The following is a 106,702-nucleotide window of genomic DNA, read 5'->3' on the forward strand; positions in this document are numbered from 1 at the left end:
GACCAGAGGGTCGGGGGTTCGAATCCCTCTTCACCGACCACTTACAATGGTGGCTATAGCTCAGTTGGTAGAGTCCCGGATTGTGATTCCGGTTGTCGCGAGTTCGAGCCTCGTTAGCCACCCCATTATTCAGGTTGTCTTTTATTAGAGACCTTGGCCTTGTAAGCCTAAACATTGTCGGTGAATAGCGCAGTTTGGTAGCGCATCTGGTTTGGGACCAGAGGGTCGGGGGTTCGAATCCCTCTTCACCGACCATCATTAAGAAACCTGAATCGAAAGATTCAGGTTTTTTTTCGTCTGTAGAAAGTGGTGAATAGTGCAGTTTGGTAGCGCATCTCTGATGTTAGGAGTGGCGGACCAGAGGGTCGGGGGTTCACGGATATTAGAACCTTGGCTCTTCACCGACCACTATTAAGAAATCTGAATCGAAAGATTCAGGTTTTTTTTCGTCTGTAGAAAGTGGTGAATAGCGCAGTTTGGTAGCGCATCTCTGATGTTAGGAGTGGCGGACCAGAGGGTCGGGGGTTCACGGATATTAGAATCTTGGCTTTTAACCGACCATCATTAAGAAACCTGAATCGAAAGATTCAGGTTTTTTTTCGTCTGTAGAAAGTGGTGGATAGTGCAGTTTGGTAGCGCATCTCTGATGTTAGGTGTGGCGGACCAGAGGGGCGGGGGTTCACGGATATTAGAACCTTGGCTCTTCACCGACCACTATTAAGAAACCTGAATCGAAAGATTCAGGTTTTTTTTCGTCTGTAGAAAGTGATGAATAGTGCAATTTGGTAGCGCATCTCTGATGTTAGGAGTGGCGGCCCAGAGGGTCGGGGGTTCACTGATATTAGAACCTAGCTCTTCACCGACCACTATTAGAAAACCGCATCGAAAGATTCAGGTTTTTTTTCGTCTGTAGAAAGTGGTGAATAGTGCAGTTTGGTAGCGCATCTCTGACGTTAGGAGTGGCGGACCAGAGGGGCGGGGGTTCACGGATATTAGAACCTTGGCTCTTCACCGACCACTATTAAGAAAACCGCATCGAAAGATTCGGTTTTTTTCGTCTGTAGAAAGTGGTGAATAGTGCAGTTTGGTAGCGCATCTCTGATGTTAGGAGTGGCGGACCAGAGGGGCGGGGGTTCACCGATATTAGAATCTTGGCTCTTCACCGACCACTATTAAGAAAACCGTATCGAAAGATGCGGTTTTTTTTCGTCTGTAGAAAGTGGTGAATAGTGCAGTTTGGTAGTGTGTCTCTGATGTTAGGAGTGGCGGAGCCGAGGGTCGGGTGTTCACTGATATTAGAACCTTGGCTCTTCACCGACCACTATTAAGAAAACCGTCCCGAAAGATTCATTTTTTTATCTATAAAAAGCGATTTATGCATTATTGGGTAGTGATGATATAGCTAGTTTGTTGATCTTTATTATTTTTATAAAAAAAGATTAAAATTTAAAGAATAGATATTCATCACACAAATAATTCCATTTAGGAATATTATGTGACAAATAATTGCTTTCATTCGATATTTTTAGGTGTGTTATGTCAGATTCTTCTATAAATAGTGATAATCTAATAGATAAAACGTATAAAAAATGGCGAGTTTAGATTTTAATTGGTATGTATGTTGGTTATACCGCATATTATTTTACTCGGAAAAGTTTAAATTTTATTGCACCAACATTATTAGATTCATTAATTTTAGATAAAGAAACACTCGGATTAATGGGAACATTATTCTATGTTGTATACGGTTTATCTAAATTTTTCTCTGGCATTATTAGTGATAAATCAAATCCTCGTTGGTTTATGGGGGGTGGGTTAATTATTACAGGTTTAGTTAATATTGCTTTTGGGCTTAGTTCGTCTATGGCTCTATTTATTTCATTATGGATTGTGAATGCTTATTTTCAAGGTTGGGGTTGGGCTCCTTGTTCGAAATTATTAACTAGTTGGTATTCTAAATCTGAGCGTGGTACATGGTGGTCAATACAGAATACTTCTCATAATTTAGGTGGGGCTTTAATCCCAATAATTGTAGGTGTGATCACTCTGCATTATGGTTGGCGTTTTGGCATGATTATCCCTGGATGTTTGGCTATTCTTTGTGGCCTTTTTGTTTGTTGGCGCTTACGTGATAAACCTGAAACGATGGGATTACCAACTGTTGGTGAATGGCGACATGATGAATTAGAAATACAACAAGAAAAGGCAAGTATTAAAGCTGATACTCGAACAATAATTATAAATTATATATTAAAAAATAAAGCTATTTGGTTGTTAGCAATGGCATATATTTTAGTTTATATCGTTAGAACATCAATTAATGATTGGAGTAATATTTATTTAACTGAAATGAGAGGCTTTGATATATTAACATCTAATTCAACGATTAGTTTTTTTGAAATAGGTGGTTTTATAGGTTCCCTTTTTGCTGGCTGGGGATCTGATTATTTTTTCAAAGGTCGAAGAACTCCAATTAATGTCATTTTTTCAATTGGCGTTGTTGTTACTATGTTTTGTTTGTGGAATTTCAATTCAGCATCATACCCTATTTATTGTGTTATCTATTTTATGAGTGGCTTTTTTATTTTTGGCCCTCAGATGCTAATTGGTATTATGGCAGCAGAATCATCGCATAAAGATGCAGCGGGTGCTGCTGTTGGATTTGTTAGTTTATTTGGTTATATAGGCGCAGCATTATCAGGATATCCCGTAGCAAAAGTAATTGAAACGTATCATTGGCAAGGTTTTTTTACGTTAATATTTATTGCATCGATATTTGCATCTGTTTTATTAATACCATTTTTATTCCTTAAAAAGAAAATTTGATATAAAGCTACTACGACTTAAATATAAATAAGTTGTAGTAGCTTTTTCAGTGCTAGCTACAATTTACCTTTGTCCCTGAGGTTAGCTTCTCAACCTTAAATCCTTGTTGTTTCATTAGATTAGGCAGTCCTTGCTCTCCAATTAAATGAAAGGCACCAACCACTAACATAAATTTTCCTGATTGATAGGGGGCGGTGTGTGCAAGTGTTTCAGCCCAATGCTTATTACGATCAAAAATTAAAGCATCATCAGTGGTTGGATCAAATTGGCTTTCTTGAAAAAGTTGTTCAAGTTTTTCACTGTCTCCGTGTTGCCACACTTTCACTAAGCAACGTAATGATGACTGGGTTTGGTCCCATTCATTAATAGTGTCAATTAGCATTGGTGCGCCATTTTCTGGCAGGTTTTCTAACATCTTAAATTGCTGGCTAACACTTTCTAATTCAAGGATAGGAAGATGCTGCTGTTGGGCGCGCTGTAATAATACATAGTCGATTCCATAATCTGCTTTTAGGTCGAGCTTATCGGCTAGCGCCAGCTGTAGCGTTACGGCCGTTAACCAGGGTGGTTGTTGCAATAATGCTTCAAATGGAATGTTCAATGCGGTAGTGATTTTTTTTAATTTTTTAAGTGCAGGTTCATGTAATGCTTGGTGCGTAAAGGGCGGGGATAGTGTGGGCACAGCTGTTGATTGTTGCAGTATATTAGCTTCTACAATTAAGGCATCAGCTTGTTGCCACTGTTCGAGAAATATATCAGGTAGGGGGAACATTGCTTCTTTACCCGCATGAATAGAACCTAAAACATAAAATTCACGCTGTTGGTCATAAATTTTCCAAACAATAGGATCGGCAAGTATCGGTTGGGCAATAAAAGGCAGCACCAATAATGCTTTGGATAAGAGAGATTTGAACATGCGTCACCATAAATTAAATAATATTGATTAATTTATATCAAAGATTGATAGAAAACGAGATCAAAAAAGGCTACCGAAGTAGCCTTAATATGATTATCCAGTTACTGGACTCGTATTATTTTGAATTACGAGAACGTGGATTAAGCCAGAACCACCAGACAATAAACCCAATGGCAGCAACGCCTAATAATAAACACATGTTATTTCTCCTGATCTTGTCGGCTTGGCTTAAATAAACGTAACCGGTTAGCATTACTTACTACGGTAATGGATGATAACGCCATTGCTGCGCCTGCAATAACGGGGCTAAGCAGTGTTCCTGTAAGAGGGAATAACACGCCAGCAGCAATTGGAATGCCTAATGTATTGTAAACAAAGGCACCAAATAAGTTCTCTTTGATATTTCGTAATGTGGCTTTTGATAGTTCTAATGCATCAGCAACACCGTGTAATGAATGGCGCATTAAGGTAAATTGTGCACTTTCAATCGCAACATCAGTACCACTACCCATTGCAATACCAACTTCAGCCAGTGCAAGCGCGGGTGCGTCATTTATACCATCACCAACCATGACTACGCGTCGGCCTTGCTGTTGTAATAAGGTGATTTGTGCTGCTTTACCATCAGGTAATACGTCAGCAACGACATCAGTTATCCCTAGTTTATTTGCAATAACTTGTGCCGTTTTAACACTATCTCCTGTTAGCATTACAACTTTAAGTCCCATTTTTTGCATCCGTTTAACGGCAGATAATGAATCTTTGCGTAATGGATCACTGATGCCAATAATGCCAGCTAAAACGCCATTCTGTGCAAGGTAAACAGGTGTTGCACCTTGATTGGCAATAAAATCAAAATCCGTTTCAGCATGGTTAATAGTAATATTATTCTTAACCATGAATTTAGCGTTACCTAACAGTAGTTGGTGTTGATCTACTGTGCCAGATACACCGAGTCCTGAATACGTCATGAAGTCATGATGTGGAGACAGTTGTAATTGCTGTTGTTGGGCTGATTTAACAATCGCATTGGCAAGTGGATGCTCAGATCCTTGCTCTAAGCTTGCTGCTAATTGAACCAGCTGCTCACGAGTTAATGCATTATAAATTTTATAATCAACAACTTGTGGTTTACCTTCAGTTAAAGTACCTGTTTTATCTAATACTACGGTATCAATACTGGCGGCTTGTTGCATCGCTTCGGCATCTTTAATGAGAATACCTAGCTCTGCGGCCCGTCCAACACCAACGGTTACTGACATCGGTGTTGCTAAGCCTAATGCACATGGACAGGCAATAATAAGTACCGTTGTTGCGGCAACAAGCATATAAACAGAAGCAGGTTGCGGACCAAAGTAATACCAAGCCATGGCTGTTATTATGGCAATGATCATAACGCTTGGCACAAAGACACTTGAGATAGTATCTGCTAATCGTGCTAGTGCAGGTTTACTGCTTTGTGCTTGACGGACTAACTGAATGATACGTGCCAGCATGGTGTCACTGCCAATATGTTCCGCTTTAAACAGTAAACTGCCTTGCTGATTAATGGTACCTGCACGGACGTGATCACCCATTTTTTTATGTACAGCAAGCGGTTCGCCAGTCAACATTGATTCGTCAAGGTAACTTGTCCCTTCAATGACAAGGCCATCAACTGCAACTTTAGCGCCTGGTTTCAAGCGTAAAACCATGCCACTTATAACAGCACTTAGTGGACGTTCTGTTTCTTGGCCATCTTCAACCACAATCGCAGTTTGAGGTTGAAGATCAATTAAGCGTTCTAATGCTTTTGATGTACGGCTACGAGCACGGGCTTCTAATGCATGACCAATGGTAATTAGACCGATGATCATTGCTGATGCTTCAAAATACACATGACGTGCAGTTAATGGGAATAAGTTAGGTGCAATAACAACGGCCATTGAAAATAACCATGCTGCCCCTGTACCTAATGAAACTAGGGTATCCATAGTGGCACGGTGGTGTAGGAAAGCTTTCCAACTATTGATATAGAAGTCTTTACCTGCTGTGACTAACAACGCCAAAGTAATCAGACCGATAATGCCCCAACTGATTTGGCTGGTTGTTGAATCAATGACCATACTTCCGCCAAAGATACCCCATGCCATCAATGGAACACCTAATGCTAGTGAGGCGGTAGCATTACGGATATGGGTTTTAAATGTCTGTTGGTTTTGTTGTTGTTGACGAATACGACGGGTTTGGTCATCTTCACTTTCTTCTGCGCCATAACCTGCATTTTCAATGGCCTGTATGATCGCTTGTGGCTGTGCTTGACCGTAAATTAGAGCCGTACGCTCAGCAAGGTTAACGTTTACATTGCTCACACCATCAACCGCTTTAATGGCTTTTTCTACTGATGCAACACAACTGGCACAGGTTAATCCTGATAAAAGTAATTGGGTTACATTGTCTTGAGGAGCGATAATAGGCTCAGGCTCAGGCTCAGGCTCAGGCTCAGGCTCAGGAGTGACAAGTGTATCGACTTCAGTTGTTGTTTGAATATCAGTGCTTAATGCTGCTTGATAGCCGGTTGTTGTCACTATGGCGATAATATCGGCAGCAGTTAATGATGTTATTACACTGAGTGCATTTTTATCTAGTGCAATAATTTCGATATTGTCTTGAGTTAATGCTGTGGTCAATTTAGCCACACATTTACCACAGGAGAGGCCATTTAATGTAAAATCATAATGTTGTGTTACTGACGTAGTTACAACTTGATAGCCTAGTTCAACAATGATGTTTGTTAGTGCTTGCTCACTGATTGCGCCATAAACATCGGCCAATTGTTTATTAATATCAAAGTGTGCAATGTCATGCCGTTCATTTAAGGCTTGTTCTATTTTAGCTACACAACGGCCGCAAGATAATCCTGCAAGGGGTAATTGATAATGGAAGCCAACTTGGTAGCCTAATGCTGTAATTGCGTCAAACAAATCAGGTAAAGAACTGTCGGTAGAAACTATTAGTTGTTCAGTATCAATATCAATAAGTTGGATATTAGGTAGCAGGCTGATGGCATCACGAATTTTATTAACGCAATGCATGCAGCTTACATTGGCAAGAGGGAGAGTAATGGTATTCATGTGCTCGCCTTTTTATGTTTAGATGAATTAATGGTTCCAGCATAATCCTTCCAGTAACTATAATGTCAAGGATTGTTTTTAATTAAAGAGAGAGAATAATTATGATGAGTATTAGTGATGTTGCAAAACAGACGGGGTTAACGGCTAAAACCATTCGTTTTTATGAAACTAAAGGCGTGATCAGTGCTGCACCACGGGGTACTAATGGTTATCGTTATTATAATACCAGTCATATTGCAGAATTATTATTGATTAAACGTTCTCGAATGATTGGTTTTTCTTTAGATGAGTGCCAACAACTACTGGCATTATCGACTAATCCTGATCGCCATAGCCGAGATGTTAAACAAAAAGCTCAGCAAAAGTTGATAGAGATAGATCATAAAATTGAAGAGTTGAAACAAATTAAGCTTACATTATCTGCGTTAACAGATCAGTGTCCTGGAGATAAAAGCGCTCATTGTCCGATTTTAGAAAGTTTAATTAAGAACGGCTAAATAAGGTTTTTAAAAAGTTATTTAGCCGTAAGTTTGTTAGTGACCACTATCACTCATGGATAAGGTGCCATCATAGGGAATGATATGTAATGCTTTTTTAGGTGATGAGCTATAACTGACCATTGTCTTATTATCTAATCGTTGAAGATTAAATTGACGCCAAAACCGTTCTTGAGTCCAATTGAGACTTTCTATCGCAGCTTCGGTGATTTTTTTAGTATGATCTTCTGTATCGATAACTAATATTGCGGCATTGCCAAAAGCATAGAAATAAAGCCCTTTTAATACAGTATAACCGTTATCTTGCTTAGGGTTTGGATAGTCAATGAATGTGTATTGCCCAAATTTACAACTGCCAAATTGTTCGTGGTTGGAATTTACGTATTTATAGTTAAAGTCACACCCCATACCGTTAATCACGGGATATAGCATTAAAAGTAATAATGCTATAACGAGATATTTAAATTTTTTCATACGTTTTTCCAGTGGTATCAATATAAATTGTATTTTTACCACTCAAGTTTTGTGGCAGTTTTTGTAGATTGAGCAATCCAATATTACCACAAATCTTTTGATTATTAACGGTAACACAAGGTGGTGATTGCCAACTGCTCGCCCATAGCATAATCCAAGCAAATATCACGGTTAAACAAACGGCATAACCAATTTTCGTCATTGTCGGTAATGATTTGTTTTTTTCCGTCACTGTAATGTGATTAATATCACTATTGATCGTATTGTTATCTGTATCTGTATCTGTATTATTGTCGGCAGACTGTCGTTGCTCAGCATGATGTTGTTCGGTATCTATTATTACTTCAGGTTGAAATTGTTGTTGAATAAAGGTGTTATTTGCAATAGTAAAACCGGCACCTTTAATCGTAATAATAATTTCATTTTTACTTTTAAATGCTTTACGCAAATTAGCGATAGCGACGTTTAATGAGTTTGGTACAACGACTTTATCAGGCCAACCAATTTCTAGTAGTTTTTCTCTACTGATAATTTCGCCACTGTTATCAATTAAAAATTGGAGGATTTTTGTTTCGCTAGCACTGAGTTTAGTGGTGGCTTCTTGGTTGGTATAAGCGCTTTTCTGCGGTTCAAAAACATCCTTGCCGTATTTATATATGATCATGGCTTTCTAACTACCTATCTAAGTATCTGTTTGGTGCAGTACACGTCTTAAAGACGACGGCTTTTTTATTGTTATTGCTTTTAATATCTAAGCGTCTGATTTTTTATTGCGCTATAAAATCATCATTTTTGATAGTAAATAAAAGTCTAACAAGAGCGTTACTTCTTCTATTTTGGTTATGAAAAAGTTCATTACACCTCTTTGATCTTTATGTTCAAAGTAAATGCTAACAAAAAAAAATATTTATGGAAGTGATGATAAAGGATAATTTAAGAATTAAATAGTGCTATATGATTATTTATTACGTTATGTGCAGTATGAAAAGACATATTTTTCATATTTTTTTTGATAGTTTAAAGATAAGATAACTTCTGATTAAGATATTGTTTTTAATTTGAATTTTTAGTTTTTATGACGATTTTATCTTTTTTTATGTAAATTAATTTGTTAAAAAAAACAGTTTTTTTCCATTTGTCTAAATTGTTTCTGAAAGATTTATTTTTCAGAAGTCATTTTTTTGGCGCGTGTGAAAAAACAACAATTAATTGTGAACATCATTTTTTATTATTTGCCTTAATGCGAACTCGATCACAGAATGATGAGGTTCCTTACAAAGACTGTCCTGCGATACACGCTTAAAAAAATAGATAGTACGCACTTATATGGACAGACAATTAGTAAAGTTTTTAAAGCATTTAACCATTGGAGTTAAACATGAAATTGAAATCTCTATCTCTAGCTGTAGTAGCAGCTTTATCTCTAGGCGTTGCTACATCTGCAATGGCTGCTGATGCACCTGCAACGGCTACAAATAACACTGCACTAACTCAATCTGCAGCAACTGGTCACTGGTACGCTGGTCAAGGCCACGGCTTCTGGGTTGGTGGCGCACTAGGTATGGGTTATGTTGGTAGTGCAGACTCTGCAGCATTCAACGGCCAAACTAGCGCTCCAAGTGCTAAACTAGATGCTGGTTACGACTTCAACCAATATGTTGGCGCATACGCTAGCTACGACTTTATGCATAATCTAGGTGGTTCTAACCTAAACCTTGCAACTGTAGGTATTAAAGGTAATCTACCTCTTACACAAAAACTATCTGCATTTGCTAAAGTAGGTGGTACTTACATTTACGCTGATAATAAAGGCGCTAGTCAATTAACGCATATGCGTTCTGATAGCTTCTCAGCAACTGGTGGTTTAGGTCTGTCTTACCAGATCACTAACGCACTATCTACTCAAATCGGTGCTGATTACTACCAAAACTTACGTACTTCAAAAGGTCACGCTGATCTAACTCAAGCGTACTGGGGTATGACATACAAGTTTGGTCAACCTGCAACACCAGTAGTTGTTACAAACACTGTAGAAGTTGTTAAAGAAGTTGCTGTTGAAGCACAAATCCCAACTCGTTCTTCTTATGTTCTTCCATACCAAAATGGTCAAACTAAGTTAAACGACTACGGCCGTTACAATCTAGGTGAAGTTGTTGCAACTATGCAAGCTAACCCAGAAGTTACCGCGCAAATTATCGGTCGTACTGATAAAGTTGGCAGCCAAGCAATCAACGATAAAATCTCTGCAAAACGTGCAGATAACGTTGCTAGCTTCCTTGAAGCAAATGGTGTTAGCGCATCTCGCTTAACTGTTTCTCACGTAGCTAACAGCAACCCAATCCAAACTAACTCAGCTGACAGCACTAACTATGTTCAGCGTTCAGTACAAATCATCCTTAAGTAATTAAGACGATAGTACAGACTGTATAGTTTGAATATGAATGCCGATGAGAGATCATCGGCATTGTTTTATGTGATTATTATCTCAATAGCTTGTTTCTAGATGAATAAAGCAGTCTATTGAGATTAAGATTGAGTTATAGAGCGATGATGAAAAAAAGTAAATATTGTTTATTACTATTATTAGCGATTTCATTAACAGGCTGTTTTTCTAATCAGCAATTAAATAAGTCAACCCGACTTATTGGTGATTGGATACTTAAAGGTGGGGTATATATCCCTGGAGTGACTAAACATAAACCTAAATTAACGATTAATGCTGATATGAAAGTATCTGGCTTTACCGGGTGTAATCAATTTAAAGGACGTTTAATTGCCGCTGATGGTAGTTTTACGCTGCCTGTTGTTAGCAGTAGAATTTGCTTACCTGAGCTTGTGACTCAAGAAGATAATATGCTAAATGTATTACGTAGTGCGACCAGTATTGAAGTAATTAATGATACGTTGGTAGTGGATTCAGGTAATAAGTTTTTAGTGTTTGAAAAAACAAATGCACGTTAATGCTTAGATTAAATATATTGAATAAAAAAGGCCCGTGAGCACAACGCTGACGGGCCTTTTTATTGGTCTATAACCTAATATAGTAATGAATACAGTTGACGACGGTAATTCCCCGCAATAGGATTTCCTTGCCCTAGTGCCGCTAAAATATCCATCATGGTCTTTTTGGCGTTACCGTCGGCAAAATTAAGATCATTGCGTAGGATATTTAATAAGAGTGCCAATGCTTCTTCATTACGGTTGACTTGGCTGTATTGAACCGCAAGTTCGAACGTAATATTTGCATCGGTTGGATTTGCCGCTAATTTTTCTTCTAGCTGCTGAATTTCAGGAGAGTTACCCGCTTGTTTATGTAATTCAAGCTTAGCAATTAATCCTTTATATTGCGCATCTTGATCTTGCATTGGAATCGTGTCGAGAATTAACTCTGCTTCATCAAATAATCCCGCAGCCACCAAACATTCAGCAATCGCAAGTTCAATAATACTATTTTTAGGGAATTTGTGTGCTAATTGACGTAGTAAAGCCAATGCTTGGTTGTAATCTTGGCTTTTTACTAACGCTAATGCATGTTGCAGTTGTAATTCTTCTGGCGTTGGTAGATGGCGGTTTAGCATTTCACGTAAGCTTTGTTCTGTTTGTGGACCCGCAGAGCCGTCAACAGGCTGACCATTTTTAAATAAGGCTACAGTAGGTAAACCACGTACGCCAAATTGCGAAGCAACCGCTTGTTGAGTTTCACAGTTCACTGTTGCAAGGGTAAATTGACCTTGATACTCACGCGCAATTTTTCCAAGAGTGGCATTCACTTCAAGCGTTTCTGGCATTGAAGGTGCCCAGAAACTGATAGCTACAGGCGTTTGCATCGATTGATCGATGATTTGCTGGAGATTCTGTTCGTTTAATTCAAGAGCGACATTTTGATACATGTGCTGATATCCATTGGCTATTTGAAGGGCTATATCAAATATATGGGGATGAATCGAGTTGAATCAAGAAAATAGCAGTAAATGATATTAATTATTAAACGTAACCATTACTGCGATTGTGATACAGAGACAGATAAGATTAATTTGGCGCAACGACATACTACACCTCAGAGAAGACGATTTTTAATGGCATGAGTCTTTTGACTTAAGGCTACTGTAACTTTTTAGTGTGACACTAATATGACGTTATTATGGTTTTTATGAGGGGGGTTGGATAATGTGGATTTAAAGGCTATTTGTTTGACTTTAAGTGCGGAAATTAGCGGGATATATCGACATTTAATTTTTAGATGTTGTTTTTATCACCATGTTTTTCAAATGTGATAGATAAATTTAGTCATAATAAACACTGTTATTATGACTTAAATTTGATTAATTACGCTTTATTAGCCGTTTATCTAATCATTTTATCGGTAATATACGACGAAGAAAACCAAATATATATGTCGGTTGAGTAACATAGTAACGTGCTTTTGGATACTTGTTGTTGATTATGGCTAACACCTACTTAAATGCAGTGTTAGGTCCTAAAGTAAACGTATTACTAGGGTTAAAAGTGCCTAATTGGTATAACTAATGGCTCTGGTTGTCTGTATGTAACACGATGCAAGTTAAGCGCTTTTAACCAGTATCTTATCTAACCAGCGGCTTGGAAGCAGACGACGCAGGACTCCAAACAGATGAGTCGGCTGGGTGACGTAATAGCGTGGTTTTGGTGAGCGACTATTGAGAATGCGTTGTACTTGATTAAGAACAGCATCGGGTTCTAGAGTAAAGCTGTTTGATGATGTTGTTTTTGATAATCTCTCAAGTGTGTTTTTATACGCTTGCTGGTGGCGTGTATTTTCCATATCGATTGTATCTTCAAAATGTAGCTTTGCGTTCTCTCTGAACTTACTATTGATGGGGCCAGGTTCAATAAGAGACACGCTAATATTGGTATCCATAAGCTCAAGGCGTAGGGTGTCGGTGTAACCCTCTAGGGCGAATTTACTGGCGTTATACGCTCCACGGTATTTCATTGCCACAAGGCCTAATACCGAGCTGTTCTGGATGATTTTTCCTTGGCCTTGTTTTAGCATTATTGGAATGATGGCCTTTGTAAGTTCATGCCAACCAAATAAATTAGTTTCAAACTGTGCTCTAAGGGCATTTGTCGGTAGGTCCTCAAGCGCTCCACATTGTCCGTAAGCGGCATTATTAAATAAGATATCTAAATGCCCACCTGATAGCGTTAGCACCTCTGTAATCGCATTTTCTATTGATGACTGGCTTGATACATCCAGTTCTACGCAATTAAGCCCTTGTGCTTGTAGTTGTGCTACATCCTTAGGTTTACGGCAGCTAGCAATAACATTATACCCAGCCGCGTGTAACTGTTCTGCGCAGTATCTACCGATACCACTACTGCATCCGGTGATCAATATTGTTTCTTTCATACATCCTCCTTAAAGACTTAGTTCCATTGTAATCGTAGATATCATTTATTAAATGATTTTATTGGGTTATCGGAGATCAAAAGGAATGGAGCTGCCGCGTGAAGAAACGGTGATGCAGAATCTGATTGTATAAGAAAAATATCGATACCATATCTCTCAGGGCTTTTGGTGCTAATGCTAATTTTGAACGATGAGAATAGTCGCAATCAATGTTATTTTCTTGCGACTATTTAGCGTATTCATATATCTATATTCTTTTTAATCTTACTTACGATCAGAGAATATCAATCTACAGATCTAACTTGCCTTGAGATTGACGAAGTGCATTAAAGGTTGTCACTACATCTTTACTGCCATCACCAGCATTGCGAGCCATGTGCAGGTAGTCTACAAAAGCGTTAGAAACTTTTGCCGGTAAGCCTACTGCCGAGTATGCACCAGACAGTAGCTCCATACCGTGTAAGTGAAGATCTACGCTTGCTTGATCACCAGAATAATCTTCAGAACTGATACGAGTTGCGGCATCTTCCATACCATCAACTAACGTGGCCATCATAGCTTTGGCTGAAGGTAGAAAGTCGAGCATATTCATATTGCCGATCCGATCTGCCCAAGCGGCACCTTCAAAAAAAGCAGCAAGAGAGCCGAAATAGAAACTCCATAGTCCAAGACCAATCGTGTTGGAGGCTGTCACATCATCGCTGATAAATTGCTGCGCACCCGCCATCGCTGATAGCGTTTGAGCATGCTGTTCGAAAGCAAGCTTACTGCCGCTATATAGCATTCCGGTACTTGGTTTACCAATAGCACGCGGATAGCTTAGAAGGCCGCCATCGATGTATTCTGCACCTTGATTTTGTACCCACTCAGCAAGATCTTTAGCTTGCTCACCAGTGCCTGTACTCATCATCGCTAAAGTGCGGCCTTTTAATGCTTTCGCTACCTCTTCTTGTTCTAATACTGCATGAGCTGCTGGGTAATCCACCACGGCAATAATGGTCAATGAACTGGCAAAAACCGCTGCTGCTGGTGACTCAGCTAGAATCGCCCCTTCAGCTACCAATACCTGAGATTTTTCAGCACTACGGTTCCATACCGTCACCTTGTGTCCAGCCTTAAGAAGAGCGGATGCCAGTGTTGACCCCATTCCACCTAAACCGATTACCGTTACAGATTTATTATTGATAGTCATAAAATTACCTTTTTTCCTTCAGTTAATATTGATATTCATGGTTCTGGGGACGTTTGGTCTGCTTATAGTCCTGATGTCCATCAGATAACTGTGACTAAGATTACATTAACGTATTGATAATGATAAGGTGGGTAATAATGAACGCACTGTTAAGCTAGACGAAACAATAAGGAAGTAAGTATGAAAGGTTCGCTTTTCAATCAAGTAGATACATTTCTTACTATTGCCCAAGAAGGCAGTATTCGCGGGGCTGCGCGTAAACTTGAATTATCACCTCCGGCAGTGAGTAATGCCCTAAAGCAGCTTGAATCCCATCTTGGCCTACCGCTGTTCACTCGGACAACTCGAACAATTGAACTCACCGAAGCGGGGAAGTGCCTTATGGGACAAGCATCTCCAGCAATGGATGCTTTGTATCTAGCATTGGAGAGCGTTAAGGATCTGAGTCAAGTACCTTCAGGCAAGGTGCGTATAACGGTACCTCGCTTTGCCTATCAACTTATTGTCGAGCCAATTTATGCTGAATTTTGTGCGCTATATCCAGAGATTGAGCTAGAAATATCGGTATCTAATACTTCAATCAATATTATCAAGGAAGGTTATGACGCGGGAATACGCTTTGGCCATCGAATTGAAGAAGGCATGGTTGCACGGCCGTTAATGCCAAAAATGAAAGAGGCTCTTTTTGCTACCGCCGATTATCTAGAACGCTTTGGCACGCCCCACAGCCCGCAAGATTTACAGCACCATAAATTAATTCAGTACCGCTATATGCCTTCAAATCAGTTAGCTCCTTTGGAGTTGAACGATAAAGGAGAAACGATACGGGTGACTCCGCCCCTGAGTATGATCGTCAATGATACTGATTTAATGATTGATGCGGCTTCAAAAGGTTTAGGCATTGGGCGAATTGTCGAGCCGATGATTCGAGAAGCGCTGTCGTCTGGTAAGTTAATCCCCATTCTGGAAGAGTACTGGCTTGATTATCCGGGCCTATATATTTACTTTCCACAACATACTCAAAAAGCACGCCGGGTTCGAGTGTTGGTTGATTTTCTTTGTCATTATAAGCTTTTCTGATTGAGATAAGGTTTAAGGTGTTGTGCCATAAACTGGGCGATAAGCGGTTGTGCTTCAGCGGTTGGATGAATTCCATCTTTCATCATTAGTTGCGGTTGAACAATGATATCAATAAGAAAAAAAGGCAATAGCGGTATGTTAAGCGATTGGCTTAACTCTGGGTAAATATTACGAAACAGTTCGTTATAGCGTTTGCCGTAGTTTGGTGGGATTTCGATTTGCATCAATAACGGTTGGGATCCCATTTCTTTAATTAAAGTGATCATCTGACTGAGATTATTGCGTAGTATTTTAGGAGCAAAGCCGCGTAAGCCATCGTTTGCACCTAATTCGATTAATACTATGTCAGGCTGATATTGCTTAAGCAGTTGTGGCAGACGCGCTAACCCATTACCACTGGTATCGCCTGAGATACTGGCATTGATAATTGTCGTTGGTTGGGATTGTTGGGCTAATATTTCAGGTAGTAGTATCGGCCAGCTTTTATTGGCAGGCATTTGATAACCCGCACTTAAGCTATCACCCAAGACTAATAGCGTTTGACTAAATGCTGTCGATGAAAATAACAGCATTAATAATGAAAGGATTCGAATCATGTCAATCTCCGTAATAAAAGCACACGCTGTTTCTAAACAGGTTACAACAACCTTGTCGCCGATGACCATTTTGCAGGATGTTTCGCTTGAGGTCGAGCAAGGTGAGTCAATTGCGTTAGTCGGTGTATCAGGTGCAGGAAAATCGACCCTAATGATGTTGCTGGCAGGGTTAGATGTGCCAACAACCGGTGAGATCGAATTATTAGGTCATAATCTAACGCGCTTAGATGATGAACAACGGGCGCAGTTGCGCAGTGAATCGATTGGGTTTGTGTTTCAAAATTTCTTATTATTACCGACCTTAAATGCGTTAGAAAACGTTACTCTGCCATGTTTGATTCAAAATAAAGCGATCGATATTGAACGTGCGAAACAACTGTTAGCCGTTGTTGGTTTACAAGGACGAGAGACCCATTTACCAAGCCAATTATCAGGTGGCGAGCAACAACGGGTAGCATTAGCACGTGCGTTTATGATCAACCCTAAAATTCTATTTGCTGATGAGCCAACAGGAAATTTAGATCAACAAACGGCGGCAATGGTGATTGAGTTATTGTTTGAGCTTAATCGAGACAACGGCACTACCCTGATATTAGTGACTCATGATGATGCCTTAGCTGCACGGTGCGATCGAGTGCTGCGATTAGATAATGGCATATTAAATCAAGCACAGGATAGGGCTGATAATAAGCCATTAAACAAGGATGATCGCGATGTTTAATACTGCTGTTGCCACTAATAATAGATCATTTATTGTGCGTTGGGCATGGCGTGAAATTCGTCAAGGTCAATTATGGTTAGTCACTTTAGCGTTGAGTTTAATTATCGCGTGTGTGTTTGCGTTATCGGCATTAGTGAGCCGAGTGGAAGCGATCATTGTTGATCAAGGACGATCCGCATTAACGGCTGATAGCGTGCTTGTTTCTTCACAGCCGATTGATCTTTCGCAGCTTAAAACATTATCAACCGATGCGGTAAAAGTCGCTCAGCAAATCCGTTTTGGCACTATGGCATTTAGTGATAACGGCATGCAGTTGGTGAGTGTTAAAGCTGTCGACTCAGGATTTCCATTACGGGGTGAACTTAACTTACAAAGTGCAGATACCACGTTATTAGAATACCATGTCAAACCGCAGCAATTATGGTTAGCTGAGCGTTTATTTTCGCTGTTAAACGTGAAAGTTGGTGATGTATTAATGCTGGGTGATGCTGAGTTAACCGTTAGTGGCCGTATTACTCAGGATCCAGAGTTATCGTTTAATCCGTTTAGCCAAATGCCGACGGTATTTATTAATCAGCAAGATATTGAAGCGGTGGGTGGGGTTCAGCCGGGAAGTCGCATCAGCTATCGTTATTATTTCTTAGGTTCAAATAAGTCATTGGCTGATATTCGTCAGCAATTAATCTTAACCCCAAGTCAACGGTGGCTAACTGAAAATGATGCCGGACGCAGTGGTGATTTTATTGAACGTGCGCGGCAATATTTATCGCTAACATTAGTGCTGGTGGTATTAATGGCTGCTGCTACGTTAGTGCTAACTTGCCAACACTATGCGGCAACGCGTAAGACGGCGGTGGCGATGATGAAAAGTCTTGGTGCGACCAAAGGTTTTTTATGGCGCTGGCTATTAACTCAGATCGGACTCGTGTTTGTGGTTGCGATTGTTATTGGTTTAACGCTCGGATTAGGGCTTGAGTGGTTGCTGCGTTATCCCCTGCAAAACTTATTACCCGATCAGCTACCGGCGATGGGAATTGCGCCTTTTGCGATCAGTTTATTGTTGGCATTGTTAATTGCACTACCAGCGTTAGGGATCCCGCTATCACGGTTAGTTCAAACCTCCGCGATCAATTCAGTACAAGTATCGACAATAGCACCCACTTCTAGTCGTTTGGCATGGCTACTGTTATTGCTTCCTGTGTTAGCGGCTATCGTGTGGATTGGCACTAATTTTTTAGTGTGGTTAACCCTGTTAGGTATCGTGGGGTTGTTGTTGGTTTTAGCGGGTATTGGTGTAGTCGCTATCGCGTTATTACAACGAGTGAAATTAGGCGCAGCTTATAGTTTAGCGTTAAGCCGTGTGAATCGCAGTAAAACCAAAACTGCGACTCAATTGGTGGCGTTAACTTGCTCATTAATGTTATTGGCCGTAATCGGGTTATTACGCAATGAATTACTCGCTGATTGGCAAAATACCCTACCTGCGAATGCGCCGAATGTGTTTGCACTCAATATCTCCCCTGAGCAACAGCAAAGCTATTTAGCTGATTTAGATAAAGCTAATCTAACCCGTTCGCAAGGCTATCCAGTAACGCGAGGTCGGTTAGTCGCAATTAACGATAAACGTTTTTACGCTACATCCAATGAAACAGCGACTGATCAAGCTGAAAATAATATTGAGATAAGTAATGAGCTAAATCGAAAGGCAGATGATGACAGTGTTGATCCTGCTTTAAGGCGTGAGCTTAACTTTACATGGGCGAAAACATTGCCAAGCCATAATGTGGTCACCAAAGGGCAATGGGGTAAAGCGGACGGTGTTTCAGTTGAATCTGGAATTGCCAAACGATTGAATATTCGCTTGGGTGACAAGTTGGCATTTACTGTTGGCGGGTTGGAAATTACCGCCACCGTTAACAGTATTAGGAATGTTGAATGGCGTAATATGAAACCCAATTTCTACTTTATTTTCACACCGGATGTGTTGCAGTCATTCCCTGCGACTGGATTAGTCAGTTTTCGGGTTGGCAAGCAACAAAATGGATTATTAAATACGTTAGCCAGCCAATATCCTACTGTGGGTGTGCTTGATTTACGGATGATGGCAACCCGAATTCAAGGCTTATTAGCCCAAATTAGTTGGTCTTTGACTGTATTAGCTGGGCTCGGTGTTGTTAGTGGTTTATTGCTGATCATGACGTTGTTACGGTTAAGTATTTCAGAGCGTCAAACAGAAATTCAGTTATACCGCACCTTAGGTGCCAGCCGAAAACGCATTGCTGCTACGTTGTGGTTTGAGTATGGAATCATTGCGTTGTTGGCAGGTGTAATTGCCGCTGTAGGCGCAGAGTTGGTGGTGGGCTTGCTGGTGGTTAAAGGGTTTGAACTGCCGTTTAGTTTACATCCTCTGATGTGGGTAGGGTTGCCTGTGCTAGCGATTGGGTTGGTGTATTTGGTGTCACGGACGCAGATTAAGAAGTTGTTGTTACCGTTACGGTGATGCGATGAAATTGCTTACTAGTTATATTATTGAACACAATTTTGAATATATTAGGCGGAAATCTAAATGCAGATTTCTGCATTCCCCATATGAATAATGTATACTACTAGGACATTTTAGCTTCTAGTTTTTATTCTTTTATGACAAAAATAACATCATTTTTATTAATTATATTTTCTTTATTTTCAACTACAATATTAACAGGGTGTGCTACGCATGGTGTGGTAACTATTCCTATTAAAGCTCCCATTGTTAATCCAGAATTTGATGGAAAAACATTCACGACTCAACTATTTTATAGTCAACCTGAACCTGGATTATTTACAGCAGGAAAACAATTACAATTAAAGCCAATAGAAGATGCTCAACTTTCTGTAGGTGCTAGTCGTGTATTGAGTCATTTTAATTCTTTGTTTAAAAGACAACTTCCTGAAGGATCAATATTTGTTAATAAAGGAATTAGTGACTACACATTAATTATTGAACTTTATGCAAAAGATAAATTCGGTCCATCATATGCAGATTATGATGCGTTATTATCTTTAGGAAAAAGTTTCTTAACGTTAGGATTAGGTTCTGCAGAATATACAATCATTGCTGATTTTAATATTACGTATAAATTAAAAGATTCCAAAGGTAATATTTTGTATAAAAAAGATTTTTCTGTTAATGAAAAAGTAGACCATGAAAAAGATGCTTTTGATCATTTTGCTATGGGGGATGATTTAGCATCAGAATTATTAGAAAAGAATATTGTATTAACAATGAATGACTTTTTTAAAAGTACTATTTAATAGCATTTGAGCTTGTAGATATTATATAAGAAGTGATCAGTAATACTGATCACTTCAATTATTTATTATTAATTGAATTATCCTTAATCACACAACGTCTGCTTTAACGCCTGCTCAATACAAGGGAAGCTAAAGTTAAACCCTGCTGCCTGTAACTTGTTCGGCAATGCGCGTTGACCGTCTAATAATAGTTGTGACGATTCCCCAAGGGCACATTTTAATACCCAAGCAGGGGTAAATAATAAATGTGGTCGATGCAATGTACTGGCAAGGGCGGCACTGAAAGCGCGATTAGTAATCGGGTTGGGGGCGGTCATATTATACGGACCTTGAGTATCACTATTATTAAGTAAAAATAAAATCCCTCGCACCATATCTTGCAGTTGGATCCACGGGAAATATTGCTGACCATCGCCAATAGGGCCACCAACGCCGAATTGATAAGGCAGTAACATTTTCGCCAATGCGCCGCCTTGTTTTGCAATTACAATTCCCGTTCTTAATAGGCATACGCGTGTTTGATCAGATTGTGCTTCCAGCGCGATTTGTTCCCAGCGTGAGCAAACTTGCTGTGAAAAATCAGTATTATTAGGCTCAATAGTAAAGCTTTCATCAATGGTTTTATCATGTTGATTACCGTAGATGCCAACAGCAGAGCCACTGATAAACGTTTGCGGAGGGGTGTCACTGGTTTTAATTTTATCAACCAGTTGTTGGGTAATATTCCAACGGCTGTCTTCAATGATATGTTTTTGTTGCTCACTCCAACGTTTACCGATAATGGACTCACCAGCAAGGTTAATTACCGCATCAAATTGATCAAGGTTGGGTAACGATTCGAGTGAATTAAGCGCATTAATATGATGACCGAGTAGCTGATAAGCGCGGGCGGGATCACGGCTAATCACGGTGATTTCATCATGATTGAGATGAGGGAGTAGTGCCTTGCCAATGAGTCCGGTTGCGCCTGTCACTAAGATCTTCATATTGGTTATTCCCTCGTGGTTATTGATGTACCAGCTTAAATTAACTGATAGTGGAAGCAAGTTGGTGCTGAGATGAATATTATTAATCAGTGCTATGTTCACAGTATAAGTGATGCTGATAGATATCATCGTGACCTGATGGTGATAATAGTATTTTTCCTGATGCTCACGTAGACTAAACTCATATATTGACGATTTTTTGGCTGAACTTAATCATGAAATTATTTTTCGCATCAGATATTCACGGTAGTTTTATTGCGGCTCAAAAAGCCATTGCTGCTTTTGAACAAAGTGGTGCTAAGTATCTTATTTTATTAGGTGATATTCTTAATCACGGTCCCCGCAATGCGCTACCTGAAGGGTACGATCCAATCAAAGTGGCTGAATTATTAAATCAGTATGCGGATCGAATTACGGCTGTACGCGGTAATTGTGATAGTGACGTTGATCAAATGCTGTTGGATTTTCCGATGATGGCAGATTATAACGTGGTGATGTTAGCCGATGGTCGACGGTTATTTTTAACCCATGGTCATATTTATAATGCCGATAAGCATCCGCAACTAATGACTGGCGATGTGATTGTTTCGGGTCATACTCATATTCCAGTTGCTGAGCATAAAGGGGATTACTACGCCTTTAATCCCGGTTCGGTGGCTATTCCACGTAATGGTTTACCTGCAAGCTATGGTTTATTGGATGGTAATGCTTTAGCGGTGATCAGTTTTGACGGTGAAGTGTTAGCGCAGACGATGCTTAGTTAAAATATCCGTAATCAAATAACTAACAAAGCGGATTATTGATCATTGGATGATGTGCTTGCTTTATCGTTATTGCTTAACATTGTGGTTATATTGCTAGGATAGCGATTTGTGTTTTATAGCATGAATAAAAAGCGCCCCAATACACTTTTCAATAAAAATTGAAGGCATGTATTGGGGCGTTTTATCAGCCGCTTAAATAAGTATTAAAACTTACTTAGCGTTAGACTGTTCAGCCTGAATCGCAGTAAGTGCAACTGTGTAAACGATATCGTCTACTAGTGCGCCACGAGAAAGGTCGTTAACTGGCTTACGCATGCCCTGAAGCATTGGACCGATAGATACTAGATCTGCAGAACGTTGTACTGCTTTGTATGTTGTATTACCTGTGTTTAGGTCAGGGAATATAAATACAGTTGCTTTACCTGCTACTGGAGAGTTTGGCGCTTTAGAAGCCGCTACGTTTTCCATGATTGCAGCATCGTACTGTAGAGGACCGTCAATGATTAGATCAGGACGTTTCTCTTGAGCAAGTTTGGTTGCTTCACGTACTTTATCTACGTCTGCGCCTTTACCAGAAGTACCAGTAGAGTAAGAGATCATAGCGACGCGTGGTTCGATACCAAATGCTTTTGCAGAATCAGCAGATTGGATAGCGATTTCAGCAAGTTGCTCAGCTGTTGGATCTGGGTTGATCGCACAGTCACCGTAAACCAATACTTGGTCAGGTAGCAACATGAAGAATACAGACGATACGATAGACGCATCAGGTGCAGTCTTGATGATTTGGAATGGAGGAACGATAGTGTTTGCTGTAGTGTGAACTGCACCAGATACTAGACCGTCAACTTCGCTATTCTCAAGCATCATTGTGCCAAGGAATACTGAATCTTGTAGCTTCTCACGAGCAACTACATCAGTCATGCCTTTCGCGCCACGAAGCTCTACTAAACGAGCAACGTAGTTCTCACGTACTTCATCAGGGTTGATGATAGTTACGCCAGCACCTAAAACAACACCTTGCTGCTCAGCAACACGACGAATTTCTTCAGGGTTACCTAAAAGCACACATTCAGCGATACCGCGTTCAGCACAGATAGCTGCAGCTTTAACTGTACGTGGCTCATCGCCTTCAGGAAGAACGATACGCTTAGCCGCTTTACGAGCAAGCTCAGTTAACTGGTAACGGAATGCTGGTGGGCTTAGGCGACGCTCACGGTTTGAACCTTCAGTTAGAGATTCAATCCAGTTACCGTCGATGTGGCTTGCCATGTATTCGTTAACAAACTCAACACGCTCTTTATCTTCAGCAGGAACTTCTAGAGTGAAGCTCTGTAGATTTAGCGATGTCTGCCAAGTGTTACCTTGTGCTGTCATAACAGGAAGACCTGTTGCGAATGCGCGCTCACAAAGATCCATAACAGGTTTTGGTAGGTCGTAACCACCAGTCAGTAATAATGCACCTAGCTCAACGCCATTCATTGCAGCAAGACATGCAGCAACAATAACGTCAGGACGGTCAGCAGAAGTCACTAGTAGTGAACCTGGACGGAAGTGCTCAACCATATTAGGGATAGAGCGTGCACAGAAAGTGATGCTCTTAATACGACGAGTTTCGATATCACCTGCATTGATAATTTCAGCATTTAGGTGCTGAGCAATATCTGTTGCACGTGTAGCGATTAGCTCTGCGCTCCAAGGTGCACAACCAAGTACACGGATAGGGCTAGAGTTGAATACTTGCATGATTTCAACGTTTGAAGGAACAGTACCTTCTACATCGTCAAAGATCTCAGAAAGATCTGGGCGAGTACGGCCTTCAGCGTCAACAGGTGCGTTAAGTTTATTAACGATAACACCAGAAATTTGCTTGTTTTTAATGCCGCCGAAGTTAGAACATGCTACTTCGATACGTTCTTTAAGTTGTGATGGGTTGTCAGTACCAGGAGAGACAACAAACACGATTTCAGCATCAAGTGTTTTTGCAATTTCAAAGTTAATTTGATTTGCAAAAGGGTGCTTACGAGTAGCAACAAGACCTTCGATTAGCGTTACAGCAGAGTCTGTTGTTGCTGTTTTAAAGCGAGCAACGATGTCTTCTAGAAGAACGTCAGTTTGATCGTTACGAATAAGTTCTTCAGCGCTTGCCATTGAGAATGACTCAGCGATTTTCATATCGCTGTTAGCACGAATGATCGTTGTAGTTAGATCTGGCTGATCGCCACCTTTACGTGGCTGTGCGATAGGCTTGAAGAACGAAACACGAACGCCTTTGCGTTCCATTGCACGAAGTACACCAAGACTAACGCTTGTTAGACCAACACCAGCGCCAACTGGGATAAGCATAATAGTACGAGACACTATAGATTCCTTTGACTATTGAATCGGTACAGCACTGTTCAATAACAATTCGACGTTATGTTTTAAAGTAGAATAATCATAGAGCAGCACCACAGTAAAATATGAGATGAAAAAACGGCTGACTAAAAGGCCAGCCGTTTTAATAATCGTAAGATTAGATTTCAGCTAGAAGCGCTGTATCTTCTGCGATTACTAATTCTTCGTTAGTTGAAACAACCATTGCAGGAATGCGGCTGTTTGCTGTAGTGATAACACCTTCGCCGCCGAAACGTGCTTTAAGGTTTGCTTCATTATCTACTTCGATACCGAAGATAGCTAGACGGTTAAGAACCATCTCACGAATTGGTGCAGAGTTTTCACCGATACCACCAGTGAATACGATTGCATCTAGACGACCTTCCATAGTAGCTGCATAGCTTGCAACATACTTAGCTAGACGGTGACAGAATACGTCCATTGCACGTGTTGCTTCTTCTTTAGTACCGTAGTTTTCTTCAACGAAACGACAGTCAGAAGTCACACCAGTAAGACCTAGTAGGCCAGACTCTTTAGTGAACATAGTGTTGATTTCAGCAACGCTCATACCTAGACGATCGTGTAGGTGGAACATAACTGCTGGGTCAAGGTCACCACAACGAGTGCCCATTACTAGACCTTCAAGAGGTGTTAGACCCATAGAGATATCTACAGATTTACCGCCTTTGATTGCACATACAGATGCGCCGTTACCTAGGTGACAGTTGATGATGTTTAGTTCATCAAGAGGCTTGTCTAGAAGGATCGCTGTTTCACGAGCGATGAAACGGTGAGAAGTACCGTGTGCGCCGTAACGACGGATGCCGTTTTCTTTGTATAGACGGTAAGGAATTGCGTATAAGAATGCTTCTTCAGGCATAGTCTGGTGGAAAGCAGTATCAAATACAGCAACGTTTTTCAGATTAGCGAAGTTGTGTTTAGCAGCTTCGATACCGATAACGTGTGCAGGGTTGTGTAGAGGTGCGAAATCAGACGCATCTACGATACCTTGAAGAACAACATCGTCGATTAGTGCTGATGCAGAGAACTGCTCGCCGCCGTGTACGATACGGTGACCGATAGCGCCTAGAGACTCTTTAAGTTCTGGCTTAGAAGCAAGGATAGTATCAACCATGAAAGCTAGAGCTTCTTCGTGAGCAGCACCGTTACCTAGTTGAGCTTCGTGCTTGCCATCAAGTTTCCACTTGATACGAGCGTCAGGAAGGCCTAGACATTCTGCTAGACCTGAAAGATGTTCTTCACCTGATACTGGATCAATGATTGCGAACTTAAGAGATGAACTACCGCAGTTTAGAACTAAAACCAGCTTAGACATGAGAGTGACTACCTATAATCTGTCTGAAAGTTGATATTCATTTTTGAATAAAAAAGTACCCCTAGAATAGACGAAGATTTATTGTTCGTCTTACTAGAGGTGAAAATCACACTCTTTCCTGAGAAATAGAATTGAGTTACCTCTAATTCTGGGTCATCCTTGACAGAGCCTAACTTGCAGTTAAGGTTATTAACGGCAACAATTACATTTAGGCTTGCCTAGAATAACCGATTGTTACGCAATATAACAAAAAGATTTTTAGAAAATTTTAATTTGAATCAAGTTTGTTGTGTATTTATTTTAAATATTATAATTTTTTTTGATGAGTGGTGCATTATGGCTCAACATACAATGTGGAAACACTTTCAGAATGGTCAGCATTACATGACAACATGGCCAATGCGCAAAGAGCTAGCGGCTGTTTTTCCTGAACATCGGTATATTAAAGCCACTCAATTTGCGACAAAGGTGATGCCTGCGGTTGCTGCAATCAGTATTTTGACTCAAATGGCGTTTCATAATTATGATGCAATGCCTCAAGCGATTGCGATTGCGCTATTAGCGATATCAATGCCATTACAAGGATTATGGTGGTTGGGTAAACGCAGTCAAACAACGTTGCCGCCATCACTTGCGAAATGGTATAGCGAAATTTATCAGAAGATTGTCAGTGAAGGGCATGCGATGCAGCCTAAAAAATCGCAGCCGCGCTATCAAGAATTAGCGGAGGTATTAAATAGAGCATTTAAACAATTAGATCGACATGCATTAGATCGTTGGTTCTAAGTAATTGTGTTATGTTTTGTTGTAATAGGTTTGTGGTAATAAAAAAGAGTCGCATTAGCGACTCTTTTTTGTTTGGTTCTATAGCACATTAAATAATGGCTAATAAGCAATTATTCTTCGTCGAAATCAAATTCTGGACGTTGTGCACGTGTTGCAGGCTTCGCTAGAATTTCTAAGTATAGTGATGGTAGTTCAAGCTTTTCAGCTTCATCAATGCACTTGTTGATTTCTTTTACGTGAATAGTTTTTGCTTCTTGCTCGGTATGACCAAACTTGCAATCAAAATCCCAAAAATCAGTACCAGCAGGTAATGCTTTGTTACGTTCACGACGGATGTATTTCTTTACGTCGTGTTTAATTGTTTCTACAACACGAGCAGCCGCTTTTTTGGGATGAGTTAAAGCAAATGTTTTTTTCATTGTTTTCCTAATTAATTTGGCTCAAAGAAAAGAGCTCTGTGTTTATTTTACTGTAAATTGTCGTGGGTAGCGATGGGGTAAGGCTGAAATTCGTGCGATAAAAAAATATTCAGTGAACGAGATGTTTTTTGCAACTAATTTTAACCATCACGGTCTTATCTATATACGAGCAATAAAATGATGATATTGCATGATAGCGAGGTCATTCCATTAGCGTATTGTGACGTTTCTATACGCAATATTAGATGATTATTCAGGCAATAAACAGGTTGTTGAGGTATAATTATTAAGCAACCTAGGGATATAGCTGTTATCTCTCTTAGAACCCCAACTGCTTGGCCGCCGATGGGGTTCTTCTCTATCTAGCGGTTGTTGTTTTTCTGCTGTACCCATTTTAGTCATATTTCAAATCATTATTTCGTTGCCCCATTACCTTCATTGCCGCCCTCATTTTATTTTTTGTGCATTAGTGGTCGCATCTTGATGGTTATGCTATTCATTGATGAGAATAATATCGGCTTGTTTTAAAGCGTGATCTCATTGAGTAACAGAAAGTTGTTCATTTGAGGACTTAATAGCGTAATCATACATGATCGTTACAGTACTGGTCGTTGTTGCTGTGCTAGATTGCTGTTGTAGTAGATTGTTGCGGTGTTAGTCGTAGTGATTACTGCTGCGCTGGTGGATAGTGAGATATTATTGGCTGATGGGGGAGATACTCGGCCAACCAATAAGCGGGTTAGACCCAATATAGGTCAGTCGATTCATTGTTGTTATACCGAGAAGAGAATAAACGGTAAATAATAAAGACATTGAGATTGATTATAAATAATCGATGATAATCAATCTCATTTGTAGTATTTACTGGCGGCGATAAACACGAATAGAAAAATCAGCTTCACAATCGAAATTTTGGGCTTGCGCAAGTTGTTGCCATACTTGCTCAGAAGTTTTCCATGCAAAAGGCGTCATTTGCATTAATGCTGTTGCCTCTTCACCACTTAGTGTCATGTCATAGTGCAGTTGTTGATCTATAACTAACTCAAACCCTTCAATGTTCTCTACAGGCACATCATGTAAGTTAACACCGTCATAAATTAATTCTTTTAATTGATATAAATGACGCGGTGCAGGTGTTGCTGTGACTAAGATCCCTCCGCTTTTTATCGAGCGATGCAATTCTTCATCTTTACAGGGCGCATAAATACGGACTACACCATCAAAAAAGTGATCAGCAAACGGTAAGCGGTGGCTAGAGGCAACACAGAAATCACAATCATGGTAGCGTTTTGCTGCATATTTAACTGCAACTTTTGAAATGTCTAAGCCGTGGATGGTGATGTCTGAAAATTGTTGACGGAGTTGTACAAACTCAGAGGTGTAATACCCTTCACCACAACCTATATCAAGTAGCTCAGTGGCATCTTGTGGTAAATGTTGGCGTAACTGTGTCATAACCGCATCACGTAGGGGTTGGTAATGGTCAGTGTTAAGAAATAAGCGTCGAGCTTGCATCATTTCTTTATTATCGCCAGGGTTTTTCGAGCTTTTATGATGTACAGGCATCAGGTTTACATAGCCTTCTTTGGCCTGATCAAACTGATGATTATTACTACAGCGATAGGATGTTGATGATGCGCTGTTAGCGTCCATAGTAAGTGGCAGGTGACATAAAGGGCATTGATAAGACATGTATATAGACCAAAGCTGAAAAACAGCCGTAGAGTGTAATGGTTATTAGCGGTTGTCGCTAACAGATTTTTGAGGATAAAAAACCAAGCCTTCATTACTGAAGACTTGTTGGGTTATGTATGGTTAATTTGTTGTGCGTACTTTATATTCAGCTTTATCCAGACCGTGTTTTTTCATTCTCAAATACAGTTTTTTACGGGGTATTTGTAAGTATGATGACACTTCATTGATACGGCCCGAAAATAGGTATAACGCATCTTCAATGACTTGTTTTTCATAGCCATCAACCAGATCATCCAGTGGACTACTCATTTGATCTAATGGTTTAGATCGTTCTTGACCTGCAAGTTTTACAATCCCTATTGCGTATAATTCAGCAACATTTTTAAGTTCTAATACATTTCCGGGCCATTCATAACGATTTAAAATCGCAAGGTAAGCTTTATCAATCGCAGGAATTGTTTTATTTAATTTTTTACAACTTTGCTTAATGTAGTGCTTAAATATCAATGTGATATCACTACTACGTTGACGCAATGTGGGTAGATTAAATCGTACTTGACTTAAAAAGTAGAACAACTCAGGTAAAAACTGCTCAGTTTCAACAGATTCAGTCGGATCACCATCAAATAAAGCAATAACGCGGACTTCTTTTTTCCCTTGGCGTTCTTGCTCAAGTAAAAAACGACACAACCATTGTTGAGTTTCAATTGGCATATGGTGGGGATTACATAAACATAAACAGCCACTACGCGCTGAAATCATGCTGCGTTGTAAATCCGGCGTACGGGTAATATTTGCAGCATTGATTTCAACAAAAGGACCATTACTTAATGGGCTATTTTGATGAAGTAATTTTGCAACCGTATGGCGACCTGTACCGTTTTCACCTTCAATTAACACATCTTTGGTTGTTAATGCGATGGTTTTTAACTGCTCACGAATTTTAATAATTAGTGGGCTTTCCCCTAATAATACTTCTGCTGTTGTCGTATGTAAGGTGTTACGTTGTTCAATAATTTGGCGACGCTGAGGTAAATATTTTTCAAGCAGCGTAATTAATTCTTTAGGCTGTAATGGTTTTTGTAAAAAGTCGACCGCCCCTTTTTTTAAAGCGCCAACCGCCATTGGGATATCACCATGACCCGTAATAATAATGACGGGTAGCTCATGATCATACTGCTGAATTTTGGCCAATAATTCCATACCATCTAAGCCGGGCATGTACATATCAGAAACAATAACACCAGGCCAATTACGCTTTAGCATCCCTAACACTAAGGTTGAATCTGTTATTGTTTGTGCTTTAAATCCAGCTATTTCAAGTAGTTCTTGATAGGCTTCGACAACATCATGATCGTCATCCACAATCAATACTTCAATATCATCACTTATCATATTTATTTAACTCCAGTACGACCATTGCGCCACCTGTTAAGTTTGAAGCAAGGAAGATTTCACCTTTTAGTCGCGTCATAATTGAACCACAAATACTTAACCCAAGGCCTAATCCAACATCTTTGGTGGTGGTAAAGGGAATGAATAATTTGTTAATGATTGCGGCGTCAAAACCATCACCGCTGTCATATACCGCTAACCGAATTTTATTCGATGGACTATTTAGTTGAATAATTGTTATTTCACGTTGTTTGCAATTAGCAACTGCATCACAGCTATTAACCAATAAATTAATTAAAATTTGCTCTAGTTGAACTTGATCAGCAAGCGCATAAAGAGGGTAGTCAATCGTATTCACCATTGTTGTTTTTTGTACTTTGGCGCGACTTTCGACCAATATTAGCGCTTGTTTGATTGAATCTTGAATATCAACTTTGCTTAATGGTTTGGTTGCTGATTGTTTTTTTGCAAAGTTTCTAAAATTTATGATCAGTTTACTCATTCGAGTAACAAGATCGTCTATTTTTGTCAGATTTGTGGGTAGATTTTCGTATTTTTTATGATCAAGTGCAAGTTTTGCACTAAATATTCGCGTTGAAATCGCAGATAGTGGTTGATTAAGTTCATGCGCAAGTGATGTCATCGTTTGGCCCACAACCGCCATTTTTGCTGCTTGAATTAATTCATCTTGAGTTTCGATCAAATCGCCTTCAATGCGTTTTCGATCTTCGATTTCGTCTCGTAGTTGTTGGTTTCGAATGGTGAGTGATTGCGTTTTCTCTGCAACCGTACTTTCTAACCAACGAGTGGTATTCTCTTGTTCGGTAATATCCGTCATTGTTATAATTACTTTGTCATCATTACCTTGCGTAAAGGTACGAAAATCTAACCGTAAATATAAACCATGACCGTTTTTGGCGACTAATTTTACCGTCATGTTATAAGCCCCATTTGTCATTAATGGGCCATTAGCGGTAAACAAGTGCTGTAATGTAGTAAGGGTTGAACTATTAAACAGATTCCAGACTTGATGTTTTTTAGTGACATTACAGAAATTTAATTGTTTTAGAGCTTGTGGATTAACCGATTCAACTGCACCGTTGAGATCGCAAGTAATAATGCTGGCTTGAGTATTATTGATCAAATTTAAGGCATTAGAATTTTGAATTTCTTGCATTTGTTGACAAAAATAACGCAGGTTATCGCCTAAAATACCAATCTCATCAACACCTGTGGTTTGAATATTGGCATTAAGGTTGCCACTGGCAATGGCTTGTAAATCTTGACCCAGTAGATTTAGACGTTTTACGATACCTCGACCAACTAAATAAATCGATAAAATAACACTAAGAATAATGGTAATAAAAACTACGCCAAATAAAATTAAATTACCGATCCAAATCGAACGTCTAGTCTTACCATTCAATTTGGCTAACGCATTATCAGCATGACCAACAAGAGTTTGGATTATATTTTCTTGTTGAGTTAATTGATTACGAATATTGCGTTGGGTCTGAGTTATTTTTATATTGTTTATATTATCTTGGATTAATAATTTTTGGAGATGACCATTAGGGGTTACTAATTGAGTAAATTCTTGCTGTAATTGACGATAAGTAATGGTTGATGGATAGTTATTTAATTGTTTACTGATTTTATTGAGTTGTAATATTTTTTTTGCAATAGCGTCAAAGGAAGTATTGATGTCATTTTGTTGACGATGAAGAATACTATCTTCAATAAGTTGGTGTAATTCATTTACATTAACAGTAATTGTTTGAATAACTGAAAATTCAGCCATAATATTTTTGATATTAGTATCATGCTTTAGCTGTAATTGTTGCGGGGTATTAAGCAACTGCATCATTTGCCATTCAATTTCTAGACGTAATGGTTGTAATTCATCAATCAAATCTTGATGTAACCATTTAATCGTATTTTCTGTTTGTTTTAATGAAAAGCGTAGTGTATTTCTTTGCTGTAATAAGGCGATATAACTATCAATATTTGCTATTAATAGCTGCTGACCTGATTTTATTTTTGGGTAGTAATATAAACTTGAAATATTATCTATTGATTGTCGAATAGCTTTTAAAATAGAAACGATATTTTTTTTAATCGTTTTATGCTTTAACGGATTAGTATTCATATCTAATGCTGTTAACGCTGCTTGTAACTCGGCAGTACTGCGTTCTAAACGATAACTAGAACGTAATGTTGGCATATTATCATTGGTTATCGTGCCTATTTGTTGACTCAGCTGTTGCCATGTTAATGCGGCAATAACACTGACACTAATAGTTAAGAATGCCATTAATATAATGGCTGAGGTCAGACGATTACCGATAGTATTATTCTTTACACAGCGAATCATTATTATTATGTATCCCATTAATAATGGCATATTGCTAATAAATTTGACCTTAATTAGGTAACTAATTTATAGCGAAGAAGTGCAATGATTATACGTCAGTGGTTGAAATGATCACTAATGGTTTTTATAACAAAACCAATGCTGTTATTAGAATTGAGTGGTGATGTTATCGTCATTAAGGTGTCACGTTTCAGTTTTTTTATACGATAATGCTTAAGAATAACACCATAAAACCGAGTTTATTCACTCCGTTTTATGGCGTTGGTATAAAGCTATGCTGTAATAATCTGTTGGATCTCACTGCATGATAAATGGTAATGGCGTGGGCATCCGCGCCAAATAGTTAGCATGCGTAGATACTTATCAAGCATTGGAACATGACTATTAAATTGATGTTCAGTGGTAGGGAACTGTGGATATAAACCTTCATCATGAGTAAGGAAACGTACGTAATTAACTAACTTAGCTTCAGTTATTACATCAAAACCTAAAAATTGTAGTCGACGTTGGTCAATGTCTTTTGCGCCATCGCAACGGCAATCTTCTAAATTAAAAGATTCTTGAAGTGCGTGGTACATCTCCATTATTTCAAGAACTTGTTTACATTCATCTTCTGAAACTTCGCCAAAATCTTTGCTAAGTTCACGCATCTGTAAGCAATAGCCGCGTTCAATAATCATTTGTAGGCGGTGATATTTTTCAGCATTTTCAGGTGCGATTTTTGCCATGATGTAATATTGATTAGATAGAATTAGACGTTGAGCGTGAGTCATTTCCATAGTTGTAAGCCTCAAATTTTTTATAGATTGTGCTCGCTCAGCTTTGATTGTATTGCTGTAGTGAGTACAAGGAATATTTATTATGAGCGTGAGATTAGCAGGTTGAGTATAAAATAAAATGATCTGACACCGCGAATAGGATTATTTTTTGTTAACGAATGTTATCCATTTGATATATTGGTAAAAATCTTATCTATTTGATTTTAATTAAAAACCACTATTTTTGTGGGTTTATTCCGTCATTGAATATCAATACAATGTGAATGAAGGAAGAAGCTTTAGTGATTAAATAGTTTTCAGATGGATATTAAGCGATGGTTGAGAGTGATGGCGGTGGCTTGTTGTGGGATGTTGTGTGTTATTTAAAGGAGTATCGATAACAATACCTGTTATCGATACAATATATAATACGTTAGATTTAGGTTAGACCGATGATATTGCCATCAGCATCAAGATCAAGATTCATGAATGCGGGTTTTTCAGGTAGGCCTGGCATGGTCATTACATTGCCACATAAAGCATAGATAAAACCGGCACCTGCACATAATTTCAGCTCTCTAATTGGAACGGTAAAATTTGTTGGTGCGCCTTTAATATGCGGTTCGGTAGTAATCGATAATGGCGTTTTTGCCATACATATTGCTAATTTATTAAAACCTTGTGCTTTTAATTGGGCCAATTGTTGAGTCGCTAAAGGTGAAAGCTCAATATTTTTAGCACCATAACCAATTTCAGCGACTGCCATTAATTTTTCTTCAATGGTTTGGTCTAAGCTATACAGTGGTTTGAAGTTTGCAGGCTTTTCGCAGGCATGAACAACGGCATTTGCGAGTGCTATTGCGCCATCGCCTCCTTTTGTAAATGCTTCACTTAATGCAACATCAACATGAACATTAAACGTTGTGGTTAAAATCAGTTGTTTTAATTGCTCAAGTTCTTGATCGGTATCTTGTGGAAAACGGTTAATGGCAACCACAACCGGGACACCGTATTTGGCGGCGTTATTAATATGCCAACGTAAATTCTCAAAACCAGCAATTAGGGCTGCTGTATCTGTCTCAAAAATAGTATCAGGTAGTCGTTGTCCTGGGCGTAAATCATAAAGCCCAGAATTTGCTTTAAGGCCCCGTAAGGTTGCAACTACGACTGCACAATCGGGTCCACGTCCTGCTTGTTGTGCTTTAATATTACACGCTTTTTCAAACCCCATATCAGAACCAAATCCACCTTCAGTAACCGTAAACTCACTTAATTTCAGTGCGATTTTATCGGCAATAATAGATGAGTTACCGTGGGCAATATTTGCAAATGGGCCTGCATGGATAAGGGTTGGCACTCCTTCTAGCGTTTGCATTAATGTGGGTTCAATTGCTTCACACATAGTAACGGCCATGGCGCCCGCAACTTTGAGATCTTCGGTAGTAACCGGTTCACCATCAAGGTTATAAGCGACAACTATTTTACCAATTCGCTGACGCATATCGGCTAAATCTGTAGCAAGGGCTAAAATTGCCATTAATTCAGAAGCGGCAGATATATCAAAGCCATCGTGGCGTTCAAGACCATTAATGGTTTTACCTGGTTCATTTTGACCAATGGTGATCATACGTAGTGCGCGATCATTGTGGTCGATTACTCGCTTCCAACTAATATTATTAATATCAATTCGTAGTGCTGGTAGGTCTGTATGTGCAGTAAAAGTGTCATAACCTAAGCGATTTTCATGATAAAGACGAGCATCTAATGCTGCAGCTGCAAGATTATGTGCGGCAGTAACAGCATGAATATCACCCGTTAAGTGTAGGTTGAGCTTTTCCATTGGAGCTACTTGGCTATAACCGCCGCCAGCAGCACCGCCTTTAATGCCAAATACTGGCCCCATTGATGGTTGGCGAATGCAAGCAAATACAGAGCGTTTAATTTTAGCTAACCCTTGTGCTAAGCCAATGGTGGTTACTGTTTTACCTTCACCTAGCGGAGTGGGAGTAATGGCAGTAACGAGTATTAGTTTACCTTCTGGTTTATTACTTAACCGTTTTAAAATAGCGGGTTTTACTTTGGCTTTTAAGCTGCCTTGAGGCGTAAGATCTTGTGCTTCAATGCCAGCATTAAAGGCGATGCGATCAATGGGGGTGAGTCGCGTTTCACGGCAAATTTCGATGTCGCTTTTCATGAGAGCTTATTTCCTCATCGGCAGAAAGAGTAATACGAATATTGATATTTAATGCTTTTTAACTGAAAAGATGTCTTTTTTATTAACGCAAACGTTTGCTTTTGGTTTATACCATAATTTTATCATGGATAAATATCATTTTATGGTTTTTTTATAGGGACTGTTGCTATTTGGTGGAAGATAAAGAGGGGATATTTATCGTATTCCATTATTATGAAATGTATTATTCCATTATTAGTTATTGGTTGTTTTTTACTCTGCATTTAAAGTATATAAATTATAAAAAATGACCCTGATCAAGTAGGGTGTAATTTTAGCAAAGGAAGTTATTATGCAAGAACCTGTAACGAAGTGGAAGTATACAGTACCAATCTCATTGTTAATTATGGTGTTGTTAATCTCTTTTCTTGTCACAATTTTACCGTTGTCACGATAAATACTATTTTATCTTTTCAGTTTAAATAGAAAAGAGCGACTTATCTAACTCCTTAGAGATAAAGATAAGCCGCTCTTTTTTGTATTAACAACTATGACACCGTTGTTTAATACATAACCTTCTTGCCATAGCTTGCAAGAATGTTTTTAATATTTTCCATTGTTTCTTTTTTCGGTGGCTTAACCCCAGTTAATGGGTATTCAAAGCCTAGTGCTTCCCACTTGTGCTCACCAAGCTGATGGTAGGGTAGCAGCTCGATTTTTTCAATATTATCCATGTCTTTGATGAACTCACCAAGTTGGTGTGCAGATTGCTCGTCATCAGTGTACCCCGGTACAATCACGTAACGGATCCAAGTCTTTTGGCCGCGCTGGTGTAGGTAACGTGCAAAATCAAGTATACGTTTATTTGAAACGCCAGCTAAGTTTTGGTGAACGTTATCATCCATTTGCTTGATATCAAGCATTACCAAATCTGTGGCATCTAAGACTTCATCTACCACATCAGTATGTTTACGGATGTAGCCATTGGTATCAAGGCAAGTATGAATACCATCAGCTTGTGCTGCACGGAAGAAATCACGGACAAATTCTGGTTGCAGCATGGCTTCGCCACCAGATGCGGTAACACCACCACCAGAAGCATTCATGAAGTGACGGTATGATCTTGCTTCATGCATCAATTCTTCAATAGTAGCTTCACGACCGTCATGGGTGTCCCATGTATCACGATTGTGGCAGTATTTGCAGCGCATTAAGCAACCTTGCAGGAATACAATAAACCGAATTCCTGGGCCATCGACGGTTCCGCAAGATTCGAAAGAGTGAATACGACCTGTTACTGACATTGTTCTATTTCTCCGCATATCGCGTTTTATTTATGTGTTATTTTATTACAAAACAGGTTTTGAATATAGCGAAAACTCAAGATGTTAATCAATATGGTTGCGTAAAAGTAAGTGGCATTTAAACGGGTTGTATTTGTTGTGTTGACGGTGAACTAATTAATAATTGGTGGCTTCGTTGTTGCCATTGAGTATGCCAAATAGGAATTTGACTAAATGGCAATGGTGGTGAAATAAAATAGCCTTGTGCTAGCTCACAACCCATTTTTTGCAGTTTTAGCCATAAGGTAATATCTTCCACACCCTCTGCAATTGCCGTTAGATTGAGGCGTTGAGCGAGTAATAAGCAAGTTTCAATAATCACTTTAGCGGTATAGTTTGTTTGCATTGCTTGTACAAAACTAATATCTAACTTTAATGATTTAAACGGTAAGATATCAAGTTGTTTTAATGATGAATATCCCGTACCAAAATCGTCAATTGAAAGATTAAAACCATACATGCCTAATCGAGCAGCCGCTTCTAATGCTTTTCCTGCAGATTCAAAAAGATCCGATTCGGTTAATTCAAAATATAACCAATGATGCAGTTGTGGATATTGATGATGTAGCGCTAACACGTTATTAATGAAATTACGTTCAACTAATGTTTCTGCTGATATATTGACAGCAACCTTGCGGCCACAAAAAATAGGTTGTTGACTAATTATATGATTAATTATCAGTAATGCTAGTTGGCTGTCTTTTCCTATATTCGAGATTATTTTAATAAATTTCATTGCTGGAACAATGCCATAATCTGGATGAATAAAACGGATTAATGCTTCGCTAGCAACCCATTCTCCAGTTTGTAAACTTACTATAGGTTGATAATAAGGAATAAGATAATTGGAATTGAATGCCTCGATGATATCTTTTTCAGTAAGATCTTGTTGTAAAGGCGGTGTTATGTTGTTTGATTGTAAGCTGTTTGTCGCGATGATTAACAATTGTTTTAATTGTTCGAGGTGAGTAGGTTTAACTAAAGTACCTAATAAATTAAGACCATAGTTTTTACACATTTTATCGACACTATGTAGAACACCCGCATTTAAAGCACTGGTAATAATTATTGCACCAGTAAACTGTTGTTCAGCAAGGTGACCCAGAAAACTAATACCATCCATTTGTGGCATGTTGAGATCACAAAATAATAATTGTGGTTGATAACGTGTTACCGCTGCTAATGCATCAATGCCATTGGCTGCAAAATAGAGATGATCTTGATTTGGATCGATAAGATGAGTTAATTGGGTTGCAAGAACTTGACGTTGAAAGTCATGATCTTCAATCAATAATATGTTCATATTTCGATCCTATTTACTGTTAATTTGATGTGATAATTGTTCGATTAAATGTTCAATCTGCTGGTAATTTTGTTGTATACCCGTTATGTCTTTTTGAATATGTTGTGTTTGTAATTCAAGCTTCTGAGTTACTTGTGCTAATGGATGAAAAGCCATCATCCGTGCAGCTCCTTTCATACGATGACTCACCATAAAGATATTATCATTGTTTTGTTGTGTTATTGCTGTTTTAAGTTGTGATAAATCATCAAAACAAGAATCTAAATATTGTTGTAGTAGCGTTTGGCAAAGATCATTATCACCAAAAATGGGTAATAGTTCATTAATATCAATAAGAGCAAGAGGTGTTGTTGATGTTATTGGTTTAATTATTTCTAGTGATAAATCTTTAACGTTCTTAGTCATGTCTAATGGTTTTAGCCATTGAGTTAATACTGTTTTTAGCTGCTGTTGTTTTAATGGCTTAATTAAATAATCACTAAAACCCATCACTTTAAAACGATCTGTATTCGTTAGCGCATTAGCTGTAATCGCAATAATGGGTAATATAGCCGCTCCTGTTTGCCGTTCTTGCTCTCTGATTGTTTTAGTTAACTCGTAACCATCCATTTCAGGCATATGGCAATCTGTTAATAAAATATTGTAGTGAGTATTTGCTAGTGCAGATAAAGCTTGTTTACCATTGTCCACAATATCGACAGCATAATTAAGTTGTTCTAGTTGTTGTTTGAGTATTTGTTGATTGATAGGGTGATCTTCTGCTACCAAAATATAACGATGATTAGCAATAGCCTGCTCTCGAGTCTGAGGCGAAGGTAAGGAATGCTGGTATTGGAAGTCATTATTATAAGGTTGGAATGGTTGGGTTAATGCGCGATAAAGTTGTTGAGATAAGAGTGGGCTTAGGGAAATATTACGCGCGTTAATATTGGATGTTAACATTACATCAGTTGATGTAATGGTGATCCAATTAACAGATGGTAAGTTAATAGCGATCCAATTAAGATCAATATTATGCTGTTCTGCCCATGATTGAGGTACAAAAATGGTATCAATACATTGGATTGATATCGCAACCGCTAGCTGTTCTTTTGTCGTTACATTTAGTCGGGATATAGAGCAATGCCAAGCCGTTAAGTAGTTTATTAAGATGGGATCATCTACCATTGATAATAATCCACAGTGTTTATTTAATGCTTCAATTTTAGTTGGCTGACAAATATCAAAGGTCAGTGTGATGATGAAATTTGAACCTTGATTTGGATGACTTGATACTGCGATCGTACCACCCATTAATTGAATAAGTTGATGACAAATAGATAAACCTAGCCCGGTACCGTTATAACGACGATCAGTATTTTGTTCTATTTGTTCAAATGGTTGAAATAGCTTAGAGATATCTTTAGGGGCGATACCAATACCGGTATCGGTGACTCTAAAAGTAATAACTTGTTGGTTATTTTGTTGCGACAATAAATTAATATCAAGACGTATTTCCCCCTGAGAAGTAAATTTAATCGCATTATTTAGCAAATTATTAAGAATTTGTTTAAGACGCATACTATCAAAACGTAAACTTTCGGCAATATTAGGATCTAACCATAATTTAAAATCGAGTCCTTTTTGTGTGGCATGAATAGCATGCGGTTGCACTAAAATAGTGATTATTTGGTTTAATATTTTTTGTTGGGGATGAATCTCGAGTTTGTTTGATTCAAGTTTAGAAAAATCTAATACGTCATTAACAATGTTTAATAAATGGTCACTTGAAAGCATGAGATTTTTATGTATTTGATTTATTTCTGGTTGTTGTGCGTAAGGCTTCATTAAATCTAATAAACAAATAATACCGCTAATTGGGGTGCGGATCTCATGACTCATTATTGCCAAGAAACGTGATTTTGCGGTGGTTGCTGCTTGAGATTTTTGTTTGGCTATGGTTAATGCTAATTGTTGCTGCTTTAATTGAGTGATATCAATCAAAATACTATTCCACTGCCAACCGACTGCTGCTGGGGTGATTTTGCAGCGTAGCTCAATCCAGCAAGGGGTTGTGGAGTCTTGATTATTGACTTGAAGCTCTGTACGCCAATAGCCTTGTTTTACAGCGTTACGCATTTCTGTGAGTAAGATTTGATGATCATCTCGCTGGGCAATACGATCTTGTAATAAGCGTGGAAAAAAATAAAATTTACTGGCTGAAATACCAGTAAAATCAATAATCTTTTCACTTATGAATAAAATATCAATATCCATTGGATCATCACTTTTTTGGTGATGTTGAATCAATACGCCATCAAAATTATTGGTTAAATAAGTTAATTTTTCTTCAACGGCTTTACGGTGTTTAATTTCAAGACTTAGACGACGATTCCAAATGGTAATGGCACCAATAATACAACTTATGGCTAAACTAAATGTGATAGCTAATATAATTAACCGATGATAATCACCATCCTCTTTAAGAATAATCGTATACCACTTTTTTTTGATATTAGCTAACGTATCAGGAGGCAAAGAGTCCAATACTTTATTAATAATATTTCTTAGTAAGACATTATTTTTTTAACGGCAAATGCTATTTTTTGGTCATGATTATCTATACGGCTCGAAACAATTTTTAATTGACCTAAAAAATTATTTTGTAATAAGACTTGGGCGACAGAGAGTGGTATAACGGCATAATTAATATCATCATTAATAACAGCATTAAGAATATCAATGTTAGTTTTAAACTGATGAATCTTAACTGTAGGATAATGCTCTCTTACGCGGTGAACTGCAATTTCTGAGTTAAGAACACCAATTATATTAGTTGAAGTAATTGCGGTTAATTTTTTATGATTAATACGATCAATCATTACCCATTTATCATTACTATAAGGTGCGGTAAAGGTGAGTTCTTTATAGCGATTAGCTGTTGTAGCTATCGCGGCAATAATATCTATATCATTATCCGCTAATTTTTTCTTACCATCTTGATAATTATTAATTGGAACTATCGTTGTAGTAATATGAAGTTTTTCTTTTATTATTGTTAATATGTCTTTTAGCTGGTGCAGGATAATATCATTATTGATTAATATTGGTGATACTGGAAATTGGTATCCAATACGAATATTTTCATGTTGTTGTAAGTAATTATTTTCAGATTTAGTTAAATGAAGCTGATGTGGATCACTTAACATCTTTTTTTGGGGTGCTGTTAACCATTTGTCGTAAATATTAGTTAATACGGTTTCTGGTAGCTGGTTGTAAGCCTTATTGATTTTATTTAGGAGCAGAGCATGATTTTTAGTGGCTGTGATATATAAGCGTTCAAAAGAGAGCTCTGTTAATGGTGAAAAATATAATGATTTTTTCAAATCACCAAAAGTATACAAATTATGTAGCATAAGGCTGTTACCAATATAAACATCGGCTAGCCCTGTTTCGACGGCATTAAGTGCAATAGTATTTGATGGCAGTGAGAGTATTTGATTTTTAATATGTAAATTGGCTATTTTTTGTTTGATAGCGAAACCATCTTCAACACTGATTGTGACATTATTCAGATCAGCTATTTTGGTATGTTGTGGTGAACGGCTAAGCATGGCGAATGATGTACTTAAAATAGGATCACTAAATAGCATATATTTTTGGCGATCAAATGTTGCTGCAATACCTATTAATAGATCGATATCGTTGCGTTTAAATGCTGAGATCATTTCATCAAAATTGGGGTAATAGATATTTTTTATTTGATAGCCAGCTTGAGCGGCAATGGCGTCCATAAGAGCAGGTAATAATCCCACGATTTGATCATTATTTTTAAATGCTAATGGTGCCCAATTAAGTGAAGTATAACCAACGGTTAAGATTGGCATTGTTTTATGGGTTGATTCGTTGGCAAAAGTGACCGGTATGGAAAGCGTAAATATTAGTGTTAGCAGTAATATAAAAATTTTCATCGAAAAATACCTAGAATAACAAATCAATAAGTTAATATAGAGGCCGTTGAAGACAGCGATACTGTGCTTTTAACTTTAAATACCAGTCAGGTTTAAATCCTTGTGATTCAAAGGTCCATCGAGCTTCTTTAATCCATAGTTGATGTCGTGGGTCATTATCTATATAGCCACGTGAAAATCATTTAACTAAACACCGAGCTAGCACGTCATCAAAACGATACTGAGGCCATAATAGCAACATGGATTGGCCTGCCTCAATATAATACTTTTGCATTTGATTTTGCACAAATATTCTCAATACTATCGATAGCTGAATGTTGATAGTATTCAAAAGCTCGATCATTGATAGCGCGTTGCTTAAAAAATTGAAGAAATATAACGAAGCGTGTGTTTAGATTTAAATTTTTGGCATAAAAAAACCGGCTATATAAGCCGGTTTTTATTAGGAAGCGAACTTCCTACACAAGAGGCTCTATATTATAGAGACGCTGTGAAAGTACGAGCGATAACGTCAGCCTGCTGTTCAGCAGTTAGAGAGTTAAAACGCACAGCATAACCAGATACACGGATAGTTAACTGTGGGTAGTTCTCAGGGTGCTTAACTGCGTCTTCTAGAGTTTCGCGGTTAAGAACGTTAACGTTTAGGTGTTGACCACCTTCGATGCCAGACTCATGGTGGAAGTAACCATCCATAAGACCTGCTAGGTTATTTTCTTGAGTATCAAGATCTTTACCTAGTGCGTTTGGAACGATAGAGAATGTGTATGAAATACCATCTTTAGCGTGTGCAAACGGTAGTTTACCTACAGAAGTAAGTGAAGCTACAGCGCCTTTTTCGTCACGACCGTGCATTGGGTTAGCACCTGGTGCGAAAGGAGCACCTGCACGACGACCGTCTGGAGTGTTACCAGTTTTCTTACCGTACACAACGTTAGATGTGATAGTTAAGATAGACTGAGTAGGGATCGCATCACGGTACATCTTGTGTGAACGGATCTTGTTCATGAAACGCTCAACAAGGTCACAAGCGATGTCATCTACACGAGCATCGTTGTTACCAAATTTAGGGTAATCACCTTCAATGCTGAAGTCTACGGCTACGCCATCTTCATCACGGATTGGTGTTACTTTAGCGTATTTGATTGCAGATAGTGAGTCAGCTGCAACAGATAGACCAGCGATACCACAAGCCATTGTACGCTTGATGTCACGATCGTGTAGAGCCATAAGCGATGCTTCGTAGCTGTACTTGTCGTGGCTCCAGTGAATAGCGTTTAGCGCTGAAACGTAAGTTGTTGCTAACCAATCCATGAAGTGATCTAGACGAGCTAGAACATTTTCGTAATGGAAATCAGCATCAGTGATAGGCTCTTCTTTAGGACCTACTTGGATCTTAAGTTTTTCATCAACGCCGCCGTTGATTGCGTAAAGCATAGTTTTAGCAAGGTTAGCACGTGCACCGAAGAACTGCATTTGCTTACCAACAACCATTGGCGATACACAACAAGCGATAGCATAATCGTCAGAATTCATATCTGGACGCATTAGGTCATCGTTTTCGTACTGGATAGAAGAAGTATCGATAGATACTTTCGCACAGAACTTCTTGAAGCCTACAGGTAGTTGCTCAGACCAAAGAACAGTGATGTTTGGCTCTGGAGAAGGACCCATTGTGTATAGGCTGTTTAGGAAACGGAAGTTAGAACGAGTAACTAGTGTACGACCGTCAAGACCCATACCACCCATTGATTCTGTTGCCCAGATTGGGTCACCAGAGAACAATTCATCGTATTCAGGAGTACGTAGGAAACGAACCATACGTAGCTTCATTACGAAGTGGTCGATCATTTCTTGAGCTTGTGCTTCAGTGATCTTACCATCAGCGATATCACGCTCGATGAAGATGTCTAGGAAAGTCGAAGTACGACCTAGAGACATTGCAGCACCGTTTTGTGATTTAACTGCAGCTAGGTAGCCGAAGTAAGTCCACTGGATAGCTTCTTGTGCAGAAGTTGCAGGAAGAGAGATATCACGACCGTATTTAGCAGCCATAGTCTTGATTTGACCAAGAGCACGGTGCTGTTCACAGATCTCTTCACGACGTTGCATAGTCATTTGAAGATCTTCGCCGTTTTCAAACATCTTTTCTAGAGATTTGAATTGAGCTAGCTTGTCAGCCATTAACTTGTCGATACCGTAAAGTGCGATACGACGGTAGTCACCAATGATACGACCACGGCCGTATGCATCAGGAAGACCAGTTAGAATACCAGACTTACGACATTTGATGATTGAAGGAGTGTAGATATCGAAAACACCTTGGTTGTGTGTTTTACGAAGCTCTGAGTAAACCTTCTTGATAGTAGGATCTAGTTCACGACCGTATACTTTGCATGAATTTTCGATCATGCGGATACCACCGTTAGGGATCAAACCACGCTTAAGAGGCGTGTCAGTTTGAAGACCTACGATCATTTCAAGTTCTTGGTCGATGTAACCAGCATCATGTGCAGTGATAGTAGAAACAACATCAGTATCGAAATCAACAGGTGCGTGAGTCGCGTTTTCCTGTTTGATGCCTACCATTACAGCTTCCCAAAGTTTAGCTGTAGCTGGAGTTGCTTCTGTTTCTAGGAAAGAGCCGTCACCCTCAAAAGGAGTGTAGTTCTTTTGGATAAAGTCACGAACGTTTACTTCGTTCTGCCAATCACCAGCTGTGAAGCCTTCCCATGCAGCAAATTGCTCTGCCATTGTATACCTACCTATTACTATTCAGTAGAAAAAAAATAAGTGTTACCGTGTTAAAACTTAATGATGGCTATTGCCGTTAAGTTCTGGACGACGGTGAATAACCCAATATGTTAGTCCAACTAATACGCCACCACCAATGATATTACCAATGGTTACTGGGATTAGATTGTTTATAACGAAATTATGTACAGTTAAATCTGCAAATTGAGCAGGATTTACACCTGTCATGGTCCAAAATTCAGGACCAGAGAATGCATGAATTACGATGCCCATTGGGATCATAAACATATTTGCAATACAGTGCTCAAAACCACATGCAACAAACATTGCAACTGGCAGCAACATTACCATAACTTTATCAGTGGCACTACGGCATGAAAAAGTCATCCATGTTGCAAGACAAACCATTAGGTTACATAGCATACCTAAAACAACAGCTTGTCCAAAATCATGATGAAGTTTATGTTGTGCGATTTTCATTGCATTAATACCCCATTGGCCATTCGCACCAAGGTGTTGTTTTGCAATCCAAATACATGCAACAAAGAAAATTGCGCCAACGAAGTTACCGAGGTAAACAATGCCCCAGTTTTTCATTAACTGACCAGTAGTAATGCGACCGCTTGCACGAGCAACAGTGGTTAATACAGAAGAGGTAAATAGCTCACCGCCACATATAACTACTAGGATTAAACCTAACGTAAAGGCTAGACCACCGGCAAATTTAGACATACCCCAAGGCATATCACCTGCGCCAGTCGTTACTGTTGTATAAAATACAAAAGCAATTGAAATAAACACACCGGCAGTTATCGCTAAAAAGAATGACTGTAACGGGTGTTTTGTTGCTTTATAAACGCCGACTTCTTCGGCTTTATGTGCCATTGCTGGTGGCATCAGTGAGTCAAAAGGATTGTTTTCCATTTTTACTGGCGTGCTCTTTAATGGTTTAAGTTTGGCTGCCAGAATAATAGCAAAGGTTGTGAATCATAAATTTGATCTGGATCATTGCGGTGAAAATTTATAACAAAATTAGACATATTGTTACAGTTTAAGATAATGTAATTAATTGAATTTAAAGAGTATAATTTTTTTTGAAAAAACTAAAAAAAATTTTAATGTAATTTTGTTTCATAATTATTCGGTCATGATTACAAAATTCATCTCCTTTATTAATCAATGACTTATGTTTTTTTGAATTTTTTTTAACGTATTTATGTCGCTATAAAAAATATTGATTCAACTTTTTTTATATTTACCTTTATCGATGAATAGCACTCATTAATATAGATTAAGTCTATACTGTAACGGTATAGTATAATTATATTGATGAATATATATGCAAAATCAATAAAAGCCGATATCAATGATGGTCGGCTTTTAGATGTAATTATTAGTTTGAGTAACTATGGTTATTATTACTTAATTAAAAAATTAATCGGTAAAAGTAGACCAAATTGGGGCGTGATCTGAAGGCTTTTCAATGCCACGGAGTTCGTAATCAATACCTGATTCTGTACAACGATCAGCCAATGTCGGTGTGGCTAAAATTACATCAATACGTAAGCCTCTATTATCAATAAAGCCTTTTGAACGGTAATCAAACCATGAGAATTGATCATCGACCGTTGGGTGCAGTTGACGGAATGTATCAATAAAACCCCAATCTAATAAGGTTTTCAACCATTGACGCTCAATCAGTTGAAATGAACATTTGCCTGTTTTTAACCAGCGTTTAGCGTTTATTGGGCCGATACCAATGTCTAAATCGATAGGACTGATATTAATATCGCCCATTACGATAAGTTGTTCATCATTGGTATGTGCAGTATCAAGATAACTCATCAGATCAGCGTAAAACTTTTCTTTTGCAGGAAATTTGGTTTCATGCTTAACGTTATCCCCTTGAGGAAAATAACCGTTCATTACCGTTATGTTGTTGCCATTTTTTTGTTTAAAGGTTGCCATGATCATGCGACGCTGGGCTTCGTCATCATCACTGGGAAAGCCTTTTTGTACGCTAATAGGTTCTTGCTTACATAGCATAGCGACACCGTAATGGGCTTTTTGACCATGAAAGTAGACTTTGTATCCCATTGCTTCTACATCCGCTAACGGAAAAGCGTCGTCATGAACTTTAATTTCTTGTAAACCGATAACGTCAGGCTGATGCTTATCAATAATAGCTTGAAGTTGATGTAAGCGAGCACGTAGCCCATTGATGTTAAAAGAAATAACTTTCATATTTAGTATCCATAACTGCGAATGATTATTGGTTACTGATATTAGCACATTGCTCTATCACTTCAATATATGATCATTTCAATCAGGAGCGATCATATCTATAGTGTAAGTTTATTTGGGTATAAACGAGTATGCAGGCCTAACCCCGTGACGATGGTGATGGTGAAAGTTAACGATAAACCCAATGTTGTAATAACGAATTTCAGCTATCCAGTCATTTTTTCTTATTATCGTGAGATGTTCACTGTCACTGAGTAATGCAGAAGACGGCTGATCATCAATAATCAGTATCTTGATCTGTTTCCAATTTATGTTGGTATGGGGAGATGCTTCTGTCATAACGATCCATATACTATATGAATTATCATACATATTTATTGGCTAGTCTGATGAGTTGATCGTGTGACGTGATTTATTTTTGATATGAAAAAGCCAGCTGCTAAGCAACTGGCTGAAATGATGGTGGTGGGAGAAGGATTCGAACCTTCGAAGGCGATGCCGGCAGATTTACAATCTGCTCCCTTTGGCCACTCGGGAATCCCACCACGGGATGTTGCTATAGTTATTTGTTGCTAGTGTAATTAAAGCTCACTTTAACCACTGAAATGCTGTTATTAACAACGTTTCAAAATGATGGTGGTGGGAGAAGGATTCGAACCTTCGAAGGCGATGCCGGCAGATTTACAATCTGCTCCCTTTGGCCACTCGGGAATCCCACCACGGGATGTTGCTATAGTTATTCGTTACTCTGGTGATTAAAGATAACTTTAACCACTGAAATGCTGTTATTAACAACGTTTCAAAATGATGGTGGTGGGAGAAGGATTCGAACCTTCGAAGGCGATGCCGGCAGATTTACAATCTGCTCCCTTTGGCCACTCGGGAATCCCACCATGGGATGTTGCTATAATTATTCGTTACTTTAGTGATTAAAGATAACTTTAACCACTGAAATGCTGTTATCAACAACGTTTCAAAATGATGGTGGTGGGAGAAGGATTCGAACCTTCGAAGGCGATGCCGGCAGATTTACAATCTGCTCCCTTTGGCCACTCGGGAATCCCACCACGGGATGTTGCTATAGTTATTTGTTGCTAGTGTAATTAAAGCTCACTTTAATTACTAAAAAACCGTAATAAAACAATTTTTCAAAATGATGGTGGTGGGAGAAGGATTCGAACCTTCGAAGGCGATGCCGGCAGATTTACAATCTGCTCCCTTTGGCCACTCGGGAATCCCACCACGGGATGTTGCTTGCTACTCTATTTTTAGTTGCAATAGTTATTTGTTGCTCTGGTGATTAAAGACCACTTTAACCACTGAAAAACTGTTATAAAACAATTCTTCAAAATTAATGGTGGTGGGGGAAGGATTCGAACCTTCGAAGGCAGTGCCGGCAGATTTACAATCTGCTCCCTTTGGCCACTCGGGAACCCCACCACAAGTGCGGGGCGGATAATAACAAACATTTCAGCGCTGTAAACCTTTTTTATCACTATTATCGAGTACTTGCTTGATTTTTCATCAGTAAGCCGATTTTTGCTTAACTTTACATTTCTTGACGTTATTCATCCTTTAGTTCAGATATTATTCAGTTAGGATTTTTATGATGGTTTTAATAAATGAAAAAAATGGTCGTAGCAGTATTAGTCGCAGCAGTTTTATCTGGTAGTTACTTTTACTTTCAAGGAACGTCACACGCTGCGCAAGATAAATCACCGCCCGCGTCATCGTCACGTGTTGTGTCTGTGACAACGGGAGAGGTTAGTTCTTTAGCTGTTGCTCAATCACTTTCATTAGTGGGTAAGTTGAATGCGGAACATGCCGTTAATATTGCAGCAGAAGTTTCGGCTAAAATAAAAACGATTGCAGTTGCTGTTAATAGTACGGTCAAGAAAGGCCAACTATTAATTCAACTTGATGATGATAAAGCGGTGGCTGCTTATGATGAAGCCTTAGCCTATCGTAATGATGAAAAGCGAAAACTGACTGAATTTCAGCGTTTATTGTCTCGTGGTGCTATTACTAAAACTGAAATTGATGCTCAAGCTGCCAATACAAGTATTGCCAATGCTCGTTTAAAAGCGGCTTTAGCGAATCTTAATGATCATGCTATTCGAGCGCCGTTTAATGGCACTGTTGGGTTCTACGATTTTAGTCCAGGTCATATGGTAGCAGCAGGCGGTGAATTATTTAATTTTGATGACCTTTCCTCTATGCGTCTGGATATTGAAGTGCCAGAGCAATATATCTCTTCTTTAACGGTTGGAATTAACGTTACCGCAAAAAGCCAAGCGTGGGGTGATCGTACCTTTACAGGTAAAATTCAAGCCATTGATTCGCGTGTTCAATCAGATTCTTTAAATATTAAAGTCCGCGTAGTGTTTGAAAATAGCGATCATGCTTTAAAACCAGGAATGTTACTTGCGACAGAACTTGATTTTATTCCGCAACAACAAGCGATTATCCCCGTACAAGCCTTAGAATATTCAGGCACTAAACGTTATGTTTATCTTGTTGACCCACAACAAAAAGTACACCGAACCTTGGTGGCTCTGGGTGAGCGTATTGATAATAATGTTGTTATTAAAAAAGGCTTAAAAACAGGCGATCGTATTGTTGTGCAAGGATTAGTGAATATGCGTGACGGTATAACCATTAAAGACATTACTCCTGCTGTTGGAGTAACGAGCTAATGTGGTTATCAGATATTTCAGTAAAACGGCCAGTGGTGGCTATTGTATTAAGTTTGCTGTTGTGTGTGTTTGGTATCGTTTCCTTTTCAAAACTAGCCGTTCGTGAAATGCCAGATATTGAAAGTCCTGTTGTGACTATTATGACAACTTATGACGGCACTTCAGCAACGGTAATGGAAAGCCAAGTGACCACCCCGATAGAAGATGAATTATCAGGGATCAGTGGTATTGATAACATTACCTCCGTTACCCGTAATGGTATGTCGCGGATCACGGTTGAATTTGATATGGATTGGGATCTCACTGAAGGTGTCAGTGATATTCGTGATGCGGTTGCTCGTGCACAACGTCGCCTTCCTGATGATGCCAATGATCCGATAGTATCGAAAGATAACGGTTCAGGTGAGCCTGCGATCTACATTAATTTATCGTCATCTGAAATGGATCGTACCCAATTAACGGATTACGCTCAGCGAGTATTAGAAGATCGTTTCAGTCTTTTAAATGGTGTTAGCTCAGTCAGTCTTAGTGGCGGTTTGTACAAGGTAATGTATGTAAAATTACAACCGACACTAATGGCCGGCCGAGGTGTTACCACCAAAGATATCGTTAATGCATTAAATGATGAAAACGTTGAATTACCCGGTGGCGAAGTTCGTAACGATCAAACGGTGATGTCCGTTCGTACCGCGCGACTTTACCAAACCGTTGATGATTTTAAATATTTGATGATCCATAAAACAGACACTGGCACTCCTATTTATTTAAAAGATGTCGCAGACGTTACGATTGGTGCTGAAAATGAAAATTCAACCTTTAAAAGTAATGGTGCCGTTAATTTAAGTTTAGGCATTGTGACTATGTCCGATGCTAATCCGCTTGATGTGGCTAAAGAAGTGCGTGCTGAAGTTGCTAAAATGCAGCAATTTTTACCTAAAGGCGCTTCACTGACGCTTGATTATGATGCCACCGTGTTCATTGATCGTTCAATTAGTGAAGTTTACAGCACGTTATTAGTAACCGGCGCTTTGGTTATTTTGGTGCTGTATATTTTTATTGGCCAAGTGCGAGCAACGTTAATTCCTGCCGTTACGGTGCCAGTGTCCTTAATCTCAGCTTTTATCACCGCTTATTTCTTTGGTTTTTCAATTAACTTATTAACCTTGATGGCGTTAATTTTAGCGATTGGATTGGTGGTTGATGATGCGATTGTGGTGGTTGAAAACGTTTTCCACCATTTACAACGTGGAGAATCACCATTACTAGCTGCTTATAAAGGCACTCGTGAAGTTGGATTTGCGGTGGTGGCAACGACTGCAGTGTTAGTGATGGTGTTTTTACCGATATCGTTTATGGAAGGCATGGTGGGGCGTTTATTTACTGAGTTCTCAGTGTTACTGGCGATGTCAGTGATCTTCTCATCATTAATTGCTTTAACGCTAACCCCTGTTATGTGTAGTAAATTACTGCAAGTGAATGTGAAGCCAAATCGTTTTAATCTATGGATTGATCGTCAATTTGATAAATTAGAACATGGTTACCGTCGTATGGTAACGGTGGCCGTTAATAAACGGTTTGTCGCACCGTTGGTGGTGTTAGCGTGTATTGTAGCCAGCGCAGGATTAATGAAAGTGATCCCCGCACAACTTGCACCACAGGAAGATCGTGGGGTGTTATTTGCGTTTGTTAAAGGTGCAGAAGGTACCAGTTATAACCGTATGATCGGCAATATGGATCAAGTTGAAGCGCGTTTATTGCCGCTATTAGGCAAAGGGATCTTAAAATCAGTCAGTATTCAATCGCCGGCCTTTGGTGGTCGAGCAGGAGATCAAACGGGCTTTGTGATCATGCAATTAGAAGATTGGAATGATCGTACTGTTGGGGCACAACAGGCATTGGGAATCATAAGTAAGACGCTAGCGGGTATTCCCGATGTGCGAGTGATGCCGATGATGCCTGGTTTTCGAGGTGGATCATCAGAACCTGTCCAATTTGTATTAGGCGGTGCGGATTACCAAGAGCTATTTAAATGGGCGACCAAGTTGCAACATATTGCTGAAGATAGCCCATTAATGGAAGGGGCTGATTTAGATTACGCTGAAACAACCCCTGAGCTGTTAGTGAATGTAAATCGTGACCGTGCGGCGGAACTAGGTATTCCCGTCACTGAAATCGCGGAAACATTAGAAGTGATGCTTGGCGGTCGCAGTGAAACAACCTTCGTTGATCGCGGTGAGGAATACGATGTTTATCTTCGTGGTGATGAAAATAGCTTTAATAGTTCAACCGATCTTAGTCAGATTTATCTACGGGCGAAAAATGGCAAGCTGGTTACACTTGATACCGTGGCGTCTATTGATGAAGTGGCATCAGCACAAAAATTAAGTCATCATCAAAAACAGAAATCGATCACCTTAAAAGCGAACCTTTCAAAGGGTTATACGCTAGGTGATGCGCTTGATTTCTTAGATCAACAAGCAATAGATACCTTACCTTCTGATATCTCCATTAGCTATGCTGGTGAATCACAAGATTTTCGAGATAACCAAAGTAGTATCGCTGTAGTGTTTGGCTTGGCGTTATTGGTGGCTTATTTAGTACTTGCAGCGCAGTTTGAAAGCTTTATTAACCCGCTGGTGGTTATGCTAACCGTACCGATGGGGATCTTTGGTGGTCTTGCTGGATTATGGATAATGGGACAAGGGCTCAATATTTATAGCCAGATTGGGATGATCATGTTGATTGGTATGGTGACGAAAAACGGTATTTTAATCGTTGAATTTGCTAACCAATTGCGTGATAAAGGGATTGAGTTTGAACAAGCGATTGTTGATGCGTCAGTACGTCGATTACGACCTATTTTAATGACCGCGTTTACAACATTATTTGGTTCTTTACCGTTGATTCTATCAACTGGCGCAGGTGCTGAAAGTCGTATCGCAGTGGGTACGGTGGTGTTCTTTGGAATGGCATTTGCCACCTTAGTGACATTATTAGTGATCCCAGCGATGTACCGCTTGTTATCAGCTAAAACCAAATCACCAGGTTATATCGAAGCGCAATTAGAAAAAGAATTGGAGCGTGATTATATCGGTCGTATTAATCATGGTGATTTACCGAAATAAGTAATATGAGTCACGAGTAGCGAGTTTACGAGAGTAAAGAAACTCGCTACTCGCTACTCGTCTCACAATCAGTTAAACTTCCGCTATAACAACTATCGAGCAAGTAAACTACAGTTAAGTAGTTTATTGCCCTGATCGACCTAAAGCCCTTTATAGAAGAAAAACATGTCACAAAATTCTACTGAACAGCAGAGCCCGAAAGGGGTTCGACTTAATAAATTTATCAGTGATACTGGCTATTGCTCACGCCGTGAGGCGGACAAGCTGATTGATCAGGGACGTGTAACCCTCAATGGCACTATGCCTGAAATGGGTATGCGAGTAATGGATAAAGACGAAGTATTGGTTGATGATAAGCCATTACGTAGCAAAGAACGTCCAATTTATATCGCGCTTAATAAGCCAACGGGCATCACCTGTACGACTGAGCGCCATATTGAAGGCAACGTGATTGATTTCATTAATCACCGTAAGCGTATTTTCCCGATTGGTCGTTTAGATAAGCCGTCTGATGGTCTTATTTTCTTAACCAATGACGGTGATATCGTTAATAAAATTCTTCGTGCTGGTAACTCGCATGAGAAAGAATATGTAGTGCGTGTTGACCAAGCGATTACCCCTGACTTTCTTGAGAAAATGTCATCAGGTGTTGAGATTTTAGATACTGTTACGCTGCCATGTAAAGTGACTAAAGAAACGAATTTCTCATTCCGTATCGTATTGACACAAGGTTTAAATCGTCAAATTCGTCGTATGTGTGAAGCGTTAGGTTATGAAGTATATAAACTTCGTCGCGTACGCATCATGAACATTACAATTGATGGTTTACCAAACGGCAAATGGCGTTATTTAACCGATGCTGAAATCGCTGAAATTCAGCAGTTGATTTCACACTCAAGTGGTACTGAAGAAGCGTCAATGACCGATGCTGATGGCCATACGATTTCTAAAGCAACTGACGCGAAGTTGTATGATCACCGTGCACAAGAAGCGCGTAATGAACGTCATGCCGCTGAAAAACAGTTTAAAACTTACAGCGGTACGGGTGATTTTAATCGTCGTCCCGATGGTGCGAACCGTAGCAGCCGTAATCAGAATGAAGAGCGTAATAGTCACAGTGGTTACCGTGCTGATGCGCCTCGTCGTAATAATGATGATCGTCCTGCGCGTACTTCAGCGCCAAGTGCTGATAGCAAACCAAGTTTTGGTGGCAAGAGCAACGGCATTAAAAAGTGGAAATCAAAGCGCGAAGAGTAACAGCGCGTTGTTAAGAAACTAGTTCGTCAGTTTCAAGAATAAATGAAAAGCGATAGGTGAGAGCCTGTCGTTTTTTTTGTTTGTGTAATTCCGTTATTGCCTACAGTGAACGCCAAACCCAACCACCGTCATTCCCTACAGTGAGGTTACGAACGAGATAGGGAATCTACCATCCACGCGTTGTAGAGTGACTGTTTTCGTTGGTGTCTTTTAGTGTATTTCCTCGAGTATATTTAGTGCTCATGGCGCGATGAATAGATCACGGATAGCTCGTACCTCTCTTCCGAGATGACGGATAATAACTAGTGTTATTCCTTGCAGTGAACGTACGGATTAACTCCCGTCATTTTCTGTAATAAAATATGATATTCTGCATCACTGGCTGCTTATTTATGCGCCTTGGTATTTAATCGTTATAAGTTTAGGGATGAAAATGAAAATTGTCGCGGTAACAGCCTGCCCAACGGGTATAGCACACACATATATGGCGGCGGATATACTTAATAAAACTGCGCATCAAATGGGGATTAAAATCCAAGTCGAAACCCAAGGTGCGATGGGGATTGAGCATTTTTTAACGGCTAAAAATATTGCTTGTGCAGACATTGTATTAATAGCCTCAGATATTGAAGTTGAACAACGGGCTCGTTTCACTGGTAGTCGTATTCACTGTGTCACCATCGAAGAAGTCTTAGTTGATGCTACTGCTGTGATTGAGCGTTGTCAGCAATTGTGCCAATGATTGATGACGCTAATAAGTAAGCCGTAATATTAAGGGAATAACGGATGTTAGAGCGACGGATCACCTTCTATTGTGGATCAGCAGGTCTGCCTTCTTACCAACTTAACCAACTCAAAAAATTGACCACCTATTTTCAATCCAAAGTTGAGTTATTCAATGTACGTCAATTAACGCGCGCGCCAGTATCACAGCCATTAAAAATGTTGTCGTTAGCGAATAAACCATATGCGTTATGCCAATTAATCATTAATGGTAATGACGCCGAATTAGCAAATTTAGTGCTAACGGATTTTATTGCTCAATATGCGCTGTCATTGACACAATTCTCACCATCAGTGCCATTTAAGATAAGTTTGCCGTTAACCAGTATTGGTTGGGCTGATTGTCATGCGAGTGGCAGTAATAAAACAGAAACAATTACGCAATTAAGCCACATGCTGGTGGCACAACAAGCCGTTACCGCTGAGCAACAACCCGCATTACAGCAAGCACTATTAGCTCGAGAAACCATTTCAGCAACGGTGATGGGGCCGGGTATTGCATTGCCGCACGTGATGCATGAAATGATCGTTAAGCCTGCAATGGCGATAGTGTGTCAGCATCCGTCAATTGATTGGGGATCATCTCGCGGTAATATTAGTCGTGCGATTGCGATGATATTGCCTAAGCCACCTCAGAAAGTGGTGCTGATGGCGTTTGCGCAGTTTTCAAAATGTTTATTAAACGAGGATTATTGTACTGCGCTAACGTTAGCTCAACAGCCTCAAGAATTGAAAGCATTGGTTATTGAAGCATTAAGATAACGGAAGTTAGGTAACGACTCTGTATTCTGATGGCGTACACCCTGTTTTATTTTTAAATACGCGACAAAAATAATTCACATCGACAAAACCGCAGCGGCTAGCAATTTCAGTTAATCGAAATGGGTATTGGCGTAACATAAATTTGGCACGTTCAATCCGTACCCAGCAAATATAGTCAGCGAGCCGCATATGGCCTTGCTGACGAAATAAACGCGAAAGGTGATTGGGGGTAATGTTAAACCGATTAGCAATGGTATCGCGGCTGATGGCACGGTGAAAATTTTCTTGAATATAAATACAGATCCCTTGATACAGATCTTCGGTGCGATTTTTTGATTGATGCAACGGTACATGTAGCATGTTACGCGTGTAGCTGAGCAAGGCTTGTAATAAATGTTCATCCATCGGTTGTTGCTGAGGCTCGGTAGCTAACATATTCAGGGCCGTTAAGATCGGATCAACCGCATGCCCCGTCCATGCTTGAATTGAGTGTTTTTGAACATCATAAAACTTGGGGCTATCTTTGGTTTTACTGACTAAACTAAAACCCAATTGACGCTTACCAAACAGCAGGCTCAACACGGAACATTCGGTATTCCAGCTTGGTTTATTCCAACTGTTGGGTGGAATATAGATCGCATCCCCCCCCATTAAACTAATTTGACATATGCCATTATCACCATCATCAAGTTGGTTAATATATTCGCCTTTTAGCACCAATTCGAGCCGCGGAAAATTGACTTGATAACTAAATTGCGGTGGTTGAGTTTTACCGCCAGCAAACCAAATGCGATTAAAACTTTCCCGTTCAGTTAACAGCGAATCAATTAAATTTAAGAAAACATTGTCCATAAAATTCACTTTATGTTTGGAATGGTGGTGGCAGGATGATGAGTTTGTGCTGAATAAACCGATTAAGTTTTGTTATAGTGCTGTCAGTTAGCGCATGGCGTCAATAATAATGGTTGATGCGATGCCATAAATATCGTGAACAATAATAACAATAGGACCTGACAATGACTGACTCTACCCGCACTGTCTTTTTCAAGATGGATAACGTGATCCAAGATTATGCTTGGGGCAGTGTAACATCAATTGAACAACTGTTTGCTATTCCAAATCTAGACCAAAAACCACAAGCTGAAATATGGATGGGCGCTCATGCAAATGGTTGTTCTGTGATCACGGTTAATGGTGAAGCAGTACGTTTAGCTGATTTTATTGCCACAGATCCTGATGCAATTATCGGTGCAGAAACCCAAGCTAAATTTGCTGAGTTGCCATATTTATTTAAAGTGTTAGCAGCTGAGAAAGCATTATCGGTTCAAGTTCACCCAAGTAAGCATCAAGCTGAAATAGGCTATGCGAAAGAAGAAAAAACCGGTATTGCACGTAATGCGGCTAACCGTAACTACAAAGATCCTAACCATAAACCTGAGTTAGTGTTTGCATTAACCCCTTATCAAGCAATGAATGGTTTTCGTGAGCTAGCTGAGATTGTTGAATTATTTACCACCATCAATCTAGATGTGATCAGCGATCTTGTTAATACGTTCGTAGCCAATCAAACTGAAACCGGTTTATGCGATTTCTTTGAAGCAATGTTATCGCTTGAGGGTGAGCGTAAAGAGGTTGCTGTTAATGGGCTTTTAGCGTTCTGTCATGAACATAAAGAGCAGCCATTATTTGCGTTATTGATTGATTTATCTGAGCAATACCCAGGCGATATCGGTCTGTTTGTTCCTTTAATGTTGAACGTATTAACATTACAACCAGGTGAAGCGATGTTCTTAAGTGCATGTACGCCACATGCTTACATTAAAGGAACAGGCCTTGAAATCATGGCTAACTCAGACAATGTACTACGTGCAGGTTTGACGCCTAAATTTATGGATGTACCCGAGTTAGTCGCGAATACTGAATTTAAGAGCATGGCGGCGAATGAATTATTACTAGCGCCAACAATGGTCGCTGGTGGTTTAGATTATCAGATCCCTGTGCCTGATTTTAAATTCAGCGTGTATAAGCAAGTTAATAATATTGCATTACAAAATACCAGTGCTGAAATTTTATTTGCGATTGATGCACCGCTAACAGTGACGCACCATAATGGTGAAACAGTGATACTTGAAAAAGGTCAGTCAGTGTTTATTCCTGCTTATGCACAAGCATATTCAGCCCATTGTGATGGTATGTTTGCTCGCGCGTATAACTAAAGGGTTATAGGGAAGAGCCGGGACGAGGTTGTGAGTCTCTAGTTCTCAGGATAATGAAACTAAGCGATGGGTGAAAGCCTGTCGCTTTTTTTGTGGAAATTATTCCGTCATTCCCTACAGTGAATGCCCGCGATGGCGATAGGGAATCTACTATTCGCGCGTTGTAGGATCATTTATTCCGCTGACTTCTTTCCCTCGCTCTTCCTTTCTGTGATCTATCGCACTAAAAAATCACGTTTCTGCCTTAGTGAAAGCCTTATTTAGATAGTTGATAAAATTATTTGATAATCGTTTTTTGGTATTTTCATATATAATTAATTATATAACTTATTGAAATTAAATATATAAATTCACGGTTCAACTTGTTTTATATACGGTAAAAATTATGAGTGATAGCTCACACTGAGAGTTTAATGTTACAAATTTCCAGTTAAAGCCTGTTTTGTACTCTACTTTATCCCCATTAAAAAACCGACAATATTGCCATGCTGATGACGAATACAATGTCATCGAGCCCATAATAAAATTATCGGGGATAGAATATGATTACCACTCTCATCAATGAGCAGTTGATTAACCTCAACCTTAAAGCAACCACCAAAGATGAAGTATTTGCTGAAATGGCAGATATTTTAGTTCAACAAGGTCGCGTTGCGGATAAAACCCAATTTTTAGTCGATGTTAAAGCACGTGAAGAGTTAGGTAACACTGGTTTTGAAGAGGGTGTTGCATTACCTCATGCTAAAAGTGCCGCTGTTATTAAACCAGCGGTGGCGATTGGTGTTAGTCGTACAGGTATTGAATACGGCGCAGAAGACGGCTTACCATCAAAACTATTTTTCATGATTGCTTCTCCTGATGGTGGTGATAATCACCATATTGAAGTGTTGGCTGAGTTGTCATCAAAACTGATTGAAGATGGCTTTATTGACGCATTCCTCGCTGCGAAAACATCTGCTGATGCATTGGCATTATTACTTGCCGAAAAACAAGTGGTGGCAACATTACCCCAAGATAAAGGCTTATTGATTGGGGTTACGGGCTGTCCAGCTGGCGTTGCCCATACTTACCTTGCAGCGGAAGCATTAGAAAAAGCGGCTGCTGAATTAGGTTATGAAATTAAGGTTGAAACGAACGGTTCTATCGGTGTTAAAAACTCACCAACCGCAGAAGAAATTGCCCGCGCAGAAGCGATCATTGTCAGTTGTGATAAGCAAGTTGACATGGATCGTTTTGCGGGTAAGAAATTAATTAAGACTGGCGTAAAAGCACCGATTAAAGATGGTAAAGGCGTTATTCAACAAGCATTAGTTGCAAAACCATTTGATGCTAATGGCGATGGTTTAGATAACGGTGAAAGCAAAGTCTCTAAAGCGCGTTCAGATCTATATTGTTTCTTGATGAATGGCGTATCGCACATGATCCCATTTGTTGTTACCGGTGGTTTGTTAATTGCGTTGGCATTAGCGATTGGTGGACAACCAACAGATGCGGGAATGCAGATCCCTGTCGGTAGCATGTGGCAAAAAGTACTCGATGTTGGTGTAGTCGCCTTTACATTAATGATTCCAGTACTTGCAGGTTACATAGCGTATGCGATTGGGGATCGTCCAGCATTAGCACCGGGTTTCATTGGTGGTTGGATTGCGAATAACGGCTCATTTTATGGCGCAGATGCAGGTACAGGTTTTATCGGTGCCATCATCGCTGGTCTATTAGTGGGTTACTTTGTACGTTGGGTTGCAACACGTAAATACCATAAATTATTACAACCATTAGTGCCGATTCTTATTGCACCGATTACAGGTACATTATTTATTGCAAGTGCGTTTATTTTTGTTATTGGTGCGCCAATTGCAGGTCTAATGCATACCATGAACACCGTGCTAACTGAGATGAGCACAGGTAACGTTGTTTTGCTAGGTATTGTGCTCGGTGGTATGGCGGGCTTTGATATGGGTGGTCCATTTAACAAAGTGGCGTTCTTGTTCTCTGTCGGCATGATAGCCAATGGTCAAACTCAATTTATGGGCGCGATGGCATGTGCAATTCCTGTTGCGCCATTGGGTATGGGTTTAGCGACAGTGATTGGTCGTAAGCTTAACATCTTTGAGCAATCAGAAATTGAAGCAGGTAAAGCGGCGGGTGCGATGGGCTTAGTGGGTATCTCTGAAGGTGCGATTCCGTTTGCAGCGCAAGATCCAATCTCAGTTATTCCAGCAAACGTATTAGGCAGCATGGTTGCCGCAGTAATGGCGTTCTCATTTGGTATCACTAACAGCGTTGCTCACGGTGGTCCAGTGGTTGCATTATTAGGTGCGATGAACAAACCATTACTTGCTTTAGTCTGTATGGCAACAGGTATGGTAGTAACGGCATTGGTTGCAGTATCACTGAAGAAATTCCGTAAAGCAAAAGCGGATAAAGTGTTAGCGGTAGCGTAAGAGGTAAGTGTTTTAGGTACGAGTCTTGAGGTTAAGACGATAAGTACGAATAAAAGCGATAGGTGAAAGCCTGTCGCTTTTTTATGTTATCAAATCCAGTCAGTCATTCCTTACAGTGAGGTTATGAACGAGATCTGAAACCTTAAACCCTCGATACTCGCCTTTACTTTATTCCTTGCTTTTCAAATCACATCTTTGCAGTATGTATTAATTACCATAATTAAAAATGCATGTAAGCATAGATATCTCACAGGGGAAGTCATGGCTGGAAATACCATAGGACAATTGTTTCGCGTTACCACCTTTGGCGAAAGTCATGGGGTAGCATTGGGCTGTATTATTGACGGTTGCCCACCAGGATTAGCACTCATAGAAGCTGACATGCAACACGATCTTGATCGTCGTCGCCCTGGCACCTCAAAATATACTACTCAACGTCGCGAAGCGGATGAAGTTAAGATTTTATCCGGTGTCTTTGAAGGTCAAACAACGGGTACATCGATTGGTTTACTGATTGAAAATACCGATCAACGCTCAAAAGATTATTCTAATATTCAGAATTTATTCCGTCCCGGTCACGCAGATTATACTTACCAGCAGAAATATGGCGTACGTGATTACCGTGGTGGTGGTCGATCATCTGCACGTGAAACCGCTATGCGTGTTGCTGCGGGTGCTGTTGCTAAAAAATACCTTAAACAAGCGCATGGAATAGAAGTATGTGCTTACTTATCACAAATGGGTGATGTAAAAATAGATAAGGTTGATTGGCAACAAATTGAACAAAATGCCTTTTTCTGCCCTGATGTCGATAAAGTCGACGCCTTTGATGAGCTGATCCGTAACCTTAAAAAAGACGGTGATTCGATTGGCGCTAAAATTACCGTGGTTGCTCGTAACGTACCTGTAGGTTTAGGTGAACCGGTATTTGATCGTTTAGATGCTGATATTGCCCATTCATTAATGAGTATCAATGCCGTTAAAGGGGTTGAAATTGGTGATGGTTTTGATGTGGTTGAACAACGGGGCAGTGAACACCGTGATGCCATGACATTACAAGGATTTAAAACTAATCATGCGGGCGGTATTTTGGGGGGTATTTCATCAGGGCAAGATGTTATTGCGCATATAGCTCTAAAACCGACCTCAAGTATCAGTATTCCGGGTGAAACCATCACTAAGCAAGGTGAATCAGCCGAAGTGATCACGAAAGGTCGTCATGATCCCTGTGTTGGTATTCGTGCGGTTCCGATTGCTGAAGCGATGTTAGCGATTACGCTGATGGATCACTTATTGCGTAACCGTGGTCAAAATGCAGATGTAGTCACAACAACACCGAAGATTTAGAGCTTGGTTGCGCTGTAAATTAATATTGAAATGACGGAATAATTTTATTCCGTCATTCCTTATAGTGAATGCAAACCATCCACCGTCATTCTCTTTGCTAGTATCTTTCTGTTGTAGCAAAAGTAAATATCTCTCAGATAGCCTCATACCTTAACTTGTTGTGGCTTAATGAACTTGTACACCTAAAGAAGAAGATTTTACACTTCAGCTTCTTCGAAGTTAAATACGGGTAAACTCCAGCTAAAGAACACAGCAGCCATACGTAAACCAAAGCCAACAACCAATGTTACTAGTGTGGTTGTATCAGCAGGGACATTAAAGTGCAGCATCGTGACATATATAATGCCAGCAAGGAAAGACACTGACGCATAGAGTTCTTTGTGTAATACCATTGGCTTGCTACGAGTGATCATATCGCGAAGTAACCCACCAAAAACCCCTGTAATGACTGCCGCTACTACACAGATAATTGGTGATAATCCCATTGTGATTGCAACTTGGCAGCCAATAATACTAAATACAATCAAGCCAATAGCATCAAGAATAATAAAAATCTTATGAAAGCGTACGACCCATTTACCTAATACTGTCGTTAATAAGCCAGCAACGCAGGTGATGACTAAATATTGTGGGTGTGCCACCCAACCAAGTGGATAGTGGCCTAATAAAATATCACGCATTGTGCCGCCACCAATAGCCGTTGCACTTGCGACTAACATGACCCCGAACCAATCCATATGACGTTTACCAGCGGCGAGTGCGCCCGTCATTGCTTCTGCAGTAATACCGATAATGTATAAGATAGAAAGTAGCATAATAACTGTGATGGCCGTTGTTTATCATAAGAATAGGGTATTGTAATAGTGACAGTTATCAACTTCTAATGAAAAGAATTTAATGTCAGATGAATTGAATTCATGCAAGAAACACTTTTATTATTATTTGTAGTGGATATGTGAGCTTTCTCGCTATTTCTTACCAGAAGATGACGAATGAGATTAAAGAGATCAAGTAAAATAATTCTCATGTTGTAGCTCTACCTTTTTACTTAATGGCTCTAAATGTTCAAACAATATATAATTCGCTGGTTAATTTAAATTGTATCCAAATGAATGAAATGAAAACACATATGAATCATGACTATAACGATCTTATTCGTTTGTTTAATACGGTCTTTTTAGAGCGTTTAAATACTGAATTATTACTAGGTGGCGATGAGCCTATTTACCTTCCTGCCTCAGAGGAACGTACGCATCATCAAATTATCTTTGCTCGTGGCTATTATGCGTCAGCGATGCATGAGTTAGGGCATTGGTGTATTGCGGGTGAAGCAAGACGCTTATTAGAAGATTATGGCTATTGGTATCAACCCGATGGACGTAGTGCTGAAGTACAAGCTGCATTTGAAGTGGTTGAAATTAAGCCGCAAGCGATAGAGTGGATTTTATCGGCCAGCTGTGGGTTTAACTATCAGGTAAGTTGCGATAATCTAAGTGGTAACTGTGAGCCTGATAGAGTGGGATTCACGTTAAAAGTACGAGAGCAAGTTATCAACTATTTAACGAACGGTATTCCAGAGCGAACCAAAATGTTATCCGATACCTTCCGTGATTTTTATGGTATTGCACCACTAACGGCAGCTAATTTCCCCAAACCGATTCCATTAACTGATTATGCTTAACCGCAAGGATAGAACATGATCCACGATTATGAACAAAAGCTATTACAGCTGATTGATAACAATATTGACAGTGCAACGGATGACGAACTGTTTGCTGGTGGCTATTTACGCGGCCATATTTCACTTGCCGCTGCCGATTGTGAACAGCAAGGCATTGATGATATTATTGTTATGCAACAAAAAGTAAAACAAAGCTTGCGGGATGCAAAAAGTGAACTTAGCCCAAGCGATTGGCAATTAGTACAGCAATACAGTGATAAATTAATGGCGTAATTGTATCCAGTTTGAAGAATATCAATCATTATAAGTTAATAACCGTCCTTTTTGTCATTCCTTAATTTTCGGTATGGCGGCTAGCTCTGTAGTGATTAAGTTCATTAAGCCACAACACTCCCAATGCTTTGCTTTTTTCCTAGAAATTGTTATATCTGCTTTTCCTCGAGACTCGAAATCTGAGCTTCCTCGCACAGTTACTTCCTAGTTATAAAAAATCCGCCATAACCGTAAAGGTATGGCGGATTTTTAGTGAGTACATCTTACGTAATTAATACGCAGTACTAAAGTTCAATTGTTAGTATAAATTACTTAGCAACAACTTGAGTAACTGTTTCGATGTTTAGCTCAGGAGCAATGATGTCAACACGACGGTTTTCAGCACGGCCTTTAGTTGTATCGTTAGGTGCGATAGGATCTAGCTCACCACGACCTTCACTAAGAATGCGATCTGAACCAACATTTAGGTGAGTACGTAGTGCTTGAGCAACTGCTTCTGCACGTTGTTGAGATAGCTTTTGGTTGTATGCTTCAGGACCAGTACTGTCAGTGTGACCAACAACAGTAATTGTTGCATCAGGGTATTGGTCTAGACGTGCTTCGAAAGGCGCTAGTTGTGCCGCATCACCTGTTGTGATTTTAGAGCTATCGAATGCGAAAGGAACAGTTAACTTTAACTCGTCAATTGTAGCTACAGATACTTGATCAACGTAAACAACTTCTGGAGCAACAACAGGAGCTGGAGCGCCCCAATGGTATGCTAGAGAAACGCCAGCGAATTGAATGTCAGCACCAGCTACATCTTTGTAGTATTGGTATTCAATGCTTGTAGATACATTGTTGTTGATGTAGTACTCAGCACCAACACCAGCTGTTGAAGCCCAACCGTTGTCGTCACCTGTTGCGCCGTTTTTAGCGTTCCAATCGTAGTAGAAAACACCTAGTTTAGCGAATACATCAAACTTGTCATTAATAGCGTAAGAATATTTACCTACAAGATCCGCGCCTTGTGCAGTAAATTTACCTTGGCCATTAGTAACGCTAGCGCTACCTAAGTTAGTGTAGCCTACTTCAGCTGCAAACCAAGGTGTGATTTGGTAACCAGCGAAAACACCACCTGAAAGGTTTTTGTCATCAAGGTTGATGCTGTTAGTACTGTCTGTAATGTTGTAGAAGCTATTACCTAAACGCGCACCAGCATAAAAAGGATTATCTGTTGCAGCATTTGCCACGCCAGATACAAGAAGAGCAAGAGGTAGTACTAGAAAAGTCTTTTTCATAATATTTGCCGTATTTTCCTAATTGTAGATAGAACCGATCTAAACCGGTAATTTTTGCACTATTATATGAAAGTGCTTGTCTATACCCTACAACAACAAATGCTATTAGGATATATTTTTTATATATAATAATGCATTTTTTTTGAATGATATAGCAATTAAACAGCGTTTCATTTAATTTATCATTTTTAGTGTAATAAACTGTTAATAAAGAACCGAACAATTCCTTTTTAGTATGTTTTTTGTTGGGGTATTGCCTTTACCACAATTATTAAAAGTGCTTATTTATAACAATGAGTCGTATTGCGATGAAAAGCGACAATACAAAAATGGGTTGCCGCTTCGTAATACGGTTGAGTTATTTAACTTTTAGTTATTAAAGGCTTTACGTCCGCTCCATGGTTGACGACTATCAGTTAAGTCATACAAGTGATATTGACGGTCCAACATCTGACCACCATCTCGCGTTAATGGAACCCAAGATATTTGTGCTCGGCTAGTACTCGGTTTAACAGTCAAAATATCGAATGGAATTGAGATGTAAAAACCTTTATTAAAGCTGCCTTCGCCATATTCTTCTGCTGACATACTGGTTTTAGTAATAAATGCCCCAGCGATAATGCCGCTATCAAATTGCTTTGAGAAGTCGATAGTAACACCAGTATCTTCCGCTAAATAACGTCCAGCACTAACCTTTAATAAGGTATTAGGCAGCCATTGCCATTGTGGTTGATAATAAGCGGTTAAGTTACCTGTTGCTGCTCCCGTTTGAACTTCATATGGACGACTTAAATGATCATCATATTGCTTTTGATCTTTAAAAAATCCAAAGGCGGAATGAGGATCACGCTGTTTCACGTAATTGACATCCAGTCCAAGAGCCCAATTACTGCCAACAGGGCGATAAAGCATCTCGCCACCAATACCACCAAACATCGCTTCTAAATAACCCGCATACGCTTGGGCATACCAATCACTAGATACTTGATCTAGCCATGTTAGCTGTAAGTTATTCATTCGCAATGTGTTATCAGTGATATACTGACGAACAAGGGTACGGACTCGCTTATTATGAGTGCCATCTGGCGGTACATCATATTTAAATTTATCGTAGGTATCGTAAAGGTTTAAATAAACTGAGCCGCCAACAGTGAGGTGGTTATTAAACCAATAATCAGCACTGCCCGTAGCACCAACATTAAACATATAAAAGCCTTCAGATCCCCCTAATGATTGTTGTAGCGTTGGTGCAATACCGACATTCCAGTTTTGGTTAAGATCAACCATTGGCTGACCTTTAATATTCGTCGGTGCGGTAGTGGTACGATTATCTGCAATATTACTGCCGATATAATCATTATTAGCCACTTGCAGCAATTGTTGGCGGTTAAATACCGTTTCAGTGATCGGTTGGTTAGACATTGTTTCAATTATTTTAAATTGCTCTACCGCAGGTGCTTGGTTATTGAGTAAGATTCCCGCACGTAATTGAGCTTGATCGCGATCGCGATATTTAACTTGCTCGGCAACCACTGTAATACTGTTATCGCCATTCTGATAAATAGTCGGATTTTTATAGCCAGCAATTTTTTCTACATCTTGAGCCAGTTGTTGCCATTGCTCTGGGGTAAGAGTCTTTGCTGTTGGCGCTGTTGTTACTGAAGGCATAGGTTCATCTAACCAACTGGCTTTAAGTTGATTAAAGTTAGTATTAACACTTAAACCAAAGCTCACCGTAGTACCGCGCTCATAACTGATATTCGCCGTTGCCCAGTCTGTTAATTGATAAACAGCACCAAAATTAAAGGGTGTTTTAGGCGTCATGTTATGGCCGCGATTAGCACGAAAATCATCGGTGTAATCGTTGCCATCATATTCAAGTTTTAGCTGCAATGGTTGCCATGGAGTTTGGTATTCGATACCACCATAAAGGGCTGCATTACCCTTAAACCAACGGCCAGTATCAAAACTACCACCGTTACCTTTATAACCATTATCACGGTCACAAAATTTATCACTTACTTTACATAATGGATTGGTAATGTTACCTCGTTGACCGATATAACCCCAGCCTAAGCCGAGCGTAAAATCTAAAGGTCCAACACGTTTATTGGCGGCAATGAATTCACCATCAAATAAACCAGTGCCGCCGAGGTCACGAATACCCATTGCAACTTCAGGTAACCAATAAGACTCTTGCCATAAACGCAGTTTTACATCAATGCCTTTATCAGTATATAAGGTGTCACCACTAAAGCTTTGGTCGCTACTGTAATAAAGATCAGGTACTTGGGTATAACGAATAGTGGTTTCTAGCCATGGCAACAGTTGTAATGATGTCCAGTAATGGTGGTAATCACTGCTAATAGTGGTACCAAAAGTAAATTCACCTTCAGACTGCATACGTGCGGTAGGCATCTGCATTAAACCCACGCCACCAAAATCACTATTAGAATAGCGCATTTCTGGGTAGCTAAATTCATCTGCTTGTGCATTACTGAATGGAAGTAACGCAACTGCCAATGTAGATAAAGCAAACAAAGGACGTTGATATAGGGTGTGGCGAGTAGAAGCCGATGTGACAGAGTTCATTACAACGTCCTGTTGATTAGCATTAAAGAAATAGCATGGTTTAATTCACTGTAATTATGAAATAGTGATTGATAGCCAATGAAAATGATCGCTCCTGGTGCAATATCGTTATGGTTATTATTCCAGTACGCAATCGGGTGTTGTTGTATCACGCCATCAGGCTGAATAACCGTTACTTCACTATTGGCGGCGATTGTAAGCGGCGTTACTTGAGTTAAATATTCTTTCGCCGCCATGCGAGGTTGCCAGGTTATTGTTTGTGGCTTTTCAATGGCACCAATAACGATTACTGACGTCGGGCGATTAGCTAATTGCAGTTGGTAATTGCCATTTAATAATGGATTGTCGGCTTTATTTAAACGTACTTTATCGATATCAATATTGACGGGCAGACGTTGGTGATGAATATGTTGTTGTAACCATTGCGCAGTATTGGAAAAACTATCGCTAATAACGGCATCATCACGGTGTTGTTGACTTAATTGTGTCAGTTGGGTGATCAATGCTTGTTTGGTTTTAGGTTCAGTCGCGGTGCTTAAGCTGCTACCAAGCCAATAAGATGTTTCAGAAACAGTACGTTGTTTGAGGCTATCGCTAACAACTTGCGCCAAGCGTACGGGTTCTGCGTAGTGCAATGTTACTGCCGCTGCAGAAGTACCGTTGGCATACAATGTGATTATACTTTGCGCAAAACTGGGTATGGAAATAAATAAACACAGGCTCGCTAGAACATAACAGCGATAGCGAGAGAATAGAGGGAAAAGTGAAAACATAAATACGCTACCGTTAGTTAAAAGGTTTAAGGATAGTCATTTCAACACGAGGTAAAGAAGGCGCAATATATTGTAGGCTCTTTACGACTTTACCGGTTTGTTGTTCAATCCAAAAAGTATTGTTGTAATGTTTATTTAATTGCTTAACTAACACATTTTCATTAAAACGTAGTACAGGTACTGATTTGCCATTAATGGTTAATACTTCTGCGTGATCAAACACAAATACAGAATCTAACTGATAACCACTGTGGTAACCTGGCTGCCAATCAATGGTGCGTTGCCATTGCTTTGGTGTTGTTGCAAGGTGCAGCCCTAAAGATAGTGGATCGGGGCTAGTGCTGTGAGTGGTTAATAAATTGCCTTCACTTAAATTAACTGTTTTTATAATTCGTCCACTCTGAGTAATCAGCATACCGTTATCACTAGCAAGCCATTTTAGTTGTGGTGGATTGTTTTTATTACTATGGGTTATTGTTTTTCCTGTTGGTGTTTCAGCAAACGCTAATACCATAAATAATTGATTATTATTACCAATACGGACGTATGTGCTGGCATAAGGTAGTTGAGTTACCTCATAACGAGATTTGTGAATATCAGCAGAGCCTTGAATCGCTAATCGAACAGTATCATTAACATTCTTTACTTTTTGGGTACAGCCTGAAATGAAAAAAAAAGGAATAAATATAAATAGTAGTTTGAAAGGGAATGACTTTATAAATTTAAGCATCCAAATTACTTCCGATAGACTATTAGGGTTGAGCTATAGATTTCGGAAATCGAATAGCTTATATAAAGAAATAACCGTGACGAGCACGGTTATTAACAGACTAAATAAGAATAATTTATTTAGTAGTACCAGTCGTTACTGATGTTGAGTTAGTGTTGCCTGAATCAGAAGCAGCAACAGCAACAGCAGCAACAGCCGCCGCAGCTCCAACGACAACAGCTGTTGTCACGCCAGTAGCAGTAGCAGCAGCAGTGCTTGCACCTGCTGCTGTACCTGTTGTAGTTGCAGTCGTTGTTGTTGCAGGTGTTGCTGCATCATCAACAACATAACCGCCAGCAAATGCTGATGAAGACATAGCCATAGCGGCTAGAAGAACTAATGCATTTTTTTTCATGATGTAAATCCTTATTGATAAAAATAATATATAGGCCGTCAAAATCTGACGATTATTGGTGTTGAATTATTAGCATACTAATTTAATAATTATACAGAGAAAAAGAATATAACTATGTAAGTTTTTTTTATCTTTTATGCTCTCATATGTATAAAGTGTGATCTAGATCGCTATTGTTGGATATTAAGTGATTTTATCACCGTAAATGATTTGTAAACCTTATTATTTTATGAATGCCTTTTATTACAAATGGTTAACTTTTTTTTTGGGGATTATATATAGATAATAAATGAGCAAATTTTTATATTTCATTTTATATCTAAATTAAGTAGAATCTGGCAGCTATATAAATATTAAAAATGTCATTTTTTGATTTTTTAGATATATATGTAATTTCCATGCGGATTATTGCATTTATATACTTAATACGTTTATGTTTTACAAATAACAGAAAATTATACTTCTATAGCAAGTGAGGAGCTGTAACCTTCGGGCGGTAGCATGCTTGTTTGTAATGAATTCCCATCAATCAATGCTGAAATGAACTTAATCTAATGGAATTATCAAAAAAATTACTAGTTACAGCAGTTGCTTCTGTAATGTTAGCTGGCTGTAGCATGCCAGGATCGCATCTTAGCCTTGATGGTAAGCACGTTACTGAAATTAATCAGGGACAACCTACGCTTGATCAAGAAGTTAATGTTTTTCCACTAACGGTCAATAATATTAACCAATTTAAAGAAGCTAAAGTTGTTGCACAAGTAAATCCAAAGCTTGAAAAAGAATTATCTGGCTATCAATACCATATTGGTCCTGGTGATATATTAAATATTACTATTTGGGATCACCCAGAATTAACTATTCCTGCGGGTTCTTACCGTAGTGCAAGTGAAGCGGGTAACTGGGTTCATGCTGATGGCACCATTTTTTATCCGTACATTGGTCAAGTGCATGTTGCAGGTAAAACAGTTTCGCAAGTACGCAGTGATATCGCACAGCGATTAGCAGAATATATTGAAAAGCCACAAGTTGATGTTAATGTCGCTTCGTTCCGTTCGAAGAAAGCTTATATTACGGGTGATGTTAAAAATCCTGGTCAACAAGCTATTACTAATGTGCCATTAACGTTGCTTGATGCGATTAATAAATCAGGCGGTTTAGACGCTGACGCTGATTGGCGCAATGTTACGTTAACCCGTGATGGTAAAGATCAGACCTTATCACTGTATGCGTTAATGCAGCGTGGTGATTTAATGCAAAATCGATTATTACATAATGGTGATATTGTCCACGTACCGCGTAATGATGCTCAAAAAGTATTTGTGTTAGGTGAAGTTAAAGAGCCCAAACTACTTAAAATTGATCGCGCAGGCATGAGCTTAACAGAAGCTTTAAGTAGTGTTGGTGGTATTAATGAATTACAAGCAGATGCCACTGGCGTGTTTGTTATTCGTGCAACACATTCTGATATAAAACAAAAACCATATTCACCAATGGCAAATATATACCAGTTAAATATTAAAGATGCGACTGCATTAGTGATTGGTACTGAATTTGAATTAAAGCCTTATGATGTGGTGTATGTTACTGCTGCACCAATTGCACGTTGGAATCGTGTGATTCAACAGTTAGTGCCAACTATTACTAGCTTTAATAATCTTTCTGAAGGCATGAATTATTATATGAATTTGAAGTAATGATTTAAGGAAAGCAGGTACAGAGCAGGTGAAAATAGGAAAAGAAGGTGAGGGTAGATAGCAAATAGTGTTTTATCTTCCCTAAAAACCTTATTTATGATTTTTCTCATTCCTGCTCTTCTTCGTCCCTAATAACCTTTAACCTTAGAATCTATTTATTATGTTCAATAAAATTCTTGTTGTTTGCGTGGGTAATATATGTCGTTCACCATCAGGTGAACGTATATTGCAAGCAAAGTTACCTAATAAACATATCGCGTCGGCTGGTGTAGGCACTGAAAAAAGTGGCCTAGCGGGTAAAGCTGCTGACAAAATGGCAGCGGAAGTTGCATTGACTCATGGTTATTCACTTGAAGGCCATCAGGCACAGCAACTGACGAATGAATTATGCCGTGATTATGATCTCATTTTAGTGATGGAAAAAGGTCATATTGATGCGGTAACTCGTATTGCGCCAGAAGCTCGCGGTAAAACGATGCTGTTTGGACAATGGATTGGTCAGCAAGATATTCCCGATCCATATCGTCAAAGTAAAGAAGCCTTTGATCATGCGTATGAGTTAATTGAGAAAGCGGCAACGGCTTGGGCGAAGAAATTGTAGTTCGTCCCTCACCTTTGAGATGACGGATAATAACCAGCGTTATTTTTTATAATGAATAATGGCCTAACTCTGTCATTCCCTACAGCGAGGTTACGAGCGGGGATAGGGAATCTACTATCTATGCGGCGTAGAGTCACTGTATTCGATGGTGTTTTCACTGGCGTCTTTCAGGCTCAATAGCGCGGTAAGTAGATCACGGATAGTTCGCACCTCACTTCCGAGATGACGGATAATAACCAGCATTATTATAGGCAGTCGATTATTTACTTGCCATCTTCCTCCTACCGCGAGAGATGAGCGAGATAGAGAAGCTACTCACCAAATGCTGTAAACCATATTTAACTTTTGGATGATGCCTTGGCTCTTCCTCATCTCTTAAAAATTTAACATCGGAATCTGTACTTAATGAGTATTGTTCAAAACACCCAACCCAACACTTCCTCAGGAAGCGATGAGATTGATCTTGGTAAATTATTTGGTATTTTAATTGATAGTCGTTGGCTGATTATTATTACAACGGTTATTTTTGCATTAATTGGTATTAGCTACGCCTTATTAGCAACACCTATTTATAAAGCTGATGCTCTAATTCAAATCGAACCTAAAAGCTCAGGTATGCCAGCTCTTGGTGGCGATATGGCTGAAATGTTTGGCGGTGCAGAATCAAGTGCAACCACAGAAATTGAAATCATTAAATCACGGATGGTGTTGGGTGATACGGTAGATAAATTAAACTTAACCACTGTTGCTACCCCAATTTATACCCCTATTTTTGGTAAAGGTCTGGCGCGTTTATTAGGTGATAGTCATCTAATTTCTGTTTCTCGTTTTACTGTGCCAGCTAATACAGCAGTAACTAATGGTGTATTAACAATCACTAATAGTGAACAAGGTGAATATAGCTTAGTAAACAGTGAAGGGCGTGAATTACTTACGGGTAAAGTGGGCATATTAGCAACAAATAATGGCTATAATTTATTTGTTACTCAGTTAGTTGGGGCTGATGGCGCAACGTTTAGCATTAATAATATTAGTCGGTTAGATGCCATTCAAGCACTACAGCAAGCATTATCTATTGCTGAACAAGGTAAACAAACGGGTATTTTGCAATTATCTATAACAGGTGAGAATAGAGCTAAAATTAAAAATATTTTAAATGATATTAGCCAAACCTATTTTCTACAAAACGTTGCACGTAATTCAGCCGAGGCTGAAAATAGCTTAGTGTTTTTAAAGCAACATCTGCCAAAAATTAAGCAGCAACTAACATTAGCAGAAGATAAATTAAACCGTTACCGTCAAGAAAATGAATCAGTTGATTTAGGATTAGAAGCTAAAACAACCTTAGATACCATGGTGTCGTTAGAGGCGCAACTGAATCAGTTAACCTTTAAAGAAAGTGATATCTCGCAGCTTTACACCAAAGAACACCCTGCTTATGTTGCTTTGCTTGATAAGCGTAAAACATTAATGAAAGAAAAAATGCGTTTAAATAAACGTATTGAAAAATTACCGAAAACCCAACGTGCAGTCTTACGTTTAACGCGTGATGTTGAAGTTAATCAACAGATTTATGTGCAACTGCTTAATAAAGTACAAGAGTTAAGTATCGTTAAAGCTAGTACAGTGGGTAATGTTCGCATCCTTGATAATGCACAAGCATATTCACAAGCAGTTAAACCGAAGAAATCACTGATTGTTGTATTAGCAACATTACTGGGCGGCATGTTATCTGTTGCTATTGTATTGCTGCGTGCAGCTTTACATCGTGGTGTCGAAAATCCTGATGAAATTGAAGCATTAGGGCTACCTGTTTATGCTTCGATTCCTTTATCGCCTTCGCAGTCAGATTTAGATAAGAAATATAAGCTTAAAAAGCAACATACAGTGGATGAAACATTACTGACTATTGCTAATCCTGCTGATTTATCGATTGAAGCATTGCGCAGCTTACGTACTAGCCTCCATTTTGCAATGATGGAAGCGCGTAATAATATTGTGATGATTTCAGGCCCTAGTCCAGGTATCGGTAAATCATTTGTTACGGCTAACATGGCTGCTGTTATGGCTAAAGGCGGTCAGCGCGTATTAATTATTGATGCTGACATGCGTAAAGGTCAGATGGAACGCCAGATGTGTGTTGATAGTAAGCCAGGTCTTGCAGACTACTTAAGTGGTCAACAAACCATGGAACAAGTGATTAAATCCCCCGGTGTTGAAAATCTTGATTTTATTGCACGTGGTAGCGTACCGCCAAACCCATCTGAATTATTAATACACCCACGTTTAAAAGCATTGTTAGATTGGGCGTCTGAAAATTACGATTTAGTGTTAGTGGATACACCACCGATTCTTGCGGTAACTGACCCTGCTATTGTGGGTGCGCATGCTGGTACAACTATGATTGTGGCACGTTTTGGCTTAAACCCAGTTAAAGAAATTGAAGTGACTAAAAACCGTTTTGCACAAAATGGTATTGAAGTAAAAGGCTGTATTCTTAACGCCGTTGAGCGTAAAGCAAGCTCAACTTATGGCGGTAACTACGGTTATTACAACTATAGTTATGCGAGTGATAAGAAATAGAGAACAGGTATAGAGGGACGAGGGTTTAGGTACGAGATAGTGCGTCTAAACCTTCGTCATTCTTCCAAGGGAAAAACAAATAGGTATATATTGGAGTCTTAGACAGATAATCTCCCTAGACCCGTGGACCTTATTTTTTAAAAGTACCGATTACCCGTAAACTCGATTCATATCAAAGCATTAGTCTTTACGACTAGTGCTTTTTTATGTCTCAAATTTTAGACTTTGTGTCTCAATAGCAAAAAAACACTGAGATGACAGCGTGAAAAAATTCACTTTCTTTATCGTGACATTTAGCGAAATTTACATCAATAGTACTGATTATGAGTAATCTTGGTGCTGTAATTATAAACAAAAAGGATCGTTTTCTGTGAAAATTTTAGTTACAGGTGGGGCAGGTTTTATCGGCTCTGCTGTTGTTCGTCATATTATTAATAATACCCAAGACAGTGTTGTTAACGTAGATAAATTAACTTACGCAGGAAACTTAGAATCATTACTTGAAGTGGAAAATAATGATCGTTATGCATTTGAGCAAGTGGACATTTGTGATCGCGCTGAGTTAGATCGCGTCTTTGCTGAGCATCAACCGGATGCAGTAATGCACTTAGCCGCTGAAAGTCATGTTGACCGTTCAATCGATGGTCCCGCAGCATTTATTGAAACTAATATTGTTGGCACCTATACCATTCTAGAAGCGACTCGTGCTTACTGGAATAAATTAGATGAAATCCGTAAATCAGCATTTCGTTTCCATCATATTTCTACTGATGAAGTGTATGGTGACTTGGAAGGTACCGATGATTTATTCACTGAAACAACATCGTATGAGCCATCAAGCCCGTATTCAGCATCAAAGGCATCAAGCGATCATTTAGTTCGCGCATGGTTGCGTACTTACGGTTTACCAACGATTGTAACTAATTGCTCAAATAATTACGGTCCTTATCATTTCCCTGAAAAATTGATTCCGTTAATTATTCTCAATGCGTTAGACGGTAAAGCATTGCCTGTTTACGGTAATGGCATGCAGATTCGTGATTGGCTATATGTTGAAGATCACGCATCAGCGCTTTATACCGTAGTAACCAAAGGTGAGATTGGTGAAACCTATAATATTGGCGGTCATAATGAAAAAGCCAATATTGAAGTGGTAAAAACAATTTGTTCATTGCTTGAAGAGTTAGTGCCGAATAAACCTCAAGGTGTAACTGAATACCAAAATTTAATTACATATGTAACGGATCGCCCAGGGCATGATGTCCGTTATGCGATTGATGCCTCTAAAATTGCCCGTGAACTTGGCTGGAAACCTGCTGAAACCTTTGAATCGGGTATTCGTAAAACTGTTGAATGGTATCTAGCTAATAAAAAATGGTGGAGCCGTGTATTAGATGGTTCATACAGTTTTGAACGTTTAGGTACTGGTACAAATAATAGTGAAGGAAAATAATATGAAAGGCATTATTTTAGCTGGCGGTTCAGGTACACGTTTATATCCAATCACTATGGGTGTTTCAAAGCAGTTATTACCAGTTTATGACAAGCCGATGATTTATTACCCGTTATCAGTATTGATGCTTGCTGGTATTAAAGAAGTGTTAATTATCACTACACCTGAAGATCAAGCCAGTTTTCAACGTTTATTGGGTGATGGTAGCCAATTTGGTATTTCATTAGAATATGCTATTCAAGAAAAACCTGAAGGTTTAGCACAAGCATTTATTATTGGTGAAGAGTTTATTGGTGATAAAAATGTTTGTTTAGTGCTTGGTGATAATATTTTTTATGGTCAATCATTTAGTCCTAAATTAAAGCAAGCAGCCAGGCGATTAGAAGGCGCAACTATTTTTGGTTATCAAGTAAAAGATCCTGAGCGGTTTGGTGTGGTGGCATTTGATGAAAATCAAAAAGCTATTTCTATTGAAGAAAAGCCTCTGCAGCCAAAATCGAATTATGCAGTAACTGGACTGTACTTTTATGATAATCAGGTTGTGCAATTAGCGAAAGAAGTTAAACCATCACATCGTGGTGAACTTGAAATTACAACGCTTAATGAGATGTATTTAGAGCGTGGTTTACTTAATGTTGAAATGTTAGGTCGTGGTTTTGCATGGCTAGATACGGGAACGCATGAATCTTTACTAGAAGCAGCTCAATTTGTTGAAACGATTGAAAAGCGTCAAGGTTTTAAAGTCGCTTGTTTAGAAGAAATAGCCTTCAATAATGGTTGGTTAACGAAAGAAGAAGTAGCTGTTCGTGCGAAACTTATGGCAAAAAATTGCTATGGTCAATATTTAGCGACACTGATTGACTAATTATGTCTGAATTAAAGCAAAAAACGACCAATGGACTAAAGTGGAGTGCGATAGAGCGTATCGCAACCCAAGCGATTCAATTAATCGTCATGTTGATTTTAGGTCGAATGCTAGGGCCTGAAGCATTTGGCTTAGTTGGAATGTTGGCGATATTTATTGCGATATCGCAGACTTTTGTTGATAGTGGTTTTAGCAGTGCGTTAATTCGTAAACAAGATAGAAGTGAAGCTGATTATGCAACGACATTTTATTTTAATATCGTCGTATCATTGAGTTGCTATGTTTTATTATTTATCTGTGCACCATATATAGCTGATTTTTATCATCAGCCAGAATTAATTAATTTAACACGTGTTCTTGGTGTTGTGATATTAGCTAATGCATTTGCTGTTGTTCAACGAACTCGCTTAACCGTAGTGATGGATTTTAAAACTCAAGCTAAGGCTTCTTTATTGAGTGTGAGTTGCAGTACTATTGTTGCTTTAACTTTTGCTTATTATAACTTTGGTGTCTGGTCATTAGTTGGTCAAACATTAAGCTTTGCTATTATTAATGTGATTTTGCTTAATGTGTTTGATCCTTGGCTACCTAAATGTGGTTTTTCAAAAACTTCATTTAAAGAATTATTTGGTTTTGGTTCGAAAATATTAGCTTCTGGGCTGTTAGATACCATTTATAATAATATTTATCAGATTATTATTGGTAAGTTATTCAATGCGGGTCAATTAGGATTATTTTCGCAAGCAAAAAATTTATCTAGTATACCTGCAATGACATTAACGGGGATTATTCAGCGAGTGACTTATCCGATGATGAGTCATATTCAAAATGATCAACAAGCATTAGACAAAGCGTATTTATTAACGTTACGTTTAGCTGCTGTAGTGATTTTTCCGATTATTATTGGTTTAGGTTTAGTTGCAAAACCATTATTAACTGTATTATTAGGTCAAGAATGGCAATCAGCAGCTGAGTTAATGACTATTTTATGCATTGGTTATATGTTGTATCCTATACATGCGATAAATTTAAACTTATTACAAGTGAAGGGACGTTCTGATTTGTTTTTGAAATTAGAAATAATAAAGAAAGTAATGATAACAATTATATTGTTTATTACGGTTCCTTTAGGTATTAAAGCTATTTGTATTGGTATGGTTATACAATCCTATTTAGCCTTATTGATTAATACGTATTATACCGGTAAATTATCGACTCTAACGATGCTTAAACAATTTAAGGTATTAATATCTATATGGTTGTTAACATTAGGCTGTGCTGCTTTTGCAAGTCTTTGGTATTTAATTATTGGCAACGATATTATTCAGCTAGGTTTAATTATAATTACTGCATTGGGTTTATATATTATCGCCATTAAATATTTACAGTCTGATTTACTTGATTATATGATCAATACGATTTTTAGGAAGTCGAATTAAAATGAAACAAATTACGGTTACAACACCTTTATTACCTTCTCTTGATGTATTAAAACCTTATTTAGAAGATATTTGGCAACGTAAATGGTTGACAAATAATGGTCATTACCACCAATTATTAGAAAAAGAGTTATGTGATTATTTAGGTGTTAAACATATCTGCTTATTTTCTAATGGTACTTTAGCGTTAGTTACTGCGATGCAAGCATTAGAGCTAAAAGGTGAAGTGATCACCACGCCTTATAGCTTTGTTGCTACCAGTCATTCTGTGATGTTAAATAATTTAACGCCTGTATTTGTAGATGTTGAACCAGAAACGTTTAATTTAGATCCTACTAATATTGAAGCGGCAATTACGGATAAAACATGTGCTATTTTACCAGTACATGTTTATGGCAACCCTTGTGATCATCAAGCGATTCAAGCTATAGCAGATAAGCACGATTTAAAAGTGATTTATGATGCGGCGCATGCCTTTGGTGTTAAAAAAGACGATTGCTCAGTATTAAATTGGGGCGATTTATCTATTTTAAGTTTTCATGCAACCAAAGCGTATTCGACGATTGAAGGTGGTGCAATTATTTGTCATACCCTTGAGATGAAGCAAAAATTAGACAAGTTAAAAAGCTTTGGTTATGAGTCTGAAACACAAATAACTATGTTAGGCTCTAATGCTAAAATGAACGAAATTCAGGCGGCATTTGGATTAGCTTCTCTGGGGTTGATTGATGATGCAATTGAAAAACGTCAGCAAGTGGCAAAAATGTATCGTGAAGCTTTAGCTGATGTTAGAGGTATTCGCTGCTTAAATGATCTTGATGGTGTTCATCATAATTATTCTTACTTTCCTGTTATTATTGATGATCAAGAGTACGGATTAAGCCGTGATGCATTGTATGAAAAATTACGTGAAAATAATGTATTGGCCCGTCGTTACTTTTACCCGTTGATTACTGAGTTTGAGTTCTATAAGAACAATAATAAAACTGTTCAGCATAGTAGTGATGTGGCAAAAGGTATTTCAGAGAATGTAATTTGTTTGCCAATGCATCATGAGTTAAGTAATGATGATGTTAATAAGGTAATTAATATTATAAAGGATTTAATATGATATTATGGGGGGCTAGAGGGTTAGCTAAGGAAATATTAGCTGCGCTTTCATTTGATAATTTCGATATAAAGGATTTAATTTTTTTTGATAATGTTTCAGATGAATATGATCATTATATTGAAAAAAACTTCAAAATGATAAATAAATATTTGGAACTGAATAATTATAAGGGATTAGATATAATTATTGCTGTCGGAACACCTAAAATAAGGAAGAAGTTATCCAAGGAAATATTAAAGTTAGGGTTTAATGAGTGTGGATATATCTCGAAAAAATCGTTAATTAGTAATATAGATAGTAATATAGATGATACGGTAACAATTTTATCAGGCTGTACTATAACGGCTAGTGTAAAAATTGGTAAAAGTTGCTTGATAAATAAAAATGTAACTATTAGTCATGATGTAAGTATCGGTAATTATTGTGAAATATCACCTAATGTCAATATACTTGGTCGAGTAAAAATAGGTGATAATAATTTTATTGGTACTGGCGCAATTATATTGCCAGATATCATTATTGGAGATAATTGTATTATAGGAGCATCTGCAGTAGTTACAAAAGATATAAAAGACAATACTACGGTTATAGGTATTCCCGCCAAGGTGGTCAAATGTTTGATAAACTAATAGTGCCAAATGATCAACATGAAATTATAAATAAGTGGAAGTATAAAGAAGAAATATATATAAGTTGCGTTTGTACTGTATTTAATCAAAAAGATTATATCAGGGATACAATTGATGGATTTTTGGCTCAAGAAACTGAATATCGTTTTGAAATTATTATTCATGATGATGCATCTACTGATGGAACAAGAGATATTCTACTTGAGTATGAAAAAAAATATTCTTTGATAATTAAATTAGTTCTTCAAGAAGAAAACCAATACTCTCAAGGTAGAAGAATATTCCCATTAGCTGTAGAGAATGCAACTGGTGAATATATTGCTCTTTGTGAGGGCGATGATTTTTGGGTTGATAAGCATAAGTTGCAGAAACAAGTCGTTGAATTAGAAAAAAATAAAAATATTAATTTAGTTATATCTAAAGCTATCTCTCTTTATCCAGATGATATTACTTCTTATTTTTGTGATTTAGGGAATGAAAGAAAAGTTATTCCTTTTGAAGAGTGTATTTTAGGTCCTAAAAAAGATTTTTTCCCAACAGCATCTTTCTTTTTAAGAAAAAAAATATTTGATGAGTTACCTGATTGGTTTTATACCGATGCTCCTGTGGGGGATTATTATATTCAGCTTTTTGCGGCTAAATATAATGGGGTGATTTATTTACCGGAAGTGACAACTGTTTATAGAAGAGATACGGTTGGGAGTTGGAGTGTTAGTAATAAAAATAATTATATGAAGGACTTGAAAAAAAGGATCTCATTAATTAATGCGATATTATTAGATGTTAATGATAAGTACCGTCAAGTGATCTTAATTAAAAGAATGTTATATTATATTAATTTATTTGATCTTTACAAAAAAGAGAAAATGTTTTTATGTTTTATGAATGTTACGTTTAAATTATTACTTAATTTAAAGTATATCTTTATTTATATTAAAAAATATAAGAAAAGAGCATGAGATATAAGCAGCTAAAGGTAAGTCACTAATGATTAATTCATTGGTATTTAGAAAAAACATTAATAAATATACGTTGTATGGTTATTGTTGGTACTAATGGATATTTAAGTAGTTATAAAATAAAGTTATTTTTTCTTTCTCAGATATTACTTTTTCAAAGTCGTTCGATTGGATTTAAATTTTGACAGTTCTGATACGTTAGTATTTTGAAGATTAGGATTTTAATGATCATGAGTATAATTAAGAGATATTTTTGATTGTTATTTAAAGATGTAAAAATTTACTGAATATTTGTTAATTGTATGAATTTAAATAATTGATTTATCTTAATCAATAGAATTGTTTGGAAATATATCATATAAATAGAAGTATTTGGTTACTAATAAGGGTTGTAATGTATTTGAATATTTCATTATTTATAGTTATATTGTCTTTTTTTATTTCACCATTATTTTTAGCGTTCACATCAATATTTTATATTATAAAAAATAAGTATGCTGGTTATATAGGTTTATCCTTATTACTTGGTTTTTTTGCTTTTTCTTATATTCCATATGAAGGATATGATTTAAATAGGCATTATGAAATATATAATTCTTTTATAAATAATGGTGACTTTCTAAATTATATAAATATTACCTCATATAATATTGGTTCTGCTTTTCTTTATTTTATATTATATATTATGAGTCTTTTGGGAATAAAAAAAGAATTTTTGCCTGCTTTGTCTGTTTTTATTTCGGCTCTTATTTTTTTAACGATAATTTATAATGAGATGTCTTATAAATATAAGATAATAATAGTTTTATTTTTTATTTTAATTTTCCCTATGCTTAATATTGCTAGTGGTATAAGATTTTATTTATCGGCCTCAATTTTTATTTATTATACGTATTTGTTAATAGTTAAAAATGTAAAAAAAAATTATCTCATTATTTTTGTTGTATTAATACATCCAGTAAATGCCATTTTTTTAATTCCGGTATTTACATATAAATATATTGGTTCTTTTTCGAGATTTTTACTTGTATTATCAAGTTTGTTGTTGATTTCTGGTGTTTGTTTTTATCTTTCATATTTTTCTTCTAATTTTGTTTTATTTATTTTAAATAATAGCAAATTGTTTTCAGTTTCTTATATTGAAAATAAATCGATATTTGATAATCTGAGTTATAATGAAAGTTTATCTTTGATGTTACAGTTAAGTCCAATATTTATAAGTTTATTTATTCTTAATGTAAAAAAAACATGGAAAAATAAAGAAGCATATAATTTTTTATCTATTATGTTATTTTTGATAGTGGTTTTTAGTGGTATATCACAATTTTTTATTAGAGCTGTACTTGTTTTTGATTTGATGATATTTGTTTTTTTTGTGTCATATTTTTATGAACTTACGAACACAAGAATAAAAAGATTTTTTTTATTTCCATTTTTGTTGTTTATGTGTATTTCCTCATTAGCACTAATGAATACATTTAAAAGTTCTTATATTCCATCATGGAGTAAATTATATTATCCGACATATTTAATTATATTAGAAACAAATATAACGCCAGATCAATATATAAAGTGAGTAATAAAAATGAAAGTGTTAATAGTGTCTCATTCAGATTCATCAGGTGGCGCAGCAAGAGCTACAAAAAGATTACTAAATGCTTTAACAAGGAATCACAATAATAATGTCAAGATGTATGTTCAAGTTAAAAAAACTTTAGATAATCATGTTATTGGACCTGTATCAAAAGTATCAATGTTATTATGTATGGTACGGGCACGAGTTGGTCAATTGTTAATAAATATGCAGAGGAGTTCTAATTTATCTTTGCATTCTTTAAATGTATTACCTAGTTCAATGTTAAATAGAATAAATAATTCTGATTTTGATATTGTAAATTTACATTGGATAAATGGTGAAACATTATCAATTAAAGAAATATCAAAAATAAATAAACCTATTGTAATGACGTTACATGATATGTGGGCTTTTTGTGGTTCTGAACACGTAGTAACTGATAGTGATGATGCTCGATTTAAAATTGGATATTTACCAACAAATAGAAGTCATCAAGATAAGAATATTGATCTTGATCGAATTAATTGGAATAAGAAAGTAAAATATTGGAAAAAACCTTTCCATATAGTAACGCCTAGTCATTGGTTGGCTAAATGTGCACAAGAAAGTGAACTTTTCAGAAACTGGTCGGTAACAGTAATACCAAATGCAATAGATACTGATGTGTTTAAGCCGATAAGTAAAAAAGTAGCGAGAAAGATATTAAACTTACCGCTTGATAAAAAACTTATAGGATTTGGGTCATGGATGGGAGGAGAAGTTAATAATAAAGGAATAGATTTATTAAAAGATTCATTATCGTTACTATTCAAAAATGATGAGTCGCTTCTTCAATGTGTTGTTTTTGGACAAGAGCGACCTTTAAATTTTAAAGACGATCATTATCCGTTCCTATTTCAAGGTCAATTAAATGATAACGTAACTTTAGCTATTTTATATAGTGCATTAGATTTAATAATTGTACCGTCTAGAGTCGAAAATTTACCACAAGTAGCTACTGAAGCTTTATCTTGTGGATGTCCTGTTGTTGGTTTTAATACTTCAGGAATGCCAGATGCTGTTCAACATATGAAAACTGGTTATTTAGCTAAAGTATTTGAGTCATCAGATTTGGCTTATGGAATTAAATTACTGTTGTCTGATAATGCATTACTTGAAATAATGAGCAATAATGCGAGAGATAAAGCTGTGAAATGTTGGAGCCAAGATATTGTAGCATTGCAATATCAGGATCTTTATCGTTCTATTATCGAAAACAAGGAATTTTAATGAAAAAATTATCAATAATTACGGTTAATTATAATGATGCTGCCGGATTAGAAAAAACATTAAGTTCTATAACTAAAACTGATATTATTCAGGTTTTTGTGATCGATGGTGGTTCTACAGATGGTTCATTATCTGTAATTAATAAGTATAGTGATATAATAACATCATATATTTCAGAAAAAGATAATGGTATTTATGATGCTATGAATAAAGGCTTAACATTCTGTGATGGTGAGTTTGTTTTATTTCTTAATTCAGGTGATTATTTCAATAAAGATATTTCATTGAATGTGTTATTTTCTAAAATAGATAAAAATACAGACAAAAATAAAGTTATATTTTGGAGTGCTAAGATAAATTCTAATAATGATTTTTGGTATTATCCACCATTAGATATTAATGATACCGATGATTGGATGAAAACCAATCTGCCTAATCATCAGGCAATGTTATTTCCTAAATGTTTCTATAAAAATAATAAATATGACTTAGCAATGAAAATTATATCTGATGCTGATTATAAATATCGAGCAATTAAAGAATATGGCTATATGTATATTTCTCAGTCATTTTCAACATTTGAACTTGGTGGCATTTCATCTCAAAAAATCACGTGGAAATATTTTAAAATAAGACTTAAAGATTTCATTATTTATACGGATAAGCATTATTCTAGATATGAGTATATAGCTGAGGTATTAAAGCAATTTGGTAAGCTTTCTGTTAAGTTATTGTTAAGCAAGTTACTGCCAGATGAGAAATATTCTAAAATTTTTAAAAAATAAACTGGGACGAAAATAAGATATGAAAAAAGCACTTATTACAGGTATCACTGGTCAAGATGGCTCGTACTTAGCTGAATTATTATTAGAAAAAGGTTATGAAGTTCACGGTTTAATTCGTCGTGCATCTTCTTTTAATACAGAGCGCGTTGATGCGGTTTGTAATACCAATAAAAATATTCATCTTCATTATGGTGATTTAACTGATTCATCAAATCTTATTCGTCTAGTTAAAGAAATTCAGCCTGATGAGTTGTATAACTTAGGTGCGATGTCGCATGTGGCTGTTTCTTTTGAATCACCTGAATATGCTGCAGATGTAGATGCTATGGGTACGATTCGTTTACTTGAAGCAATTCGTATTAACGGTCTTGAGAAGAAAACACGTTTTTATCAAGCGTCAACATCTGAGCTTTTTGGTGATGTACGAGAAACACCACAACGTGAAACAACACCATTTTATCCGCGTTCTCCTTATGCTGTTGCGAAAATGTACGCTTACTGGATCACTGTAAATTACCGTGAATCTTACGGCATGTACGCTTGTAATGGTATTTTGTTCAATCATGAATCTCCTCGTCGTGGTGAAACATTCGTAACACGTAAGATTACTCGTACGATTGCTAATATCTCTCAAGGTTTAGAGTCTTGCTTACAGCTTGGCAATATTGATTCTTTACGTGATTGGGGTCATGCAAAAGATTACGTTCGCATGCAATGGATGATGTTGCAACAAGATGTAGCTGATGATTTTGTTATTGCAACAGGTAAGCAAATCTCTGTCCGTGAGTTTGTTCGCATGTCTGCTCTTGAAGCCGGTATTGAACTTGAATTTACAGGTACTGGCGTTGATGAAATCGCAACGGTAATTGCTATTGATCATGACAAAGCACCAAGTGTGAATGTTGGTGCTGTTATTGTTCGTATTAGCCCTAAGTTCTTCCGTCCTGCTGAAGTTGAAACGCTACTTGGTGATCCAAGTAAAGCTAAAGAAAAATTAGGTTGGACACCTGAAATTACGGTTGAAGAAATGTGTGCTGAAATGGTGGCAAATGATATCAACAAAGCTAAACAACATGCGTTACTAAAAGCTAATGGTTTTGATGTTGCAATTTCACTAGAAAATTAAGAACGGTAATTATTGTGAATAAACGTATTTTTGTTGCTGGCCACCGAGGTATGGTGGGATCCGCAATTGTTCGTCAATTATCTCAATGTGATAATGTTGAAATTATTACTCGTACTCGTAATGAGTTGGACTTGTTGAATCAACAAGCAGTTAATGATTTCTTTGCTAACGAACGTATTGATGAAGTGTATTTAGCTGCCGCTAAAGTAGGCGGTATTCATGCTAATAATACCTATCCAGCAGATTTTATTTATGAAAATCTGATCATGGAATGCAATATTATTCATGCTGCGCACAGTAATGATGTTCAACATTTATTGTTTTTAGGTTCGTCTTGCATTTATCCTAAGTTGGCAGAACAGCCAATGACAGAAGCTGCGTTATTGACGGGAACATTAGAAGAAACCAACGAACCGTATGCAATAGCTAAAATTGCGGGCATTAAATTGTGTGAATCTTACAATCGTCAATACGGTCGAGATTACCGTAGTGTAATGCCAACCAACTTGTATGGTGAGAATGACAATTTCCACCCAGACAACTCGCATGTTATTCCTGCATTAATGCGTCGCTTCCATGAAGCTAAGCTTAATAACGATAAAGAAGTTGTGGTATGGGGTACGGGTACTCCAATGCGTGAGTTTTTGTTTGTTGATGATATGGCAGCTGCCTCTATCCATGTAATGGAATTAGATAACGAAACTTATCAAGCCAATACTCAACCAATGTTATCGCATATTAATGTTGGTACAGGTGTTGATTGTACTATTCGTGAAATGGCTGAAACCATGGCGAAAGTTGTCGGTTTTAAAGGTGATGTCGCCTTTGATAGCACTAAGCCTGATGGTACACCACGTAAACTGATGGATGTGAGTCGTTTAGCTGATTTAGGTTGGCGTTATAGCGTTAACTTAGAAGATGGTTTAACGCATACTTATCAGTGGTTCTTAGCTAACCAGAATAATTTCAGGAAATAATTATGACACAACGGTTAGATAAACAAACTTTTCAAACCGTTGTGGCTCATACCCCGCTTATTTCTCTTGATTTAATTGTAGAAAACACTAATGGTCAGGTGCTGCTTGGTCAGCGCCTGAATAAACCAGCACAAGGGTATTGGTTTGTCCCTGGTGGTCGAGTTTTAAAAGATGAAACCATTGCTCATGCATTTTTACGATTAACCAAAGAAGAACTGGGTGTTGAGTTGCAACTCTCTGATGCAACATTGATTGGTCCTTTTGAACACTTTTACAGCGATAACTTTTCTGGTAATGATTTTAGTACTCATTATGTGGTGTTAGGTTATCGGGTTAAATTAGACGTATTGCTGGATCAATTACCAAAAGAGCAACATGGACATTATCAATGGTTTGATATGGCAACCTTATTAAATGCTGATGATGTTCATCGTTACACTAAGCTTTATTTCCTTACTAAATAAAAAAGAAGAACGGATTATGCTTCTACCTGTAATCATGGCTGGCGGCTCAGGTAGCCGCCTGTGGCCGTTATCTCGCACTTTATATCCTAAGCAATTTTTAGCATTAACGTCGAATGCAACTATGCTACAAGAGACGGTTAAGCGTCTTGATGGCATTGATCATCTGGCACCTTTATTTATTTGTAATGAAGAACATCGCTTTATTGTTGCAGAGCAATTACGTAAAGGTGGAATGGATAATAGTGGGATTATTTTAGAACCAGTGGGGCGTAATACCGCGCCTGCGATTGCTTTAGCGGCATTAAAAGCTATTGCTAATAATGAAGACCCATTATTATTAGTGCTCGCTGCTGATCATGTTATTCAAAATACGGATGCTTTTTTATCTTCAGTGCAGCATGCTAAAGTAGAGGCTGAGAAAGGTAAGCTGGTTACATTCGGAATTGTGCCTACTCATCCAGAAACTGGCTATGGCTATATTCGTCGTGGTAAGGCATTAAATAGCGATGCTTATTGTGTTGATGCTTTTGTTGAAAAACCACAATTAGCAACAGCTAAAGATTATGTTGGTAGTAGTGAATATTATTGGAACAGTGGTATGTTCCTGTTTAAAGCTTCTCGTTATTTAGCGGAACTTGAAAAATATGCACCTAAAATATTAAATGTTTGTCAAACGGCAATGGATGCGTCAAAAGCGGATTTGGATTTTACGCGTTTAGATAAAGCGTTATTTATCGCTTGTCCTGATGATTCTATTGATTATGCAGTAATGGAAAAAACTCAAGATGCTGTTGTTGTTCCAATGGATGCTAATTGGAGTGATGTTGGTTCGTGGTCTTCATTGTGGGAAGTGAATGAGAAGGATGCATCAGGTAATGCTACTCGTGGTGATGTTTTAGTAGAAAACACCACCAATAGCTATATCTATTCGCAAGATAAATTAGTAGCAACGGTTGGGGTTAATGATTTAGTTATTGTTGAAACTAAAGATGCAGTGCTTGTTGCGCATAAAGATAAAGTACAAGACGTAAAAGGCATTGTCGACCAACTAAAAAAAGCTAACCGTTATGAATACCTTCAACATCGTGAGGTGTATCGTCCATGGGGAACCCATGATGAAATTGCTGAAGGTGACCGATTCCATGTTAAGCATGTAATGGTGAAACCTGGTGAGCGTACAGCAACTCAATTACATTATCATCGTGCTGAACATTGGGTGGTGGTGAAAGGCACTGCTAAAGTCATTAATGGTGATAAGAGTTATTTATTAACTGAAAATGAATCGACTTATATTCCGATAGGCTCTGCACACTCTATTGAAAATCCTGGTCAAATCCCATTGGAGTTAATTGAAGTACGTTCTGGTGCTTATTTATCAGAAGATGATGTAGTGCGTTTAGAAGATTATGGCGTGGGGTATTAATAATGTTAGTCAGTAATGAAATAATTAAGGAATCTGGTGTTCAATTTGGTACCAGTGGTGCGCGTGGTTTAGTGATGCAATTTACAGCTAATGTCTGTGCTGCTTTTTCACATGCATTTATTGGTTGTATACAAACTGAATTTAGTTTCAAGCAGGTAGCTATTGCAATAGATAATCGTCCAAGTAGCCCAGCAATGGCACAAGCGTGTGCTAAAGCTGTTCAACAATTAGGGCTTGAGGTTATTTATTATGGTGTGGTACCAACTCCTGCATTAGCTTACGTTTCAATGCAAGATAATATTCCTTGTATTATGGTAACAGGTAGTCATATTCCTTTTGATCGCAATGGTCTTAAATTTTATCGTCCAGATGGTGAAATTAGTAAAGCCGATGAGCAAGCTATTTTAAATGCCACAGCTGAATTTGAAGCGATAACTGACTTACCAGAGTTAACTGTTAATAATAAAGCGGCTGTTCAGTACGTGGATCGTTATACCTCGTTATTTGATAGCCAAATGTTAGCAGGTAAACGTATTGGTATTTACGAACATTCAAGCGCTGGTCGTGATTTGTATGCACCAATGTTTGAAGCATTAGGTGCTGAAGTTATTGCCCTTGAGCGTAGTGATGAGTTTGTACCTATTGATACCGAAGCGGTATCAGAGGCCGATAAGCAAAAAGCGAAACGATGGTCAAAAGAATATAATTTAGACTTTATTTTCTCAACCGATGGTGATGGTGATCGTCCATTAGTTGCTGATGAAAATGGTGATTGGCTGCGTGGTGATATTTTAGGTCTGTTATGTGCTGACGCTATGAATATTGAAGCACTTGCTGTACCTGTTAGCTGCAATACTGCGATTGAGAGTTGTGAACGCTTTAATCATGTGACTCGCACAAAAATTGGTTCGCCTTATGTGATTGCTGAGTTTGATGAGTTATCGAAAAAATATCAGTCAGTTGCGGGTTTTGAAGCAAATGGTGGTTTTTTATTAGGCTCTGATGCTTCAGTTAATGGCAAAGAAATTAAAGCATTACCTACTCGTGATGCGGTATTACCAGCATTAATGTTATTAGCAGCAGCAAAAGAAAATCCGATATATGAATTAGTGAATGCTTTACCACCGCGTTATACACATAGTGATCGTATTCAGAATTTTGCGACAGAAAAAAGCTTGGTTATTTTAGCGAAAGCGAAAGAAGATGCATCTCAGTTTCTTCAACAGTTACAGTTCGATGATAGTAATGTTGAACAGATTAATATTACAGATGGTTTAAGAATTACTTTTGTTAATGGCAATGTTATTCACTTCCGTCCATCAGGTAATGCACCTGAACTTCGGTGTTATGCTGAATCATCTACAGCTGAATGTGTTATTTATTTAGTTAATCATGCCTTAGAAAATATTCAATTAATTAATAATTGAAATTTGACTAAAAATAAAAATTGCTATTGCAGATAAAGTGTATACATGCAATTTAGTTTAGTTGATTAGAGAGTGTTACAGATGTCTTTTTCTATATTAATGTCACTTTACAAAAATGAAAAATCTGCATATTTTGAACAATGTATGGATTCAATTCATAAGCAGTCTTTACAATCTAAAAATATAATTATTGTTCATGATGGTCCCCTTACACAAGAACTTTATCAAGCACTTGATAAATGGAAGTTATTATTACCTATAACTGAAATTGTTTTACAAAAAAATGTAGGTTTAGGTGAAGCGCTTAATGCTGGATTAGTTTATTGTAAATATGATTTAGTTGCTCGTGTTGATACTGATGATATAAATATACCAACTAGATTTGAGCAGCAATATCAATATATGAATGAGCATAAAGATATCGCTTTATGTGGTAGTCATATTGATGAGTTTGATACAGATCCTTTAGTGATAACTAGTCATCGTAAAGTGCCTTCAGGTACAGATCTAGATAAGTCAATATTTAAACGTAACCCTATTAACCATATGACGGTGATGTTTCGTAAAAGTGCTGTATTAGATGCAGGTGGCTATCAGCACCTTCGCTTTATGGAAGATTATTTTTTATGGGTACGAATGTATGTCAAAGGATATAAATTAGTCAACCTTGACACTGTACTTGTTAACGCACGAACAGGTAATGGAATGTTAGAGCGACGTAAAGGAATTAACTATTATCGTTCAGAGTTAACCTTTATGAATAAAGTTTTAAAAATGGATGTGAAAAATAAGCCTAAAATTATGGCTACTTTTTTAATTCGATCACATATTCGTTTATTACCGCAATCAGTATTGAAAAAAATATATCAATTAGTTAGAAATTAGGGACAAATTATGTCTGATATAACATCGGCTACTCAACATTCTGAAGTTATTGCTCCAGGTTTAGAAACTAAGTCTGTCACAACATCAGTTGCTACTATATATGTTTATTGTCCTCAAGACCAAATTGATATAATTACTGACGTTTTGAATAAAAATAACATAAATTATTCATTAAATGATTATAGTTTAACTGATTTTAAAAGTAAGGTTATTTGTCATTATCGTTCAGCTGAATTTAATGATGATGAAAATGCTTTTTTAATTAAGGCTACTGAATCTGGTGCATGGATTGAACCTTTAGTTTCTTATTTAGATCATCGGTTAGGCTTTACTGAGACTGAATTACTTCACCCTCATTATTTTTTGCATCAAAAGGCTTTTTCAATATTATCTAATAAAAAAAATCGTACAGTAAAACGTATATTAGATATTTTTTGTGTAATATTGTTAGCGAAAATCGCGATTCCAGTGGGTTTAATTACTGCGGCATTAATTAAACTTGAATCTCCTGGTCCTGTCTTCTTTCGCCAAAAGCGAGTTGGGCAATATAACCAAGAGTTTGAGGTTATTAAGTTCCGTTCAATGCGTAATGATGCTGAAAAAAATGGAGCACAATGGGCTTCTAAAAACGATGCGCGTGTTACACGGGTAGGTAAGTTTATTCGTAAAACGCGTATTGATGAACTGCCACAGCTAATTAATATTATAAAAGGCGAAATGTCTTTAGTGGGCCCAAGGCCTGAACGTGAAGTTTTTATTGAAACATTAGAAAAAGAAATTCCTTACTATCGTTTTCGTCATGCAGTAAAACCTGGTGTAACGGGTTTAGCACAAGTTAAATATGCATATGGTGCTTCTGTTGAGGATGCAGTTTGGAAGCATAAGTATGATATTCACTATATTAAGCATCAGAGCTTACGTATGGATTTGAAAATTATTCTGCTTACTGTGAAAACAGTCTTGTTTGGAATGGGGAGATAATTGTTCCTATTGTATTTTAATTTCTTTCTCCCTTTTATTACTTAGTCGAAGAATTATGGACATGAATTCAAAAATCAAAAAAGCAGTCATCCCTGTAGCTGGGCTTGGCACTAGAATGCTGCCTGCAACTAAAGCCATTCCAAAAGAAATGCTGCCAATTGTTGATAAGCCGCTGATTCAATATATCGTCAATGAGTGTGTGAATGCGGGTATTAAAGAAATTATTCTTGTTACTCACTCTTCTAAGAACGCGATTGAAAACCACTTTGATACTTCATTTGAATTAGAAGCGACTTTAGAAGCGCGTGTTAAACGTCAGTTGCTAGATGAAGTGAAAGCAATTTGTCCGAAAGACGTGACGATTATGCATGTGCGTCAAGGGCAAGCAAAAGGCTTAGGTCATGCGGTTCTGTGTGCTAAACCACTGATTGGTGATCAGCCATTTGTGGTTGTATTGCCTGATGTGATTTTAGATGAATACACAGCAGATCAAAAAACAGAAAACCTAGCGGCGATGATTGCACACTTTGAGCAAAAAGGGGCAAGCCAAATTATGGTTGAACCTGTGCCAATGAGTGATGTGTCTAAGTATGGTGTGGTTGATTGTAACGGCATTGATCTTAAAGGCGGTGACTCTTGCCCTATGACGTGTATGGTTGAAAAGCCTGCGCTTGAAGATGCACCGTCTAACCTTGCTGTTGTTGGTCGTTATGTTTTATCTCACAACATTTGGGATAAGCTAGCAATGACACCACCAGGGGCAGGGGATGAAATTCAGTTAACAGATGCGATTGATATGCTAATGCAAGATGAAGTCGTTGAAGCTTTCCACATGACAGGCCGTTCGCATGATTGTGGTGATAAGCTCGGTTATGCTAAAGCCTTTGTTGAATACGCCATGCGCGATAAAGTCTTAGGCGAAGCGTTTAGTGCGTATATCCAATCGCTAAATGAAGTATCGTTTGCTGAGTCTCTTGATTTAACACCGTTAAAATCAACGCTGAAAATTTGATTTTGATTATTGTTAATTAAACGCCCGTATTGGTTCACTAATATGGGCGTTTTTGTATGTGGTGATCATCAAAGACGTTATCGAATTTAAGTTGAGTCTCGTCAGAATTAATACCTATCACATTGATATTATTTGGGTGTTATAAAAAACTAGCCTGTATTCCCTTGCTCTACTTGTTCTTTTTCACCTTTTTTTCTTTTTTCTTTTTCCTGCTGTACCCACCCCAAAATCCCTTTTACATGATAATCAATGATTTTCTGTCGGCCTGTTGGTGACATTAAGATTAAACAACATTCGCTTTCATTATCCATAAAGAAATTTTCAGTTAATACTGCTGCCATGCGGGTTTTTCTTAACATATAAAAGCCGCGCTCTTTATCACTGTCGCCATCACTGTAATCACTTCGTAACGGTTTATTCGGGAAGACTTGTGTAAAAGCGTGAGCAATATGATCGGCAATGGTGTCGCTAGTGGTTTGACCGCGACTGGTATAAACCTCAAACCCTTTGCCACCGCCTGCATTGGTATGGACTGAAATTAATAAACATTGGTGATTAGGGTATTGGGAGGCTAAATGGTTGGCACGATTAACGCGGGTGCGAAGGCTGATATCTTCCAGCTCTGGCACAATAATTTTATTTTCAATGTCGTGTAAGGTTAGTGCTTGGCTTATGCCTTGGGTGATGGCGCGATTAAATTCCCCTTCAAATAACTGTTTACCATTGGACCATAATGGTGAGCGTTTGCCTGCAGTTTGGTAAACACCATTAATAATGCCGCCATGACCGGGATCTAATAAAATAAAGGGTTTCATAATGTCACCTTTGGAATACCGTATTTCGCGATAACATCACTCCATAAATAGCCATATGATTTGTGTGAATTACCCGGATAATCATTGGTGATATAACAATCTTGAGGCTTTATGTGATGGCGATTGGCGAGGTAATCATCACTTAAATCGTGATCGATACACACGATGTCGGTTTTGTCGCTAACATTGATCCATTGCTCGGTGACACAATCTGGCGTCGCTAATTTTTTAACGTTCGGTTGTTGGGTTATTTTGGGTAAAAAGCCTTTGACACTGGTAAGCCCAAGCGGCGAGCCAAACGTAAACCATGTGCTAATTTGTGGTGGCGTCGTTTGGCGGCTAAGTTGATGCAGTACGTTATAAGCGATTACAGTACCCATTGAATGGCTGAGTAAAATAATTGGTCGATGTTGATATTGATTCAGCAATTTTATTAATGGTTGTTCGACAGCTTGTTGATAGCTTGGATCATGAAAGTAATGATGAATATCAGGTAATAGTGATTTTAAAAACGGTTTTGAAATAAAAGAAAACACACTGAATTTATCTTCCATCCATTCTGTGATTTTAGCACTCCACAGTGAGGTGTTAGTGGTCGTTAATCGCAGCTGATTATTATGGTTACTATGATGTGCTGGTAACGGTTTAATGGTGTAAATATGTGGAATCGCGGTGGTCGTGGAGGCTGATAGCACTAATGGTTGTTGATAAAAATGATCAGCATAATAGGCCATTTTAAAATCAATCTGAGGATGTAACTGTGATTGATTATAACGTTGTAAGCCATGTTGAAGGGCTTGCTGCCAATGTGCACTTAAGGTTGTGGTTGGCAGTTTATTTCCTCGTCCATGAATCGCAATAATGATCGGGTACATAATCGGTAAGCTCTCTTAATATGTCATCGGAGGGCTATTACATTTAATCTGTCTTTGATTGTACATGTTGAGGTGTTTTTTTGTGATCCATTAAGTACAACGTAATGTTTGTTACATTGCATTAACATTTTAACCGCGAATGCCTCTTATTTCTACTTGTTAATATTTCTAACAATATCTGTGCGCTGTCATTATAGAACTCTTATTGATTATAGGTAGGGGAGAGAGAGGTGAAGATTGTTCATCATGGTGCGAAAACAGGAGTAACGGGATCATGTCATGAGCTTATTATTGGTGATAATAGCTTATTAATTGATTGTGGTTTATTTCAGGGAAAAGAAGCCCGTGAGACGCTAGATATTGAATTTGATATTAATAAGATGGCTGCGTTATTACTGACTCATAGCCATATTGATCATATTGGGCGTTTGCCGTGGTTACTTGCCGCAGGCTTTTCTGGCCCGATTTATACCACCGAAGCAACTGCTGCATTAGTGCCGTTAATGTTGGAAGATGGGCTTAAAATTCAGTTAGGGCTCAATAAAAAACAGTGTGAAAAGGCATTAGCGTTAATACATCAGCGAATTCGTCCTGTGCCTTATGATTGCTGGGCGCAAGTTGTGTTACCTACTGGTGAGCTGGTTAAGATCCGTTTTCGTCCGGCAGGGCATATTCTGGGTTCTGCTTATATTGAAATTAAATTGCCAACCAATGAAATTGTCGTTTTTAGTGGTGATCTTGGTCCTAAAAATACGCCATTATTAACCGATCCTATTGCTCCGAAATCTGCGCACACGTTAGTAATTGAAAGTACGTATGGCGATAAACCTCACCACCAGCTTGAACATCGACAACGAGTATTAAAACAGATCATTGAGCGTTCATTACAAGATGGTGGGGCGATTATTATTCCTGCCTTTAGTGTTGGTCGTACCCAAGAATTATTATTTGATCTTGAAAATATTATTGCAGAGGTTGATGTTGATCCTAATGAAGATCAAACCATTAAACGGGTTTGGCAACGTTTACCAATAATATTGGATTCGCCACTGGCACAAAAGGTGACGGAACAATATCGCTATTTTCATGAGCTATGGGCCAAAGAAGCAAAGCAAAGGCGTTATATGGGGCGGCATCCACTCGCCTTTGATCAATGCATTACTATTGATAGCCATGCCGATCATATTGAATTGGTAAATCGACTTCAACATTCAGGAGAGCCTGCAATTATTGTTGCCGCGAGCGGTATGTGCTCTGGTGGGCGAGTGGTGAATTATTTAAAAGCCTTATTAGCCGATAAACGTACCGATGTGATTTTTGCAGGTTATCAAGCCCAAGGCACCACCGGACGCGCATTAGTGGATGGTGAAAAGGTCGTTAAAATTGACGATAAAGTGATTGATGTAGCGGCACAGATTCATCAATTGTCAGGCTATTCTGCCCATGCTGCGCAAGAGGATTTAGTGAGTTTTGTGGCTGATATTGAGCAAGGTCCACAGGTGATTAAAGTCGTGCATGGTGATTTAGAGGCACAAACCGCTTTAGCGACTGAATTACGAAAAGTGAAACCAGAAGCGACGGTGATTATAGCGGCGAGTGAGTAAGATACAGGAAGAGCAGGGATGAGATTGCGAGTTTCGAGTAACTAGAAAGAGCAAGGGTGAGATAGAATCTACTGTCCGCGCATTGTAGCATTATGTTGTGGTTTGTTATGCTTCAGTAACTCGCTACTCGCTACTCGCTATCTTTAACTCTGCTCTTCCTCGCTCCTAAAAACCTCGTCTCTCTAAACCTATGATCTTACTTCTTTCCCACGCACTAATTTCCGTACCCACATTCGTCCTGGGTGGAGATCATCAAGCACTGAGTGTGGTAGTGGTAATGGATCACCGCAGATCTGTGATGCTAATAACTCACCAAGCAGTGGTGCTGAACTTAACCCGCGCGAGCCTAATCCGACAATCGCAAATAAATTCTTATAAACGGGTATATTCTGAGCGTAAAGCTGGTTATCTCTTAAATCACGATATTGCTTAATCAAATCATCATAACGACACACATTACCAACAAACGGTAAATGATCACGACTGGCACACCGGACGCCAATGCGTGCGCGTGAGGGTTGATCTAATGCATCAACATCAATTTTACTCGCCCATGGTGCTGTCGCGGGAACGCTATCTAATAACCGTTGTTTGTTTTGCTGCTGATCGTCTTTATTGTAATCAAGATCGCAATTATCACGAGTATAGCTAGCACCAATACAATGGATGTTAGTATTGGCTGGGGTTAAATAGCCGTCATAACAAAGTACGGTTTTAAGTTTGGATAATTGCGTATTCGTTGGTACATGGCTAACTTGACCCCGTACTGATGAGGTTGGAATCGGGGCTGTTTGTGGATATTGACCTAAGCGATGACCATTCGCCACCACAACAGTCGTGTGATTAACCGTGGTGCCATTAGTTAACGTTAACTGCCATTGGTGGTGATTATTCTCGGTTTCAATTTGCTCAAGTGCCGTAATATCACTATTAAGGTGTAATGTCAGTTTGCCGGTCTTCAACGCAGATTCAATTAATGCTTGAGTTAATTGTTGCGGACATAACCAACCACCAAGCGGGTAATTAACACTGCGACAATTTGTTTCAACACCTGTTATGGTTCGTGTTTGTTCTACATTCAAACCTTGTACTAACGATGTTGGAAATCCACCAGCCAACATACAATCCAATTTTTGAGTTTGACGCGCTGATATTTTATTATTAGTGGTGAGTGCGTGTTGTTTTTCAGCCTCGGTGAGGTTTTTGCCGTCTTCATCCCATGCTAATTGAGTGACGCCACACCAATCATGATCAAACTGACAATGTTGGGCTGCTTGTTCAACAAATTGACGTGCAAAAATAAAGCCTGGTGCGAAAAAGCGTGAGAGTGAATCATGTTCACCATTAAGGAGGGGATATACCGCCCCTTGACGATTACCTGATGCGCCTTGAGCTAATTCGCTATCTGCACAATATAAATTGACGGATTGACCACGACGAATCAATGCGATAGCGGTAGTGGCGGAGGCAATACCACCACCAATAATGGCAATATCGTTGGGCTCAGATTGAGGTGCTTGTTGTGAACTACGTGCAAACCAAGGCTTAAAATTCGCTTGCTGGTGGTTTTTTATAACAGTGCCCACTGTCATATGACGTTTAATACCGAACCCTTTGGCTTTTTTGATATCAAAGCCAGCGTCACTTAAACCTCGACGAACAAAACCCGCGGCCGTAAAGGTGGAAAGCGTACATCCAGATCGTGCCATGTTAGCCATACCGTTAAAGATGGTTTGGTTCCACATTTCAGGGTTTTTCTTTGGCGCAAAACCATCTAAGAACCAAGCATCAACAATACCGTCATTGCCGACCCAAACTTGAGGCATACAGTCTTTAATGTCGCCAAACCATAAATCAAGGGTGATCATACCGTCTTCAAGCACAATACGGTGACAATCGGCAACGGCTGGTGGATAATGTTGATCAAGCTTTTGAGTAAACTCAGCCAGTTCTGGCCACACTTGATGTGCTTTGAGCAGATCTTGTTTAGTGATTGGCGCTTTTTCAAAGCTAATAAAGTGTAATTCTTTGGTGGTTGCTTGTGGGTATTGTTCACGAAAGGCTTTAAATGTTTGCCATAACGCGAAAAAATTAAGCCCAGTACCAAAACCTGTTTCAGCAACTACAAATCGACGTCGATCAAAATCATGCCAGCGTTTAGGTAAACCATTTTGTTTGATGAACACATAACGTGATTCTTCTAGTCCATCGTCATTTGAGAAATAAATATCGTCAAAGTCAGTCGATAATGGGCTACCTACGTCGTTCCAATCAAGGATAGCATTGTTAATTCGAAGTGTGGACTTTACAGAAGTGGGACGAGACAAACGAACCTCTTGTTTAGCTGCTGAGCATTTTGTCACCACTTTATGCATAAAAATACATCAATTATGGGCTCTAAATGCGATTGAAGGGCAATTTTGATTAGATTGTACCTGAAATACAGGAAAGCTGACCACTTTTCAGGAGCAAAGCCGTTATAGTTCTCATACTAAATAATCGTTAACTTTTTTGTTTGTTGTAATGAGAAAGTTAAATTAGGCATTATCGGCCCAAACATCTTTAATATCGCGTGTTTTCGTTCGCTGTAGCTAACGAAGAGCGAATGTGAACGCAGATTTTAAAGCCGTTTGGGACGTATTCTAGTCATTGATATAGGGCAGTTGTTGTTCTATAAAATGAGTAGGTATTTCCATTAATATCAGTAGGAATTCATCATGAAACGAGCCGTAATTACAGGCATGGGTATTGTATCTAGTATCGGTAACAACGTTGCTGAAGTATTAGAATCCCTAAAAACAGGCAAATCAGGTATTAATTACTCTGAGCAATTCGCTGAAATGAAATTGCGTTCAAATGTTTGGGGTGATCTAAAAATCATTCCTTCAGAGCACATTGATCGTAAGAAAATGCGTTTCATGGGTGATGCTGCTGCATTTGCTTACCTATCAATGGAGCAAGCGGTTGCTGACTCTGGCCTAGCTGAAGATCAAGTATCTAACGAGCGTACAGGTTTAGTTGCTGGTTCTGGTGGTGCATCATCATACAACCAATATCATGCAGTAGATATTATTCGTGAGAAAGGCGTTAAGCGTGTTGGTCCCTACATGGTACCGCGTACTATGTCTTCAACAGTTTCTGCTTGTTTAGCAACGCCGTTTAAAATTCGCGGTGTTAGCTACACTATGAGTTCTGCATGTGCGACATCTGCACACTGTATCGGTCACGCAGTTGAGCTTATTCAACTAGGCAAGCAAGATGTTGTGTTTGCTGGTGGCGGTGAAGAGCTTGATTGGTCACTAACCATGATGTTTGATGCAATGGGTGCGTTGTCTACTAAGTACAACGATGATCCATCAAAAGCATCACGTACTTATGATGCTGACCGTGACGGTTTCGTTATCTCTGGTGGCGGCGGCATGGTGGTTATTGAAGAGCTTGAGCACGCATTGGCGCGTGGCGCAAAAATCTACGGCGAGATCGTAGGTTATGGCGCAACATCTGATGGCTACGACATGGTCGCTCCATCAGGTGAAGGCGCGGTACGTTGTATGAAGATGGCAATGAAAGACCTTGATGGTCCTGTTGACTACATCAACACTCACGGTACATCAACACCTGTTGGCGATCTAAAAGAACTTGGTGCTATCCAAGAGCTATTTAGTGGTCATAGCCCTGCAATCTCTGCAACAAAAGCAATGACAGGTCACGCACTAGGTGCGGCTGGTGTTCATGAAGCGATCTACTCAACGTTAATGCTAGAGCACGGCTTTGTTGCGCCAAGTATCAACATTGAAAACCTAGATGAAGCAGCTAAAGGTCTTGATATCGTAACTGAAAAGCGCGATGTTGAACTTAAAACTGTTATGTCTAATAGCTTTGGTTTCGGTGGCACAAACGCAACACTAGTCATCAAGAAATACGAAGCGTAAGAATTAGTTTTCGAGGGACGAGGTTTCGAGTAGCGAGATTTCGTTTTTTGAGAATCACAGCGTAAATAAGAAGCGATAGGTGAAAGCCTGTCGTTTTTTTTGTGTCTAAATCCCCCGTTATTCCCTACCGTGAAGTTACGAACGAGATAGGGAATCTGCCATCTACTATCTGCGTGTCGTAGAGTTCGTGTTTTCCGTAGAATATTAGCGTGTTTTTTCTGGTGCCTTTTGGGCTCGATCACGTGGTAAATAGATCGTAGATAGCTTGAGATTTTTTCTTTCTAAATTGTTTTCAGTTAAACTAAGTCATAATAAGTAAGCAGTGAATAATCATTACTTACACATTAATTTATTGGGGTGAGTAATGAAGATTACTGTCGTAGGTACAGGCTATGTTGGTTTGTCTAATGCGGTCTTGTTATCACAGCATAACGAAGTTGTAGCACTTGATATTATCGAAGAGAAAGTTGCACTTATTAATCAAGGTTTATCTCCCATTGTTGATCAGGAGATTGAAGACTTTTTACAACACAAAATGTTGAACCTTATTGCCACAACTGACGCAACACATGCTTATGATGGTGCTGAGTTTGTGATTATTGCAACCCCAACAGATTATGATCCAATCTCTAACTATTTTAATACCAGCTCAGTAGAAGCGGTGATTAAAGATGTTATAGCAAAAAATCCAACGGCGATGATGGTTATCAAATCAACGGTTCCGGTTGGATATACTGAAAGTATCAAACAACAATTTGGTATTAATAATATTATGTTCTCACCTGAGTTTTTACGTGAAGGTCGTGCCCTTTATGATAACTTATATCCTTCGCGTATTATCGTGGGTGAGCGTTCAGATCGTGCTGAGAAATTTGCAAATCTTTTAAAGCAAGGCGCGGAAAAACAAGATATCGCGGTGTTATTTACTGAATCAACAGAAGCTGAAGCGGTTAAGTTATTTTCAAATACTTACCTTGCTATGCGGGTTGCTTATTTTAATGAGCTTGATAGTTATGCTGAAGCGCTAAACTTAGATAGTCGTCAAATTATTGAAGGTGTTGGTTTAGATCCTCGAATTGGTAACCATTATAATAATCCTTCATTTGGGTATGGTGGTTACTGTCTGCCTAAAGATACCAAGCAATTACGCGCTAATTACCGAGATGTGCCGAATAATATTATTGGTGCTATTGTTGATGCGAATACTACTCGTAAAGATTTTATTGCTGACTCCATCATAGCGAAACAGCCTAAAATTGTTGGTATTTATCGTTTAATCATGAAATCAGGATCTGATAATTTCCGCGCATCAAGCATTCAAGGTATTATGAAGCGCATAAAAGCCAAAGGCATTGAAGTAGTGGTATTTGAACCGGTACTTGAAGAAGATGAATTCTTTAATTCTAAAGTGATAAAAGATTTCGACACCTTTAAAGAAATGTCTGATGTTATTGTGTCTAACCGTATGGCGATCGAACTTGAAGCCGTACAAGATAAAGTTTATACCCGAGATTTATTCGGCGCTGATTAAGTAAAGCAGGGAAAGCCTTAATGAAAATCCTTATCGATGAAAACATGCCGTATGCTCAGCAATTATTTAGCCAGTTAGGTGACGTTATTGCAAAACCTGGACGTACTTTAACCGCAGATGATTTAGTGGGTATTGATGCCTTAATGATTCGCTCTGTAACCAAAGTGAATGCAGATCTTATTGCTAAAGCCGATAAACTTAAATTTGTGGGTACCGCAACCGCAGGTCAAGATCATGTCGATCAGGATTTATTAGCCGCAAAGGGTATTACGTTTACCGCAGCGCCCGGTTGTAACAAAGTAGGCGTTGCAGAATACGTATTAAGTAGCTTGATGGTATTAGGCCAGCAACAGGATTTTTCTATATTTGATCGCACTATCGGCATTATCGGTGCGGGTAACGTAGGAACGTATTTAGCCAAATGTCTTGATGCGCTCGGTATTCGTTATTTATTAAATGATCCGCTAAAGCAAGCACAAGGTGATAAGCGTCAGTTTGATTCACTTGAGCGTTTATTGGCAGAGTGTGATGTGATCACTACTCATACTCCGATAACACGTGCTGGCGATTATCCAACCCATCATTTAGTGGATGCTGATTTTCTAGCAGCGATGCAGCCAAATGCGATTTTAATCAATGCAGCGCGTGGTCCTGTGGTGGATAATCAGGCCCTAAAACAAGTATTACAAGCTGCAACCAATGGTTCAGGTAAAACATTAACCGCCGTGTTAGATGTGTTTGAGCAAGAACCGTTAGTTGATTTGGAATTATTACCGCTATTAGCGTTTGCGACTCCCCATGTGGCAGGATATGGGCTTGAAGGTAAAGCGCGTGGAACCACGATGGTGTTTAACCGTTTTTGTCAGTTTTTGAGTAGTAAACACCATGTGTTAGCGAGTGACTTATTACCGATTGCGCCTGTACCGCAAGTGCAATTAAGCAGACAATGGGACGAAGTAACGTTATTTAGCTTGATCCAGTTAGTTTATGATGTCCGTAAAGACGACGGTATTTTCCGTCGTGAAATGTTAGCAGCTGGTGACGATAACCGCAAAATGGCCACCGCATTTGATCTAATGCGTAAAAATTACTGGGATCGACGTGAATATAGTGCGATTACAGTAGCGGCGAAGGCCGAGTTTGCGGTAGAGTCGCTGGCTAAATTAGGTTTTACAGTAGTAGAGGTCACTCAATGAGTCAGGAATATGATATCGCAATACTTGGCGCAACAGGCGCAGTAGGCGAAGCTATGGTCGAAGTGCTAGAAGCACGTAATTTTCCTGTTCGCAATCTTTACTTGCTGGCAAGTGATCGTAGCGCAGGTAAAGCGTTACGTTTTAAAGGTAAATCAAAGCGCGTTCGTGATGTAGACGATTTCGACTGGAGCCAAGTGCAAATTGCTTTGTTCTCAGCAGGTGCGGAAGCATCACGCCATTGGGCACCTATTGCCACTGAACAAGGTGTTATCGTTATCGATAATACCTCTGAATTCCGTTACGAATATGATGTACCGCTAGTTATTCCAGAAGTGAACCCAGAAGCGATTGCAGATTATCGTAACCGTAACATTATCGCTAATCCTAACTGTTCAACGATTCAAATGTTAGTTGCGCTGAAGCCAATTCAAGATGCTTACGGTATTGATCGTATTAACGTTGCGACTTATCAGTCTGTTTCTGGTTCAGGCCGTAAAGGCATCGATGAACTAGCAGGGCAAACAGCAAAACTGCTTAATGGTTTGCCAATTGAAACCAAAGCTTACGATAAGCAAATTGCATTTAACTGTATTCCACAGATTGATGAGTTTATGGACAACGGCTACACCAAAGAAGAAATGAAAATGGTGTGGGAAACGCAAAAGATTTTAGGCGATTCAAGTATTCGTGTGAACCCAACGTGTGTGCGTGTGTCATCATTCTTTGGTCATGGCGAAGCAGTACATGTTGAAACGCATCAACCGATTGTATTAGATGATGTGATTAACTTACTTGAAAATACTGATGGTATTGAAGTATTCCCTAATAATGAATACCCAACACAAGTAACAGATGCCGTTGGTAAAGATCATGTAATGATCGGCCGTATTCGTGAAGATATCAGTCATCCATGTGGACTTAACATGTGGATTGTCGCTGATAACGTCCGTAAAGGTGCAGCAACCAACAGCGTTCAAATCGCTGAAAAGCTGATTGCAGATTATTTGTAATTAGCCGTATTAAAAGTAAGGTCTAGATCGCATTATTACTGTGTATCAACATGAATAGTGCGAGCAAACTTGCTAACAAAATAACAAAGCGATGGGTGCAAGCCTGTCGCTTTTTTATTTCGTTAGCTGCTAGCTTTTCTTTTGCTGATAACTTGACATAATATGACGCTTATTGTGCTTAAATGTAGTTATTTAAGCGTTATTGATAGTGGTCGTTATGACTACATTGTTATCATCAAGAAACTATTATTTCGAAGTCGTTGTATACGATGTCGAGCAATTTTATCTCTGCCAAAGAGGAATGTAGGCAGTGTCTAACATCCCAAAAATACTTAAACGTATGGTACTACCAGTAGCTTTTGTTACTATTTCTTCTTACTTACCGGTAGTGAATGCAAATACTATACGTATAGTAGGTCCCGCGAATGAAGACAGCTCGTACGCAACTCTTAACCGAGATACCGCCACGAGCCAACTAGACGTACCGACAAAACAGTTTTCGACATCGTCAGCAATGGCACGTAATTATGGCCCAACGTATGAAAATGAAACGTTGTGGGGTATTGCGTCACGCCATTTGCCAAATAATGATATCTCTATTTTTAAAGTTATTGGTGCTATCTACGATCTTAACCATGATGCTTTTGAAAATAATAATATCCATTCGTTATTACCAGGTAGTTATTTAAAACTACCAACAATGGATCAAATTCAACAGCAGCGTATTAGTTCTGTTAGTCGAAAATTAGCAGCCGATCAATTACGTGCGCCTTATGCGACTACATTAAAAAAGAGACGTTTAGCTGATCAGCAAGTGGCAGAGCAGTCATCAATGGCTGTTAAAACCCCCGTGAAAGTGATTAAATTATCGCCTAAGCCACAGGTGGCAACGCCTCAAACGGAATCAACTGAAGCATTAGTTAAGCCTGAAGATACGACTTCGGCATCAGCGGTAAACAGTGCCGCGTTAGCTATTGATGGGGATAATAAGACGATTATTCCTGCGAAACCAGCACAACCACAAGTTGATGTTGCTGATGTTAAAATGAATGCGCTAGTAGAAAGTAACCATGCATTACGGTTACGGTTATCTGCTATGCAGCAAGATATGGCGACATTAAAAGATCAAGTGACTGAAAGTGATGGTATTCGCCAACAAATGGTGTCATTTCTAGAACAACAAAAGCAACCAGAAGTTGTGGTAGAACCAACACCTGAAACATGGCTTGATCGGTTGACGAATAATCCGTGGGCACTGGCTGCTGCAGGCATTATTCCTGGTGGTTTAATTGCGGCATTATTAGCATTATTATTGTTCCGTCGTAAGAAAGAAGATCCTGAACAACCCACGTTACCTGCGCCTATAAGTGATGGTGATAATACTGTTGCTGTTGTACCACCCATTGACTTGATGGGCACTGATCATGATGACGATCTTGATGATTTATTTGCTGATGATGATTTGTTCGCAGATATCGAGCCTCATCAGGTTATCAATAAAAACGATAGTGCGACGGTTATTACCGCGAATGTAGCTGACGGTACTAAAACTACAGAAAGTAATGTTGATCAATCAGCAATCATTGCGACTGATACTGATTTTGATAGCAATACATTTGATAATAACCTTAGTACTATCTCAGTCTCTAACGATAACGCTATTGGTCTGGAAGACATGGAGCGTGCGCTGGATGAGCTTGATGCAAAGCCAGAGCCTAGTGCAGATGAAGCACTTGCTGCGTTATGGGAAAAATCCCTGAGTGAAGACGATAATACTAATTTTGATTTATCTGAATACGACGAAGCGACTATTTCATCAGCATCAGCATCAGCTGAAGATGATAATGAAATCGATAAACCATTATCTGATCAAGCGTTATTAGATGAGATCTTACAACAAGCACAAGCACCAACCCAAGACGTAGATAAGTCAGAAGGCACTACTGCTGCTGAATTAGAGGGTACAACTGTAGTCTCTCAAGATGAATTAGATGCTTTATTTACCCAGTTTAACGATGATCTGCCATTTGATAGCAATATTGAATTAGCGGAAAACAGTACTGATTTATTAGATGAACTGTTAGCTGCAGATTCGACTGCAACAGCGTTTAATCTTGATGATCTGCCTGATTTCGATGAGCAAGCAGCATTTGATCATTTTGAAGATGAAATGTCAGCGCTGCCAGCCGCGGATGCTGTACATAACACACCGCTAAGTTTGGATGATTTACCTGAATTTGATGAAAACTCAGCTTTTGATGATCCGCAAGCGCTACCATTAGAACAAATGGATGAGCGTTCAGATATTGATGAGCAAATCGCTATCGATAATGTAGCTCGTCAACTGCAACTAGCGGCACAAGCGGCTGAGCATCGTCAACCAGCAGCTACTGAGAATGATAGTGCTAATGCTGAGTCTGATTGTTCTCCGTTTGATACTGCGCGTCATCTGGAATATGCGTTTGATAATATTGATGTCAGAACGTTACCGGAGTTTGATGAAAATGAAGCGTTATTTGCCTCATTTGAAGAGCAGCATGAGTTAGAACAGTACGCGATTGAATGTGGATTTAAATCACAATCAGCATCTGAAAATGTGACATCTGAGGTTGATCAATCACCTGAAGCTAAACAAGATCGAGCTGATTCTGCTGGTTTAGATATGGATGCGTTGTTGTTTGATGGTTCAGATTCTGCTGTGGTTACGCCGCAACGTGGACTTAATAATGATGAGCGAGATCAGCTATTAGCAGTAACCGCTGATAGCGCGATTGCTGATAATGAAGATGTATTAGCAGAAGATGAAGCTGCTGTTTGGCAAAGCATGGTCGCTGAGCCTGAACTTGAGCGTGAAGATTGGTCTAAACAACCGGATTTAGCGCAAGAAGATATTAAAGCGACGGCTAAGCTATCTAATTATATCAGCATTGATGAATTGTTAGCTGACGATCCTAATTATCATCAAGAAGATCCAGATGAGAAACCATTAAACCTTGATGTTGGCTTGAAAGAGTTTCCTGATATGTTTGCTAATATTCGTCAATTTGATGTCGACAGTGCCGGCGAATATGCGGGTCAGTTGGATCTGGCGAAGGCCTATCTTGAAATGAATGATATTGGCGGTGCAGTTGATTTGCTGCAAGATATCGTTTTAAAAGGTGAGGGTGACACAAAAGCGGAAGCGAATGCTTTACTGGATAAGTTTAAAGTGAAGAAGTAGGCGTATTTAGGGACGAGGAACAGCAGGGATGAAGTGGTCAAGTAAAACTGTACACCTTTATAGGTGTTTAAATTAAGCGGCTGCTTCCATCACCACTGGCGGTAAATAGTTGTTATAACTATGGCCCCGCTTAGTGTTGTAATGCTGCAATATATA

General features: G+C 38.5%; 82 protein-coding genes, 8 tRNA genes and 1 pseudogene. 48 read left to right on the plus strand and 43 right to left on the minus strand.

Going from position 1 to position 106,702, the window contains the following annotated elements; all coding sequences use genetic code 11:
• Window positions 1–49 precede the first annotated feature (49 nt).
• The 3 genes and pseudogenes from CIK00_RS12995 (at window position 50) to uhpC (ending at window position 2,826) form a co-directional block, all read left to right on the plus strand.
• A tRNA-His gene (locus tag CIK00_RS12995) sits at window positions 50–125 on the plus strand.
• A gap of 53 nt (window positions 126–178) precedes the next feature.
• Window positions 179–255, plus strand: a tRNA-Pro gene (locus CIK00_RS13000).
• 1,281 nt (window positions 256–1,536) lie between these two features.
• Window positions 1,537–2,826 (plus strand): annotated as a pseudogene (gene uhpC, locus CIK00_RS13005) (MFS transporter family glucose-6-phosphate receptor UhpC).
• Between the two features lie 52 nt (window positions 2,827–2,878).
• On the opposite strand, the gene CIK00_RS13010 reads toward uhpC, so the two are convergent.
• Together CIK00_RS13010 and CIK00_RS13015 are read right to left on the minus strand one after the other, a co-directional pair.
• On the minus strand, window positions 2,879–3,742 hold the full coding sequence (locus tag CIK00_RS13010) for a TraB/GumN family protein (protein WP_101769274.1): 864 nt from the start codon (window positions 3,740–3,742) through the stop codon (window positions 2,879–2,881).
• 200 nt (window positions 3,743–3,942) lie between these two features.
• Entirely contained in the window at window positions 3,943–6,855 is a 2,913-nt protein-coding gene (locus tag CIK00_RS13015; protein ID WP_233426565.1) for a cation transporter, read from the minus strand.
• Between the two features lie 104 nt (window positions 6,856–6,959).
• Here CIK00_RS13015 and cueR point away from each other — a divergent pair, with 104 nt between their 5' ends.
• Window positions 6,960–7,352, plus strand: a complete 393-nt coding sequence (cueR, locus tag CIK00_RS13020; RefSeq protein WP_167388560.1) for a Cu(I)-responsive transcriptional regulator — start codon at window positions 6,960–6,962, stop codon at window positions 7,350–7,352.
• A 36-nt stretch (window positions 7,353–7,388) separates the two neighbouring features.
• Here the strand turns inward: cueR and CIK00_RS13025 are convergent, their stop codons facing one another.
• Window positions 7,389–7,826, minus strand: coding sequence for a hypothetical protein (locus CIK00_RS13025; RefSeq protein ID WP_101769276.1), 438 nt, complete (start codon window positions 7,824–7,826; stop codon window positions 7,389–7,391).
• Entirely contained in the window at window positions 7,813–8,490 is a 678-nt protein-coding gene (locus CIK00_RS13030; protein WP_101769277.1) for a winged helix-turn-helix domain-containing protein, read from the minus strand. Before CIK00_RS13030 ends, CIK00_RS13025 begins: the two co-directional genes overlap by 14 nt.
• 714 nt (window positions 8,491–9,204) lie before the next feature.
• Between CIK00_RS13030 and CIK00_RS13035 the strand changes: the two genes are divergently transcribed.
• A complete protein-coding gene (locus tag CIK00_RS13035) occupies window positions 9,205–10,230 on the plus strand; it encodes an OmpA family protein (protein ID WP_101769278.1) in 1,026 nt (341 codons plus the stop codon).
• 146 nt (window positions 10,231–10,376) lie between these two features.
• Window positions 10,377–10,787, plus strand: a complete 411-nt coding sequence (locus tag CIK00_RS13040; protein ID WP_101769279.1) for an META domain-containing protein — start codon at window positions 10,377–10,379, stop codon at window positions 10,785–10,787.
• A 74-nt stretch (window positions 10,788–10,861) separates the two neighbouring features.
• On the opposite strand, the gene CIK00_RS13045 is transcribed toward CIK00_RS13040, so the two are convergent.
• The 3 genes from CIK00_RS13045 to CIK00_RS13055 form a co-directional block, all read right to left on the minus strand.
• Entirely contained in the window at window positions 10,862–11,716 is an 855-nt protein-coding gene (locus CIK00_RS13045) for a co-chaperone YbbN (protein ID WP_101769280.1), read from the minus strand.
• A gap of 671 nt (window positions 11,717–12,387) precedes the next feature.
• A complete protein-coding gene (locus CIK00_RS13050; RefSeq protein ID WP_101769281.1) occupies window positions 12,388–13,215 on the minus strand; it encodes an SDR family oxidoreductase in 828 nt (275 codons plus the stop codon).
• Between the two features lie 289 nt (window positions 13,216–13,504).
• Window positions 13,505–14,407, minus strand: a complete 903-nt coding sequence (locus tag CIK00_RS13055) for an NAD(P)-dependent oxidoreductase (RefSeq protein WP_101769282.1) — start codon at window positions 14,405–14,407, stop codon at window positions 13,505–13,507.
• Between the two features lie 180 nt (window positions 14,408–14,587).
• Here CIK00_RS13055 and CIK00_RS13060 point away from each other — a divergent pair, with 180 nt between their 5' ends.
• Window positions 14,588–15,487 carry a LysR family transcriptional regulator gene (locus CIK00_RS13060; RefSeq protein WP_101769283.1) on the plus strand — a complete coding sequence of 300 codons (900 nt, stop codon included), beginning with the start codon at window positions 14,588–14,590 and terminating at the stop codon, window positions 15,485–15,487.
• Here the strand turns inward: CIK00_RS13060 and tesA are convergent.
• On the minus strand, window positions 15,472–16,083 hold the full coding sequence (tesA, locus tag CIK00_RS13065; RefSeq protein ID WP_101769284.1) for a multifunctional acyl-CoA thioesterase I/protease I/lysophospholipase L1: 612 nt from the start codon (window positions 16,081–16,083) through the stop codon (window positions 15,472–15,474). The genes CIK00_RS13060 and tesA overlap by 16 nt on opposite strands.
• Between tesA and CIK00_RS13070 the strand changes: the two genes are divergently transcribed.
• From CIK00_RS13070 to CIK00_RS13080, 3 genes are all read left to right on the plus strand, one after another.
• Window positions 16,082–16,804: an ABC transporter ATP-binding protein gene (locus tag CIK00_RS13070; RefSeq protein WP_101769285.1), complete on the plus strand. Its 723-nt coding sequence runs from the start codon at window positions 16,082–16,084 to the stop codon at window positions 16,802–16,804. The two genes, tesA and CIK00_RS13070, sit on opposite strands and share 2 nt — an antisense overlap.
• Window positions 16,797–19,304 carry an ABC transporter permease gene (locus tag CIK00_RS13075; protein WP_101769286.1) on the plus strand — a complete coding sequence of 836 codons (2,508 nt, stop codon included), beginning with the start codon at window positions 16,797–16,799 and terminating at the stop codon, window positions 19,302–19,304. Before CIK00_RS13070 ends, CIK00_RS13075 begins: the two co-directional genes overlap by 8 nt.
• A 140-nt stretch (window positions 19,305–19,444) precedes the next feature.
• Window positions 19,445–20,098, plus strand: coding sequence for a hypothetical protein (locus tag CIK00_RS13080; RefSeq protein WP_101769287.1), 654 nt, complete (start codon window positions 19,445–19,447; stop codon window positions 20,096–20,098).
• Between the two features lie 83 nt (window positions 20,099–20,181).
• Here the strand turns inward: CIK00_RS13080 and CIK00_RS13085 are convergent, their stop codons facing one another.
• Window positions 20,182–21,084 carry a TIGR01777 family oxidoreductase gene (locus tag CIK00_RS13085; protein ID WP_101769288.1) on the minus strand — a complete coding sequence of 301 codons (903 nt, stop codon included), beginning with the start codon at window positions 21,082–21,084 and terminating at the stop codon, window positions 20,182–20,184.
• 215 nt (window positions 21,085–21,299) lie between these two features.
• Between CIK00_RS13085 and yfcE the strand changes: the two genes are divergently transcribed.
• Window positions 21,300–21,848, plus strand: a complete 549-nt coding sequence (gene yfcE, locus CIK00_RS13090; protein ID WP_101769289.1) for a phosphodiesterase — start codon at window positions 21,300–21,302, stop codon at window positions 21,846–21,848.
• 210 nt (window positions 21,849–22,058) lie between these two features.
• Here yfcE and pta read toward each other — a convergent pair whose 3' ends face one another.
• Window positions 22,059–24,206 (minus strand): phosphate acetyltransferase, encoded by a 2,148-nt coding sequence (pta, locus tag CIK00_RS13095; protein ID WP_101769290.1) that lies wholly within the window; start codon window positions 24,204–24,206, stop codon window positions 22,059–22,061.
• 154 nt (window positions 24,207–24,360) lie between these two features.
• Window positions 24,361–25,557 carry an acetate kinase gene (locus CIK00_RS13100; protein WP_101769291.1) on the minus strand — a complete coding sequence of 399 codons (1,197 nt, stop codon included), beginning with the start codon at window positions 25,555–25,557 and terminating at the stop codon, window positions 24,361–24,363.
• A 336-nt stretch (window positions 25,558–25,893) separates the two neighbouring features.
• Here CIK00_RS13100 and yfbV point away from each other — a divergent pair, with 336 nt between their 5' ends.
• A complete protein-coding gene (gene yfbV, locus CIK00_RS13105) occupies window positions 25,894–26,343 on the plus strand; it encodes a terminus macrodomain insulation protein YfbV (RefSeq protein ID WP_101769292.1) in 450 nt (149 codons plus the stop codon).
• A 110-nt stretch (window positions 26,344–26,453) separates the two neighbouring features.
• On the opposite strand, the gene CIK00_RS13110 is transcribed toward yfbV, so the two are convergent.
• The 22 genes from CIK00_RS13110 to CIK00_RS13205 form a co-directional block, all read right to left on the minus strand.
• The gene (locus CIK00_RS13110) at window positions 26,454–26,762 is read right to left on the minus strand and encodes a DUF6172 family protein (RefSeq protein ID WP_101769293.1); all 309 of its coding nucleotides are present in this window, start codon (window positions 26,760–26,762) and stop codon (window positions 26,454–26,456) included.
• A gap of 249 nt (window positions 26,763–27,011) precedes the next feature.
• Window positions 27,012–27,164, minus strand: coding sequence for a hypothetical protein (locus tag CIK00_RS21320; RefSeq protein WP_167388555.1), 153 nt, complete (start codon window positions 27,162–27,164; stop codon window positions 27,012–27,014).
• A 194-nt stretch (window positions 27,165–27,358) separates the two neighbouring features.
• Window positions 27,359–27,511, minus strand: coding sequence for a hypothetical protein (locus CIK00_RS21325; protein WP_167388556.1), 153 nt, complete (start codon window positions 27,509–27,511; stop codon window positions 27,359–27,361).
• Window positions 27,512–27,623: 112 nt separating this feature from the next.
• Window positions 27,624–28,454, minus strand: a complete 831-nt coding sequence (gene rlmA, locus CIK00_RS13115; RefSeq protein ID WP_101769294.1) for a 23S rRNA (guanine(745)-N(1))-methyltransferase — start codon at window positions 28,452–28,454, stop codon at window positions 27,624–27,626.
• Window positions 28,455–28,577: 123 nt separating this feature from the next.
• Entirely contained in the window at window positions 28,578–29,852 is a 1,275-nt protein-coding gene (locus tag CIK00_RS13120) for a sigma-54-dependent transcriptional regulator (RefSeq protein WP_101769295.1), read from the minus strand.
• Window positions 29,842–32,226 carry an ATP-binding protein gene (locus CIK00_RS13125; RefSeq protein ID WP_101769296.1) on the minus strand — a complete coding sequence of 795 codons (2,385 nt, stop codon included), beginning with the start codon at window positions 32,224–32,226 and terminating at the stop codon, window positions 29,842–29,844. Before CIK00_RS13125 ends, CIK00_RS13120 begins: the two co-directional genes overlap by 11 nt.
• Before the next feature lie 272 nt (window positions 32,227–32,498).
• Window positions 32,499–33,005 carry a YfbU family protein gene (locus CIK00_RS13130; protein WP_101769297.1) on the minus strand — a complete coding sequence of 169 codons (507 nt, stop codon included), beginning with the start codon at window positions 33,003–33,005 and terminating at the stop codon, window positions 32,499–32,501.
• Window positions 33,006–33,423: 418 nt separating this feature from the next.
• Window positions 33,424–35,178: a formate--tetrahydrofolate ligase gene (locus tag CIK00_RS13135; protein WP_101769298.1), complete on the minus strand. Its 1,755-nt coding sequence runs from the start codon at window positions 35,176–35,178 to the stop codon at window positions 33,424–33,426.
• 542 nt (window positions 35,179–35,720) lie between these two features.
• A complete protein-coding gene (gene pflA / locus CIK00_RS13140) occupies window positions 35,721–36,461 on the minus strand; it encodes a pyruvate formate lyase 1-activating protein (RefSeq protein WP_101769299.1) in 741 nt (246 codons plus the stop codon).
• A 118-nt stretch (window positions 36,462–36,579) separates the two neighbouring features.
• Window positions 36,580–37,803, minus strand: coding sequence for an EAL domain-containing response regulator (locus CIK00_RS13145; protein ID WP_101769300.1), 1,224 nt, complete (start codon window positions 37,801–37,803; stop codon window positions 36,580–36,582).
• A gap of 9 nt (window positions 37,804–37,812) precedes the next feature.
• Window positions 37,813–40,320: an ATP-binding protein gene (locus tag CIK00_RS13150; protein ID WP_101769301.1), complete on the minus strand. Its 2,508-nt coding sequence runs from the start codon at window positions 40,318–40,320 to the stop codon at window positions 37,813–37,815.
• A 29-nt stretch (window positions 40,321–40,349) separates the two neighbouring features.
• Complete coding sequence (locus CIK00_RS13155) at window positions 40,350–41,753, minus strand: transporter substrate-binding domain-containing protein (protein ID WP_101769302.1); 1,404 nt, start codon at window positions 41,751–41,753, stop codon at window positions 40,350–40,352.
• Between the two features lie 477 nt (window positions 41,754–42,230).
• Entirely contained in the window at window positions 42,231–44,504 is a 2,274-nt protein-coding gene (pflB, locus tag CIK00_RS13160) for a formate C-acetyltransferase (protein ID WP_101769303.1), read from the minus strand.
• A 57-nt stretch (window positions 44,505–44,561) separates the two neighbouring features.
• A complete protein-coding gene (gene focA, locus CIK00_RS13165; RefSeq protein ID WP_101769304.1) occupies window positions 44,562–45,428 on the minus strand; it encodes a formate transporter FocA in 867 nt (288 codons plus the stop codon).
• A gap of 510 nt (window positions 45,429–45,938) precedes the next feature.
• Window positions 45,939–46,748 carry an exodeoxyribonuclease III gene (gene xthA / locus CIK00_RS13170; protein WP_101769305.1) on the minus strand — a complete coding sequence of 270 codons (810 nt, stop codon included), beginning with the start codon at window positions 46,746–46,748 and terminating at the stop codon, window positions 45,939–45,941.
• 111 nt (window positions 46,749–46,859) lie between these two features.
• A complete protein-coding gene (locus CIK00_RS13175; RefSeq protein ID WP_101769306.1) occupies window positions 46,860–47,087 on the minus strand; it encodes a hypothetical protein in 228 nt (75 codons plus the stop codon).
• A 121-nt stretch (window positions 47,088–47,208) separates the two neighbouring features.
• Window positions 47,209–47,293, minus strand: a tRNA-Tyr gene (locus tag CIK00_RS13180).
• An 89-nt stretch (window positions 47,294–47,382) separates the two neighbouring features.
• Window positions 47,383–47,467, minus strand: a tRNA-Tyr gene (locus CIK00_RS13185).
• An 89-nt stretch (window positions 47,468–47,556) separates the two neighbouring features.
• A tRNA-Tyr gene (locus CIK00_RS13190) sits at window positions 47,557–47,641 on the minus strand.
• 89 nt (window positions 47,642–47,730) lie between these two features.
• Window positions 47,731–47,815 (minus strand) — tRNA-Tyr (locus tag CIK00_RS13195).
• Window positions 47,816–47,905: 90 nt separating this feature from the next.
• Window positions 47,906–47,990: transfer RNA gene (locus tag CIK00_RS13200), tRNA-Tyr, on the minus strand.
• Window positions 47,991–48,103: 113 nt separating this feature from the next.
• Window positions 48,104–48,188: transfer RNA gene (locus CIK00_RS13205), tRNA-Tyr, on the minus strand.
• Between the two features lie 182 nt (window positions 48,189–48,370).
• Between CIK00_RS13205 and CIK00_RS13210 the strand changes: the two genes are divergently transcribed.
• The 5 genes from CIK00_RS13210 to CIK00_RS13230 all read left to right on the plus strand — a co-directional run bounded on the left by CIK00_RS13210 (window position 48,371) and on the right by CIK00_RS13230 (window position 55,371).
• Window positions 48,371–49,444, plus strand: a complete 1,074-nt coding sequence (locus tag CIK00_RS13210) for an efflux RND transporter periplasmic adaptor subunit (protein WP_101769307.1) — start codon at window positions 48,371–48,373, stop codon at window positions 49,442–49,444.
• The gene (locus tag CIK00_RS13215) at window positions 49,444–52,569 is read left to right on the plus strand and encodes a multidrug efflux RND transporter permease subunit (RefSeq protein ID WP_101769308.1); all 3,126 of its coding nucleotides are present in this window, start codon (window positions 49,444–49,446) and stop codon (window positions 52,567–52,569) included. Before CIK00_RS13210 ends, CIK00_RS13215 begins: the two co-directional genes overlap by 1 nt.
• A gap of 165 nt (window positions 52,570–52,734) precedes the next feature.
• Window positions 52,735–53,826, plus strand: a complete 1,092-nt coding sequence (gene rluF, locus CIK00_RS13220) for a 23S rRNA pseudouridine(2604) synthase RluF (RefSeq protein ID WP_101769309.1) — start codon at window positions 52,735–52,737, stop codon at window positions 53,824–53,826.
• Between the two features lie 433 nt (window positions 53,827–54,259).
• Complete coding sequence (locus CIK00_RS13225) at window positions 54,260–54,568, plus strand: PTS fructose transporter subunit IIB (RefSeq protein ID WP_101769310.1); 309 nt, start codon at window positions 54,260–54,262, stop codon at window positions 54,566–54,568.
• A 44-nt stretch (window positions 54,569–54,612) separates the two neighbouring features.
• A complete protein-coding gene (locus tag CIK00_RS13230) occupies window positions 54,613–55,371 on the plus strand; it encodes a PTS sugar transporter subunit IIA (RefSeq protein WP_101769311.1) in 759 nt (252 codons plus the stop codon).
• A gap of 6 nt (window positions 55,372–55,377) precedes the next feature.
• Here CIK00_RS13230 and CIK00_RS13235 read toward each other — a convergent pair whose 3' ends face one another.
• Window positions 55,378–56,223 carry a helix-turn-helix transcriptional regulator gene (locus tag CIK00_RS13235; RefSeq protein WP_101769312.1) on the minus strand — a complete coding sequence of 282 codons (846 nt, stop codon included), beginning with the start codon at window positions 56,221–56,223 and terminating at the stop codon, window positions 55,378–55,380.
• Window positions 56,224–56,387: 164 nt separating this feature from the next.
• On the opposite strand from CIK00_RS13235, the gene manA reads away from it, so the two are divergent.
• From manA to aroC, 3 genes are all read left to right on the plus strand, one after another.
• Window positions 56,388–57,587, plus strand: coding sequence for a mannose-6-phosphate isomerase, class I (gene manA, locus CIK00_RS13240; protein WP_101769313.1), 1,200 nt, complete (start codon window positions 56,388–56,390; stop codon window positions 57,585–57,587).
• Between the two features lie 542 nt (window positions 57,588–58,129).
• On the plus strand, window positions 58,130–60,031 hold the full coding sequence (locus CIK00_RS13245) for a PTS fructose transporter subunit IIABC (protein ID WP_101769314.1): 1,902 nt from the start codon (window positions 58,130–58,132) through the stop codon (window positions 60,029–60,031).
• A 261-nt stretch (window positions 60,032–60,292) separates the two neighbouring features.
• The gene (gene aroC, locus CIK00_RS13250; protein WP_101769315.1) at window positions 60,293–61,378 is read left to right on the plus strand and encodes a chorismate synthase; all 1,086 of its coding nucleotides are present in this window, start codon (window positions 60,293–60,295) and stop codon (window positions 61,376–61,378) included.
• A gap of 197 nt (window positions 61,379–61,575) precedes the next feature.
• Here the strand turns inward: aroC and CIK00_RS13255 are convergent, their stop codons facing one another.
• Window positions 61,576–62,193, minus strand: coding sequence for a trimeric intracellular cation channel family protein (locus CIK00_RS13255; RefSeq protein ID WP_101769316.1), 618 nt, complete (start codon window positions 62,191–62,193; stop codon window positions 61,576–61,578).
• Window positions 62,194–62,507: 314 nt separating this feature from the next.
• On the opposite strand from CIK00_RS13255, the gene CIK00_RS13260 reads away from it, so the two are divergent.
• Together CIK00_RS13260 and CIK00_RS13265 are read left to right on the plus strand one after the other, a co-directional pair.
• Window positions 62,508–63,059 carry an elongation factor P hydroxylase gene (locus tag CIK00_RS13260; protein ID WP_101769317.1) on the plus strand — a complete coding sequence of 184 codons (552 nt, stop codon included), beginning with the start codon at window positions 62,508–62,510 and terminating at the stop codon, window positions 63,057–63,059.
• A 15-nt stretch (window positions 63,060–63,074) separates the two neighbouring features.
• Window positions 63,075–63,332, plus strand: coding sequence for a YfcL family protein (locus tag CIK00_RS13265; RefSeq protein ID WP_101769318.1), 258 nt, complete (start codon window positions 63,075–63,077; stop codon window positions 63,330–63,332).
• Between the two features lie 308 nt (window positions 63,333–63,640).
• On the opposite strand, the gene CIK00_RS13270 is transcribed toward CIK00_RS13265, so the two are convergent.
• The 5 genes from CIK00_RS13270 to CIK00_RS13290 form a co-directional block, all read right to left on the minus strand.
• Complete coding sequence (locus tag CIK00_RS13270; RefSeq protein ID WP_101769319.1) at window positions 63,641–64,612, minus strand: OmpA family protein; 972 nt, start codon at window positions 64,610–64,612, stop codon at window positions 63,641–63,643.
• A 369-nt stretch (window positions 64,613–64,981) separates the two neighbouring features.
• Entirely contained in the window at window positions 64,982–67,204 is a 2,223-nt protein-coding gene (locus CIK00_RS13275; protein ID WP_101769320.1) for a YjbH domain-containing protein, read from the minus strand.
• The gene (locus CIK00_RS13280) at window positions 67,204–67,977 is read right to left on the minus strand and encodes a capsule biosynthesis GfcC family protein (RefSeq protein WP_101769321.1); all 774 of its coding nucleotides are present in this window, start codon (window positions 67,975–67,977) and stop codon (window positions 67,204–67,206) included. The genes CIK00_RS13275 and CIK00_RS13280 overlap by 1 nt, the downstream gene beginning before the upstream one ends.
• Before the next feature lie 13 nt (window positions 67,978–67,990).
• Window positions 67,991–68,707, minus strand: a complete 717-nt coding sequence (locus tag CIK00_RS13285; protein WP_101769322.1) for a YjbF family lipoprotein — start codon at window positions 68,705–68,707, stop codon at window positions 67,991–67,993.
• Window positions 68,708–68,822: 115 nt separating this feature from the next.
• The gene (locus tag CIK00_RS13290; protein WP_101769323.1) at window positions 68,823–69,101 is read right to left on the minus strand and encodes a hypothetical protein; all 279 of its coding nucleotides are present in this window, start codon (window positions 69,099–69,101) and stop codon (window positions 68,823–68,825) included.
• A 554-nt stretch (window positions 69,102–69,655) separates the two neighbouring features.
• On the opposite strand from CIK00_RS13290, the gene CIK00_RS13295 reads away from it, so the two are divergent.
• The 20 genes from CIK00_RS13295 (at window position 69,656) to galU (ending at window position 92,363) form a co-directional block, all read left to right on the plus strand.
• Complete coding sequence (locus tag CIK00_RS13295) at window positions 69,656–70,798, plus strand: polysaccharide export protein (RefSeq protein WP_101769324.1); 1,143 nt, start codon at window positions 69,656–69,658, stop codon at window positions 70,796–70,798.
• 160 nt (window positions 70,799–70,958) lie between these two features.
• Complete coding sequence (locus CIK00_RS13300) at window positions 70,959–71,399, plus strand: arsenate reductase/protein-tyrosine-phosphatase family protein (protein WP_101769325.1); 441 nt, start codon at window positions 70,959–70,961, stop codon at window positions 71,397–71,399.
• Window positions 71,400–71,804: 405 nt separating this feature from the next.
• Complete coding sequence (locus CIK00_RS13305) at window positions 71,805–73,982, plus strand: polysaccharide biosynthesis tyrosine autokinase (RefSeq protein ID WP_101769326.1); 2,178 nt, start codon at window positions 71,805–71,807, stop codon at window positions 73,980–73,982.
• Window positions 73,983–74,352: 370 nt separating this feature from the next.
• Window positions 74,353–75,435 carry a dTDP-glucose 4,6-dehydratase gene (rffG, locus tag CIK00_RS13310; RefSeq protein WP_101769327.1) on the plus strand — a complete coding sequence of 361 codons (1,083 nt, stop codon included), beginning with the start codon at window positions 74,353–74,355 and terminating at the stop codon, window positions 75,433–75,435.
• A gap of 1 nt (window position 75,436) precedes the next feature.
• Window positions 75,437–76,300, plus strand: a complete 864-nt coding sequence (gene rfbA, locus CIK00_RS13315) for a glucose-1-phosphate thymidylyltransferase RfbA (protein WP_101769328.1) — start codon at window positions 75,437–75,439, stop codon at window positions 76,298–76,300.
• A gap of 2 nt (window positions 76,301–76,302) precedes the next feature.
• Window positions 76,303–77,739 carry a lipopolysaccharide biosynthesis protein gene (locus CIK00_RS13320; protein ID WP_101769329.1) on the plus strand — a complete coding sequence of 479 codons (1,437 nt, stop codon included), beginning with the start codon at window positions 76,303–76,305 and terminating at the stop codon, window positions 77,737–77,739.
• Between the two features lies 1 nt (window position 77,740).
• Window positions 77,741–78,850: a DegT/DnrJ/EryC1/StrS family aminotransferase gene (locus tag CIK00_RS13325; RefSeq protein ID WP_193435471.1), complete on the plus strand. Its 1,110-nt coding sequence runs from the start codon at window positions 77,741–77,743 to the stop codon at window positions 78,848–78,850.
• A complete protein-coding gene (locus CIK00_RS13330) occupies window positions 78,847–79,479 on the plus strand; it encodes an acetyltransferase (protein WP_101769331.1) in 633 nt (210 codons plus the stop codon). The genes CIK00_RS13325 and CIK00_RS13330 overlap by 4 nt, the downstream gene beginning before the upstream one ends.
• The gene (locus CIK00_RS13335) at window positions 79,464–80,438 is read left to right on the plus strand and encodes a glycosyltransferase (protein ID WP_101769332.1); all 975 of its coding nucleotides are present in this window, start codon (window positions 79,464–79,466) and stop codon (window positions 80,436–80,438) included. The genes CIK00_RS13330 and CIK00_RS13335 overlap by 16 nt, the downstream gene beginning before the upstream one ends.
• A gap of 400 nt (window positions 80,439–80,838) precedes the next feature.
• A complete protein-coding gene (locus CIK00_RS13340) occupies window positions 80,839–82,014 on the plus strand; it encodes a hypothetical protein (RefSeq protein ID WP_144043162.1) in 1,176 nt (391 codons plus the stop codon).
• Window positions 82,015–82,038: 24 nt separating this feature from the next.
• Complete coding sequence (locus tag CIK00_RS13345; protein WP_167388557.1) at window positions 82,039–83,283, plus strand: glycosyltransferase; 1,245 nt, start codon at window positions 82,039–82,041, stop codon at window positions 83,281–83,283.
• Window positions 83,283–84,068 (plus strand): glycosyltransferase, encoded by a 786-nt coding sequence (locus CIK00_RS13350; RefSeq protein WP_167388558.1) that lies wholly within the window; start codon window positions 83,283–83,285, stop codon window positions 84,066–84,068. Before CIK00_RS13345 ends, CIK00_RS13350 begins: the two co-directional genes overlap by 1 nt.
• Window positions 84,069–84,087: 19 nt before the next feature.
• The gene (gene gmd / locus CIK00_RS13355; RefSeq protein ID WP_101769336.1) at window positions 84,088–85,194 is read left to right on the plus strand and encodes a GDP-mannose 4,6-dehydratase; all 1,107 of its coding nucleotides are present in this window, start codon (window positions 84,088–84,090) and stop codon (window positions 85,192–85,194) included.
• Between the two features lie 11 nt (window positions 85,195–85,205).
• A complete protein-coding gene (fcl, locus tag CIK00_RS13360) occupies window positions 85,206–86,171 on the plus strand; it encodes a GDP-L-fucose synthase (RefSeq protein WP_101769337.1) in 966 nt (321 codons plus the stop codon).
• 2 nt (window positions 86,172–86,173) lie between these two features.
• Window positions 86,174–86,635, plus strand: coding sequence for a GDP-mannose mannosyl hydrolase (locus CIK00_RS13365; protein WP_101769338.1), 462 nt, complete (start codon window positions 86,174–86,176; stop codon window positions 86,633–86,635).
• Between the two features lie 16 nt (window positions 86,636–86,651).
• A complete protein-coding gene (locus CIK00_RS13370) occupies window positions 86,652–88,058 on the plus strand; it encodes a mannose-1-phosphate guanylyltransferase/mannose-6-phosphate isomerase (protein WP_101769339.1) in 1,407 nt (468 codons plus the stop codon).
• A gap of 2 nt (window positions 88,059–88,060) precedes the next feature.
• Entirely contained in the window at window positions 88,061–89,485 is a 1,425-nt protein-coding gene (locus CIK00_RS13375; protein ID WP_101769340.1) for a phosphomannomutase, read from the plus strand.
• Between the two features lie 81 nt (window positions 89,486–89,566).
• Entirely contained in the window at window positions 89,567–90,370 is an 804-nt protein-coding gene (locus tag CIK00_RS13380) for a glycosyltransferase (protein ID WP_101769341.1), read from the plus strand.
• A 9-nt stretch (window positions 90,371–90,379) separates the two neighbouring features.
• On the plus strand, window positions 90,380–91,351 hold the full coding sequence (locus tag CIK00_RS13385) for a sugar transferase (protein WP_101769342.1): 972 nt from the start codon (window positions 90,380–90,382) through the stop codon (window positions 91,349–91,351).
• A gap of 61 nt (window positions 91,352–91,412) precedes the next feature.
• Window positions 91,413–92,363: a UTP--glucose-1-phosphate uridylyltransferase GalU gene (galU, locus tag CIK00_RS13390; RefSeq protein ID WP_101769343.1), complete on the plus strand. Its 951-nt coding sequence runs from the start codon at window positions 91,413–91,415 to the stop codon at window positions 92,361–92,363.
• A 149-nt stretch (window positions 92,364–92,512) separates the two neighbouring features.
• Here galU and CIK00_RS13395 read toward each other — a convergent pair whose 3' ends face one another.
• Window positions 92,513–93,178 (minus strand): N-acetylmuramoyl-L-alanine amidase, encoded by a 666-nt coding sequence (locus tag CIK00_RS13395; RefSeq protein WP_167388559.1) that lies wholly within the window; start codon window positions 93,176–93,178, stop codon window positions 92,513–92,515.
• Window positions 93,175–94,053, minus strand: coding sequence for an alpha/beta hydrolase (locus CIK00_RS13400; RefSeq protein ID WP_101769345.1), 879 nt, complete (start codon window positions 94,051–94,053; stop codon window positions 93,175–93,177). Before CIK00_RS13400 ends, CIK00_RS13395 begins: the two co-directional genes overlap by 4 nt.
• Before the next feature lie 230 nt (window positions 94,054–94,283).
• Between CIK00_RS13400 and CIK00_RS13405 the strand changes: the two genes are divergently transcribed.
• Entirely contained in the window at window positions 94,284–95,657 is a 1,374-nt protein-coding gene (locus CIK00_RS13405) for an MBL fold metallo-hydrolase RNA specificity domain-containing protein (protein WP_101769346.1), read from the plus strand.
• Between the two features lie 188 nt (window positions 95,658–95,845).
• Here CIK00_RS13405 and mnmC read toward each other — a convergent pair whose 3' ends face one another.
• Window positions 95,846–98,032, minus strand: coding sequence for a bifunctional tRNA (5-methylaminomethyl-2-thiouridine)(34)-methyltransferase MnmD/FAD-dependent 5-carboxymethylaminomethyl-2-thiouridine(34) oxidoreductase MnmC (mnmC, locus tag CIK00_RS13410; protein ID WP_101769347.1), 2,187 nt, complete (start codon window positions 98,030–98,032; stop codon window positions 95,846–95,848).
• A gap of 342 nt (window positions 98,033–98,374) precedes the next feature.
• Here mnmC and fabB point away from each other — a divergent pair, with 342 nt between their 5' ends.
• The 5 genes from fabB to CIK00_RS13435 all read left to right on the plus strand — a co-directional run bounded on the left by fabB (window position 98,375) and on the right by CIK00_RS13435 (window position 106,546).
• A complete protein-coding gene (gene fabB, locus CIK00_RS13415; RefSeq protein ID WP_101769348.1) occupies window positions 98,375–99,589 on the plus strand; it encodes a beta-ketoacyl-ACP synthase I in 1,215 nt (404 codons plus the stop codon).
• A 364-nt stretch (window positions 99,590–99,953) separates the two neighbouring features.
• Entirely contained in the window at window positions 99,954–101,120 is a 1,167-nt protein-coding gene (locus CIK00_RS13420) for a nucleotide sugar dehydrogenase (RefSeq protein ID WP_101769349.1), read from the plus strand.
• A 20-nt stretch (window positions 101,121–101,140) separates the two neighbouring features.
• Window positions 101,141–102,316 (plus strand): 4-phosphoerythronate dehydrogenase, encoded by a 1,176-nt coding sequence (locus CIK00_RS13425; protein WP_101769350.1) that lies wholly within the window; start codon window positions 101,141–101,143, stop codon window positions 102,314–102,316.
• The gene (locus tag CIK00_RS13430; protein WP_101769351.1) at window positions 102,313–103,326 is read left to right on the plus strand and encodes an aspartate-semialdehyde dehydrogenase; all 1,014 of its coding nucleotides are present in this window, start codon (window positions 102,313–102,315) and stop codon (window positions 103,324–103,326) included. The genes CIK00_RS13425 and CIK00_RS13430 overlap by 4 nt, the downstream gene beginning before the upstream one ends.
• Window positions 103,327–103,636: 310 nt before the next feature.
• Complete coding sequence (locus CIK00_RS13435; protein ID WP_101769352.1) at window positions 103,637–106,546, plus strand: FimV/HubP family polar landmark protein; 2,910 nt, start codon at window positions 103,637–103,639, stop codon at window positions 106,544–106,546.
• Window positions 106,547–106,702 lie beyond the last annotated feature (156 nt).

It is taken from the genome of Photobacterium carnosum (genome assembly GCF_002849605.1).
Lineage (GTDB): Bacteria > Pseudomonadota > Gammaproteobacteria > Enterobacterales > Vibrionaceae > Photobacterium > Photobacterium carnosum.

Bases quoted from the DNA above. Each gene is read 5' to 3' on its own strand.
- CIK00_RS13010 (WP_101769274.1), bottom strand. From the start codon at position 3,742: ATGTTCAAATCTCTCTTATCCAAAGCATTATTGGTGCTGCCTTTTATT.
- CIK00_RS13015 (WP_233426565.1), bottom strand. From the start codon at position 6,855: ATGAATACCATTACTCTCCCTCTTGCCAATGTAAGCTGCATGCATTGC.
- cueR (WP_167388560.1), top strand. From the start codon at position 6,960: ATGAGTATTAGTGATGTTGCAAAACAGACGGGGTTAACGGCTAAAACC.
- CIK00_RS13025 (WP_101769276.1), bottom strand. From the start codon at position 7,826: ATGAAAAAATTTAAATATCTCGTTATAGCATTATTACTTTTAATGCTA.
- CIK00_RS13030 (WP_101769277.1), bottom strand. From the start codon at position 8,490: ATGATCATATATAAATACGGCAAGGATGTTTTTGAACCGCAGAAAAGC.
- CIK00_RS13035 (WP_101769278.1), top strand. From the start codon at position 9,205: ATGAAATTGAAATCTCTATCTCTAGCTGTAGTAGCAGCTTTATCTCTA.
- CIK00_RS13040 (WP_101769279.1), top strand. From the start codon at position 10,377: ATGAAAAAAAGTAAATATTGTTTATTACTATTATTAGCGATTTCATTA.
- CIK00_RS13045 (WP_101769280.1), bottom strand. From the start codon at position 11,716: ATGTATCAAAATGTCGCTCTTGAATTAAACGAACAGAATCTCCAGCAA.
- CIK00_RS13050 (WP_101769281.1), bottom strand. From the start codon at position 13,215: ATGAAAGAAACAATATTGATCACCGGATGCAGTAGTGGTATCGGTAGA.
- CIK00_RS13055 (WP_101769282.1), bottom strand. From the start codon at position 14,407: ATGACTATCAATAATAAATCTGTAACGGTAATCGGTTTAGGTGGAATG.
- CIK00_RS13060 (WP_101769283.1), top strand. From the start codon at position 14,588: ATGAAAGGTTCGCTTTTCAATCAAGTAGATACATTTCTTACTATTGCC.
- CIK00_RS13070 (WP_101769285.1), top strand. From the start codon at position 16,082: ATGTCAATCTCCGTAATAAAAGCACACGCTGTTTCTAAACAGGTTACA.
- tesA (WP_101769284.1), bottom strand. From the start codon at position 16,083: ATGATTCGAATCCTTTCATTATTAATGCTGTTATTTTCATCGACAGCA.
- CIK00_RS13075 (WP_101769286.1), top strand. From the start codon at position 16,797: ATGTTTAATACTGCTGTTGCCACTAATAATAGATCATTTATTGTGCGT.
- CIK00_RS13080 (WP_101769287.1), top strand. From the start codon at position 19,445: ATGACAAAAATAACATCATTTTTATTAATTATATTTTCTTTATTTTCA.
- CIK00_RS13085 (WP_101769288.1), bottom strand. From the start codon at position 21,084: ATGAAGATCTTAGTGACAGGCGCAACCGGACTCATTGGCAAGGCACTA.
- yfcE (WP_101769289.1), top strand. From the start codon at position 21,300: ATGAAATTATTTTTCGCATCAGATATTCACGGTAGTTTTATTGCGGCT.
- CIK00_RS13100 (WP_101769291.1), bottom strand. From the start codon at position 25,557: ATGTCTAAGCTGGTTTTAGTTCTAAACTGCGGTAGTTCATCTCTTAAG.
- yfbV (WP_101769292.1), top strand. From the start codon at position 25,894: ATGGCTCAACATACAATGTGGAAACACTTTCAGAATGGTCAGCATTAC.
- CIK00_RS13110 (WP_101769293.1), bottom strand. From the start codon at position 26,762: ATGAAAAAAACATTTGCTTTAACTCATCCCAAAAAAGCGGCTGCTCGT.
- CIK00_RS21320 (WP_167388555.1), bottom strand. From the start codon at position 27,164: ATGACTAAAATGGGTACAGCAGAAAAACAACAACCGCTAGATAGAGAA.
- rlmA (WP_101769294.1), bottom strand. From the start codon at position 28,454: ATGTCTTATCAATGCCCTTTATGTCACCTGCCACTTACTATGGACGCT.
- CIK00_RS13120 (WP_101769295.1), bottom strand. From the start codon at position 29,852: ATGATAAGTGATGATATTGAAGTATTGATTGTGGATGACGATCATGAT.
- CIK00_RS13125 (WP_101769296.1), bottom strand. From the start codon at position 32,226: ATGATTCGCTGTGTAAAGAATAATACTATCGGTAATCGTCTGACCTCA.
- CIK00_RS13130 (WP_101769297.1), bottom strand. From the start codon at position 33,005: ATGGAAATGACTCACGCTCAACGTCTAATTCTATCTAATCAATATTAC.
- CIK00_RS13135 (WP_101769298.1), bottom strand. From the start codon at position 35,178: ATGAAAAGCGACATCGAAATTTGCCGTGAAACGCGACTCACCCCCATT.
- pflA (WP_101769299.1), bottom strand. From the start codon at position 36,461: ATGTCAGTAACAGGTCGTATTCACTCTTTCGAATCTTGCGGAACCGTC.
- CIK00_RS13145 (WP_101769300.1), bottom strand. From the start codon at position 37,803: ATGAACATATTATTGATTGAAGATCATGACTTTCAACGTCAAGTTCTT.
- CIK00_RS13155 (WP_101769302.1), bottom strand. From the start codon at position 41,753: ATGAAAATTTTTATATTACTGCTAACACTAATATTTACGCTTTCCATA.
- pflB (WP_101769303.1), bottom strand. From the start codon at position 44,504: ATGGCAGAGCAATTTGCTGCATGGGAAGGCTTCACAGCTGGTGATTGG.
- focA (WP_101769304.1), bottom strand. From the start codon at position 45,428: ATGGAAAACAATCCTTTTGACTCACTGATGCCACCAGCAATGGCACAT.
- xthA (WP_101769305.1), bottom strand. From the start codon at position 46,748: ATGAAAGTTATTTCTTTTAACATCAATGGGCTACGTGCTCGCTTACAT.
- CIK00_RS13175 (WP_101769306.1), bottom strand. From the start codon at position 47,087: ATGACAGAAGCATCTCCCCATACCAACATAAATTGGAAACAGATCAAG.
- CIK00_RS13210 (WP_101769307.1), top strand. From the start codon at position 48,371: ATGAAAAAAATGGTCGTAGCAGTATTAGTCGCAGCAGTTTTATCTGGT.
- CIK00_RS13215 (WP_101769308.1), top strand. From the start codon at position 49,444: ATGTGGTTATCAGATATTTCAGTAAAACGGCCAGTGGTGGCTATTGTA.
- rluF (WP_101769309.1), top strand. From the start codon at position 52,735: ATGTCACAAAATTCTACTGAACAGCAGAGCCCGAAAGGGGTTCGACTT.
- CIK00_RS13225 (WP_101769310.1), top strand. From the start codon at position 54,260: ATGAAAATTGTCGCGGTAACAGCCTGCCCAACGGGTATAGCACACACA.
- CIK00_RS13230 (WP_101769311.1), top strand. From the start codon at position 54,613: ATGTTAGAGCGACGGATCACCTTCTATTGTGGATCAGCAGGTCTGCCT.
- CIK00_RS13235 (WP_101769312.1), bottom strand. From the start codon at position 56,223: ATGGACAATGTTTTCTTAAATTTAATTGATTCGCTGTTAACTGAACGG.
- manA (WP_101769313.1), top strand. From the start codon at position 56,388: ATGACTGACTCTACCCGCACTGTCTTTTTCAAGATGGATAACGTGATC.
- CIK00_RS13245 (WP_101769314.1), top strand. From the start codon at position 58,130: ATGATTACCACTCTCATCAATGAGCAGTTGATTAACCTCAACCTTAAA.
- aroC (WP_101769315.1), top strand. From the start codon at position 60,293: ATGGCTGGAAATACCATAGGACAATTGTTTCGCGTTACCACCTTTGGC.
- CIK00_RS13255 (WP_101769316.1), bottom strand. From the start codon at position 62,193: ATGCTACTTTCTATCTTATACATTATCGGTATTACTGCAGAAGCAATG.
- CIK00_RS13260 (WP_101769317.1), top strand. From the start codon at position 62,508: ATGAATCATGACTATAACGATCTTATTCGTTTGTTTAATACGGTCTTT.
- CIK00_RS13265 (WP_101769318.1), top strand. From the start codon at position 63,075: ATGATCCACGATTATGAACAAAAGCTATTACAGCTGATTGATAACAAT.
- CIK00_RS13270 (WP_101769319.1), bottom strand. From the start codon at position 64,612: ATGAAAAAGACTTTTCTAGTACTACCTCTTGCTCTTCTTGTATCTGGC.
- CIK00_RS13275 (WP_101769320.1), bottom strand. From the start codon at position 67,204: ATGAACTCTGTCACATCGGCTTCTACTCGCCACACCCTATATCAACGT.
- CIK00_RS13280 (WP_101769321.1), bottom strand. From the start codon at position 67,977: ATGTTTTCACTTTTCCCTCTATTCTCTCGCTATCGCTGTTATGTTCTA.
- CIK00_RS13285 (WP_101769322.1), bottom strand. From the start codon at position 68,707: ATGCTTAAATTTATAAAGTCATTCCCTTTCAAACTACTATTTATATTT.
- CIK00_RS13290 (WP_101769323.1), bottom strand. From the start codon at position 69,101: ATGAAAAAAAATGCATTAGTTCTTCTAGCCGCTATGGCTATGTCTTCA.
- CIK00_RS13295 (WP_101769324.1), top strand. From the start codon at position 69,656: ATGGAATTATCAAAAAAATTACTAGTTACAGCAGTTGCTTCTGTAATG.
- CIK00_RS13300 (WP_101769325.1), top strand. From the start codon at position 70,959: ATGTTCAATAAAATTCTTGTTGTTTGCGTGGGTAATATATGTCGTTCA.
- CIK00_RS13305 (WP_101769326.1), top strand. From the start codon at position 71,805: ATGAGTATTGTTCAAAACACCCAACCCAACACTTCCTCAGGAAGCGAT.
- rfbA (WP_101769328.1), top strand. From the start codon at position 75,437: ATGAAAGGCATTATTTTAGCTGGCGGTTCAGGTACACGTTTATATCCA.
- CIK00_RS13320 (WP_101769329.1), top strand. From the start codon at position 76,303: ATGTCTGAATTAAAGCAAAAAACGACCAATGGACTAAAGTGGAGTGCG.
- CIK00_RS13325 (WP_193435471.1), top strand. From the start codon at position 77,741: ATGAAACAAATTACGGTTACAACACCTTTATTACCTTCTCTTGATGTA.
- CIK00_RS13330 (WP_101769331.1), top strand. From the start codon at position 78,847: ATGATATTATGGGGGGCTAGAGGGTTAGCTAAGGAAATATTAGCTGCG.
- CIK00_RS13335 (WP_101769332.1), top strand. From the start codon at position 79,464: ATGTTTGATAAACTAATAGTGCCAAATGATCAACATGAAATTATAAAT.
- CIK00_RS13350 (WP_167388558.1), top strand. From the start codon at position 83,283: ATGAAAAAATTATCAATAATTACGGTTAATTATAATGATGCTGCCGGA.
- gmd (WP_101769336.1), top strand. From the start codon at position 84,088: ATGAAAAAAGCACTTATTACAGGTATCACTGGTCAAGATGGCTCGTAC.
- CIK00_RS13365 (WP_101769338.1), top strand. From the start codon at position 86,174: ATGACACAACGGTTAGATAAACAAACTTTTCAAACCGTTGTGGCTCAT.
- CIK00_RS13370 (WP_101769339.1), top strand. From the start codon at position 86,652: ATGCTTCTACCTGTAATCATGGCTGGCGGCTCAGGTAGCCGCCTGTGG.
- CIK00_RS13375 (WP_101769340.1), top strand. From the start codon at position 88,061: ATGTTAGTCAGTAATGAAATAATTAAGGAATCTGGTGTTCAATTTGGT.
- CIK00_RS13380 (WP_101769341.1), top strand. From the start codon at position 89,567: ATGTCTTTTTCTATATTAATGTCACTTTACAAAAATGAAAAATCTGCA.
- CIK00_RS13385 (WP_101769342.1), top strand. From the start codon at position 90,380: ATGTCTGATATAACATCGGCTACTCAACATTCTGAAGTTATTGCTCCA.
- galU (WP_101769343.1), top strand. From the start codon at position 91,413: ATGAATTCAAAAATCAAAAAAGCAGTCATCCCTGTAGCTGGGCTTGGC.
- CIK00_RS13395 (WP_167388559.1), bottom strand. From the start codon at position 93,178: ATGAAACCCTTTATTTTATTAGATCCCGGTCATGGCGGCATTATTAAT.
- CIK00_RS13400 (WP_101769345.1), bottom strand. From the start codon at position 94,053: ATGTACCCGATCATTATTGCGATTCATGGACGAGGAAATAAACTGCCA.
- mnmC (WP_101769347.1), bottom strand. From the start codon at position 98,032: ATGCATAAAGTGGTGACAAAATGCTCAGCAGCTAAACAAGAGGTTCGT.
- fabB (WP_101769348.1), top strand. From the start codon at position 98,375: ATGAAACGAGCCGTAATTACAGGCATGGGTATTGTATCTAGTATCGGT.
- CIK00_RS13420 (WP_101769349.1), top strand. From the start codon at position 99,954: ATGAAGATTACTGTCGTAGGTACAGGCTATGTTGGTTTGTCTAATGCG.
- CIK00_RS13425 (WP_101769350.1), top strand. From the start codon at position 101,141: ATGAAAATCCTTATCGATGAAAACATGCCGTATGCTCAGCAATTATTT.
- CIK00_RS13430 (WP_101769351.1), top strand. From the start codon at position 102,313: ATGAGTCAGGAATATGATATCGCAATACTTGGCGCAACAGGCGCAGTA.